Here is a 111,069-nt window from a genome sequence, read left to right as displayed (position 1 = left end):
GCCGCGGCCCGCGGCCGGTCCATCGAAGAGGACGCCACGGCCTACGACGGGTTCGCGGCGGGCCGCCGCAACCACGGCCTGCCCCGGGCCGGGTCAGCCACTCCCGACCTCGCCCCTTCCTACGACCCCTTCTCCTACGAACGCCGTAGTTCGGAGGTGATGGAAATCATGGGCCACGAGCTGGGCGGGGATCGGGAGATCCGCGTTTTCACCTCGCAGGAAAAGTGGAACGCCGTCGCCCACAAGATCGAGAAGATGGGCGACTTCAAGCCGGAGATCGTGCTGGAGAAGTCCGGCGTGGTCGCCGTGGACCCACGCGACGAGGCGGCCATCCACGACATCAACACCGCCGCGGAATCGAAGCTGGTCACGGTGGCCGACGGGCTCGACCTCGAACCCATCCACGCCTTCCGCATGCTCGCCTTCCGGCTGGATGCGCGGCACCCGATCCTGCTCAAGGACACGCTGAAGCCCGCCGCGGAGAGCGCCGACTTCGTCGAAACCCTGCTGGTCGCCGCGCGCCACCTCGGCTCGTTGATCTGCGATGGCATCGGCGACGCGGTGCTGATCCAGGGCGAACCCGCGCCGGGCCAGTCACTACGTCTCTCGTACAACATCCTCCAGGCCTCCGGGGCCCGCATTTTCAAGACCGACTACGTGGCCTGCCCGAGCTGCGGCCGGACGCTCTTCAACCTCCAGACGACGACCCAGAAGATCCGCGCGGCCACCGGCCACCTCAAGGGCGTGCGCATCGCGGTGATGGGCTGCATCGTCAACGGTCCCGGCGAGATGGCCGATGCCGACTTCGGCTACGTCGGCGGCGCGCCGGGGAAGATCAACCTCTACGTCGGCAAGCAGGCGGTGAAGTTCAACATTCCCGAAGACGAGGCGGTCGAGCGACTGATCGACCTGATCCGCGAGCACGGAAAATGGATCGACGCCCCGGCGGGCGAACCGGTGGAAGTCTGACGATGGCGGCAACCGAGACAGTGACGAAGCCGGAGGTGTCGCTCGACCTTCCGTGGAACGTGGTGGTGCACGACGATCCGGTGAACCTGATGGACTACGTGACCTGGGTGTTCATGAAGGTGTTTTCCTACCCGAAGGCCCGCGCGGAAATCCTGATGTTGGAGGTCCACCAAAGCGGTCGCTCGATCGTGTGGACCGGCCAACGCGAGCGGGCGGAGCTGTACACCCACCAGCTTCAGGGCTTCCAGCTCAGGACCACCATGGAAAAGGCGGCGGAATGAAGGCCGCACCGACCCTTGATGGCCGCTTGCGGATCGACGTCGAAAGCGAGGCGGACGCGCTGGTGCTGATGTCGGTGATCGCCGATGCCCGCCAGCAGCCCGAGGCGCTGGCCGAGGACGTGGGCGGGCTGATGCCGGAGGAAGCGCGCGAGGATTGGGACGAGTTCGTCCTTCCCGAGCTGCGCGATCGTTTCAGCGACCAACTTGACCGCGTCGCCAACGCCGTGAGGACGCTCGGCGAGGGCGACTCACTGTTCATCGCCGGAGACGAGGCGGAGGCATGGTTCGGTGCCCTCAACCAGGCGCGGCTCGCCTTGGAGGCCCGCTATCATTTCACCCGGGACCAAGACGCCGATGCGGGCGCCGAAGTCCGGAGCGCCCGCATCCGCTCGCATTTCTACCAGGTCGTCCAGGGCCTGATCCTCGACTGCCTCATGCTGAAATGAGACCCCGCAGCGCCTCGACCACGCGATCGACCTGCAGGTCGTTCTGGCAGCGGAGGTCCATCGGGCACTTGGCGGCGAAGCAGGGCGAGCATTCCGCCTTGCGGCGGATCACGAGGTGCTGCTGTCCGAGCGGGCGGTGGAGCACCGGCTCACCCGGCCCGTAGAGGACCGCGCAGGTCGCGCCGAAGGCCGCCGCCACATGGGGCCAGGGCGAGTCCGCCGCCACCATCACATGGCACCCGGCCAGGGTCGCCGGGATCTGCTCCTCCGGAACCACGGGGAGGCCCTGCGTTTCCGCCCACGCGGACACCCGGCTGTCGGGGGCGAGAATCTGGAACCATGGCTTCAGGTCGGCCAGCTCCGCGACCAGCTCCGACCAGCGCTCGAGCGGCCATTCGAAGTGCGATCCGAACGGGCTGGCGGGCGACAGGACGACCGTTTCCAACTCCCCCTCCGGGCGCGGGATGGGCTCGAAAAACCGCCGGTCCAGCGGGTCGGCCCCGAGTTCCGCGGCAATGCGGAGGTAGCGTCGCACGGCGTGCTCCATCGGCCCGGGCTTCGGGGCCTGCGGAATCGGGTGCGTGAGGTGCTTGGCCAGCTCGGGCGAAGCGGGACCGATGGTCTTGGTGATGCCGGCCTTCAGGGTGGCGTCGGCCAGCAGGCCGGCCTCCCACAGGAGAATCTCGGACGCGCCGGTGAGGGCGGCCATGGCGGCCTTCTTGTCGGCCTTGCGACCGATGGGACGGACCTCGCCGAGGTCGGCCGCGCGCCAGAAGTAGGCCTGCGTTTCATGGCAAACCAAGGTGACCATGCGCTTGTCGGCGATGGCCCGGACGGCGGGCAGGGAAAAACAGGCCTCCCTGACGCAGAGCGGTGCGGCGATCCACAGCGGGTGATCGTAGGGTTGGCTCAGCATGGTTTCGAGGCATCGACATCAATCCACGCCGGCAGCGGGAAACGGCCGGGCTGATGGAAATCCGGCTCGCCGCCGCCCAGATCCGCCACCGTCAGGTAGCGATGGCGCGGCGGATCGAGCACGAAGGTGAGGTTCATGGGGCTGGTGGCTCCGAAAGACAGCGTTTCCCGCAGGAAATCCAAGGGAAGCCGGATGGCAGCCAGCCACGACGATTCATCGGGCCGGGCGGCGAAAGCCTCCACGCCGGCGCCGGCCGGCCACGACTCGGCGGCGCGCACGCGGGGAGCGTCGAAGAGGCAGCCCCACCAGGCCCCCTGGGGCGCAAGGTTGATTTCCAGGTAGCGCGACCGGTCCGGGCTGGCGACAAACAGCTCGGCCGCCTCATGCTCCCAAAGCCCCTCATGGTAAGCGAGCGGCGCGGCTTCCGGGTGCCCCACGCCGGCGGCATGACGGGTGGCGATCATCCACAGACTCGCCGGGTCCACGACGACACACCATCCGGCGGCGGGCTCCACCGCCCTGCCATGCCAATCGCGGTCGATCCCGAACACGGGCACGTCCAGTTCGCCCCAGCGGAGGCTTTGTCGGGTCTCGAGGATCTGCACGGGCCCAGCGTCCATCAGTGGCGGGCGGCTGTCCAGAACCGGGGGGCGGCCCGCAAAAGTTCAAAATTTTTTGTTAGGAACGATTCCATCATTGAATTTCAGGGCTCCTCGGGCTACTCCGCGGTTGAAACCAATGGCTCGCCGCAAGTCCGCCTATCTGGGGACGATCGAATACATCGGTCCCCGCCCGAAGAAAGCCCCGAAACGGCCGAATTTCCTGGTCGGCTGGGTGATTCTTCTCATCGCGGCGAGCGGCATCTACTTCATCGGCAAACCGCTGATGCTTCCGATCGTCAAGGCGCAGGAAACGGTGGCTTCCACGGAAAACACCTCGCTGGCCATCGCCGAGCTGGAATCCGCCGGCGACTTCGGCTCCCGGCTCGGAGCCGCCGCCTTGGCGCGGACCCAGGAAAGCGTCCAATACGAGGATGGCTACTTTCAGATTTCCTATCCGAATGGCGACATCCCGCCGGACAAGGGCAAGGCGGAGGACGTGATCGTCCGCTCCTACCGCGCCCTCGGAATCGACCTCCAGCAGCTCGTCCACGAGGACATGGAGGACCATTTCTCCGACTACCCGCAGATTTTCGGCCGCCGCTCGGCGGACACGAACATCGACCACCGCATGACGGCCAACCTGCAGCGGTTCTTCCGCCGCGCCGACGCCGAACGGACGGTCATGAACCCCCTGGGTGAGCCGGTTCCCAGCCACAACTCCGCCGACTATCAGCCGGGCGACATCGTGGCCTGGCGCCTGGCGGGGGGCGACAGCCATATCGGCATCGTGGTCCCCGGGCCCGGAGCCGCGAATGGAGAGCGGTGGGTGGTCCACAACATGGGTCAGGGTCCCCAATGGGAGAACTGCCTGTTCAACTTCAAGGTGACGGGCCACTACCGTTTCCAGCCCGACAAGACCGAGGTCCGCTAAATCCGGACCCGTCCGAAGCCCGGGCCTGGTCCGCACGGATCGGCCTTTCGATGGATGACCCTCGCGTCATTGCCCGATGCACCCTATCTCGGGGCATGTTAGCAGGGGTATTTTGCACCTGATCTTGTCGGGCCTAGGATCATATCAGGTTCGCTTTCAGTCGTTCATCAAGAAAAGCAAACCATTTGAAAGTTGAGCTCCGAACTCGCGATTGGAGAACCACCCATCCTTTCTGCTCATGATCAGCGGCCGCTACATCCCCGACTACTATCATCTGCGGGCCTTCCTGGCCCTGATGAGCGAGCGGAGGATGGGGCTTGCCGCCAACCGGTTGAAAACCAGCCAGGCCAATCTCCGCCGGATGATCGGGCATCTCGAAAGCTGGTCGGGCGCTCCGCTCTGCCGGACCAATGAGGCCGGTGAGTTCGTGGCCACCGCCATTGGGGAAGTGGTGGTGACCGGATGCGGCCCTCTATTGGAGGCCTGCCGCGCTTTCCACCAGAAGCTCGACCGGATTCATCGGCGCGGCCGGCTGCTGCGCGTGGGGGTGGAGGAAAGCCTGTTCCGCAGCCGGCTTTTTGCCCGGATCCTGGTTCAGCTGCGGTCCGATGACCGCTTCCGGCCGGCACCCGTGAGCCTTCCCGCCCATGTCGGGGCCAGCGCGCTGGAGAGTGGAGCGGCGGACCTGTTCATCGCCACCTCCCAGGGCAAGGGGCGCCGCATCATCACCCGCACGGTCCGGAAATGCCCGCTGGTCGTGCTATCGGCGGAAAAGCGGGTCTCCGATCCGGGGTGGGCGGAGCTGAGCAGCTCGGGCTGGAAGATTTCCCCGGCCATTTCCTCCTCCACGGAAAGCAAGCTGACCGCCGCCTGCCGCGCCGCCGGTGGCAGCGGAGGCGGACGGCTCAATCCCGCGGCCTTCGCCGCATGGCGCACGCGCGGGGAGGCGACCGGTTATTGCATCATGGCCGATGACGAGGCCGACTGCTCGGAATTCAAAGGCTCCATCCACCCATGCCCCGAGTCGCTGGCCTCGGAAGTCACGGTCACGCACCTCGTCAATCATCCCTATCCCTTTCTCGAGGAAGTGACCGGGAAACTGGTTTCAACCCTCGGCAAACTCCCCCAGCCCATCCCTCATGGACCTTGAAGGTCTCTCCACTTTCGTCCTCCTCGCAGAACACGGATCCGGTGCCCAGGTCGCGAAGCTCCAAGGCCTGAGCCAGGCCGCCGTGTCGCAGCGCATCGCGCGGGTCGAAGCCGCCTACGGAGTGCGCCTTTTCATCCGCTGTGGGGATGGGATGACCCTTACCGACGAGGCGCAGCACCTCCTGCCGGACGCCCGCGCGATCCTCCAGCAGGTCGTGGAGCTGGGCATCTCGGTCACCCGCGAACTCCGCAACGACCGCGGTTTCACCAGGATCCTGATCGACCGCTCGATGCGTGGCGACCGGATGGCGCGGCGCCTTGCCGGCATCCCGAACTTCGAGGTGGCGCGGGTGGAGCCTCATACCCAGTGGGAAAATTCGCTGGCGGCCGGAGAGGTCGATCTGGCCCTCCACGCCACCTGCACTGAGAAGACCTCCCTGCCGGGTCTGTGCCGGTTCGAGCTCAGGACGGAGGCGGGTGTGACCTTCGCGTGGAATCCGGAATGCGAGTGGATCGATCCCAAGGCGGGAATCGCCGAAATCTTCAAGGAAACGCTGGTCATCCCGTCCGAGCGGCTCGTCCCGGGCTTCCGGCGCCTCATGAACCTCATCTGCGACCGCTCACCCAGCAGTGAAAACCTCGTGACCGTCGAAGTGGAATCGGAAATCGATGCCCGCGAGGCCTGCATCAACGGCGTCGGCGTCCTGTTTTTCCCCGGCAATGCGATCCAGCGACTGCGCCTCGACCTCGAGTCCGTGGTCACCCGGATGGCGATGGAGTTCGTCCTGCCCCGCGCCTACGCCTTGAACCTCTATGTCCGGGAAAGCGAGGACCGCCCCCAGATCCTCAAGGTGGTGGGCGAGTTCGTGAACCGGGGAAAAGACAAGCCTTCCCAAGGAGGGGACACTCCGCCAGTTGGTTAAGCTCCCATAAACAATCGGACTACTTAACGTCTGTTCGGGAAGCCGGTCCTTCGACAGGATGGCGCCGCCATGGAACAGCCCGACTGCGTACTCGTTCCGGATCATGTCAGCACTTCTCGCGACCGCGGGAGGATGACCCGGAAGCCGAGGCGAGGCAGCGAAGTGTGAATTGGTTTTTATTGTGTGTGGACTTCCCCACCAACGGGGAGGGGGGCGGATCCCGGGACGGATCCGCCCCTACCATGTACGGGCCGGAGGTCCCCGGGCTTTACTCCGGGCGGTGATTTTCCCATCGTCCCGCCCCTTTCGCCGCCAACGACTTCCCGCGCCCATGACCGCCGCCGAGATCCGCCAGTCCTTCCTCGATTTCTTCCGTGAAAAACAGCACACCATCGTGCCCTCCGCCTCGCTGCTTCCGCAGTCGCCCGGCCTGCTTTTCACCAACGCGGGGATGAACCAGTTCGTGCCCTATTTCCTCGGCACCGACAAGGCACCCTACTCGCCGCCGCGTGCGGCCGACACGCAGAAGTGCATCCGGGCGGGCGGAAAGCACAACGACCTCGAGGATGTCGGCTACGACACCTACCACCACACGATGTTCGAGATGCTGGGGAACTGGTCGTTCGGCGACTACTTCAAGAAAGAGGCGATCAAGTGGGCCTGGGAACTGGTCGTCGAGCGCTGGGGCGTGCCCGCCAACCGCCTCTACGCGACCGTTTACGCACCGGACAAGGCGAAGGGCGATCCCGGTGAATTCGACCAGGAAGCCTGGGACCTGTGGGCCGCCTTGTTCCGCGGCAAGGGCCTCGACCCGCGCGTCCACATCGTCGATGGCAACGTGAAGGACAACTTCTGGATGATGGGCGAGACCGGCCCGTGCGGTCCGTGCTCCGAACTCCACGTCGATCTCACGCCGGAGGGCGACACCCACGGCGAGCTGGTCAACGGCGACTCCGACCTCTGCATCGAGATCTGGAACCTCGTCTTCATCCAGTACAACGCCGAGGCCGACGGCTCGTTCCGCGACCTGCCCGCCAAGCACATCGACACCGGCATGGGCTTCGAGCGCGCCTGCTCGCTGATCCAGAACACCAAGGGCTTCACCGACTTTTCCAACAAGCCGAGCAACTACGCGACCGACGTCTTCACGCCGATCTTCCGCAAGCTCGAGGAGCTGAGCGGCTGCAAGTATGTCGATATCTATCCCTCGCCCGGCGCCGACCGCTCCGCGTTTTCCGAGGAAATGAAGACGGCGATCGCCTTCCGCGTGATCGCCGACCACCTGCGGACGCTGTCGTTTTCCATCGCCGATGGCATCCTGCCGGGAAACAACGGCCGCAACTACGTCCTGCGCCGTATTTTGCGCCGCGCGGTCCGCTACGGCCGCCAGCTCGGGTTCTCCGGAGAAAAGCCGTTCTTCGCCGAGCTGGTGCCGGCGCTCGTCGGGCAGATGGGCGGCGTGTTCCCCGAGTTGAAGGAGCGGGAGGCCGCCGTACGGGTGACGCTCGAACGCGAGGAAGCGAGCTTCAACGAGACGCTCGACCGCGGGCTGAAGCGCTTCGAGGACGCGCTGCCCGAAGTGAAGGACCACACGCTTTCCGGCGAGGTCTCCTTCGAACTTTACGACACCTTCGGCTTCCCGATCGACCTCACCGAGCTGCTCTGCGCCGACCGCGGCATCAAGGTGAACATGCAGCGCTTCGAGGAGCTGATGGAGCAGCAGCGCGAGCGCGCCCGTGCCGCGCAGAAGAGCTCGGTGGTCCGCGCGCTCGATATCTCGACGGAGGCCGTCACCGAGTTCGTCGGTTTCGAGTCAGATAGCTGCGAGGCCACTGTGCTCGAAGTCCACGAACAAGATGACTCTTGGCTCGTGATCACCGACACGACCCCTTTCTACGCCGAGATGGGTGGACAGGTGGGAGATTCAGGTTGGATGAAATTCTACGGCGAGAGTCCTCCCACCCAAGGGATCGTTAATGTTGGCAGGGCGCGAGGCTTCTTGTTGATGAAGGACAATTACACCTTCATGGAGGAGGGTGACGAGTTCCCTAAAGGCATGCACAGCCTTGTTGGACTTAAGGTTGGGCTAGAGGTCGATTCTTCTCGCCGGCGTCAAATCGAGGCCCACCACACCGCCACGCACCTGCTTCACTGGGCGCTGCACGAGGTCGTCTCGGCCGAGGCGCAGCAGCAGGGATCGTCGGTCGATGAATCTCGCCTGCGCTTCGACTTCAACAGCGCCCCGGTCACGCCCGGGCAGATCGAGGCGATGGAGGAAAAGGTCAACGCCTGCATTGCCGCCGACGAGTCCGTTTCCTGGAGCGAGGTCCCACACGCCGAGGTGAAGGAGCGCAAGGACGTGATGCAGTTCTTCGGCGACAAGTACGGAGATACGGTGCGCGTCGTACAAATCGGCGGCAGCCCGCAGGGGCTCGACGGCTACTCGATGGAACTCTGCGGCGGCACCCACGTCCGCAGGACCGGCGAGATCGGCCTTTTCAAGATCAAGAGCGAGGGCGCGATCGCTTCGGGCGTGCGCCGGATCGAGGCGGTCTGCGGCGAGAGCGCGTGGGAACACCTGCGCGAGACCGTCCGGCAGCTCGACGAGGAGTCGGACGCGCTGCACGCCAAGCTCGCCGCCGCCAATGCCCGGCTGTCCGAGCTGGGCGAGGAACCGATCGGCGCCGGCGACCCGCCGCGCATCATGCTGGCGATGCTCACGGAGAAGGGCGACGTCACCCAGATCAACCACACGCTCAACATGGTCCGCGGCAAGCTCGACGAACTGCGCGAGGCCGGGATCGAGGCCGAGAAAAAGGTCAAGAAGCTGCAAGCTTCCGCTGCGGCGAAACAGGCCGATGCCGCGCTGGCGCTGCTGATCGAAAAAGGTGGCCCGATCGTGACCTCGATCGAGTCCGACGCCTCGCTGCTTCAGGAGCTGCTCAACGGGCTGAAGAAAAAGCAGTTCGCCGAGGCCGCGTTCCTCATCGTCGACGATGGCGACAAGCTCCACCTCGGCAGCTACTGCGGGGATTCGGCGCTCGGCCGCGGCCTCAAGGCCGGCGACCTGCTGCGCGAGCTGGCGGCGCTGGCCGGCGGCAAGGGCGGCGGCAAGCCGGACATGGCGCGCGGTGCCGCCCCGGAGCGCGGCAAGCTCACCGAGCTGGAGGAAGCCGCGAAAGCCCGGCTCGGCTGAGCCCATCGATCATTCCACCGACGCGCCGTCCGGCGAGAGGACGGCGCGGAGCTCGGCTTCCCATTCGCGCACCTTGCTGTGGGTCACGTTTTCCTCGAGGTGCTCGACGAGCGCCACGACCGCCTTCTTTTGGTCGCCGGCGGTGAAGAGATCCATCTCCTTCCTCCACTCGAGGTCGGGCTTCGTCTCGCGCAGGAACTCCGAGCGCTGGGGCAGGTTGCCCTTTTCCGCCATCTCCTCGAGGTGCTTGTCGTGCCCCTGGTCATCGCCGGTCCAGAAGCCCGCGATGACCTCCTCGAAATGGATCCGCCGGTCCCACGCCTGGCGCAGGCCGGCGTAGTCCTTCGCGGCACGGTAGTAGGGGAAAATCGCTTCCTCGAAGGTCTCGGCGATCTTGATCTCGCGGTCGTCCTTCGTAATCGGTGAGGCGGGCCAGTCCTTCAGGCGGTCGCCTTGGATGCCATACGCCTTGGCGAACACCGTGTCGTGCATCGGCGTGGCCAGGAAGCTGGTGAAGCGCGCCAGCTTTTCCGGCTCGCGGAAGATGCCTTCCAGACACTCGAGCGCCTCCGGAGCCAGTTTTCGAGCCTGGGCCGGCTGGGAGGAGGCTTTCAGACAAAGCATGAGCCAGCGAACCTGATGACGGGCCGCGGTGCCGAACTCGTCCGCGTCGACCCACTGCTTGTTGCCCCGCCGCCAGTCGCGGAAGTCGTTCGAGCTGCGCTTGAGGTCCAGGAAATCGACCTGCTCCTTGCACTTGAGGAAAAGCTCGGCCGCCGCCTTGTCGCTGCCCATGGCTTTCTTCAAGGCCCCGGCCGCATCGCCGAGGCGGGTGCTCGCTTTCTTGCCGGCGTCCTCCTTGAAACTGTCCAGCCGCTCCAGCACCTGCTGCCGGTCGGCCTCGGTCAGGGGCTCGGCACGGAGAAGGGGCGAGGTGAGGACGGCGAGGACGAGGAGCTGGGTTTTCACGGGCATCTGCATGGCACATCTACGCCCCGGTGCAACCGCGCTTTCAGGGCGTATCAGGCGGAAACCCCCGCCGGCTGGAAAAGTCCCGTCGCGATGACCCGGCGCGTCGCGGTGGCGATCGCCTCCGCTTCGCCGGCGTCGTGGACCCAGCACGACTCCAGCCCGGCAAATCTCGCGGCTTCATGCAAAACCCGCCCGCTAGGGTCCGACGGATCGCTCCACACCACCAGCCCGCCCGCCGCGCGGCCCAGCGAGACCGCGCGCTTCTCGCGCTCGACCAGCGCCGGATCGCGGGTGTCCAGCACGACCGTCGAGCTGTCCGGATGCCTCCGTTTCACCGCCGCGGCCACGGTTTTCAAGCGCTCCGAACCGAGGTGCGACTGGCAGACGATGCCGAAGCGCGGGGAAAACGGCAGCCGCATCGCCTCGTCCACGTCCGCGATGATCGTCAGGCCTTCCCCGGCCAGTGCCCGGCATTCCGCATCGTCGCCATGGCCCACCAGAATCACCCGCCGGTGCTCCAGCAGCATCAGCCGGATCATCGCCCGCGTGCGTCGGATCGCCGGCAGCGTCAGGTCGAGGAGCTCGTGCCCGGTGGCGATGAGGTCGCGCCTCCGGCTCTCGGCGATGCCGGTCAGGGGAACGGCCACCTCACGCGTGGGCACCACACCCTCCGCGACCTCGAGCGCCCCGTGGCGGCGGGCCCGGTCCACGAGCGTGCGGTCGGGTGCCGGATCGCCCGCAAGCGTCACCGGCCCCCGCTCGAGACGCGCGAGCAGCCGCCCGATCGCATCCCGCACCTCCTGGCTCATCCCGGACACCGCCGCCGTATCCCCATGCAATGGCAACCCAACCGACAAATCTCCTGACTTTGCTCCACAAAGTTTCATGGCAAAAAACAACCGGAATCGTTCCGGAGTGAGGGAGCTTTGCAAAACAAAGTTAGATCTGGCAAGCGGATTGTTTCCGACTTCAGGATCGCGGCACGGAGAGGCGTGCGAGGACGGCCCGGTGGTCGGAGCTGCGCCCTTCGCTGCGGCATTCCACCGCGGGCATCCGCCGGTCCGACCAGATCTGGTCCAGAGTCAGCAGCGGGATCATCCATGGCCAGCTTTCGCGGAAACCGGCATGGGCGCCGGTGTTGGCGCACTGGAAGCGGTCCCCCGTGGCCCGCCCGAGCAGGCGGCTTTCGATCGGCGTGTTGAAGTCGCCCATGACGAGCGTGGGCCGGTCGCGCGCCGCCTCGTGGAAAATGCCATCGAGCGAAGGTTTTCTCGAAAGCCAGGGCTGGGAGTGGATATCGACGGCGATGACGTCCAGCTCCGCCCCGCTGCGGAGCCTCACGGGCACGCGGCTGCACCGGAATCGGTCGTGGACTCCGAAGTTTTTCGTTTCACCCAGGCGGCCGCGGACGCCCAGCAGGATGCCGGTATCGAGCCGCCGCCAGGTGAGGCCGGGCGTGGCTTGGCGGAAGAGGTTCCAGACGGCCGACAAGTCGCCGGCCTCGGTGATGACGACCACGTCGGCCGGGAATTTCCACCACTCCGGATGGCCGGCGAGCTGCCGCCCGGCGTTCCAGGTCATGGCTTGGAAAACCGGGCGTCCGGGATCAACCGGAGTGCCGGCGAAATTGAAGGACTGGGTGCAGCCCCACAGCCCGAAGCCCAGCGCCGGCAGGGCTCCCAGCCGCCACCTTCCCTTCAGCACGGGCAGCAAGCTTCCTCCCACCAACCCGAGCACCAGCCACGGCAGGGCGTAGGAAACGATGGCCGTGGGCAGGGTGAGATCCCCCACGAGGTGGCAGGCCAGCGCCACCCAGCTGCCCGCCGCGGCGAGGCGGGCGAGGGCTTGCCAGCGGAGCTTCATTTCCCGAGGTCGAGGATTTGCTCGAGCACCGCGAGGTAGTCCTCGAAGGCCGTGCGGCCGGGCCGGGTCAGCGAGTAAAGCGTCTGCGGACGGCCGTCGCCGGTGAGCTTTTCCGAGTCGACAAAGCCCGCCGCGGCCAGCGTGCGCAGGTGCGTGATCAGGTTACCGTCGCTCATTTCCAGCTCGGTCTTCAACTCCTGGAACGACCACGGCCCGGAGCGCGAGGCGAGCAGCGTCATGATCGACAGCCGCCCCTTCTCGTGGATCGTTTTGTCGAGCTTGGAAAAGTCGATCATTCGGCGGCCGGTTCGCGTCGGGACGTTGTGACGATGGCTGCCCCGTAGGCCAGATGGAAGCCTCCGAAGGTGGCCGCCATCAAGCCGGAGGGGCCGAGCTTTGCCAACAGCGGCGTCCCGGCCTGGAAGAAGGTCATCGAAGCAAAGGCGGCGATGCCGGTGACCACGAAGGCGATCCCCAGCCAGGCCATCGACTTCGGCGCGAACTCGCGGATCGCCAGCAGGGCCAGGCCGTAGTGCAGGATCCACAGCGAGCCGGCCAGGAACTCGGCATCCTTGAGCCCGTATTTCAGGAACAGCAGCCCGAGAAAGCCCCCGGCGATCAGCGACGGCAAGGCGCCGCGCAGCGCCACCTTGAGGCCGTGGTTCCACATGGTGCGCTTGGCCGTGCGGGCGGTGCGGAAAAACTGCCAGGTTCCGAAGGCCAGCACCACCACCAGCCCGATCAGCCACACCGAGCCCCACTGCCAGCGGTGTTTCCCATCCGAAAGCCAGCCGGCGGCCAACGAAGCCGCCCCACCCATCAGCGCCGCCTCGCCGGACAGGGCGCGGAAAATCGTCGCCCTTTCCATCATCGTGCGGATCGCCCGCAATTGCTCGGCCGCTTCCTCGTGGGTGGTCATGGCGGTGACTTTGTTTAGCAAAGTAGCGACTAGCAAGGAGCAAGTCACGAGGGCAGGGCAGGCCGCGGCCCGCCGCACGCGCCGCCCTCAGACCAGCCCGTCCTTGCGGGCCTGCTTCCAGTAGGCGTATTCCGAGCGGTTGAAATCGATGTACTCGGGCGAGAAGTCGCTACTGTACATATCGTACTCGGCGCTGCCCTGATTGAGGTGGACCTCGATCTCGAATTCCGGCTTGGCGGCGATGTCGCGCAGCCGGTCCATCGGCGTTTCCGCCTGCAGGCCGCCGGCGCAGGCGGGCACGCCATCGTAGAGGATGTCGATCAGCTCCTCGCGGATCGCGGCGCGGGAGTAGCCCACCGCGTGCAGCACGCGCCCCCAGTTCGGATCGCCGCCATTCCACGAGGCCTTGACCAGGGCGGACTTGCAGACGGCCTCGGCGACTTTTTTGGCATCGAGGTAGGTGCGCGCCCCGCGGACCTTGACGTGGACGAACTTGGTCACCCGCTCGCCGTCGCGGACCACTGCCTTGGCCAGCTCGAGCATCAGCCATTTCAGGGCCTTGCGAAACTGCCGGCAGCGCGGTCCGTTTCGCCGCAGGCGGCGGATCCCGGAGGCCCCGTTCGCCAGCACCAGCACGGTGTCGTTGGTGCTGGTGTCGCCGTCGATGGTGATGCGGTTGAAGCTTTCCTCGACCGCCTCGAGCACCGCGCGGTTGAGGTCATCCTTGGAAAGGGCGACGTCGGTGGTGATGAAGCACAGCATGGTGGCCATGCTCGGGCAGATCATGCCGGCCCCCTTCACGCAGCCGCCGAGACGCACGCGGGTGTCCCCGAGGTCGAAGGAAATCGCCAGCTCCTTGGGCCGCGTGTCGCTGGTCATGATGGCGCGTGCCACCTCGCCACCTCTGCCCCGGCCCAGGCCGTCCACCAGCTCGCCGAACTTCGGGTCGATGCGCATCATCGGCATCGGCAGGCCGATCACGCCGGTCGAGCACACCCCCACCTCGGTGCGCTTGAGCCCGAGCGGCCTGGCCACGCCATCGGCCATCGCGCGGGCGTCGGTGATGCCCTGGATGCCGGTGCAGGCGTTGGCGTTGCCGGAGTTCGCCACGATCGCCTGCAGGTTGCCGCGGCGGACGTGGGCCTGCGTCATTTTCACCGGCGCGGCCTTCACCCGGTTGGTGGTGAAGGTTCCGGCGGAGACGCAGGGATGCTCGGAACGGATCAGCGCCAGATCTAGCCGCTCCACCGCCGGATTCTTGATGCCACAAGCGATCGCCGAAGTGGTGAAGCCTTTCGCCGCGCCGACGCCGCCTTTGATCCGGGTGATGGGAAAGTCCATGGGTGAAGGCGTCCACACTGAGCAGAATCTCAAACGGATTGCAACCCGGCGGTGGGGTCGAGGCCCGCCATCAGGTTGAACGACTGGATCGCCTGGCCCCCCGCCCCTTTGCCAAGGTTGTCCTCGGCGCTCATCAGGATCACCCGGCCGGTCCGCGGGTCGTGGGTCCAGCCGATGTCGATGAAGTTGGTGCCGCTCACGCGCTTGGTGTCGGCTGGCCTGCCCTTGCCCAGCAGCCGCACGAAGAACTCGCCCGCGTACGCCCTTTCCAAGGCCGCCCCGATCGCCTCCGGATCCACCCCGTCCGCCAAAGTGGCCGTGGTGGTGGTGACGATGCCCGCATTGACCGGGATCAGGTGCGGGATGAAGGAAATGACCACCTTTTCCCCAGCGGCGATCGTCAGCTCCTGCTCGATCTCCGAGAGGTGGCGGTGCTTCGGCACGCCGTAGGCTCGGGCGCTCTCGTTGCACTCGCAGAAAAGCAGGGAAAGGTCCGCCTTGCGGCCCGCGCCGCTGACGCCGCTCATCGAGTTGGCGACGATCGTCGCGGGGACGATCAGTTTTTCCCGCAACAGAGGCAATAGGGGCAGCAAGATGCTCGTCGGGTAGCATCCCGGCGAGGCGATCAGGCGGGCGGCCTTGATGTCGTCGGCCCGCACTTCGGGCAGCCCGTAGACGGCTTCCGCCAGCAGGTCCGGAGCCGGATGGGCGTGATCGTAAAACTCCTCGTAGACCCCGGCATCGTGGATCCGGAAATCCGCGCTCAGGTCGATGACCCGCAGTCCGAGATCGAGCAGCGCCCGCCCGATTTCCGCCGCCACGCCGTGGGGCAGCGCGAGGAAAGCGAAGGTGGCGCCGGTGGCGGCGATGGCCTGAGGATCCGGCTGGATGAAGGCCAGCTCGGCGCCGGGAATGCCGGCGAAGCGCGGATACACCTCGGCCAGCGTGCGGCCCTCCTCCTGCCGCGAGGTGGCGGCGGTGAGCTCCACATGGGGGTGGAGCAACAGGCGGCGGACGAGTTCCTGTCCGGTGTAGCCGCTGGCTCCGACGATCGCTGCCTTCACGCGTTCCATGGGCCCCGGCATCGCAGGATTTTCAGGGCTTGCCAAGGGGGATGTGCCCTGATTGATTGCCCGCCCGTTCGCGGAAAGTGACGGGCTGTGGCGCAGTCTGGTAGCGCACCTGCATGGGGTGCAGGGGGTCGTGGGTTCGAATCCCGCCAGCCCGACCATCCGTTCCTTCGGGTGAATCTTTTTGGTCCGGGGCAGAACATCTGTGAAATCCCGATCAAGCCCGAAGGAGGCCGAAAAAGCCCGAAAACGGGGGCTTTGAGGAGGGGTGGGGGCTGCTTGGACGGGGAACCGGCATCTGTGAAGAAACCTCTTCCGGACCGGCCTGTTGGCAGAGAAATGTGAAATTTGAGGGGGCCTTGGAGAGGCTGTGCAGGTGGCCTGCACGGATCGTTCCGGGATGCTGCAGGGCGGTCATCGTGCTTCCGAGTGGGCCTTGGCGCGTTTCTTCGCTGTCCAGAGCAGACGAAGGAGTGCAGGACGTGGCAGGGTCCGCCAATCGGATGAGCCGAAGGCGTCGGTGGCGATCTCGTTGAGGTAGGTGTCGGGCAGTCCCAGCTCGTCGATGCGGAAGATGATGCGGCGGCGAGAGACGGCGTCCTCATCCTCGATCTTGCCCGGGCCGAGGATCAGAACGGCGGCCTTACGGTGCTCACCCAGGACCTTTGTAAATTGGCGGTCGGTGAGGTCTTTGCTCGATACCTTCCCCTCCGGCTTGCCCATCACGGTGCGGAGAATCGCCAGGCGCTCCTCCTCGATCTCCTCGGTGGAGAATCCCCCTAGCTCACGGTAGGCCTTGGCGACGGGAGCCCAGGAGGCGCGGTAGCGTTTGATCTGTTCGAAGGAGAGGGCCATGGCGATCGGTGGGGTTGATGGTGGGGGGAGGCTGGAGTAGAGACGGAAATGCAGCTGCCCGATGAACTCAGTCCGGTGAAAGTGGGTGTGACGTGGCTGGTGAAGGCTACGGTCGATGGGCTGCCGGATTGGGTGAGCTTGGAGTGGAACGGTGAGGTGGTTGAGCTGTCCGTGCCGGTTGAGCTTTACCCAGGGGAAAATCCCGGAGTGCCGGTTCACCGTGTGCGGCTGACGCAGGAAGAGGTCGATTCGCTGCTCTTCGTGGCAGAACGAGATCGGCCGTATTTGGTCCTTCCGAAAGGACGTTTCGTGCGGCGGGAGGATCGGAACCTTGACCGAGCGTGAATCATGAAAGGAGCGGTTTGTCGGTGCCCCGGAGGGCGTTGTGGATGCTGGTTTTGCGGCCAGCGCGGTAGCCTTCCCGGGTGGCGGCTTCGGAGAGCTTTCGCGGGGTCTTGCGACCGATCTCTTTCAGCGACCCGCCTTTGCCGACGATGACGTCGACGATGTAGGCGTCATGCGAGATGGTTAGACCGGGCTGGTGGAAAACGGGCGGCATGGCGCGGTCGATGGCGGTGGCGAATCCGTGCAGGAATGATTCGCGATCACGGAGCCGGCGGTTGGTCCGGTGGCGCCAGGCGGCGCGCATGGTGCGGACCAGGAAGACGTAGCAGTAAACGGCGAGCTGGCACTGAGACTCGACGCCGACGAAGTGGATGACGGGCTTCGGGCCGCCTTTTTCGAAGACAGTGGAGACGCCGAAATGGCGCTTCACGAGGCGGGAGGCAAGGCGGTGCGGGAGGCCGGCCTGGCTGGGCTCAGTGACGTGGGTCACCCCGCCCCGCTCGGGGTCATCGGTGGGGAGCTGCGAGAGATCGATGCCGTGCTCGGCGGCAAGCTTGAGGGCTTTGGCGAGCGCGTTGGCGGCCTCTGCCGGCGTGGCTGCGTGGCAGCGGCCGAGGCGGAGGAGCTTTTTGATTCGATCAATGATCGGTGAGGACATGAATCAAAGCAGTTTGGGAGTTTCTGTGCCAGTGCGGTCGGCTCCGTGGGTGCGGTTGTGGGACTCGCTGAATGGTCGACCGCAGTGCGGGCAGGACTGTCGCGGAGCCACGTAGGAACGCTCGCAAATGCAAAGGATGGATCCACGCTTGGGGGCAGGAAGCTTCTCCGCTTTGGCGGGCTTCTCGGGCTTGGGCTCGTGCCAGCGCTGGTTGGTTTCGAGGGTGATCTCGTTGTCCCGTTCGTGAGCATCCTCTATCGGGCGATAGTGGGACTTCCCCTCTGGCTCATGCTGCCACTCGCAGGGCTTGAGCTTCGCCAGGAGGGCGATCGCCTGGGTGGCGGCGCTGATCGAGTCAACGGCATAGTAGCGGTAGCCGAACTTGATAATGTGCTTGGTGCTTTTGGGCATGTCAGTGCGGGTCGGGGGTGAAGAAGATGCCTTGGCAACCGCGGGTGGGGATCGGCATCGAGAGAGCGATGGTGCCTGAGAGAAACCAGCCGAAGCGGCCGGGCGTGAAGTCGCCGAAAAGGTCGGGCGTGAGGCGGCCGGTCGGAATGCTCGCCTCGACCAGGGTAGTGGCGACCAGGGAGCCAAAAGGCAGGCGGTCGTCCCAGGCGCTTTGAGGAATGCCCAGGGCCTCTTCGGCCGCAGTGATTTCGTGCTGAGGAAGGGCGCTGATTCCTCGCCTGGTTTTGGCAGCGTGAATGCCGATCCGGCAACCGAGGATCGTCAAGGGGGCGGGCTTGCCTCGTGTTTCGATCGTCTTCGCTCCGCAGGCGACGAGCGATGCCCAGGGCTGCCAGAGGGAAATGCAGCGGATCGAGCCTGGAGGAAGAGTTGCCATGGGGGAATTGAGAGGAGGAAAAGCCGGCGGGCGGTGAAGGCTGGTCCCGGCTTGTCCGCACTCGCGGATAGTCAGGCCGCCCGCCGGCAGATGGGTCAGACGGAGGAGGTGATCGAGGAATCCGCGCCCGTCTTGGGCTTCAGCCAGAACGATTCGGACGGACGGCGGCGGCGGCCGACCTTGGCGAGTTCCTCGTCGGTGAGTTTTTCAAGCGCTTCCTTATCGAGGCGATGGACCGTGACAACGCAGGCGTCGAAGCCGTGCTCCAGGCAGGCCTCGATCGAGGCTTGCTCGTCCCAATCGGATGAAAGGGCCACGATCGCGCTGGAACTCCGCAGCCCGTATTCGGCGAGCTGGGTTTCAGCGCTTTTTCTTCCCTTCGGAATCAAGCGATCCTTGAACTTCCGTAGGTAGCTGGAGGCACCTTTGGTGGCGGCTTTGATCGAGGTCTTCAGCTCGTCGATCCGTTCGCGACGCTTGTCGCGGAGGCGGATGATGTCGCGCTTCTCGGCGGCTTCCAGAACTTCGAGGGCTTTGGAGTCCCGGGCGAGTTGGTCAACGATGTCGGCAAAGCCGGAGTCGGTTTTCGGTGCTTTCATGATGGATTCGTGGGCTGCAGAGTTGGTCAGAGGGCGGCTGCGCCGGGGCCGGCGAGGGTGCGGAGGAAGAAGGCGCGGAGCTGGGTGGTGTGATCGATGTCCTGGAGAACCCGGTCGCCCAGCGGCGAGCATTCGCTGCCGGTGCTGGCGAGCTGCGCGTAGTCGCTGCGCCAGTGCTCCTCCATCTCGCTGAGGAAGCTGATCGCGATGTGCAGACGCTCGGATCCGGGCTGGTCGTGGTTGTCTTTGAGGATGTCGTCGGCGCGCTCGATCAGCTCCGCGACTTCGAGTTCAGGGATGAGTTCTTGGGGCATTTTCGCTTTGGGTTGGGGTGGAAGGATTGAGAGGAAGTGGAGGGCCAGGAGGGTCATGGCGGGGGGAAGGTCGGGAGTAGGTGATGGAGCAATTACTGTGGGGGCAGTAGAAGTAGTCGCGGCCACCTTCATGGGTGGAGAAGCGGAAAGGCTCGCCGTGGAGGGGGCAGTTCATTCCCAGTCGTCCTCGGGGAGTTGGGCGTTGCGCTCGATGATGAGGTGAGCGTGGACGAAGTGCTTGAGGGACAGACGCTCCTTGGCGTTCACGGCGAGGCGCTTGGCGTAGCGGATCCGCTCGGTGATAGACTTGAGGCCCTCGTCCTTGGCGAGGGCACGGAGGATCTCGTAGGGCTGGTCCTTGACGCCACCGATGTCGATCGACTGCTTGCGCGCGGGCCACTTGAGAGCGTGGTGATCGAAGATGGCGCGGAGGTCGGCGACGCGGACGATGTTGCCAAGCTGCACGCGGTGGACGCCGCGTTTGAAGATCTGTTCGAGGTGCGCCTTTTTCGCGCCCTCCATTTCCCGGCGGAAGACGTTGGTGACGACGAGGACGAGACCGCAGCCGGAGTGATCATAGATGTCCCTGACGACCTCCAGGCAGGCGAAGAAGGACTCCCGACGGTAGGTGTAGATCAGCTCGTGGACCTCATCGAGAATGAGGACTTGGTTGGGCGAGAGGGAGTTCTTGATGCGGTCAATCTTCTCCTTCGTATTCCCTTTCTGGCTGACGCCGACGCGCAGCGCGATCGCATCGACCATGCCGCCGAGGCCGGAGGCCGCGGGGATGCGGACGTAGGGCGAGCGACCGTGGTTGTTTTCCACGGAGTAGTGGTTGAGTCCCCAGGTCTTGCCGACATGCGAGGCACCGTAGAGAAAAACGGGGGTGTGGGATTCCCGGGCAAGATCGCAGGCTTGCCAGATGCGCTTAACGGTGGGCGTGACGACGAAGTCAGCGTCGGCCTGCAAGTGGCGTAGTTTCTCTTCCCGCCGGAAGCCGAGGCAGGCTTGGTAGAGCTTGTCGGTGATATCGTAGCGTTGGCCGGACTTGGGATCGACGTGTCGCCCGGTGAAGATCTTGTAGAGGGTGTTCGGTGCGTAGTCGACGCGGGTGGCGAACTCGGGGAAGTAGATCCCCCGGTCGAGGCACCATTGGAAGCACCACAGGAGAACCTCCTTCCGCTCGGGAGTGCAGTGGCGGAGTCCTTGTTGGACGTGATCGGCCGAGAAGTTCCAGGAAGCGCGGGCATTAGCACCCTGGATTTCGAGGGCGCGATCGACGTCGTCGCGTCCGGCTTCGGTGCCGCCGGGCTGGCTGAGGTTGCCGGCGTCGAGTTCGTCGCGGTTTTCATCTTCGGGCGGGGTGTTGTCGTTGGCGATGGTCATGGGCGTGAGGAAAATCAGAGATCGGGATTGAGGAGCTGGGAGGGATCGAAGGGGCTGCTTGAAGCGGGCGTGCAGTGGTCCTGCAGGTCGTTTGCATCGTCGTTTCCGGAGACCAGCAGGGCCGAGGGGTCGAGGCCGTCGAGGGAGGCAGCGGCGGCGTTGACCTTGCGGGTGCGGGCGGCCTGCTTGGCGGACTCGCTGCGGTTCTCGGCTTCGGTGCGGCCGGTCTGGATCACGGAATCATTGTGACGGCGCATCGCCTGACGTTCCTCGACGATGGTCGCGGAGCGGTGGCGGAATTCGGCATCGGCATCGGCCTTGGCGACGGAGCGCATTTCGAGGCCGGCGACGGCGCTCTCGACATCCATGGGAATCCCCGGCGCGGGGCGATGAAGGGTGCCGAGAAAGGCCCCGTCCTCGGTGCAGACGTAGAGTCGATCGATGTCGAAGGGGTTGAGGTAGCAAAGGACCTTCTTGCCCTCCGGGATGCGTTCGACGTTGCCGGCGCGGTTGGTGAACCAGGCGGGAAATTGAAGCGGTCGATCCGAGGATCCATGAAGGGGATCGGCGATCTTGAGCGTGCGGCTCTCGACCGGGCGGAGCTGTGCCCATTCGCGTGGGATAAGGAGGGGAACGGCGCTCTCGGGCAGGCGGCGGATGGCGGGGTCCTGCTGGTAGGCACGGGCGGCTTGCTCCGGTGAGAGTAGTACTTCGCGGATGCAGCGGGGATCGGAGTCCATGACGGCCAGAGCGTGCTGCTGGACAGGCGCGGGTAGCTGGTCGAGATCGGCGCGGTTGAACCACTGCTCGGAGGACGGATCCCAGCGCCAGATCAGGCGGGTGTGGCCGCAGGCTTTCCAACCTTCCAAGGCATGCTGAGTGCGGGCGTTGATGGCGCGATAGAGGGCGCGGTAAAGCCCGGCGCTCTCACTGAAGGAGAGCATGGCGTGGCGGAGCTGGTTGGCGTGAAAGGGATCGAGCTTAGCAGCCGCGGTGAGGAGCTGTTCTTCATACTTCTCGATGCCGTGGAGTTCTTCCGGTGCCTCCGAGTAGTTCCGGCCGACCTGGCCGATAAGGCGTTGATCATAGGTGCGGACGAGGTGGAAGAGGCTTTCCAACGGGGCCTTGGCCCGGAAGTTACCACTCGACTGGGGCTTGAAGAGCATGCCGGAAATGCTGGCCTCGTTGAAGCGCCCGGACCGGGCGACGATCACCTTGCCACCGGTCAAGGCGGCGATGGCCTCGGCGTAGGAGTGGTGGCCGCTGAAGGTGGTCAGTTCCTGATTGCTCCAGGCGTTCGCGGTCTTGTGCTCGAAGACCTGCGTGGTGCCCACGTCGTCGGTGCGGTAGCCGGCCTCCATGAGCTGGCGGATCGCGAACCAGGTGAACTCACGAGAGGTGAGGGTCTTTTTCCGTCCCTCCTCGTCGTCGGTGAAGAGCAGGCGGAGATGGTAATCGAGAAACGCACCGGTGAGGTAGTCGAGGCAGTTGAAGCCGACAGGCCGGGCGGACTTGCTGAGGCCGGCGGCCCAGACTTTGCGGTCGTAGTCCTGGTCATCGAAAAAGACGACCTGAAGGAACTTGCAGCCGACGCGGGTGGACTGGACGGAGGGTAGAAGCGAAGAGGCGTGCTTCTGGCCGCGCTTGCCGAGGGCCTTGCCGAGGGAGTCGGCGGCGTGGCGGCGGAGGTTATCGGGTGACCAGCCGTAGGGATAGCCGGTGGCGGGATCAGCGGGCGGCGGGCAATCGTAGCCAGGGATCTGGTACTGGGGATCGCCCGTGGTGCGCCAGAGGTTCCAGCGGTCGACGAAGAAGCGGTGGATCTCCGTGCCTGCGTCCTTGGAGCGCTGGTGACGGATGGACTCGGTGGCGATGGCCTCGCGGAAGCGCCTGGGCAGGCCGCGGCCGGTGAGGCCGGCGGCACGGGTATCGAGGAGACCCTTCCAGCCTTTGCTACGGAAGGCGGCGTAGTAGCGATTCACGGAGCCCGGGTTGACGCCGAGGGCGTGGGCAGCAGACTTGACGATGTGGGCTTTGGTGCCGTGGCCGGCCTTCATGAGTCGCTCGATCCATGGCAGCTTGCGGAGGATATCGGCCTGGGCGGTCTCCGGGATCGCGGCGAAGGCTTCGAAGTCGTCGATGAGACGGAGGGTGCCGAGGGATGAGTCTGCGAGGTGCATGAGAGTGCCGAGTGAGCAGCGATCAGTGATCAGTGGGAATGGAGAGGCCGAGGGCGCGGCCTTTGTCGGTGAGCTGGAGGCGGGCGTCGGCGGGATCGCCGGATTCGGCGGGGAGGATGTCGATGAGTCCCTCGGCGGCGAGGTGGTGGATGGCGTCGGCGATGGACTCAGGGGGCTCCCGCGGGGGCGCGGGGGCGCGGAGGGGTTCGCCCATTTCGTAAACGGGGATGCTGGGGACGTGGCGGGTGTTCCAGGCGGCGATGGCTTCGGCGCGGGTATCGCCGTAGGCAATGGCGGTGGATGGGCAGAGACCTCCCGGGCAGGAGATGATGACGTGAGCAGGCCCGCATTCGTCCTCGTCGAACTCTTCGACTTCAGGATCTTGGCCGCAGAATGGGCATGGGAGGAGTGAGGTGGAGTTCATGGCTGGTTTCAATTGGCGATGGGCATGGGGACGAGGCCGGTGATGGGGTCGCCGTTCTCGGCGCGGGCGCGGAGCCGGAGGTAGAGGGCGCGGTCTTCGGGATTCGCGGCGATGCGTCTGCTGACGGCGCGACAGGCGTGCATCACCGTCCCGTGATCCCGACCCCCGAAGTGGTGGCCGATGGCGGAATACGGGAGATGTAGTAGTTCCCGGCAAAGCTGCATCGCAATCTGCCGGTGCCATGCGAGCGGCTGAGGACGCTGGGGGCCGATGAACTGCTGAACCGTGTGGCCGGTGGCGACGGCGACGCTGGTAAGGATGGCTTGCGCCGAAAGATCGGTCTGCGGCGTGAACAGGTGGGAGATGTTCTTCATGGCTTGCGATGGGTTGGCGTTCTGGGGGGCGGGAGTTACGGGGTGGATCGTAGGACGCGGGGTGTCGCGGGCTGCCGGGGTTCACAGGCGAGACGCCTGTGCTCCTTTAGGCCTCAATGGCGGGTTGGAGCTTCTTGGCCTTGGCAGAGCGAACGTCCTCCAGCGCGTCCTCCAGCTCCCGTTCGAGGGTGGTGAGGCTCAACTCATCCTCGGTGGAAGAAATGGGCGGGAGGGTATGCAGCAGCGCCTGATAGTCCCGGTTGACGTGGCGCTGGCTGAGTGCCTGGTGCCATTGATCGAAAAAGATGAAGGCCAGTTGGCCGGCTTTCTCGTCTTCGGTGGTCTCCTTCTTCTTCTCGACTTTCCCGCCCTTGGTGGGGACGTGGACTTTGACGAGCCGAAGCTCTTCGAGGAGGGCCTTTTGGGTGTCGCCATCGGCAGCGGTGGCGATGGCCTTCTCGACGGCTTTGCGGTCCTTCGTCGAGAGAGTTTCCGGGGGCTTGCAGAGGGTCTGCAAGAGAGATGGGAGATCGTGGATCGTAGATGGTAGATCCGAAGACTCGGCGTTGTCGGAGGCGACCTGGACGCCGTGGAGGAGCTTCTTGCTGAGCTTGGCCTGGAAGCCTTCGTAAACGCGGATGAAGCGGTCGGCGGTCTCGCGAGAAACGTCGAGTTCGGAGGCGACCCACTCGGGCCACGATTTAAAGTGGTCACCGTGACCACTTTCCGGCCGGCGACCGGATCCGGTGAAGCCAAGCTTCTGCTTGATGTCGGAAAGCTCCCAGCCGAGGCAGATTTGGGCGGCAAGAAATCGGCGGCCGGTTTCGCGGACCGCGGTGAGGTAAAGGCGAGCGGAGTCCCAGCTTATGGTCGATTGGAGATTGGCGGATGCCGATTGGTTGGCAGTGCCTTTGCAACGGTGGGCTTTGAGGCCGCGGGCGGTGAAGTTCGAGGTGCCGCAGCCGGAGCAGGTGAGAAGGGTTTCAGACATAGGACGAATGGGACGTATTAGTGGAAGTCGCCGAAGAAGGGGTTGGGGGCGGCGTGTTCGAGTTCGCGGGCGACGGGTTCTTGATGCTTGGTCGGGCCGAAGCGCGATTGAAGGTCGCGGCGGAGGCCCTCGGGCATGGGCGGGCAATCCGGGTCTGACGGAAGTTTGAGAGCCCGGGCGATGGCTTCGTGCTCTTCGATGGAGCGACGGCGGCCCTCAAGGATGCCGCGGCGAAATGCCGAGCGGCAGCGGGCGGAGAGACAGGCGGCACATCCAAGGCCGAAGCCGACGGCGGTGCCGATGAGCGGGATGAGGAGGTCGAGGTTCATAACGAGAAGAGGGGGCGAGTTTTCAGTGTTCAGTTTTCAGGGCAGTAGGTCTGGAGGCCGGCGCTCCAGTTTCAGCGAGACATGCGGAGGCCGAGTTTGGAGGCCTTGCGGTTGAGGCGACGGCGTGCGGCGGCGTAGCGCTGCTGTTGGAGGGCATCGGCGAGGAGGTCGGCTGCGGTGTTCCAAGCGAGTTCGGCCCCGAGGTTGTCGGAGCGGTTGCCGGCGCGGAGGCGGAACTCGTGGATGAGTTCGGCGACGGGATCGGTTTGCTTGGACATGGTTCAGAGGGGGCGGGTGGAGAGGTGGAACTGGCCGCCGATCTGGTATTCACCTGGCTCAAGGCGGCGGAGGGCAGAGATGCCGAACAGGCGGAAGCGGCGCTCGGTGCGGAGGATGGTCGCGGCTTCCTGGCGGGTAATGGCGGTGCGGAAGCCGAAGAGGCGACCGAAGGCAGGGCTGGTTTTCATGGGTCCAGTGGGAGGCGGCGGATGGTTTTGGGGTCGATGCCAAGGGCTCCGGCACTGCGCTTGGCCGCGGTGATGGCGTGGCGCTGGCGGGTGAGGATGGCGGCCTCCGAGCAGCCACAGAGATCGGCCAAGTCGGCCAGGCTCCATCCCCCGGGCGGGGTGAGTTTGGCGGCACTGAGAGTGGCCAGGGTGGCGTCGATGCGGAGCGTGGCCGGCATATCAGCGAGCGGGTGGTCGGACGGCTTGGGCATGATCGGAGTGCCAAGTGAGCAGTGATCGGTGATCAGCGGTTGAAGTCGCCCCGGTCCTGGGCCTCGGCGTGGCGGCGGAGATAGGCCGGGAGAGCCGGGCTTTCGGTGTTTCGGTGGTCGGTGTTTCGGCGGAGGCGGCGGAAGAGGCGGAGGAGGAGATTGGAGAGGATCATGGTCATGGTGGTGAGATGTGCCCCGCGTCGGAGGTGGGGGGAGCTGCCGACGCGGGGCGGTCCGGGGGAGAGCTGTTCAGGCGGGCGAAGGGTTCTCGGGGAGCTTGCGGATGAGGCCGATAAGACGGCGGGACTGGCGGTGGCCGTTGAGGACGAGAGAAAGGTGAGCGCGCGTCACACCGAAGCGGGTGGCCGCCGCCGACTGGGTCCACCCGGTGCGCCGCATGTGGAGACGCGCCTCACGTATTTCAGGAGGTAGCTTTTTGGTGGTGGGGCTCATTTGTTTCAGGTAACAGGGGGTTGCGCGTTACAACGCGAGAAATACAACCACGCGAATACTCTGCAAGCAGAAAATACAACCGCCGCGATATTTTCGCAGCAATTGCGGGCGCTAATGCTCTCGAGGAATATTACCCAAGTCGAGATTGCGAGAGGCGCTGGGGTGACTCAAGCTGCCGTCTCGAAGTGGCTAAAAGGGACCGTGCCAAAGGGAGATCAGCTCTGGGCCTTATCAAAGTCGCTCTCTCTTCCGATGGAGGCACTCTTTTCTGGCGCTGAACTCCCCGCGCAGGCTGAAGCAACATCAGTCCCTTCGGAATATAACCCCGGAAAACATTCAAGGCAGATTCCCGTGATCGGTTGGGCGCATGCGGGCGAAGCGGTAGCTTATGAAGAACTACCCGGGGACTGGCAGAATCGGATCCCCACGGAGTGCCGAGATCCGAAGGCGTTTGCGGTTTCACTGGAAGGCGACTCGATGGCCCCTGAATTTCGCGATGGCCAGCTGCTCGTCTTGATGCCTTCCGAGGAGGCCTACTCCGGCTGCTTCGTCGTTTGCCGCTTCAAGGATGACGGAGTGCTATTCCGCCGGATCGAATTCGCCGGGGAGGAAATCGTCCTCCATCCTCTCAACCCCCGCTACGACTCGCGGAGCTACCCGCGTGAAGCCTTTGCCTGGATCTACCCGGTGTGGGGATCCTGGGCACAACTCTGGAAGCGATGAGTATGGAAGAACCTAGAGGCAGGGCTACCTATTTGAGAGGTGACCATGTCTACGAAGTAGCTCGCCGTTTTTGGTTGGGCCGCTCCAGTAAGGAGGAACAGCAATTTGCCTCCGTCCTTTTGTCTACGATGGCGGTAGAGTCCTTCGTGAACGATTTGGTCATGTCACTTTGGCACGCTGCCGATGGGACACATGACCGCCAATTGCTGAGCCGATTTGAAATCTTAAGCGAACTAGATTCACGGCATTTGAGTTTGCTGGCCAGAATCAAGGTGATTCACCTCCTTTTCGGTCAGAGCTACGATGAGGAGTGCGATGACCACGTTCGCCTGAAGCTCCTCTTTGATATCCGAAATCAACTCGCCCATTTACGCCCTCATTCTATCGAAAGCGGTGGCGAGAAGCCGAGAATTCTCACGAAAACTAAGGGGCTTCTGACAGATTTAAAAAGGGAAGGGCTAGTTGAAAAAGATCTAATGCAAGACCCAATCCTTGACTGGTACGATGTGATTCAGAAGGAGAGGTGCGCGAGGTGGGCTTTCTTGGTAGCAACGACCGCCATTCGTTCGATGTGCAATGTGCTTCCCGATGGGGCTTTAGCAACGTACTTCAAGGAGACCTACCTTCTACGTGCGGTGCCGCCGGGAATCGATCTCTTCGAAGGACTGGAAAACGAATGAAAGTTCCTCATCAGATCGTCGCGCTCATCCCTCTCGTAACCTTTTCGGCTGCAATCGGGGCGGAGCACCCGGAGCGTTGGTACCAGGAGAAGGCTGCGGAGAAGCTCGGCGGCAAAATGGAGGTGCGGGTTCCCGACGGGCGGGTGGACATCGTGACCGACGAGTATGCGATCGAGGTGGAGTTCGCTTCGAAATGGAAGAACGCGATCGGCCAGGCGCTTTGGTACGCGATGCAGACGAACAAGAAGGCCGGGATCGTGGTGATCATCAAGAACGCCAAGGACGCCGGCGACGCGATCCGGTTGGAGAGCGTCATTGAACACAACCGGCTGCCGATCCGGGTTTGGCGGTGGGGGGAGGACATTTGATTGCGAGCCAATGTGCGCACCGAAAATCCAAAAAACCCGTTTTCATGGCCGAATAGAAAAGGCATTTTCTGGAAGCGGGTTCGAAGCCTACCAAGGAAACAGTGCTGTCTATCTCAAGCGTGGCCCCGGTGAGATCAGGAGATGGCGCCTAAGATTGGCACCTTCTGGAGTTTATCGTTTGGAAATCATTGGAAGCTGCGCTCTCAACAGGGTTGTAACGCGCCTCGTGAAGGCATGGAGTCTAGATCCTCGGCTGATGCCTCAGAGCTGCCACGATCAGCTCGAACTTCATTTCGTTGCTGAAGAATGCGACGAGGTCATCAAGGGGGTGGTGAGGCTTGAAGCCGAGTTTACCTCGACCCGGCGATGGTCGATCAGGCACTTCGATTTGAGAATTCTGCCGGTGGGTGAAAATTGTTGGTACACTCACAAGGCTTTGGCGGCCGTGGGGAACTCGGTATTGAATGAAGCAGATTAGGCCGCGGTTTGGGCTGGACCGCTGAGCCGGAAATCGATTCTGATAGACCAACCCAAAGCCAGCCATGAAAATCCGATACAGCCAATGGACGCGTGACAGGCAAATCGCGGTCAACAGCCTCCGCTTTGATCCGCAAAATCCACGCCTCGAGGGCGTTGGAAAGGGCGAGAAGTCGGTGATCCAAGCGCTGGCGGAACTTGAGGACATTTCGGATCTGCTCAAGCGGATCACCAAGTATGGGCTCGCCCCGATTGAGCGCTTGGTGGTCATCTACGAGGAGGAAAAGCCTATTGTTATCGAAGGAAACCGGCGGCTCGCGGTTTACAAGATGTTGCTCGATCCGGAGAAAGCACCAAGATCACTGGCGTCCGCAGTGAAGAAGGCCCGCAACGAACTGGGACCGTCAGAGATCCCGCGCAAAGTCGGCTGCGACATCCCCCAGGATGTTGCGGAGGCGAAGGTGTACGCCTACATGAAGCACGCCGACGATAAACACTTCAGACCTTGGGCGAAGATCCAACAGGCAGTGGTGGATTGCGGCATCGCTGATGAAATGGAGCGGGGCGAACCAGTGGCGGTTCCCCTCACTGACGCGACAATCCGTGACGCCAGGGCGATGGTGGAGTTTTTCAGGTTGGCTGGGATTCTTTCCCGTGATGGGAAGAGCGGGATCAAGGCGAAGACGTTGCGGAACTTTCCTTATGACGCAGTGAAGCGTACCTTCCTTGCGAAAGACATCGGTCCGCTAATCGGGTTGAAGGCGACAAAGTCGGGACTAGAGGTCAAAGGCGACGCGTCTGAATTCACGGAGTTTTTCCGCGTGACTCTTTCCAAAATGGCGGAGGGCCGGGCCACGCGGGTGTTCAACACCACCGAGCAGGCTGCGGAGTGGGTGGCCGAGACCGGTTACAAGCCGAAGGGCAAGAAGACCGAGTCGCTTGCCAAACATATCGAGTCCCTGGACGCCCACGAGGACGAGGAAGACGATAGCTCAACGAAAGGACGACTCGGAAGGAAGAAGACGACCAAGGTGGCGCGGCGATTGGCCAAGGTGTTCCGCATCCAGTTGAAGCCCGAGTATCAGGCTCCGAAGCTGGAGGACCTCTTGGGTGAAGTGGAGAAGCTTAACGTGGAGAGGCAGCAGAATTTGTCCGCCGTAGGGCTGCGTTGTGTCCTTGAGCTTGCGGTGGATGGTGCCTTGGAGGAACGAGGCTTGATGACGGTCTACACCGCTTCACTCAAAGGCGGCAGGGACTTGCTCAGCACGAGAATCCAGTGGTTGCGGGACAAGAGCGGAATCACCTTCGACAGGGATTGCAGCCGGGCGCTCAACGCTCTGATGGACTCGAATATGAAAGTGGCTGCATTGGATTCACTCAATGCCTGGGTCCATAGCAAGTGGGCTCCGGCGACCGGGGGGGACGTCCAAAGGAGGGCGATGGAACTCACTCCTTTGCTGCAACTGCTCCTGAGCAAAGGCTGAGCCCTCCTGCTAAACTGACGGCATGACTACATTGAGCCCACTCCGATATCCGGGAGGAAAAGCATCGTTCACCGATTTTTTCGGGCGGTTGCTGGAAGTGAACGGGTTGGAAGGCGGGCTCTATGCCGAGCCGTTCGCCGGAGGTGCCGGGGCTGCTGCAGGGCTGCTGGTGGCCGGGTATGTCGACCGGATCGCAATCAATGATGCGGACCGCCGGGTCTACGCCTTCTGGAAGTCCGCCTTGCGGAACACCACCCGATTCATTCGCCGAGTTGAGGCAACTCCTCTGACGATCGAGGAATGGGAGCGGCAGCGGGCGATCTACCTTCGGCCCGAAGGAAAATCCGATCTGGCGGTCGGGTTCGCCTCCTTCTTTTTGAATCGGGCCAACCGGTCCGGCATCATGGTCAACGGGGGGCCGATCGGAGGCAAAGCCCAGACCGGAAAGTGGAAGTTGGACGCGCGTTTCAACAAGCTTGATCTGATCGCAAGAATTGAACGACTGGCGGACTACGGAGACCGGATTCTCCTTTCGTGCGAAGACGCCGCCGATTTTCTGCAAAGGATTCCCGCCATGGCCGGGACGGATCCGGCCTTGGTTTATCTCGATCCCCCGTACTTTGAAAAAGGAGGACGTCTCTACATGAACGCATTCACCCCTGGGGACCACGAGCGGCTCGGGGCCTTGATGGAGAATGTAGATTTGCATTGGGTGATGACCTATGACGATTGCCCGGAGATCCGGAGAATATACCAGTGGGCGAACTGTCGGTCCTTCAGTCTGAAATACAGTGCTTATAAAGTCAGGTCCGGCGGCGAGGTTCTAATCTGGCCGGATTCGATCCGAATCCCCAAGCTTGGGGGATCGGCGAAAATCCGGCGCTGAGTCCCCGTGCTATGCTGCGTTCGTGAGCGCGCACTGGCAGCCGATGTTGTTCGAGGCGGAGGTCGTAAAGGCCGGGCCGGGGGAGGCCGTGGTGCGGGCCGGGAGGCCGCTGCTGGAGGGTGACGTGGATCGTGTGCGGGTGATCCTCGGCGGAAAGGATGTGATCAGCCGGTCGATGGTGCACCGGCTTCGGCGTGAGGGAAAGATCCGGGGGTGGCAACCGCGCGGCGGGGGTAAGCGTCGCGATGGGCGGGCGAGCAATGCGAAGTGGATTTTCGATCTCGGCACGGTTTACGCGCACCGGGAGAAGAGAAGAGCTGAAGGGGAGCGATAACTTCAGGACAGAAAGGTCTTCCACCCCAGCCAGCAGACGCCACTGAAGAGGGCGGCGATAGGAACACAGCAGCCGAGAGAGCTTCGTCTTTTCGTGGCCGGCAATCCGAATGCCTTCCTCACCTCCCGTTTGAGCTTCTGCTTCCGACCCGACCTTGTCAGCGGGACGCCAATCTGGCGCGAGATTTTGCTTTTGGCTGATGAGATTCCAAGGACCCGGTTCAACGAGGGTTTCCGTCTTCTGCCCATGATCCGGGAGACTGCTTGCTTCCGAAGGCGGAGGCAAGCTCCCTGCATTTCATCCGCGAAATCATTTCGACCGATGGTTCCCAGGTCGCCAACTCGGCGGATTGAGGGATGGCCGCCAGCGTTCCAGCGTCGAGCTGGTCGAAGACTTCTCCGAGAAGCTCAAGACCGAGAGGCGCAAGGTCGCGGCGCCACAGGGTGGCGGCGTCATCGTCGGGGCGGATGAACACGTGACGTTGGGCGGCGATGGGGCCGCCGTCGGCGACGTCGTCCATCCAGTATACCGTACCACCCGTCACGCGTTCGCGCATGCGGATGGCCCATTCGATGGCGCTGCGGCCGCGGTGGAGGGGGAGAAGGCTGGGGTGGTAACCGAGGGCGCCGAGGCGGGCTGTCGATCGTAGACGCTCGCCAATGAAGTCGTGGCAATGGGCGCAGACGATGAGGTCGAGATCAGGGGCGACCGCGCGGGCGGCGGCCGCGGTGAAGGAGCCGGAGGGGATGACCGGGATGCCACGGTTCTGGGCGAACTCAGCGAGGCGGTCCGGGCGGTCCCCACCGACCGGACAGGAGACACCGACGATTTGCCAACCGGGACGGCGGGCGATCATTTCGGCGACTTCGTGGGCGAAGTGCTTCTGGCCGGCGACGATGACGTTCATAGTGCTTCGGTGCCGATGTATTTGAAGCCGTGGACTGCGCGGAGGTGGCCGCCGAAGCCGGATTGGATCGCGGATCCGCTCTTGGCCATCGAAGCGTAGGACTTGGACTTGTCGTCACCGAACAGGCCGGCAGAGATGTGGAGCCAAGCGGGGCGCTTTCGCAGGGCGGCGACGAGGCCTGGGTGACTGGTGTGGAAGTTGGTGAAGCACGGGCGGCCCCACTTGTTCTTCCCATGGAGCATGGCGCGGCAGCATTCCTCCAGGAAGGCGAGGCCGACGCCGGCCCCCTGCCACTCCGGCATGACGACGAGGCGGCAGGCGCGGATGAAGGGACCGAGATTGAACTGCGGAGAGAACGCGAGATGCGCGACAGGTTCCTGCCCGACAAAGCCGGCGTAGTGTTGAGCCGCGACCATGTTCGGAAGCTTCAGGTAGTGATGCGGCTCAAAATGCCGCCATAGGGCTCCTGGCACACGGCGGATTTCGAGATCGATCGAGGGACGGCGGGAGCGTCGCCGAAGACAGTCCCCGCTGAATTGCCCTGTCGCGGTGTCCAGGATCCAGTCGGGGCATAGCCACTCGGCAACGTCGTAGTGGCAGGTGAGGAGGACCACGCGGCGACCAGTGCGACGCCATGCCTTGGCGAATGCGGCCGCTCCGATGCGGGCAATCTGACGATCGACCACCGAGGTGAACTCATCGATCACGACGGGCTCGTCATGGTCCGGCGGATCGGCGACCAGGCGGGCGAGGTTGGCGCGGAACTGTTCACCGTTCGAGAGGACGCGGTAGGGCCGGAGCCAGGTGGGAACAGACCCGAGGCCGACGGCTGTCAGGGCTGCGGTGACCTGGTCGAAATCCGCACCGGGTGCGATCGTATCGATCAACGGCGCATCGTGGGGCCAATCGGGCGTAAAGAGTTCGCCGAGGTGGCGGCCGAGGGAGGACTTGCCGGAGCCGGAGGGTCCGACGACGAGGCCGATGGACCAATCGCTGCCGTCGATGGGTAGCTCGAAGTTGGCGGTGAAGCGGTGGCCGTCCTCGCAGTTGAAGAGGCTTTTCACACGTTGTGCACGGTAGCTGCAGAAGTCCCGTGAGGAGTGGTTGAGGGTGACCTTCATCAGGAAACGACGACTCGGATGTTGCGCTTGGGGTGCTGTTTGGTGAGGCGCTTGAAGAGACGTTCCTGGTCGGGCTCGTCGTCGCAGAGGATTGTCAGGGCAAACTGCTTCTTGTATCTGAAGCGGGAAGCCCGCGATCGCTGGCGGTTGCGGTCCTCCTCGGTGAGAGGATTTGGTTTGGAAGGGTGAGACATGCGCCCGTGGTAGGCTGGAGCGGGATCGCCAGCCAGCAGGACGGGGCGAAAGGTGCGGCAGATGCGGCAGGTGTGATCAAGCTACTAGGGATCCCGTGGCAAGGTGTGGACCTCAGCGCGAGATGCGCCATCCGACGACACCGACACTGCCATGAAATCCTTCCTCCAATCCCAGTTCCGCCACGTGCTGACGTTTGTGCCTGGCCTCACAGGTTTCCTCGTCGCCCTGCCCTTCATGAAGCCGGAAGACGGCGCTGAGGTGAATGGCCTCCTCATGAAGATCTTCGCGGCGCTGATCGGGCTCTTGGTGCTCATGATCACCCGGGCGGTGATGTGGTCCGTCGAGAAGTGGGCCCCGGGACTCGCGCCCTTGCTGAAGGGTAATCTTTCCCAAGAGGAGAAACAGGACGGCGCGAATGCCGGCAGTTCCGGGGGGAATCTGTCGGTGCTGTTCCTGGCGGCGGCGGCAGGGCTTTCCATGGCTGGTTTGACCCTGCTGCCGTCGTGCTCCGTCGCGGCCTCGGCTCTCACCGGTGCTCCGATCCCCGCGGAGTCGGTGCAACGGGCCGGCGATCCGGATGCGCATCCGATCCTGATCGTGGCGGATGACCTGGCGCGGGCGGAACGGGAAGCGGAGCAAGCGACGGAGAACGATGAGCCCGCACCAGTGAACGGCCTCTACGACGCCGGGAGGGCCGCGGCGATGGCGCGCGAGGTTTTTACCGACTCTGGCAAGTAGCCCTGCGGGAAACTCTGAAACGCTGAAAAGCTGAAAAGCTGAAAGGCTGAAATTTTAGGAGGGAGACGAGGCACGTGGAAGACCGCGATACGGACCCAATCCGGCTGCCCTGACTCTCCTTCCTTCACCCGTACTCCATACCGCGAAACCGGGGCCTCGGCGCTGCTCCGGGACGACAGAGACGCGATCCCCGCTGAGCCGAGCAGCGGGCCGCGACCACCCAAAGAGCCAGGCGCTCATTGCACCTCCAAGCCCCGGTCAGGATCTCCGCCTGGCTGCCTGACCGGGCACCACTCTCCAAAAGCTGAAAGGCTGAAATCTGAAACGCTGAAATGAAGAAGCCGCTTATCTGTCTCGATCCAGGGCACGGGGGAAAAGATCCCGGTGCTGTCGGCCCAACGGGCCTGCGCGAAAAGGACGTGGTCCTATCGGTGGCGCTGCTCACCCAGGCGGCGCTTATCACGGGCGGTGGCGTCGACGTGATGCTGACGCGGAAGGACGATGTCTTCATCGAACTCAGCGAACGCGCGGCGATCGCGAACCGTGCCGAGGCGACGCTGTTCCTGTCCATCCACTGCAACTCCGCTGAAAAGCCGGCGATGGGGATTGAAACGTGGATCGCCAAACGGACCGCGGTTTCCTTCCCCTTGGCTGAGGAGCTGCAGGAGGCGACGACGGCGGAGTTTCCGTCGCACACGGACCGGGGAATCAAGCGAGCCAACTTCGCGGTCCTCAGGCTAACCGAGATGGCGGCCGCCCTCGTGGAGCTGGAGTTCATTCACGTCATTTGCGGTGAGGACCATCTCCGCGACCCGAAGGTGCAGGCCCGCTGCGCCGCTGCCCTGGCTGCCGGCATCCGTGACTTCCTCGGCATGCCGGCTTCGATCGAGCGCCCGGGCAAGGAAGCCGATCCGGAGGAGCCTCAATCATGCCCCGCCCTGGTGATGGCCGACCGCATCCGTGGCGTGGCCGATCAGCTTCTGCAAATCGCCCACCTGGCCGACGCATGAGAGAGAGCCCGGAAATCGATTCTAAGAGGGGGGCGGCTGTGAGCCCCAACGTTGGGCGTGGCGTTCCGGGTGGGCGTTGCATGACCCGTTGCATGCGTTGCATGGCCCCATTTCGGATCGTCACCACCAACCGGGAGGGACACCCGGCATGAAGGGCGGCCAAGCGATCTTCTCCGAGGTGTGCTGTGCGGCCAATCCGGCCGCGGCGGTCGCCGAGCTGAGCGACGCGGAATTGGAACAACTCGACGGTGCGCTGACAAGTCTGCCGGACACGGGTGTGCCGGGCGTGATCAAGGCCCAAGTGACCGCCGACCAGGCGCGGCGCTGGCGGGTGGACCGCCAGGCGGAACTCGAACGGGGAGGTGGGGAGTGATCTGGCTGTGGATGTACGCCCCGGTGATGGCGCAGGTGGAGGGAGCCTCCCACTATACTTCCGAGGAACTCGGCAAGTGGGTGCTGATCGCGATCGCGGTTCTGGGCGGTCTCAAGATGCTCAAGGACATGGCGGTGAAGAAGCCGCCGGTGAAGCTCGACGATCCGGTGCTGGTGCAGTTGCAGGAGGAGTTTGCGCGGCGCTCCGAGCTGGAGCGACTCGACGGCGACCTCCGGCACCTGCGGTCGGAGCTGAAGGGCGACTTCAAGGAGATCAAGGAGATGATCCGCGGCGCGGTCGACAAGGTCGATGAGTACGCCGAGCGGTCCTACCGGGCGCGGAAGGAGATCCATCGGGAGGTCAACGGACAAGGCCAGCGGCTGAGCAGCGCCGAGCGCGGGCTGGCCGAGCAGAAGGAACGGATCAACGGCATCAGCGACCTGGTGCGCGAGAACGCGGCGCGGTGTGTCGCGGCGAAAGAGTCATGAGTGGAGAACCGACCATTTCAGAAGCGAAGGGAAAGCGTCTGGTGCGCGAGGTCATCGCCCTGGCGCGCGGGTATGGCATTTCCGAGAAGGCGATCACCGACAAGGTCAACGAGTTGGCGCGGCCGGACCGGGCGAAGATCGCGACGGTGCGCGAGTGGATCGAATGGAACCAGCACCGCGGGTTCATCACCTACCGCTACAACGAGGACCTCGAGGAGGACCTGTGGTTCCTGACCGAGCGGGGCCAGGCGAAGCGAAACGAGACGCTGAAGTGAATGGCCGGGAAGTCCAGAATCGACGCGAAGCTCAAGCGCGCCCCACGGGACCAACAGCTGGAGCTGTGGCGTCTGCGCAATCCGCTGGATCCGGAGACGAAGCCGCTGTCGCTCGAGGAGCTGCAGTTGGAGGTCCCGCGCATCTGCGGCTTCACCGCCTCGGTCAATACGCTGTGGCGCTGGGAGCAGTGGTTTGCCTTGGAGCTGGAATGGGAGGAAGCGATCGAGGAGGCGGATCAGCTGGTGGAACGGTTGATCAAGGACCCGGCCGTGGATCCGGCCAAGGCGAAGCGGGCCGCCCAGCTCCTCTTCACTCACCGGGCGATGAAGCAGGACGATGGAGACCTGTTCGTGAAGCTCTCGACCCTGGACTTGAAACGCGAGGCCCAGGAGACGGCGCAGGGCCGGTTGGATCTGGACCGCGAGCGCTTCGAGGAGATGAAGCGCGAGGTGGAGAAGAAGGAGGCCGCGAAGAAATCGCTGGAAGAGCGGAAGGCCGCGGGCGGCCTGAGCGACGAGGCGCTGGAACTCATCGAACGAACCCTGGGAATGCTCTGATGGCGAAGCGGCGTCCAGACCATGCGAAGCACTTCCGGGGCAAGGCCCGGAACATCCCGGAGCGGGAGACGTTCATGCTGCCCTATCAGGCGCGCTGGATCGAGGACCGGAGCTTGATGAAGCTGATGGAGAAGAGCCGCCGGGTCGGCATCTCCTACGGCACCGCCTATGACCTGGTGCGCCAACACAGCCGGGCAGCGAACCGCAACGACTCGTGGGTGAGCAGCCGTGACGATGCGTCCGCGAAGCTGTTCCTGATGGACTGCAAGACCTTTGCAAAGTCCCTGAAGATCGCGGCGGCCGACTTGGGAGAACGGGTGCTGGATGACGCCGGGAACTCGGCCTACGTGCTGCGCTTCGCCAACACGACGGACATCAACTCGGTGTCGAGCAACCCGGATGCTTTCGCCGGCAAGGGCGGCAACGTGACCCTCGACGAGTTCGCCCTGCGGAATGATCCGCGAATGGTCTATTCGATCAGCTCGCCCTCGATCGACTGGGGCGGCCGACTGGCGATTATCTCCACCCATCGCGGGAGCGGCAATTTCTTCAACATCCTCATCCGCGAAATCCACGAGAAGGGAAACCCAAAGGGCTTCTCGCTCCACCGGGTCACGCTGCAGGACGCGCTCGACCAGTTCTTCCTCTGGAAACTCCAGACGAAGTTGCCGGAAGGCGACCCACGCCTTGAGATGGATGAGGCCGAGTATTTCGACTACCAGCGGAGCCGCGCGGCTACCGAGGAGATCTTCGCCCAGGAGTACATGTGTGTGCCGGCCGACGATGCCTCAGCGTTCATCGAGTTCGCGTTGATCGACGCCTGCAAGTATCCGGCCGGCGAGCGTTGGGAGTTTTCCCTGGAGGACATGACCGCGGGCACGAACCCGCTGTATGCCGGGGTGGACGTGGGGCGGAAGCGGGACCTCACTTCCATGACCGTGATCGAGAAGATCGCGGGGCAGTATTTCACGCGGAAGCGGATCGACCTGCAGAAGCTCCCCTTTAGCGAACAGGAGGCGATCCTGTGGCCGTGGTTCGAGCGCTGCACCCGGGTGTGCATCGACAATACCGGGTTGGGCATGCAGTTCGCGGAGCGCAGCCAGGAGCGGTTCGGCGACTACAAGATCGAGCCGGTGACCTTCAGCGGCCCGGTGAAGGAGGCCCTCGCCTATCCGCTGCGTAGCGCGTTCGAGGACCGGGCGATCCGGATCCCGTTCGGGGATGATTTGTTGGAGGCCGACCTGCGCAAGGTGCGGAAGGAAACGACCGCGGCCGGGAACATCCGTTTCGTGGCGGACGGCGACGAGGATGGCCACGCCGACCGCTTCTGGGCGGTGGCCTTGGCGATTCATGCGGCGAAAGGTCCGGACGGCCCGTTTGCCTATCAGCCGGTCGAATCCATGCGGCCGCAATTCCGACGGATGGGAGGTGGGCTGTGATGACGACGATCAAGAGCCCGGGGATTCTCGGCCCGGATGGCCGGCCGGTTTCGAGCGAGCGAGTGAAGCTGGAAAAGCAGACGCGCTTTAACCCGCTCGTCAATTGGCAGCCGGATGTACTCACGCGGCAGCTGGCGGCGTTCGCGCGCGGCGAGATCAAGGACCTCGCCTGGGTAATGCAGTGGCTCGAAGACCACGACGACATCATCTCGACGGTCGCGCCCAAGGCGAAGGCGGCAGTGTCCCGTGAGGGCTTCGACGTGGTGATCCGGCCGGAAATCGATCCGGAGGCCAAGCAGCAGGCAGAAGACCAGCGTGGAGTCCTTCAGGCGTTCTACGATTCAATCGAGGTCGGCCACGCGGTGGACGGCGACATGCAGGGCGGATTCCGCCTGCTGGCCAACCAGGTCATGGATGGCTACGGCAAAGGCTGGAGCACCCACCACGCGGTGTGGCGGCCGACCCCGGCAGGCCTCCGTGCGGAGCTGCAGTTCGTCCCGCTATGGTTCTGGGAAGCGACCGAAGGACGGCTGCGCTTCCTGCCTCATCACTCGGCGCTGCGTGGCATTGATCGCAACGACTTGGGCGGACCTACGGCGTGGCTCGTAAGTCGCGGACGCGGCGTGATGCTGGCGTGCGCGATCGCCTCGATGTTTAAAAGGATCCCGCTGCAGGACTGGCTGACCTACTGTGATCGCCACGGGATGCCGGCGTTCCTTGGGAAGACGACGGCCGCACGGGGAACCCAGCCTTGGAACGATCTTTTCACGGCGGTGACGAGCATCGGCAGCGAGTTCGGCGCGGTGGTCAATCAAGGCGATGCGATTGAGGTGCTGGACCTCACCACGAAGGGAGACCTCCCCTACGAGAAGCTCATCGACCGGATGGATCGGGCCTGTGTGATGCTTTGGCGCGGCGGCGACCTCTCGACCATTTCCCGCAGAGACGGTGTCGGTGCGAATCCGCAACAGGAAGAGACTGACGACCTGGACGCGGACAATGCGTCGTGGGTGGCGGAGACGATCGACCGGCAACTGAGCCGGACGGTGCTCGACTGGCACTTCGGCCCGGAGGCGCCGCAACTGGCCGAACTGCGGCTGCGGACTAAGACGCGAGACAACGTCGAACAAGACCTCAAGGTCCTGGAAGCTTTCCAGCGGATTGGCGTGCGTATCTCGAAGAGCTGGGCTCTCGGGAAGTTCGGCCTCCAGGAGGCGGATGAGGATGAGGAAGAGCTGGGGAGTGCGGAACGCGGAACGCGGAATGCGGACCCGAAGAAGGCCGGGCCGACGGACGAAGAGCCGGACGATCAGGAGGAAGAGGCAACCGCGAACAACGAGCGGATGCAGGCAGTGCTGGGCGAGGTGCTCGGTGTGCCAGGCGAGATGCTGGAACCGATCAGCGATGCGATCGCGCGACTGGAAGCCGACGACGAACGGACGGATGCCGACTGGCTGGCGTTTCTCGAAGAGGCGGTCGAGGAGATGCCGGAGTTTTTCGCGGACGTGGACGCCAGTGCGCTGGCGACGGCCTTCGAGCGAGGGATGGCGGTGGAGGTGGTGAAGGGAGTGAGGGCGGCCGTGGGAAAAGCTGAAACTGGGAAAGCTGAAAGCTGAAATGAAGACGAAGAGAACAACTTTTGCAGGGGCGCTGCTGACGGTGTGCAACACGGTGGCAGGCGCGTATGTCGACGGGCTGAATATCGCTGCGGGGGCCTTCGCTGAGCTGACGCTCAAGGAAGGCGAACAAGAGTGGCGGGGCGAGTTCATGCGCTATGGCGAGTATCCCGCCACGATCATCGAGAACGGCCGGCCGAAGCGCATCGTCCAAGTGGTTGACCGCGAGGCTGCGAATGAGATGGCGACGAACTTTGCGGGCCTGCGCACCCAGGTGGCCACCTTCTTCAAGGGCATCGGCGTCTTTGAAGGACACGCGGACGATCCGGCGTGGCGGGCAGTCAATCCGGGATACAAGCCGGCGGCCGTCGGCAGGATCAAGGAAGTGATCGCGGGAACGGCAGGCATCGAGACCCGCACGGTCTTTAATTCGAAGGGAGCCGCCATGCTGTCGGGCGAAGCTCCCGAATACAGCGGCCACTCGCCGCGGTGGCGGATGCGACCCATTCCCGGTCGCCCGAATCACTACCGCCCCTTCCTGCTGCTCTCCGACGCGCTGACCAACGACCCGAACATCCCGGGCGCGGCGATCGCGCTGAATGAATCTCCGGCCAATGGCCACGAGGGAACCAACGAAACCAACGAACCAACGATGAACGAAGAACTGTTGAAGCGCCTCGGGCTCAAGCCGGGTGCCACTCAAGCCGAGATCGATGCCAAGGTGGCGACCGCTCTGAACGAGCGCGACACCGCCCGCAACGAACTCACCACCTCCGCCTCCAATCTGACGGCCGCCAATGAGCGGATCCAGAAGCTGGAAACCAAGGCGGCAGAGGATCTTAACGACCGCGTGGTGACCGCCCTGAACGACGCGGTGACCAACAAGCGGATCACCGAGGCGGAGAAGCCGACCTGGGAGAAGATTCTCAAGGCTGACTTCGATGCCGGCAAGAGTGCGCTCGATGCCAAGACGGCGACGGCGCTGAACACCACGAACCACGTGGCGGACCTTGGCAGACGGCAGGGCGAGGGAGCACCCGCCGCCCCCGGCATCGAAGCGATGCAGGCCGCCGCTCGCGATTACGCCGGGCGCAATCACATCGACATCAACAACGAGGCCGGCTGGTCGCGCGCGTGGGAAGGAGCGAAGGCCGAGAAGCCTGAACTCTTCGGCGTGAAGAAGTCCTGATCCCACCTCGCCACCACCACACATCTCCAACCGAGAACCTAACATGAAATTCGAACTCGTTCTGGGCGTCCTCGCCCTCCTGTCGTTCCTGCCGATCCTGATCGGTCTGGTTCATTCGCTGCGCACGATCGGCCGTCCTGGCTTCGACGTGTGCAACATCGGCGGCTCCTACGAAGGAGGCTACACCCGGTCCGCGGAGGCGGCCGTTCCGACGCCTCACCTGCTCGCTACCCAAGGCACCGCCGCCAACGAGGCTGACATCTGCGGCGTGGCGGATTTCCCGATCGGGAAGTTCGCCGACGCGGCCGAGATCGACACCATGGTCGGAATTATCCCGCTGACGCTGGGCAAGCCGACCGAGATGATCGCCAGCGAGGCGATCGCCGTGGACACCGAGGTGTATGCCGCGGCGAACGGGAAGGTCTCCGACCTGCCCGCGGATGCAGGCGACTATTGGAAAGTCGGGCGGGCGATCAATGAGGCCGCTGCCGATGGCGACGAGCTGATCGTGACGCCGATCTATCCGGTCAAGGTGACCGTGGAAGCGTAACGGAGCGGCGAAAATCCGAGCGAATCTCAAGAACACGAACGCAACGACATCATGAAGAACGCATCTCTCTACTTCGCGCTGACCGGCGCGACCTCAATGGCCAAGACGCCCAGCTTGGGCGATATCATCGTCAGCAACGACCAACAGAACTTCGCCGCCAGCTTGGCGACGGAGGTGGTCGGCTATCTCGCAGGACTTCCCTCGCCCGACGAGGAGGAGTCGCTGAACCTACTCGCCCCTTTGCTGATGACCGGCGACTTCTTCAACTTCCCGAAGGCGGCTGACGAGGCTTTCCTCACCGAGATCGACGGCTCGGACATCCGCGCGATCGGCGGATCCTTCAAGCGGATCGAGCACCGTGGCACCAAGGTCACGCTGGGCACCGATCAAAAGGGGCTGACCGAACGCGTCGACCACCGGACCATTCCGGTGGTGAACGGACAACGCGTCGCCGGCTGGGAGAATCGAACGGCACGCGGTCTCATGAACCGGCTGACCCGTGCGGACAAGTACCGCGCCCTGGGCGTGATCGACGGAGCGGCGAACAACAATAACGTCGTCTGGGACGCGGCCGGGAATCCGGATGCGGACATCCGGGCGATGGTGCAACGCACCCGGACCAAGACAGGCCGGCTTCCGACGCACCTGGTGGTGGGATCTGCGGCGCAGATGCTCCGGCAAGACAGCTACGAAGATGCGGCCCGCGCGAACCACGCGATGGCCCGCCACTCGGAGTGGACCATGGAGCAGCTCGCTGCCTATGCCAGTGCGGGGCGTGGCTACGTTGAAACCGGGCTGATCCAGACGAAGAAGGGTGCCGCCAAGATCGATCAACTCGGCCTCGCCGTTTATAGCTACTCCGCACTTGCCGAGCCGTCGATCAACGACCCCTCGAACATCAAACGAACTTGGTCCCCGACTCTGAGCGGCGGCCGTTGGGCAGTGTTCATCCAGGAGGGAGCGGCGTGGACCGACATCACGGTCTTCCATCAAACGAAGATCTTCGCTCCGCAGACGGCCGGCATCGAGAAGCTGACCCCGGCGGCGGCCTGATGATCTAGCTCCGGATCGGTTTCGATCCCGTGCGGCGGGAGGGATTCCGGGTTTTTCCCGCCCGCCGCATCGATCGGAAGCGAACCGCTGAAACGCTCAAATCTGAACCGCTGAAAGAAGATGGCTGACCCTTGGGTGACGGTAACGGCGAACGACGTGCTTGGCGCGATGACGAAGCGCGAGCGTGAGGATTTCGCCACGGTCTCGACGGACGTGGAGGTGCCGGACCGGGTGACGCCGATCCTGGCGGACCTGGTCGCGGAGATCCGTGGCTACATCACCACATGGAGCCAGAACACGGTCAGCGCTGACTCGACGAAGATCCCGCAGAGCTTCCGGGCGCGGGCGCTGGATCTGGCGCGGGCTCGGGTGCTGGCGACCATCCCCGGCTACGACCAGGGCGAAGATCGGCGGAAGGCGACCGAGGCGGCGGAGTCGTTCTTCAAACGCGTCGCTGACGGGAAGATCCGGCCGGAGCCGGCGGAGGACGCACGGGCGAACACGACGCCGAATGAGGTGCCGGCGGGGGTGGAGTGGAGCGCGCCCGGCAGTCGGACGGGCCGCAACCGAATGAATGGGCTCTAGCTTCAGGAAACTTCCGAGGGAGACAGATTTTTCAAAAAGCGGCGCCGGGATTTTTACAATAAGTTAGGTGATTGAAGAACTGACATGCTGGATCGACTTGCCGGGGGACCGGCGGGTGCGGGTGCGCGTGTCGGTGAACACGGGACCGGCGATTCCTGCCCCGCTGGAGCGGGACGAGGTGCGGCCACCCTTCTTTCATGAAATGCCGGAGATCCTCGATCGTCTGAGCATGGGCGACTTTCAGAAGCTCGAGACGGGGAGGTTGAGCCGATGAAGCCGCACGAATTCCGCAGGGCGGCCGCAAGGTGCCTGCAACGGAAGGGAGGTGCGGCGTGATCGATCTGACGACGGACAGCCCGCTGCAAGCGGCGGTGGAGGCGATGGACCGGCGGACGCCGGTGGGATCGACGATGACCTCCCGCGAGTGGGAGGCGGCTCCTGCCGAGATCCGAGATCGTTCGTTTTGGATCTCGACCGTCGAATGCGAACGGATCCTGGCAGAAGCGCAGCGTCGGCTTAAGCAGGTGATTTCCCAACAACGTGACGCTGCCGAAGAAGGCGGAAGGGTGATGAATCGCACCCGCTTCATCGCCGAGATGCAGGACGTGCTGAAGGAGCTGGGCTACCAGCCTGATCCGAATAAACGGGGCACCCTGCAAGACGTCTCCAGCGCGCGGAGGCTGGGGCTCATCTGGGACATGAATCTCAAGATGGCTGCGGGCTACGCCAAATGGAAAGCCGAGCAGGATGAGGATCTCCTGGACGAGTTTCCCGCATGGGAGCTGACGCGGGAACTCGGCCGTGTGGAGGTGCGGGACTGGCCCGCGATCTGGGCGGCCGCCGGCGGCGAGTTCTTCGGCGAACCTGGACCCGACTATCCGAGTGCGCCGGGGCGCATGATGGCGATGAAGACGGACCCGATCTGGGCGGCGATCAGCCAGTTCGGCACGCCCTGGCCGCCGTTTCGATGGGGAAGCGGCATGGGCCTGACGGACATCGACCGTGATGAGGCGGAGGAGCTGGGTGTGGTGCTGGAAGACACGGTTCAGGGGCCACTGGCCACGCCCTTCAACTCCGGCTTTTCCCAAAGCATCAAGGGGCTGCCCGAGCCATCCCGCGAGCGCCTGCGCAGCGAGTTCGGCGATACCTGCCGGATTGACGGCGACCGAATCTTCCACCAACGTGACACGACCGAGGCCAATGAGCACCGAGCAAAAACCATCCGCGAAGAACTCAGGGCGCGTGCTCGATCCGCAGTCGAGCGAGGCGAAGCAGCTCTTGAGAGGCTTCGACGAGAAGACGATGCAGCCGAGGCGCTTTACGGCAGTGAAGAAGCGGATGGAGTCCGCCGCACCTACCTCGCGCAACTCGCGGCGGTAGAGAACGGCCGCAAGGGCCTCTTCCACGAGCAAATCACCGAAGAGGCGGCATGGCCGCTGATCGAGGCCGCCCGTGAGGCGATGCCCTCCGCCAGGGTGGAGTGGAAAGACGGTCACCTGCTGGCGTGGCGTCCGGATTTGGACCGCCTGTCTCTGGAAGAACTTGCGGAACTGTCCGGCGAGAACCCGGTGGCCCGCAATGGCATGCTGCTCGGGTATGGCATGGAGAGCCCGGCAGCACTTGGTGAAGAGCACGTCCTGGTGCTCCTGGTCGATGGTGAGGGCAACACGGTCTCCGGCTTTCACGCGCCGCTGCGGGCAGCTCGCATCTACGCGGAAGCACGCCTCCGGGATCTGACCGATGGCCTCGGGCCTGGCTACGATTATCGGATCATCGAAAGGAAGGGAGGCGGGGCATGATTCGGGTGAAGGCTTCCATCGACGATGCGGGTGGCCGCGCGTTCCTGGTAGATTTGGGTGAAGACCTGGTGAACCGGCACGCGCTGAACAAGGTGCTGGCCCAACAGCTCGCCAACGAACTCAAGAAGCACTGGAAGGCGAAGAACGCGACGCCCAACAAGCTCGGTGGGAAGCGCACGAACTTCTGGGCGACGGCGGCCGGGAACACCACGATTGACGAAGTCACCGATGAAGGGGCGACCGTAAAAGTCGGCGGAGACTCCGGGCAGAACATCCGCATTCACCTATTCGGTGGTACGATCAAACCGAAGGTCGCAAAGTTTCTCACGATTCCGCTGGTGGCCGAGGCTCACGGTCTGGCGGCACGGAGTTATGAGAGGGAAACCGGTCGAAAACTCTTCGCGGTGGTGCGGGAGAGCGGAGGCTTCCTCTTCGAGCGCAATGCGAAAGGCGCGGACCGTTCCACGCTCGGCGATCGTGAGGCACGGGTGAAAGGCCGGAAGAACGCCATCGCGCTGAAGGAGCGCACGCCGCTCCGGCCGGTCTATCTCCTGCGCAAGAGAGCGACGATTGACAAGGACTTGGACGCGATCCCGAAAGAAGCCGACCTCGCCGCCGCGCTGGAGAAGCGGGCGAACGCGTGGTTCTCGCGGCAGCAACGGCGGAAAGGGGGCTTGGCATGAGCAAGCTGCTGGACCTGCGGAAGGCGATCAGGACGGTGCTGACGACGGGCGCGAATCCTTTGTGGGAAGAGGCGGCGGTGATCATACGCCGCCGGACGAAGATCTGGAATGATGTGGCGATCGCGGTGGAGAACTCCCGCCACCGGTCCTGCCTGGTGGTCGGGGTGGCAAAGGGCGATCCCGACCGCAGCCGGAAGCCGAAGAGCCGGCTGACCATTATGGATGTGACGGTGCCGGTCACCCTGATCGAGCTGCCCCAGGTGGACCCGGAGGGCGAGGAGGAAGACGAACTGTGGGAAGCAACGGTGATGGCGCTCCAGGGCAACGACCTCGGGCGCGTGGGGACAGGCTGCCAGCACGACTTCGCCTTCGACGGCTTCGATGAGGTGCCGGACGACAAGTATGTGATCCGCCAAACCCTGTTCCGGACGCGAGTGATTCTGAACCCGGATAGCCCTTGATTCACAGGCGAGACGCCTGTGCTCCCATTTTTCAACCCCGACCAACCATGAACGACGACAAACCGAAATCCGCACCGGCCGTGAAAGCGCCGGCATCCCCGCCACCCTCCGATCCGGAGGTTGCCTGCACCGTGCTGATCGCCAAGACGCGCATCCGCGAAGTCCTCAAAGCGCGGGACGCGAAGATCCGCCTGCCGCTGAGCCAGGCGAATGCCCTCGCCAGCCTCAACCCGCCGCGTGTCCGCATCGACGGCGTGTGATCCATGCTCACACCTCCTGAACCTGAACCGACTCATTCCATGATCACGATGTCTCGCGAGCACCTCCTCAACGCGGAGGTCTATTTCGTCCCCGATGGGGAAATCGCCGGCGGCACGAAAGCCAGCGGCACCCTCACTCTCACCGAAAACGTCACCGCCGATGATACGGTGACCATCGGAGCCAAGACCTACACCTTCAAGGCGGCGGTCGGAGCGACGGCCGACGAGGTGACGATCGGCGCCGACGCTGCGGCGACGCTCGACAACCTCATTGCCGCCATCAATGGCACCGCGGGCGCTGGCGGCACCTACGGAGCGAACACGGTCCCCCACACCCAGGTGACGGCCGCGGCCGGTGCGGGCGACACAATGACGGTGACGGCCACCACCGCCGGCACCGCCGGCAATGCGATCGCCACCACGGAGACCTTCACTGGCGCGGGCAACGTGTTCGGCGCGGCGACACTCGCCGGCGGCGTCTCTGGCGACACGATCGGCCTCGACACCAAGCCGGTGGATTTCACCGGCTGGAAATTTGGCTGCCTTAATCAGGTCGAACCCCAGACGGAAACGAAGTCGGAGGATCGCGAATGCTCAAAGGGTCTTCAGGGCGGATTCCGGGTCAAGAAGCGCCAGTGGGTGACCCGCGACATGGCTCAGGTGACGACGCTGGAATTCAATCAACTCCACCACCGGCTGGCCTACGGCCTCTCAGAAGATCCCACGCCGGGCACCGAGCAAACTCCATTCGAGGAGACCTTCCGCGAGATCACCGGGTGGATGCGCACCGAGCAAAACAAGGAAGAAGGCGGTCCGTTCCTGGACATGGAGATCCGGGCGACGCTCCGTCTGCCCTCGACCCCGGCGATCAAGAACGAAACGGCCTCTCCCGTGTGGGAGTTCGAGTATGTCGGCGACGATGGCGGCGGACTCGAAACCATTCTCTTCTATCCGCCCGGCGCGAGCGCCCGCGCCTGAACCACGGGAGGCATCGTAGATGCGTGAGAGCGACTGGCGGGTGACCTGGGATCACGGCGGGGAGTCTCCCGTCGTGATGCTGGATCTTGGCGACCTGATGCCCGACGAGATCGGGCGTCAGGGCAGCCAGGCGACCGCGCTCATTCGCCCGGATGGGGCGCTCTCGGGCATTGCAGCCGGGCGCGGTAATGCCCAGCGCAGCTTGGAGTTCACGCGGCTGGACGAGCATGACACGGCGGCCGATGCCAGCGACGCTTGCGACGCCGAGCTGCTGGCGGCTCCGTGGGGCGCGAAGCAGCTGCTTTCCGTGCGGCCGCGGGACGGGGTGGCGCGGTTCTACCGTGCGGCGCTCTCCGGCAGTTCGCATGCTCCGGTGCCAGGCTCGCCGGTTCCGCGAAGTTCGCATGCCTTCCAGTTCCGCGTCTCGCCGGTGACGGCGGTGGTGCTCCCCGGTGGCCTGGTAGTCACGGGCGGCTACTACAACGATCCGGAGACCTACGTTTTCCCCGAGCTGCCGGACGGCGTGAGCCTGCCGCCGGGATCCACGGTGGAGATCAGCGGCCCGGGGGGTGACGAGGGATGGTATTCCACCGGGGGCACCGGGCTCCCGGCCGGGGGCAGCGGCGGGGTGCCGGTGACTGCGACCGATGCGCCCGGTCCTCCGACCGCGCCGGTGCTGGTCTCTGCCCCGACGATTTCAGGAGACCCCTACCCAGGGGAAATCCTTTTGAGGGTGGCCGGCACGTGGACCGGAGCCTCCAGCATCGCCGGGGTGTGGCTGCGCAATGGTGCGCCGGATGGGTACGGGGCGACGTATTTCATCCCAGAACCCGCGGAGATCGGAGAGGTGATCGTCTTCCGCGAGGCGGCGACCAACGAGGTGGGCACCACGCTCGCCAATTCGAATACGATCACCGTCGAAGAGCCCCCGTTTGAGAACCTCACGCCGCCTTCGATCAGCGGCACGCCGCAAGTCGGGGAGACGCTCACCCGCACGGCCGGCACTTGGCAGAGCGAGGACAGCGTGACCGGCGAGTGGTATCTCGATGGCGCGGCCACCGGCGAAACGGGCGCGACCTACACGATTCCCGAGACCGCGGAGATCGGAGATGAAATCCTTTACCGTGAGACCGCCATGAAGAGCGGCAGTCCGGATCTCACCGCAGACAGCAATGTGCTGACGGTGGCGGGCGGATCGAACCTGGTCACGGCACCGTCGATCGAACGGGTGGATGACGCCTACAACTTCGCCTCGCGCATCGCCGGAACCTGGTCGGGCTCGCCCTTGTTCGTTTCCGGCGAGTGGTATCGCAACGGGGCGGCGACCGGCTCCACCAGTGCCACGGTGAATATGGCCGGGCCCTCGGGGGCGGGGCCGGGCGATGTGTGGATCTATCGGGAGACCGCCTATTTCCCGGGAGGGGCAACGGAGACAGCCGACAGCAACTCGATCACCATTGGGGCGTTTGGGGTAGTTCGAGTCCCGGTGATTGCCGTCCGCACCGCGCCTTCCCAGCTCGAGGTGACTGTGGTGGCACAGATCGATGGTTTGCCCGACTCAGTGACGAACTACTGGATCACCGACCGGGGCTATTCGGGATCGGGTGCCGGGTATCACGTCGGCGATACCTATCAGAAGCGCGGCAACGTTATCCACCGTACGGTGGCGACACGCGGCGGTGCCACCGTCACGACCGACTCCAACTCCATCGAGATTCCGGACCCATGATTTCCGCATCTCCTTCCCGCATCGTCTTCACGCCGACAGGCGGCTCTGCGATCGATCTGGTGGCGGTGGGGGATGATCTCTATCAGCCGATCCGTCGGGACGCTGACCAGGCGATGTATCTCCGCGACGGGGTGCTCGAGGGCGAGGCCTATTTTCGCCCCCTCGGTGGAGTGAGCGTCCGCCTCGGATGGTCGGCGGCGGGAGCAGCGATGCCCCACGGTGAGGCGCAGGCAGCGTGGCTGAACGCCGAGCGCACGGCCGCTGCAGAGCTGCTGCATGTGACCGGGGCGCTCCGGATCGAGACGGCGGGCCAGACTGCACTCTACGACCCGGCCGTGATCGTGACCTGCCGGCCTGCGCTGCCGCTCGGCGGGGACAGCCGGGTGCAAATCCAGTGGGAGGTGCTCGCCGGTCTCCCGGAAATCTCGAACCCAGACTGATATGGCGGACAAGGACTTCAAAATCGGGATCAGCACCAAGGCGGATACGTCGGGGGCGAAGGAGGCGGAGGCCGCGCTCGCTGCCACAGCGGCAGCCGCGGAGGAAATCGACGATGCCTTGAGTACGTCCGGAGCGTCACCCTTGGACGAGGTCGCCGTCGATGCTCGCCAGGCCGAGGAGGCAGTCGAGGAACTGGCCCGTGCCGCCGACGACGCGGAAGACTCTCTGGAGCAAATGGCGGTCGGCGGCTTTGACCAGGTCTCCAGCCAATCCGACGAAGCGAGCGCGGCGGTGAAGCGGCTCAACGAGTCCCTGGGCATCGTCGAGAAGACCGAGGCCGAGCGGGCGGCGCATCGAGCGCAGTTCCTGACCGCGGCAGAGCGCGAGGTGGCCGAGGTGGAACGCCTCGCGAATGCGCACCGGAAGGAGGCGCAAGCGATCCGGGACATTCCCGACGCGACGCCACAAGCGATCCGCTCGCTCGATGCGCTGGAGGAGGAGGTGCGGCAGCTCATGCGCGAGCTGCGCACGCTGCCTGTCGGCTCCGCGGAGTTCACGGCTCTGGCGGGCAGGGTGAAGGTGGCGCAGACCGCTCTCGACGATGCGGAGCGATCGGCCCGGAAGCTGGGTGCTACGACGAGGCGCGGGGGAAACGCGGGCATGGCTCTCCTCGAGTTCCAGCGAGCATTTGAAGACTTCACCTATGCCGGGCTTCGAGGAGCCTCCAACAACCTGCCGGGACTGATCGCAATGCTAGGAGGCGGGCCAGGTCTGGCGGGTGTGCTCGGTCTGGGTGCAGTGGCGGCTACGATCTTCGCGCCAAAGCTGGGGATGATCGGCCAAAATGCGAAGGATGCGCAGAAGGATGTGGATGGATTGCGGGATTCGCTTGGCGAGATGGAGAAGGCGATCTCCGCAGATAACACCGAGGCGATCGAAAAGTCTGCATTGAGCCGTGCGGAGGGCTTGGAGGCGACGCTGAAGGCGATCGTGGAAGGCTCGAAAGGTGCAGACAGTAAGGACGAACTGGAAGCTCTTCGACTGCGATCTGAGGCAGAGGTTTCCACGGCAAAGGCGCGGCTGGAGGTTGCCAAGCTGGAAGCGCAGATTGCGAAGGCAAGCGCAGAGGAGCGACTTCGACTAGAAGAGAAGCGGGAAGAGCGGCTCCGGCAGATTCTGGAGATTGAGCGCAACACCACGGAGGAACTTCGGAAGCAGGCTCTGGAGGCGGCCAATCGAAAAGCGGTCGAGGCCAAGGAAAAGCTGACGGCGGTGGATGGAGCAACGCAGAAGGCGGAGCTGGAGGTGACGGCGGTTCGGAGCCGGCTTCAGGAGGCAGATGAGGAAGTGGCGCGCCTCCAACAGGAGCGGATCAAGAGACTTCAGTCCCTCGGCGAGCATGAAAACCGACTTGTGGCAAAACTGGCGGAGCTGGAGAAACGGGCGATCCTGACGGGTGGGGCGTCTGCCGTCGGTGATTACGAGGAATACCTGGGTCTGAGGGGCGAGCTGTCCAGTGTGCGGAAGCAGTCGGAGATTGCCCAACGTCCGTCGGAGCGGGAGATCATCGCAGGAGAGAAGTCGAAGGCGATCAGCGAAGGAGAGCTGGCGAAGGCGGAAGAGATCTTCGCAGGACTGGCAGAGGACCAGCGGGCGGCGGCAGAAGAGCTAAAACGAGCGCTCGCGTCGTCGAATCAGCTGAAAGCGACCCAGCAGATCGAGCGATCCCGCGACGAACAAATCGCAGCGGTGAACGAGGATGGGCGAGTTCAGCAGAAGGACCGAGCTGATCAGGAGCGGAGAATTCAGGAGACGCTTGGCGATCTTGGTGCGCTGGCAGACGAACTGGCGAAGAACGACGCAACGGCACCGCTGGCGGAATCGATCCGGGCGGCGCTTTCGGATAAGAAGCTGACGGTTGAGGAACTCGACAAACTAGGTGGCGAGTTTCGCACCTACGACCGTCAAATCGGCAGCCTCGGCGCGACGATGCTGGAGCACGCGCGGGGCCTGACCGAGCGCTTGGGCACGCTGGAAACGGAGTTTCGCAAGCTCCAGAGCCAACAAGGGAACAAGAATTACTAAGCCGTGGCAGTGACGTGGTCCATCGTGGGAGAGGCCGGGAAGACGGTCGATGACAGCGGGCACAGCCTCGCGGAGCTTGGCGCGTCCGGAGCAGTGGTGGATTTCCGCAGCCTCGCGGCGGACACGATGAGCTGGCAGGTGCCATTCGTGGACGCGACGGGTGCCACCGCCCTTCTCCCGGACCTGGGCCAGAAGCTCACGCTGAACCGCGACGGCGAACGCTATTTCGAGGGGCGGGTGACGGGGCGGCGGATCATCGGGGATGCACGTTCGCCGCGGGCACAGATCACGGTTTCCGGCCCTTGGTGGTGGATGAGCCAGGTGCCGCTCTCCAGCGACACGGCGGACCAGGCGGGCGATGCGTCGGAGCGGCCGCAGTTCGTCTTCGCGACGGGTAGCCCGCGGACGCACCTGATGGCGCTGGCAGCGCGATCGACGGCGCTGGGAGTACCGGTCTCGACGGGCTCGATCGCGTCGGTCTTTCCGGTGCCGAGGCTGACGCTTCGGGATATGCCGCTCTCCGAGTCGGCGGCCGAAATCATGCGCTGGGTGGCCGACGGCGTGGCCTACATCGACTACACGGTCGAGGGCGCTCCGGCCATTTCCATGCAGCGGCGGCCAGCGGCGGCGACGGTGACGATCACTCCGGGCCAAGAAACGTGGCCAATCATCGACGTGGCACCGCGGATCGACCTGGAGGTTCAGGAGGTGGTGGTTCAGTCAGCCACTCGCGAGACGGTCGCGAACAAGCGAGTCACGGTGTGGGCCTCGGAGACGGCCGGCGACGCCTCGGCCGCGGCAGTGCCGTCGCGCCAGATCGCCCTGGTGACCGGTCCGGAAATCGACACCTATCTTCCACAGGATTTCACCGACTCGGTGGTGGTGAAGTCGCTGCCTTTCGCCGGCAACGGTGGGGTGCTGCTCAAGCTGATCGAGCCGATTTTCGATGCGACGGGGGCCGGGACCCCATCGATCGGGCAGTTCTACGAGCAGTTGGGAGCGATCCATGTCAACATTCCGGGCATCGGCTACGTCGGGCAGGCCCCGGGCAATCCGAACCAGAACCAGTATGCGCACTCGGTGCGGGTGGTGGACACGGACGGGAATGCGTTGCCGGCGGGCTACACTCATTTCCTCACGCTGGGGGAACCTCGCGATTGGTGGGCTCAAGCGGGGATCGAATACAAGGAGGTTGTCGTTTCGGCAGTCGCCTTCCAGCGGACGATCAATCCCGACGATCCCCCCAGCCAGCCTGAGTGGGCGGAGCTGCTCGGCGCTGACTCGTATGCCACGCCCTACGGGGGCGACTACTACCGCTACGACTGGAAGCTGGTGTCCGGCCGTGCTGTGGCGGTGAAGACCTCGTGGGCCGCGGAGACGACGCTCGTGAGGCCGGAGGACTACGCCTTTGTCCACCCGCCGGCGGGGCTGGCGGCGAACCTGCTGGCGACCCAGAACTGGCTGCCCTACGAGGGGAGCATCTCCTTCGTGCAAGAGGAGATTCCCGCCGGTCACTACCTCGGCAGCGCGCTCAATATCGCGGGCTGGCGGCCGGAGACGGCGAACATGCGGGCGATGATCACCGGCCACTCGGTGGCTTTGGCAACCGGCGAGGTGACCCTGACGATTGGCGCGCCCGACCGCCTGGCCTACCGCGACCTGGTCAATCGGTTCAGGGCGAGCGGTGCGGACAACCTGGTGTGGCTGGTGGAGAGCGTGAGCGGCGACCCAGGCGAGAACCCGCCGCCGGATCCGGAACTCGAAATTCCCGTGGCCGGAGAGTTCGAGCTGACCTTCGACGGCACCGGGATCGTCTTCAGCGGTGAGCCCATCGCCTACACTCCACTTCCAGCGGGGGTCATTGGATTCAATGGCAGCCCGATCACCTACGATGCTGAAATCCTGACCTACAACTGACCATGGCGATCGAAATCAATGGCGCGGACGAAACAACCGTGGGGCCGCTCCGCGAGGCTCTGAAGGCAGCCGAGAAGGCTCGGGCCCTGCGTTTTCGCAGCGCGGACGATGCTCCCGCTTCCCCGGAGCTGCCGACGCTGGCAGGCGCTGGCGGGAAGCTGCTCGCGGTTACCGAGGAGGAAGACGGAGTCGAGTTCGTCGATCCGGCAGTATCGGGGGCTTCGGCATTTACCGAGCTTTCCGACGCGCCGTCGGACTACACTGGCCAGTCCGGTAAAATCCCGGCGGTGAACGAGGCCGAGGACGGACTGGAATTCATTGATCCGCCGATAGGGGGTGGCGGGGGCGCCGAGGACTTCACGGCCTTGGGCGACGCGCCTTCCAGCTACTCCGGGCATGGGGGCAAGTTTGTGGCGGTGAACGCCGCCGAAGATGGGCTAGAATTCGTGGACGAGCCGTCCGGAGGCGGTGGAGGGCTCACCTACTGGACCGAGAGTTCCTCGACCAGCAGCCCAAACAACACCATCCACGTCGCCCAACTGACGCCGTCCGATGCCAGCAGCAATGTTGACCTCGCGATCACGCCGAAAGGCACTGGGTCGCTGCTGGCACAGGTCCCCGACAACACGACGACCGGCGGAAGCAAGCGAGGTTTGAATGCCACCGATTGGCAGCGAGAACGTAACAACGCCACCCAAGTCGCAAGTGGTAGCAATTCCGCCATCGGAGGCGGTATCAGGAACAAAGCATCGGGAACCAGCTCGACCGTTGCCGGTGGGAACACCAACACCGCCTCTGGCGACTATTCGGCAGTAGGAGGTGGCGAATCAAACACGGCAGCCGCGACCGACTCCTTTGTAGGAGGCGGGAAGCAGAATACCACCAACGGCACCTACTCCACTGTCTCCGGGGGCTATAGCAATACCGCCAGCGGGACCGGAGCGACGATCGCCGGAGGGAGCCTCTGCACCGCTTCAGGGAACTACAGTTACGCCACTGGGTCGGGCTGCACGGCGTCGGTGGATTACGCGTTCGTCAGCGGGGGAAACGCGCAGGCTGCCGTCCAGGGCAAACGGGCCCACGCGGCCGGGTCCTTCAGCACGGCAGGCGACGCCCAGATTGCGGAGTACGTCATGCGGCGGATCACGACCGACGGATCACCGGGCACCCTCACTGCCAATGCATCGTCAGTTGGCGGCACGACCAATCAGGTGGTGCTGACCAACAACAGCGCGGTGCGGATGAAGGGAGAGGTGATCGCGCGCAACGGATCCACGGGAGACGTCAAGGTCTGGGAGATCGCGGCTACGGCCAAGCGAGGAGCGAACGCCGCCGCGACCTCGCTGGTCGGGATGCCGGTCGTGACGGCCGGGGATGCCGACGCGTCAGCGAGCGCTTGGGATGTTGCCATCACGGCCGACACGACGAACGGCGCCTTGGCGATCACCGTCACCGGGGAGGCAGCGACGAATATACGGTGGGTCGCGAGGTTGGAGACCGTTGAGGTGGGGTGAGCAACGGTGTTGCCGGGCCGCTGCATGATGGATGCAGCGCTGCCGCCTGGACCGGCCCGACGGTCAAATTTCACATTTCTCTGCTCAAATTTCACAGATGCGTTGCGGCGATTCATTTTCGATGGCTCTGATGGGCCATTGCAGCCTTTGTCGTCATCGGCAACGTAGACACCCACGGCGGGACGGATGGCTTAGGGATGGAGCGCTTCGGAGGGGATGGGGAGGTTTTTTCCTCGGGATTCCCGAATCCGTACTCGTTGCCGGCCAAGCGGTGGCGATAGCCTTGCCGGGTGGATTTATCGAGCAGGAAGGCCCGCTTCTCCGCTGCTCTCGGCCGCCATCCGTTTGCCTTGGCGGTGTTCACGTCGGTGTCCGCGTTTTCGGCGTATTTCTGCATGTATGCGTTCCGCAAACCTTTTTCCGCGGCAGGTTATGGGGAACATCAATTGGTCATCGAGATCGCGGGACGGCCTCTGGAAGCGAAGACGGTCTTCGTGATTTCCCAGATACTGGGTTATTGCACGTCGAAGTATCTCGGGGCGAAACTTTGCTCGGAGGTGCGGCGGGAGCACCTCGGCCCGGCGCTGCTTGTGGCCATTGGCTGCGCACTGGCTGCGCTGTTGGCGTTCGCGGTGGTGCCGCCTGGGCTGAAGGTCGTCGCGATTTTCCTCAACGGGCTTCCCCTCGGTTTCGTCTGGGGATTGATGGTGCGTTATCTCGAGGGGCGGAGGATTTCCGAGTTGCTGCTCGCGGCGGTGTCCTGCTCCTTCATTCTGGCGAGTGGTGAGGTGAAGCGGTTCGGGCTGTCACTGATGGAGCGGGGGGTGCCGGAGTACTGGATGCCCTTCGTGACCGGGGCGGTGTATCTGGCGCCGTTCGTGGTTTCGGTGGGGTTGCTGTCGCTCATCCCGAAGCCCGATGCCGCGGACGAAGCGCTGCGCTCGAAGCGGTCGACCATGGGACGCGAGGACCGTCGGGCGTTTCTCAGGCGCTTTTTTCCGGGCTTGTTGCCTCTGTTCATCGCCTATTTCTTCCTCACGGCATTCCGGGATTTCCGGGACAACTATCAGTCGGATTTGTTCCATGAAATGGGGATCGCCGATCCCGCGGCATTTTCACGGACGGAGCGGCCGATCGCCTTGTCGGTGATGGTGGTGCTGGCCTTGATTTTCCTGATCCGGAACAACCGTGCCGGACTGATGGCCACCTATGGCATCGTGCTCGGGGGCCTCGCGCTGATGGGTGGGGCCACCTGGGCGTGGGACCACGGGATGATCGATGGCGAGATGTGGATGATCGGGAACGGCCTGGGGGCTTATCTGGCGTATGTGCCGTTTGGCACGGTGATGTTCGACCGCATGATCGCCCTCACGCGGTTCGGCGGGACGGCGGTGTTTGCCATTTATGTCGCCGATTCGCTCGGTTACACGGGCTCGGTCGGCGTCCAGCTCTACAAGGACTTGTTCGCGGAGAATACCGAGCGGCTCGAGTATTTCCGCTGCCTGACTTACGGGATGTCGCTGGGGGGCTTGCCGTTGATGGCCCTGGCGATGATCTATTTCCTGCGGCAGGGTCCGGCGTCGGAGCGGAGCGCCGGGAAAGACTAGGTGGAGGCGCGGCCGATGGCGGGATCCTGGGGGCCGATTTCACCCGTCTCGATGCGGCCGGCAAAGCGGCGAAGGAAGACCTCGTTTCCCTCGAGGGTGACGGCGAAGTCATACCACCGGTGGCTGGCGTGGAGGAGGAGGGGGAGGCGGAGCGTGGCTCCCGGGGCGAGGGTCCGGCGGATGGCGGGGGCGCCGTAGGAGCGATCCTCGATGATGAGCCGGGCGGCTGCCGGGCCGGTGTTGACGGCTTCAAGCAGGGCGTTCCCATCCGGCTGCGGATCGGCTTGGGCGAGGAGGCGGACGACGATGGATGGATCGCCCGCGGTGCCACGACATTCGCGGTGGAAGCCATTCGGACCGTAGAGCTGGAGGTGATAGTGGTGGCGGTCGAAGGACGACAGCGGCCACGTGTATTTCAAACGGTCTCCCGCTTTGACGGCGAAGGACCAGCGCCGCATCTGCTCGTAGGGCAGCGGGCCGGCGGCATCGACTTCGGATGTCCGGTAGTAGCCGGGGGCGTAGACGTGGAAGGGGGCGCCGGCGGCCTGCGTGCCGTAGAGGCGATTCCCCACCGTGAGGGTGAGGTCGAGGGTTCCTCCGGCGGCATCGTGCTGGAACCCGGCCTCCAGTTCATAGGGTAGCGCGCAGGAAAGCCGGCTGCCATTTTCCTGGCGGGCCAGCAGGGGTGAGGTGGTGGGATGCTTCAGCACCTCGGCAAGCTGCTGGTCCGTGAAGGTGCGGAAGTTCCCGGGCAGGTCCATGAAGCGGGCGCGGTGGATGCTTTCCACGACGGCATCCCGCTGCAAGGGCTGCGGCGGGTCGAGGGGGGAGGATGGCCCGGAGGCGAAGGCGGAGGTCAGGTCACCACAGATCGTCCGCCGCCAGTCGCTGATGTGCTCTTCGCGGACCGGAGCACCGGTTTTGTGGGAAAGAAACACCTCGAGGAAACGGAGGACGGAGGTGTGGTCGAAGACCTGGGAGCAGACTTTCCCGCCGCGGGTCCAAGGCGAGGCGATGACCATGGGGACGCGGTAGCCGAGGCCGATGGGATGGCCGTGCTCATCGAACTCGGCGGTGGTGTCCAGGCCGGCGGACGCCGCACCGGTGCCGGGCTGCCCGGTATGCGGCGGCACGAAGGGGGGCATGTGATCGAAGTAGCCGTCGTTCTCATCGTAGTTGAGGATGAGGATGGTTTTTTTCCATAGCTCCGGATCCTGGGTGAGGATATCGAGAACCTCGGAGACATACCATGATCCGTACCAGGGCGCGGAAGGGTGGTCGGAGAAGTTCTCCGGCGCGGCGAGCCACGAGACGGTGGGCAGTTGCCCGTTCCGTGCGTCCTGGCGAAACTGGTGAAGCACGTCTCCGGCTGGAACCTTGACCTGCCTTTCGGCGCTGCCGTCGTGGTAGCGGAGGGTCACGGTTTCGCGATGGTGGGGATCGCCGGTGTTGCGGGTGAAGGCCTTCTCAAAGAGAGCCCGTTGGCGGTCGGGAAGGGCCGCGAACGCCTCGGGCGTGAACCGCTCGCGCTCGGCGATGAGATCGGCAAGCTCCTGGGCGAGCCCGGCGGAGAAGCCGTCGCCAGCGGACGCGGCGTCATCCGCGGCGAGCTTTTCCAGCGCGACGATGCGCTCGCGCACCCACTGCATGCGCCGTGGGTGGAAGCGGAGCTGGTATTGGGAAAAGTATTCCAGCGGGTTGTCGCCGAAGTTGCCGAGCCAGGCGAGGTCATCGCCATCGAGGCCGGTTTCGATCCACACCTCGTTCTGATAGACGCGCCAGGAAACGCCGAGGTCCTCGAGACGCTCGGGAAAGGTCGGCCAGTCGAGGGGGGAATCATAGTCGATCTGGCTGTTGTCGAGGCGCGGAGGGGAGGCGGGGTCACGCGGGTCACGGGCGGTGCCGGTCCAGTGGTAGAGCCGGTTGGGGGAGGTGCAGGTGCTGGCGGAGCAGAAGTAGTGGTCGCAGACGGTGAAGGCGTCGGCGAACTGATAGTAGAAGGAGAGGTCCTCGCGCTGGTAATAGCCGAGGGTGAGGGGCAGGGCGGCGAGTTCCCTGTGGCCGGATTGCTTGACGCGCAGCCACTGGTCATGCCGGCCGTCGTTGGATGCGGCCACCTGCGAATGGCGGTCGTGGGGCAGGCAGCTCAGCCAGGTGCTGTTGGTGTCCCGGATGTTGAGCCGCGAGGGGGCGTGGGGGCGGCCCTCGGCATCGCTCTGCAGCCACACCGGGTGGCCGCCGGGAAGGGAGATGATTCGCGGGTCATCGAATCCCCGCACTCCGCGCAGGGTGCCGAAGGTATGGTCGAAGGACCGGTTTTCCTGCATCAGGATCACGACATGCTCGGCATCGAGGAAGGTGGAGCCTCCGGTCGGCTCGATGTTCATCGCGCGGAGGAGCGATGGGGGGAGCAGCCCGAGCCCTCCGGACAGGAGGCTGGCTTGCTTGAGGAAGCTGCGGCGGGTGGACATGAAAACAGGAGAGCAGGGAGAAAAACGGGGCCGGGAATACCCGGTCCTCACCGCGGACGGACGAACTAGCGGGTCTTGATCCGGAAAAAACGCTGTCGCGGCTCGGTGGAGCCGGCGTCCACGGTCTCCTCGATGCGGCCGCCCGTGCCCCGAACGGAGCGGACCGTTTCCCATGTCTCCAGGTCATCACTGCCCTCGATGTCATAGTCCGTGCCCACGCGGCTTGGCCATGCCAGGATGATGGATGATCCATCGAGCGCGGATTCCTCGATCTTCAGTTCCTCATTTCCGGGCACGCTGAATTCAAAACGGTTGGAGACTTCGGTGTAGGAATCATTGATGAACAAGGCCACCCAGTAATCGCCCGGCGGCAGATCGGGGAGCTGGAAGGTGACGCTGCCGGTGGTGTTCCCATCGACATAGAGATAGGCGGTGAGGGGATCGGGGCCTGGCGTATCGCCCTTGCGGAAGATGCCCATCCAGTCCTTCGGGGTGCCGGGACCGCCGGAAAAACGGACCGTGAAGCCATCGCCGGGATTCACCACGGGCGAGTCGATGAGCACCACGGAGATCTCGGTGCCGACCGAAAAGTGAATCGGTTCGGCGATGCCGAAATAGCCGTCGTTCACGAAATAGTCGGCGTAGTAGTAGCCCTTGGGCAGGCCGTCGAAGGCGAGCGAGCCGGACGCCACACCGCTGGCCGGCGGGGTGCGCGTGCCATTGAGGTAGTCCCAGTCCTGCGCGGGATTGGCTTCACCGGCGGCCTCACCGATGCGGTAGATCCCGATCCAATCCGTCACGCCGGCGGGGCCGCCGGTGAAATCGATGGCGACCGCCTCGCCTTCGTCATAGCCGGACTTGCCCGTGGCCAGCGTCGGCGGATGCCCGACGTAGAAGGGCACCCGCGGAGCGATTTCCGTGTAGCCGTCGTTGGTGAAAAAGGCGGCGAACCATTCGCCCTCGGTCAGCTTGGCATCGAATTCCCGGAATCCGCTGCTGCCCGTGACATAGCTCCAGAGCGTCGAGGCGACCGGGCCGGGAGTATCTCCCTTGCGATAAATGCCGATCCAGTCGGTGGCGATCCCAGGGCCGCCATCGTAATCAATGCGGATTCGTTCATCCAAAGCGTAGACATGCTTTTGCAGCGTGATCGCCGGGTCATCGGCCGCGCTGCTGCCCGTGACTTCGAATGCGACGGCAGCGGACCAAGGTGACCACCGCGCGTTGGTGTCGCGGTGGCGCACGCGGGCGTGGTAGCTGCCATTGGCGAGGGCGTTGGCCGGGAGGAGATACTGGATGATGTCGAGGTCCGCATGGATATCGACCGGCTCGAAGTCGGGCGCTCCGGTATCTCCGAAGATGTTTTCGACGTCCCGGATGCGATCGACCTTGAGATCCTTGAAATCCGTGTCGGTCGCGATCTGAAACCAAGTGCTGTTCAGGTTCTCACCGGTGGCCGAGACGTAGGCCGAGCTTTCCAGGGTGAGGGGCAGCTCCAGCGGCTCCGCCGGCGGCGCGGCAAGAGTGGGGGCGTCCGGTGCCGGGAGGTCGAGCTTGCGCTGGAAGTGATCGATCAGCCTGCTGTGGTACGACCAGCGGTTCGCTTCGGGGAAACGCACGTTGGCTTCGGCGAAGCAGCGGACGTCCATCGTGCGGGCATCGAGATCGAACTCGATCAGTTGCCACGCCCAGTTGGCGATGGTTTTCTGAACGTCATCGTAGTCCGCCTCATTCGACTGCCCCCAGTACTGGTCCCACGCGCTGCCACCGGAAATGATATGATAAACCGGCCACTCCCGTGTCTGTCCGCGGGCGTAGAGATGGTGGTGTGCGCCGATGTTGAGGACATGCTTTTCCGTCCGGGCAAAGATGGGCATGGCGGTGTTCCGCATCCAGTTGGAGATATCCCCGATGTACTGTTCCGCGTTGTACGGGCGGTGGCAGAGGCTGATCATCCACTCGACCTGCGGGTTCGTTTCGGCGGCGCTGACCAGGTCCTGCACCCAGCCGGTCTGGGCTGCGCCGGTATGTTCGCTGGAGGTGTGGACGAAGGCGATGTTGGCGAGCTGATAGGCGTAATAGACCTCGGGATCGGGGCTGCTGACGCCGAGGCAGTCGAGGTCATCGTAGTGGAAGACCGCCTTGTAATTCGCCAATCCCGGATCGCTGTAGGTCTCGTGGTTGCCGATCGTCGTCATGATCGGCAGGTAGGGGGAAATCCAGCCATTGAACTCGAAGTGCAGGTGGCGGTAGTGCTGCAGTGTGCCGACATCGACCTGGTCGCCGGGCATCAGGACAAAATCGATGCTTTCCTCGATCGGCACCCCGTAGAGGTCCTCCACCTTTTTCTTGGCGCGCTCCACGAGGCGTTCGAAACGTCGCTGGGCGGGATCGATGATCTGGTTGTCACCAAGCACCAGGACGCGGAACTTCCCTGTGGCAGTCCCGAGCGGCTTCGGGGTGCGGAAACGGAACATCGCCGAGGTGAGGTTTTCCGTGCGAACCCGGTAGTGATAGTAGGTGTCCGGCTGCAGCCCGGTGAGCTGGACGGTGTGATAGTGGTAGTTGCTTCCCAGCACGTTCCGGGTCCCCGAAACGGTGTGCTCAAGAGCCGCCATGTCGGTTCCATAATCGATGAAGGTCTGGCTGTCGGCATCGGTCCACCAAGACACCCGCATCGAGTCGGGACGCGGGGCATGGAGGTAGGGGCGGAGGCCGGCCGGAGTGCCGGAGAAGTCATAGTCGATCGCCCCCAGGGCCCGGAAGGGCCGGAATGCGAAGGCGCTGGCGCCGGAGGCGGTGAGAAGACGAAGGAATCGGGAACGGTTCATGAAGGCTCGCTTCGGTCAGAAGGATGGGAATTCGTAAACCCGGTAGAAGCGCCGGGCGGGTGGGCTGGAGCCGAGGTGCTCGGTGTAGCTGGTGGTGGCGCCAGCGGAAGGCCAGGCGAACTCAAGGCGCTGCCAGGACGGATCGACCTGCGGATCTCCCTCCAGACCCGCGGAGGCATAGATGTCATAGTCGAATCCCTCCTTTGATTCCCAGGTGAGGGTGAAGTCGCTTCCGGTCATGCTCGTCGAAACGACGCGGATAGCCGGATCCTGCGGCTCGGTCACGGTGAAGAGAATCGGCCCTTGGGCGATTTCGTATCCATCATCGACCAGCAGCGCCGCGTAGTAATCTCCGGCGGGAAGGCCGCTGAAGGTCAGGCTGCCGTCCGCCGCGGCCGCGCCGGCGGTCTGCGTGCCGTTCAGATAGTTCCATTGGGCCGAGGGCACGAGGCCGGGAAGGTCGGTCCGGCGATAGATCCCGACCCAGTCGGTCGGGCCGGCCGCGGCGCCCGTCCAGGATACGGTTAGGGTTTCCTCGGTGGTGATGCTGGAGCTGCTGATCGAGAAGGCACCGGAGTTCGCCTGTTCACGCAGCACCTGGACCTGCGCGGTGTGGCCGCTCTCATTCGCGTCGAGGGTGAAGGTGGTGGCTGGCCCGGGCACGGAGAACAGCCGCGAGCCCAGCCCGGTGAGGGGGTCGGTGTCGGCGGTGACGTCGATGAGCTGGGACCCGTCGGAGATGGTGACGAGCCCTGCATCCACCGGCCGAACCTCCCAGCTGAGGAGGGTTTGGTAGTCCGGGGCGGTGGCGAGCTGGGTGGAGGAGGTGAGGCCGAGGGCTTCCCCGATGAGCACCGTCAACTGCATGCTGTTGGCACCGTCGAGCGACAAAGTGTAGGTCGTGCTTTCCAGCGGGCTGACCTGAAGGGAGCCGTCTCCCGTGGTGAGGTTGGTGTTGGCGGTGACATCGGTGACGGAAACACCATCGCTCAAGGTCACCTTCACGGCGGGATTCGGGTTGGCGATGGTCCAGGACAGGGTCAACGGCCGGCCGGCATAAGCACTGTCGCTGGCGAAGTGCGTGAGGCCGGGCTCGGTATCGGCCACCTGGTCGAAGGCGAGGTTGTCGATCGCGAGGTAGGAATTGGTCCCGGAGCCGGAGCCGATTTTCAGCACCAGCGTCAGCTCTTCGGCTACCGATCCGGTGAGGTTGCCGAAGGAAAGCGTGGAGGCACCGTCGGTCGGGGCGTCATGAACGCCGCTTGCCAACGCGCCGCTCGATGAGCCGGTGACGGTCCAGTCGATGTGGAAATCCCCGCCGCCGGTGTAAACGTTGAAATCGACCGATGACAGCAGGACGTTGAAGCCCTCGTCGGGGGAAAAGACGATCTGATAGGCTTTTCCTGGGTCCGCCTCGTCCATCTGATAGACGCCGGTGCCGGTCTCGTTGAGCGCGCTGGGATGGGTCCAGCCAGCCTCGGAGTAGGTCTGCCATCCGCCATTGCCCACCGGGCTCCAGTCGATTCCGATGTTCGGGGTTCCGGTGAGATAGGAACCGTAGGTGGCCGGCACGTCCTGGTTGTTTGCCAGGCCGGTGCCGGTGAGGAGCGAGGCCGCATGCAGCGCGTTGGCAAGGGCGCAACCGGCGGCACCGATGGCAGCCAGGCGGTGGTGTCGAAATGAGCGGGGTTTCATGGCGGGAGTGGGTTTTGCGGGCACTGCCGGCAGGCGGGGCCGCCTGTGGGGCCGCCGGGGAAGTTAGCGTCCGGACCCGCCGGCGGACGACGGGCAAAAGAGGCGTCCGGGAGGGCAAAAACGCCGGCCCTGCGCCACATCCGGCATCACCGGTATCCGAAGGCATCGAGATATGGCTCCAGCAGGTCGAGGTGGGGCTCCAGCCAGCGACGGTAGTTTTCCCACCGCCCCCGGGCGCGGGTGTAGAGAGGGCGGGAAACATCATCATAGGTCGGCGTGCCGATATCCTTGCCCGGGGCGGCGCGGTGGTGGGCGAGCATGCCGGGGGACCATTCGAGACCGAGAAACGAACACAGCCGGCGGGTCTGCACGCCGGGCCGGGAAAGCAGGTCCTCGTAGCGGGATTCCATCCAGCGTTGCGGATCGATCCTGTCCCGCAGCCACAGCCAATGGCGCAGCACCTCCGCGTAGTAGCGGCAGGTCTCGGGCAAACCGGCCGCCGCCACGCTGTGCGGGGCGAGGGGCACGATGGTGAAGAAGAAGCTGACGACGACGTCCCGCGGATCGCGCAGCGGCATCAGGATCTTTGCTTCAGGAAACAACCGCAGCGGAACGGCCAGGTCACCGGTGAGCAGCGGCTCTTTTTCGATCAGCAGCCGATCGTCCAGGGCTTCGCCCACGCGGTCCTCGGTGGCGCGCAGGTATTCGGCCCGCCCGGCAGCGAGCTGCTCCGCATCCAGGGCATCAAGCCCGTCCATCGCTGCTGCGGCCGATGCCGGGGCCAGCGCCAGGGGGTTCCGGAACTGGGTGGCCAGGATCCCCGTTTCATCCGTGCCGAGGCAGCCGGGGTGGGCGCACAGAATCTGCTCGAGAAGGGTGGTGCCGGAGCGTGGAAAGCCGGCCAGGAGGCAGATTCGGGGCATCGGCGGCCGGCCGCCGGTCGTGACGCTCCAGCGCTGCAGCCGGTCGGCATCCAGCGCCCGGGTGAGTTCCCACTGGCGGGTGGCGAGGGCGCGCCAGGCATCGTGGTGGGCCTGGCTTCCGCTGCGGATCTGGTGCTTGGCCAGAGCCAGCTGGCGCATGGCGGCCTCATAGTCGCCAAGTCGATCGAGAACGGCGGCCAGCTCGTAGCGGAGGCGCCAGTCCTCCACCGAGGGATGTCGGGAAAGATGTGCCTCCAGCCGCTGGCGGGCCGCGTCGAAGGCGCCATCGAGGCGTTCGATGTGGGCGAGCAGGCGCACGGCGCGGAGGTGCGTCGGCTGCCCGCGCAGCAGTTCGAGCAACAACTCCCTGGCGGCCTCCCGCCTGCCGGAGCGCTCGAGGGCGGCGGCGTGCATGGCCGCGGTGTCCGGATTGGCGGGATCGAGTTCGAGCGCGCGCGCGGTGAAGCAAGCGGCGTCGCGGATCCGGCCGTATTGAAACAGGATCCTGGCCGCAGATAGCAGCGGCGCCGGCGTGGTGTCGGGATGGGTGAGCAGCTTTTCGCGCAGCGCCCCGCTTTCGCCATAGCGATGAAGGGAGATGAGCACTCCCAGATGCTCGAGCAGGAGCTGCGCGCCCTCCGCCGCCGAGGAAACCTGCTCCCAGAGCGCAAGCGCGCGCTGGATCTGCCCGGCCCGGATGGCCTGTCGTGCCTGTTCCAGCATGCCCGGGACGATGGGATTTCGGCGCTCCGCCGCGGCCGGGCCTAGCGGCGGCGGCGCATCGCCAGCGCGCCGAGGCCGAGCGCCCCGAGCACGATGCCGCCCGGCTCGGGCACGGCCACCTGATCGAAGGCAAGATTGTCCGCAGCCAGATAGGAACCGGTGCCGGAGCCCGCTCCGATGACCAGATCGAGCGAGACGGACTCGCCACCGGTGCCGCTGAGCGCGCCGAAGGACAGGGTGGAGTTCTGGTCGGTCACGGCCAGGAAACTGCCGCTGCCGAGCGTGCCACTGGTGCTGCCGGTGACGGTCCAGCCGATGTTGAAATCGCCGCCGCCGTTGTAGACGTTGAAGTCGATCGAGGTGAGCACGACATCATAGCCGCTGCCGGGGCTCAGCTGGATGGTGTAGGTGGCGCCGGTGATAGCAGCGTCCATCTGGTAGACCCCGCTGCCGGTATCGGCCGCAGCGCTGGGATGGGTCCACTCGTCATCGGTGTAGGTTTCCCAGCCGCCTGCTCCGGCCGGGCTCCAGAGAACGGCGATGTCGGGCGTGCCGGCGAGGTTCGAGCCGTGGTCGCTGGGGACGGGCAGGTTTTTCTCCAGGCCGGTTCCCGAAAGAATCGTGGCGGCGTGGAGGGTGGGGGCGAGGGCCAGCGTGGCGCCGCCCATGGCGGTGAGCTTGAGGGATGGGAGTTTCATACGGAGAAGTTCTGGTGGTGGCTTGCCGGCTGGAGATGGGGGCCTCGCCGACCATGACGAGCGTGCTGGCTCCACGCCGCAGTCGTCGATGGGCGAAAGCGACGGATGACCCGGCATTTTCGACGGACTGGAGAATTGAATGTGATTCTCCCGGCGGCTCGGTTCCCTTTTGCTCGTTCCCCGCCCGCCATGTCCGCATTCCAGCGAAGAGTCGTCGGCATCCGGTATCCCCAGTGGTCCTCTTTTGGCCCGGGGACGCTGGGTGGGGTGGTCGATTTCATGCGCGATCACCACCAGATGTGGCGGCTGGTGACGGAAAACGACTCTTACGGGGAAATGGAGGCGATCCGCATCACCGGCGATTGGCGGGGCAGCGGGCTGATTCTTTTTCGTTCCACGGAAGCGGAACTGGCCACCTTCCGGAAACGTGGGATTCCGGTGGTTCTGACCAGCACGGAGGGTCCGGATCTGGGCTTTCCGCGGGTGGTGCCGGACAACCCGGCCATCGGCCGTGAGGCGGCCCGCCACCTGCTCGGCTGCGGGCTTGATTCCTACGCCTTCCTCGCCCGAGGCGAGACTTTCTACCGCGAGGCCCACTTCGCTCCCGGCTTCCGGGTTTATGCCCGCGAACGGCTGCGCGGGTTCCGGGCGGAGCTGGCGGAGCGCAGCATCGAGCCGACGATCCACTACCTCCGCGGCAGGCCATTGTGGGAGGCCCGCACCTGGCGCGAAGTCCAAACCGAGGTGTGTGCCTTCCTTGCCACCCTGCCCAAGCCGTGCGGGCTGTTCGTGGTCGATGACTCGCTGGCGGCCGTGGCCTTGTGCGCCGCGGATACGCTCGGCCGGCGCGTGCCCGATGAGCTGGCGGTGATCGGTTACGGGGACGATCAGGTTTATTGCTACGCGAGCATGCCCGCGCTGAGCAGCATGGTGCACCCGGCGCGGGAGGTGGGGCGGCTGGCGGCGGAACTGCTGTGGCGGCAAATGGAGGGCGAGCAGGTCAGCGGCACGCAAACGGTCCCGCCGGGGGAGACGGTGGAGCGGGAGTCGAGCCGGGTGCTGGCGATCGATGACCGGATCGTCAGCGATCTGGTCGCATGGATCCGCTTGAAGGCCGTGCATGATCCGATCCGGGTGTCCGAACTCTGCGAGCGGGCGGGCCTTTCCTCCACCACGCTCAAGGAGCGCTTCGCCCGCTCGATCGGCCATCCGCCGAAGCAGGAAATCCAGCAGGTGCGGCTGAAGCACCTGGAGCGGCTGCTTTCCCGCCCGGGCTCCACGCTGGCCGGCATCGCCACCCAAATGGGATTCGCCTCCGCCCACGAATTGAGCCGTTTTTTCAAATCCGCGACCGGGCTGAGGCCGTCCGAATTCCGCCAGGCGCGGGGCAACCGCCGCACGGGTCCGAAGGGATTCGCGGTGGTGTTCGACATGGATGGCACCTTGTTCGACAGCGAGTCGTTCTTCTTCCGGGCCTTCGCGCACGCCTACCGGGAGCAGGGGGAAAGCCTGAGCCGCGAGGATTACTTCCGCCGCTTCGCGGGAACCACCAATGCCCACATCGAGCGGGAACTCGAACGGGGTGCCGGCCGGGATTTCAACCGCACCCACTTCTCGCGCGCGTGGCGGGACGAGTTCAACCGCCTGATCGAGGAGGAGGGCTTGCAACCCTTCGCCGATGTGCTGCGCGCCCTCGACGAGCTGGCCGCGCTCGGAGTGCCGCTGGCGCTGGCCAGCTCCAGCGACCTCGCGGACATCGGCCACCTGCTGCGCAGCGCCGGATTGGCCGCGCGCTTCGAATCCATCACCGGCGGCGATGAGGTCCCGCGCAGCAAGCCGGATCCCGCCATCTTCAAGCTCGCGGCACGCCGCCTCGGCTACCCGCCCGAGCATTGCGTGGCGGTGGAAGACTCGGCCGCGGGCGTGAAGGCCGCCCGGGCCGCCGGGATGAGGGTAATCCATGTGGCGAGGGAACCCCGGGGCGGGATTGCCGTCGCCGACCCGTCAACCCGAAGCGTGGCTAGCCTCGACGCGATCGACTGGCGGACGATGGCCGAAAGCATCCTGGTGCCCTCCGACGACGATGCCGCCGGCTGAATCGATGTCCCCGGCCCTCCGGCGCAAATCCCGGGATCACTCCGAGGTCGGCGAGCTGAGCGGGATGCTGAGGACCGGATCCTGGTTTCCACCGGCCACGCGCGAGCCTTCACCCGAGGCGATGGTGCGGGCGGCATCCTGGAAAATCACCTTCACGGTCGATTCGAGAAGCCCCAGCGGCCGCTTCGGCACCCACACGATGTCGCCCGGCTGGAGTAGCACGTTGGTTTCCTTGCCGGTCAGGATGCCGTCGAGGTTCACCACCGCGGCCTGCGGCTTGTCGAGGCTGCCGCGAACCACCACCACCTGCTTGGTGTAGGCTCCGGGCGCGGGGCCGTGGGCCTGGGCGATGCAGTCGACCAGCGTCAGCGAATCCTTGTAGCCGATCGCCTGCGGCGCGGCCACCGCGCCGAGCAGCAGCACGGTGGAACTCGTGGCGGAGGGAAGATAAATGTAGTCATTGTGCCGCAGATAAATGTTCTGCGAGGCGTCGCCGCCGCGGATGAGCTTCTCGAAGTTGACCGGCAGGATCTCGCCATCGCGGATGACGACGGAGTTCGACAGGTCCGCCAGCTCCTCGGTCACCCCGGAGAAGGCGGAGGTGAAAAGACCACCCGCCTGCGAGACGGCCTCGAGCAGGGTGGTCGGCTGGCGCAGCGGATAGATGCCGGGTTTGAACACCCGGCCGAGAATCCAGTAACGCCGCGAGCGGACCTCGACCAGCGACACGTTGACCAGCGGCTTGGTGTAGTCGCGCTTGAGCGCCTCGGTCAGCCGCGAGGCGAATTCCTTCTGCGTGAGGCCCTCGGCACGGACCCCGCCGGCGAGGTTGTAGTAGACCATGCCATCGGGCATGACGAAGGTCCGGGCGAGGGTGCCGGAGACCTCGGCGATCTCGATTTCCACCACATCGCCGGGCCCCAGGATGTAGGGATCCTTGGGCGGTTGCAGGAGCTTCGCCGACGGCTTGCGGTCGATCTTCACATTGGTGAAGTTGAGGTTTTTCACCGTCTGGTCGGCCGTCCGCGCGTCGAAGTCCGGACGCGGGATGATCTGGCTGCAGGAAACCGCCAGCAGGCAGACGGTGAGCGCCGCGAGGAGGTTGGACAGCCGGCGCATCAGGGGTTGGTGAGGATCGGGTCGACGTTGACGTTGACCCAGGTGGAGGTCGCGCTGGTGGCGAAGGCGGCGAGCGCCAGCTTGAGAATATCCTCGGCCTGCGCCCACGGCCGGTCGGCGATGTAGACGATGTCCTTCGGCTGCAGTTTGAAGTCGCTCTCCTTCGCCGCCAGGATGTCGCGCAGGGAAACGACGTGCGTTTCCGGCTCCGAGAAACTGCCGCGGACGACCAGCACCCGGTCGGTCCACGCGCGGTCGGTGAAGCCGCCGCGGCGGGTGATGGCGGACACCACCGAGGCATCCGGCGTCATGCCCTGCACGCCCGGCGTCGTCACGGCACCGAGGACGTAGTAATCGTTCGAAATCGTGGAGGCGATGTAGATGAAGTCGTTCGGCTCGATCTCGAGGTTCTGCGACATGTCGCCGTCCTGGAAGAGCTTGCGGAAGTTGATCGGCAGCTGCTCGCCGCGGCGCGAAAGGAAGGACCGGTCGTAATCGGCCAGCTCGACCGTCCGGCGCTCGAACAGGCCCGTTTCGATGCCTCCGGCGTTGGCGATCGCCTCGACCAGCGTGATCGGCCGCTCGAGCGTGACCACTCCCTTGCGGACGACTTTTCCCAGGATGGTGAACCGCTTCGAGCCGATCTCCTCGGGCGTGATGATCACCCGCGGCGCCTTGAAGTGCCCCTGCAGCGCCTTTTCGATCTCGATGCGGGCTTCGTCGAGCGTGAGGCCGGCGACGTTCACGTTCTGCGCCTGCAGGTAGCTGATGGTGCCATCGGGCGCGATGCGGAAGCCGGGCCGGTCGAGCTCCGGGCGGCCGAAAAGCGAGAAGTTGATCACGTCGCCGGGTCCGAGCTCGTAGCGGTCGCGCCACGACAGCGCGGACGACTCGGCGCGGTTGCCGGGCACCGGCTTCGACTCCTGTGCGGCGAGCGGCAGGAGGAAAAACAGCGCGGCGATGGCGAAGGCGCGGAGCATCAGGAAAAGCGTTGCGTGAGGAAGAGCGAAAGTTCGTCGGCCGCCCGGCGGATCAGCCCGGCCGGAGCCTCGATGAGGGCGATGGTGCCGGCGCAGGGCCCGAGGTAGACCTCGGTGAGGTGGCGTGCCTCGGCGTAGGCGGACAGCGATTCCTTTTCGCCCTCGATCACCGCGAACCAGCTTCCCGCCTCGGCCAGGCTCGGGCGCCGGTCCTGCCTGGGCAGTCCGGCGGCGCGAAGGAAATGGTGGGATGACGGGGCGCCTTGGTCGGTCCACGCCAGCTCGGGCCCGGCCGGCGTTTCCCACAAGTCATCCGGCGTGAGATCGAGCACATCCAGCGGCTTGCCGGCATCGGCCGAGACCGCCACGGCGACCGATCGCCAGAACTCGCGCTCCGTCGCGGCATCGAGCGCGGAAGTCCAGAACAGGACCGGTCCGCGCTCCGCCAGCTCGGGGGAAAGGATGGAGATCCACAAGTCGCGGAACTCTTCCGGGCCGGCGGTTTCCGGCAGCCGGGCGACCAAGGGAGCCCGCGTCGTCGCGCAGCATTCGAGCACCGAGCGGCGGGTGCTGCGCTGGGTCAGCAGCAGGGTGAAAATCATGGCGATGCCCGCGCCGGCCAGCGATCCCGCCCCGCCGAGCAGGAGCGGCTTTTTCAACATCGAGGACGGCACCACGGCGCGCGGGTCCGGCGGCTGGAAGATCTGCCAATAGCCCGGCGATCCGGTGGCGAAGATCTGCGCCTCCTTGAGGCGGTTGCTCATCAGCGTCAGGCCCTCGATGAACGAGTCGCGCTTCTTACGGAGGGCATCGTACTTACTGATGATCTCCGGAAACTCGGCCAAGCGGGCGGAGGTGGATTTCTGCAGCGCCTCCAGCGACACGATGCGGCTGGTCGCCTCGCTGAGACGGTTCTCGACGTCGACGATGTCGAGGTAGAGCTGGTTGCCGAGCGGCGTGCCGGTGTAGGCGTCGAGCCCGACGTCCTGGCCATCGCCGAGGGCGTCGATCTGCCGCTGGAGGTACTCGATGTTCTCCAGCTTCGCCTGCACCAGCGGGTTCTCGTCGGTATAGGTCGAGCGGAGGCTGGCCAGCTCGTCCTTGGCGGTGCGGATGCTCAGCTCCAGCGGGCTCTGGTGGCGGATCTGCTCGTCGAGGGTCGAGAGCTGTTGCCGGAGCGACACCTTGTTGGTCCGCGCCTCTTCCAGCTGCAGCTCGATCTGCGACAGCTTCGACAGCACCGCGGCCACCTGCGAGTCGCCGCCGATGAAGTCCTTTTCCTTCGAGAATTCGAGAATCTGGCGGTTGGTGTCCTCGATCTGCTGCTCCAGCTCGGCCACCTCCTTGGCCAGCAGCTCGAGCACCCCGCGGGCCTCGGCCTGCTGCAGGCGCTTGGTGTATTCGCGGATCTGCTCGGCCCAGATGCCGGTGAAACGGACGGCATCCTCGGCGCTGACGGGCGAGTGGTAGGTGATATAGAAGATGTCCGTGTTTTCCTGCTGACTGGCCTCCACGAAGGTCGACACGTGGCCGGAGCTGATGCCGTTGTTGGCCTCCTTCAGCGCGAGGTCGAGCGGCTCGCTGGCCAGGAGCGTGGCGAGCAGGGTGGCGTCGTTGAGGTCGGCCGGGCGGAAGGACTGCCCGATCTCCGAGGTCTGCACCGTCTGCGGCACGCGGCGTTTGATCAGGGCCACGGAAAGCGAGAAGGTCTGGTGAGTGATCAGCTTGCCGGCGATGAAGCCGAGCCCGCCGAAAACCAGCACGCCAACGAGGATCCACGGCCAGCGCGCGAGGATGCCGGCGAGCAGCCGGACGGGATCGATGGCCACGGGATAGCCGAATCGTTTCCCTCCCGACACGGCGGTCGGATCGGGCTCGGTGGCTGGTGTGGTGGAACTCCCCGGTGACGACATGATCAGCTTTCCGCGGAAGTTATTACGGAAAAATTAACATTGGAAGTGTCGCTTTTGCCCGACTTTCGCGCCTTCCCGGCAAGGTCGAGGAGAGTGGAGGAAAAGGCGGCCGCGAAGGAGGGCAGCGACATCTCGTGGCGGACGCGGTCGGTCAGCCCTTGCCCGGGCCCGGGCTTTCCCTCGCGCAGCCAGTCGGCGAGGACCTTGGCCAGCGCGGTCGGCGAGGCGGGATCGAAGCGGCGGGCGGCGGGGAGGAGGTCCTTCATGCCGTCGCGGTCGCTGCCGAAGACCGAGGTGCCGGTGGCCAGGGCCTCGAGCATGACCAGCGGCAGGCCCTCGTAGCGCGAGGGAATGACGAGGGCGTCGAGCGCGCGGTAGAGCGGGGCGGGATCGCACCAAGGAAGGACGGTGCCGGCGACGGCGCGGCTTTTCAGCAGCTCGCGCAGGGCGGGTGTGTCGGGGCCTTCACCGGCGAAGACGAGGTGGCAGCTTTGCTTGAGAGCAGGCTCGGCGGCGACGGCCTCGACGAGCAGGTGCTGCTGCTTTTGCATGAACTCGGTGCGGCCGACGACGCCGAGCAGGGTTTTGTCGGCGGGCAGGTCGAGCTCGCGGCGGGCGGCTTGCGGGTCGCCGGCCTGGAAGCGGGCGGTGTCGATGCCGTTGTAAACGATGTGGACCGGGGCGGTGGCGCCGCGGCGTTCGAGCATGCGGGCCATCTCGTCGGTGATGGTCACGAAGCTGTCGGGGAGCTGGAAAAGAGGGCCGCAGAAGAGGTCGCGGAGCCGGCCGAGCTTGGCGCCCATCTGGTGGTTCGAGTGCGGCACCGGGATGTAGCTGGTGCTCGGGATGCCGGCCTTGCGGGCGGCGTGGAGGGCGAGCGAGGAGTGCTCGATGTTTCCCTGAATGGCGATGACCAGATCCGGCGCGATGTCGCGGAAACGGGCGGCGAGGTCGTCGATGCGCGAGGGCTTGAGGCGGTTGCGCAAGGCTTCGAGCTTGGACGACTGCCAGGGCAGGGTCTCGACGTGAAGGTGGGGGTGCGTTTCCGCGAGGGCGGCGAGCTTTTCGCGCAGCTTGGCATTGGCCTCGGAGGCGAGGAAAATTACGGGATCCGCCGTAGCACGGAGGACCGCCTCGAGGCCGGCGAGGGCCATGACTTCGTGGCCGCCGAAGACCGGGCTGTCGTCGTAGAAGAGGAGGCTCATGCGGTGGCGGCTTGGAGAAGTTGCTGCACGTCAGCGTCGGAGATCGGCGAGGTGAGAACGCGCCCGGCGAGGTCGATCTGCGGCTGGACGTGGCGGGCGTGCATCGGCTCGACGTGCTCGGCGCACTGGCGGCGGACGGAGGCCTCGGTGCGGCCGCGCTCGGTGGTGTCGCGGGCGATGCGACGGCTGAGGCGGAGCCCGGCGGGGCAGTCGACAAAGATTGTCAGCGCCGCCATATCCCGGATGGCGGGGCGGGTCAGCGGCCACAGGCCTTCGAGGATGAGGAAGTCGGTGGGCTGGAGGGTTTCGGTCGCGGCGGCGCGGGTGTGGGTGTGGAAATCATATCGCGGGATTTCCGCGGGGTGGCCGGAGGACAGCTTGAAGAGCGCGGTCTCGACCGAAGCCCAGTCGATGGTGGCGGGGTCGTCGAAGTTCACCCGCTCGCGTTGCCCGGGGGTGAGGTGGGAGAGGTCGCGGTAAAAGTGGTCGAGCGTGAGGACCGCCGATGCGGGAAGGGCCTCGTGGAGGAGTCGGGCGAGGCGGGATTTTCCCGATCCGCTGCCGCCGGCGATGACGATGAGGGAAACCGTAGATGAACGCGGATGGACGCAGATGCTTGAGTTCTGATCTGCGTTCATCGGCGTTGATCGGCGGTTGAAGCTTCGAGGTAGTCCTCGATCTTGGTGGTGATGACTTCGATGTCGAAATGGCGGCGGGCTTCCTCGAGGGCGGTGTTGGCGATGGAGGCGCGAAGTTCCGGCGAGGCGGCCATTTCCGCGATGCGGGTGGCGTAGAGGGCCGGGTTGGCGGCTTCGGCGACGAGGCAGTTCTCGCCGTGGCGGGCGAGTTCGGCCTGGCCGCCATCGAGAGAGGTGATGACGGGGAGGCCGGAGGCCATGGCCTCGAGCGGGGTCAGGGCGAAGGGCTCGCCCCAGTTCGAGGTGAAGAGCAGGGCGTCGTGCTGCGAGTAGAGTTGTTTCATCTCGGCGGCGGGCGCGGACTTGCGGGTGACGCGTCCGACAAGGCCGAGTCGGGCGATTTCCGCGTCGAGCGCGGCGACGTAGCCGGCATCGCCGTGGCCGTAGAGGTCGAGGGTGAGGTCGGGGTTTTCGCAGGCGGCGAGGGCGCGGACGGCGGTGAGCGGGTCCTTGTCTTCGGCGAGACGGCCGACCCAGAGGAGCCTCGAAAAATCTGCGTGCTCGGTTTTTACGGCGAATGCCGTCGTTTCGATCCCGCAGTGGATGACCTGCGCGTGCGCGACCGGCCAGCCGCGGGAAACGGTGTGGTCGCGCATGAAGGCGCTGCAGAAATAGATGCGCGGGAAACGGAGGAAGTCCCAGGAGCCGGTCGGGGTTTCGTCGGTGATGTTTTTTCGGTAACCGATGGCGGTGAGGACCTGGCGGAGGAAGGTGACGGGGGCGGACTTCGGTTCGTTCCACCACGAGAGCCAGACGTCGGCGCGGAGGCTGCGGGCGATCCAGTGGTCGGAGACGTCGTAAACCAGCGGGATGCCGGAGGCTTCGAGGCGGAGCAGCAGCGACTTCGAGATGCCGCCCATGTTCCAGACGTGGATCAGCTCGGGCTTGAACGAGTCGATCTCGTCGAGCAGCGCGCGGTGGTTGTGCTGCTCGAGCGCGCGGAGTTTCCAGATCGAGAGCCAAGGGTGGCCGTACATGCCGTGGACGCGCAGGCGGCGGGAAACGTGCGGCGGGTTTTCCTCGGCGCGGCCGTCGACGTGGTGGTCGGAGGTAAGCACGCGGATCTCGTGGCCGCGGGCGCGGAGGCGCTCGACGACGTCGCGGCAGCGGATCTCGTAGCCGCCGATTTCGTGAGGAGGATAGAGGTTGGAGATGACGAGGATCCTCATCCTTCGCGCTGATAGTGTTTCCAACCGGCGTGGTAGCCATCGCGACGACCGAGGCGCATGGCGAAGCGGACGGCGGCGGCGTGCGGGACGCCGAAAAGCTGGCCGTTTCTCAGGCACCACTTCGCGTCGCGCAGCGTGTCCCTCAGCCAACCCAGGCAGACGTAGTGGTGGAGGTTCATGTTCCGCGGGTGCGTCGTGCCGGTGGCGGCACCGGCCTTGGCATCGCCGAACGAGCGCTTGTAGCTCTGCTTGAGCGTGTAGTTGTGCGAATGCATGGCGACCGAATCGATCGCGTAGAGCACGTGGTAGCCGTTCTCGATGAGGCGGCGCGTCCATTCGTCGTCCTCGGCATATTGCAGGTCCTCGCGGATCGGGACCTCGGCGAGCACCGACTTGTGGGTGACGCAGCTGACCATGCTGAAGAAGTGCTCCCAGTTCACCGACTCGCGCTCGGGACCGAAGCAGCGGTCGTAGTCGTGCGCGAAGACCGCCTGGCAGTCGGGTCGCGGAACCTGGCGGGAAAAGGCGGCGCCGAACTTGGGGTCGGCGACGCAGGGCTTGAGCAGGTTGACGAGCCAGTCGCGGCCGACCGGCTTGGCGTCGGCATTGAGGTAAACGACCCAGTCGTGGCTGGCCTCGCGGGCGCCCAGATTGAGCACCGGGCCGGGGACGTAGGTGCCGGGCGGGATCTCGATGATGCGGGCGCGGCCGTCCTTTTTCGCAATGGCCACGGAGTCGTCGGTCGAGCCGGAGTCGATGAGGATCAGCTCGATCCCGCCATCGAAGTCCTGGGCGAAGAGCTCGCGGATGGTTTCTCCGATGGCCCATCCTTCGTTGTAGCACCGCATCACGACGGTGACGGCATCAGGCAAGCGATCCATGGGCGACGGCTGAGGTGGTGGGTTCGGCGGAAAGCAGCGACTCGTAGCGCCGCGCGAGGCGGGTGCCGATGGCCGGCCAGCCGAAGCGCTGGTTGGCGGTGGCGATGCCGTTTTCCTCGAGCGAAGTACGAAGGTCACCGTCGGTGAGCGCGCGGGCGATCCCGCTGGCGAAGGCCTCCTCGGTGTCGGCGAGCAGGACGTCGTGACCGTGCTGAAGCTCCAGGCCCTGGGCACCGATGGAGGTGGAAACGACGGGCGTGCCGATGGCGAGCGACTCGACGATCTTCAGCCGCGTGCCGCCGCCGATGCGCAGCGGGACCATCTGGATCCACGAGCGACGGTAGTAGGGGCGGACGTCGGGCACGCCTCCGGTGACGATGACGCCGGGGCGCGAGCCGTAGGCCTTCACTTCATCGATGGGGTTCTTGCCGACGATGAGCGTCTTCACGCCGGGCAGTTTTTTCAGCAGGCGATCGTGGATGCCGCCGCCGAAGAACCAGCGCAGGGCATCGACATTCGGGCTGTAATCCATGGCGCCGCAGAAGATGACAGTCGGCTCGGCATCGCGTGGATCGGGCGCGGCGGCGGGCTGGAAGTAGTCGAGATCGACGCCGTTGGCGACGACCATGACCGGTGCCTTCTTGCTGACGCGGGCGTGCAGGAAGGTCTCATCGTCCGGGCCGCAGACAACCTCAAGCTTCGCCTCGCGGGCGAGCTTCCTTTCGTAAAACCACAGCTTCGCGAGGGCCTCCCAGCGGAGGAGTTTTTCGCGGGGCGGCAGGTTCAGCGTGCCCTGCTCCATGAGCTGGAACTGGAGGTCGACGCGCGAGCGATCGACGACGAAGGGCGTGTGGTGCCGGTGCGGCAGGACGTAGGGCATCATCACCAGGTCGCAGATGTGGACCAGGTCGTAGCGGCCGGGCTGGAGGTGGCGGTCGACGGCTTCCTTGATCTCCGGCTGCTGCCAGTGCTGGACGTTGGCGGGGAGCGGATTGAGGAGGCGGGTCGGGATGAGCTTCTGCCATGTGGGGTGCTCGAAAGGCACGAACTCGACACTGCGGCAGAACCCGGAAAAGATGGCGTGTTTCTCCGTGGTGTCCTCGTCCTTTTCGACCAGCGCGATGAGATCGACCTCGTGATGAGCGGCGAGGCTTTTCAGCAAATGGAAGGTGCGCTGGTAGGTGCCGCGGTCGAGTGGCCACGGGGCGTAGGGATAGATGACGAGCAGCTTCATGGCGGGTCAGTTGTAGCGTTCCCAGAGGCGTTGGTAGGCGGGGATGGCGTCGGCGGGGGTGGCGACGGACGCGACGAGCTGGCGGGAAAGCCAGCGCGGGTCCGCGTCGGCGCTGTCCCAGAGCAGGACGGGCAGTGAGTTGAGCAGCGCCTCGCGCGGGTAGCGGAACGGGCGGGCGAGCAGGCCTTTCGGGCCGAAGGTGCGGAGGCGGATGAGCGCGTTCTTGAGCGCGTTCGTCTCGGGGCACTTGTTGCCGTCGTGCGCGTAGTCGGCGGGCGTGCGGAAAGGTTTCGCGAGCCGCTTTTCCTCGACCTGGCGCCAGACCGACCAGGCGGCGGCGGTGACCTTGGCGTGCAGCGCGGCGAGCTCGTCGCGGGCGGCGGTGGTGGAAACGGGGTGGAGCTTGAACTCGACGCCATCGCGGTGAAAGGCGAGCAGCTCGGGAGTGGCGTCGGTCCGTTGGAGACGCTGGTGGCGTTCGAGACAGGACCAGTGATAGCGGCCGTGGGCGGCGAGCAGGGCGTCGCCCATGGCGAGCTGGGCCTTGGCGATGTTGCGGGCGACGAAGTCGGCGTCCTCGCGGGTGAAGTCCTTTTTCGCGAGCCGCTGCTTGGCGTAGAGGAGGCCGCTGCAGCGGTTCATCAACAGCCGGGTGGCCTCGTGCGGCGGGATGCGCGAGGCATCGGCGTGATGGCGGCAGCTCGCGAGCGCGTCATCGGGCCCGGCGAAGATGCGGTGACCCTCGACGAGGTCGTAGTAGAACATCGAGGTCGGGCCGTTCGCGATCGCGTCGAGCGAGGTGATCTTGATTTCCACCTCGATGCCGAGCTGCTCCGTCATGCGGTGGCAGTAGTCGTGGATGGCGTGGCCGAAACGTTGCTCATTGAGGCGCGGCGGGCCGTCGATGAGGAGGAAGAACTCGAGGTCGTTGTAGGGCGCGTCGCCGCTGGCGGTCTTGAGCACGCCGCCTTCGCCACGACCGTATCCGCCGCCGAGGGCGAGCGCCTGGAGCTTGTCGGCGGGGACGATTTTCGCGACCTCCGCGCCGATCTCGCGGCAGGTGGTTTCAAGCAGGGCTTCGAGGGCGTCGTCGCCATCGCGAGTGAAGCGGAAGGTGCTCATGAGGCCTCCTTTCGGTGGCCGGCGGCGTGGCTTTCGGCCTGCCGGTAGATGCCTTCGAGGCGGTCGGAAATACGGGACCAGTCGTAGTTCGCGAGGGCCTCGGCTTTTCCCGCGGCACCGAGGCGCTGGCGCAGCGCGGGGTCGGCATGGAGGCGGACGAGTCGGTCGGTGAGTTGCTCGGGCGACTCGGGGTCGAAGAAGAGGCCGGTTTCGTCATCGCGGACCAGCGCCTGCAGGCCGCCGACGCGCGAGGCAATGACGGGGCGGGCGGCGCACCAGGCTTCGAGGACGACGATGCCGAAGGGCTCGTGGCGCGAGGCGAGCACGAAGGTGTCGGCGGCATGGTAGGCATCGACCAGCGAGCCGGAGTCATTGCCGAGGCCGGGGATGATCTGGACCGCATCGCCGAGCGACTCGGCGGCGATGAAGGCGTGGAGTTTTTCCGCGTAGGCGGGCTGGGTGACGGGGCCGATCAGCACCAGCCGGGCCTCCGGCGCGGTGGCGCGGAAGCGGGCGAAGGCTTGCAGCAGGCAGAGGTGGTTTTTCTGCGAGTCGATGCGGCCGACGTTGACGATAAGGAACGCGCTGTCCGGGATGCCGAAGCGCTGACGGAAGGCGGCGCCATCGCCGGTGGCGAAACGCTGTGAGTCGACGCCATTCGGCAGGTAGCTGACGCGGTCGTGGGAGAGTTCGGCGCGGGCCTTCTCCGCCTCGCTCTGGCCGACGCAGATGACATGGTCGGCGTCTTCGAGCACGCGGCGGGCGCCGAGCAGGGCGCCGAAGGGCTTGCCCCACTCGAACTTGCCCTGGATCGGCTTGGTGAGGTCGTCGAGCTCGGCGGCGGGGACGTCGAAGATGCCGCCGTGGAGCGAGACGACGTACGGCTTGCGCCGTAGTTTGGCCACGGTGCGGACGGTGCCGCCGAGGCGCTTGAGGGCGTGGGCGTGGAAGATGCGGACGTCCGGCTCGCGCATCAGCGCGCCGAAGAGCGGCAGCGAGAGCAGGTTGCCGCCCTTCTTGTCCATGGCGGCGCGCTCGGTTTCGCTGAGGCCGAGGAAAGGATAGAGGTGCGCGTGGCGCTCGACCGGGATGCCGGCGATGTCCTCGCGGCGGGAATCGGCGAGGGCCATCGAGGTGACGATCTTCGGGTGAAATCCGGCGGCCTTCTGGGCCTTGGAGGTTTCGAGGATGACGGTCTCCGTGCCACCCCATTCATGGGCGACGAAGCGGCGCGGGATGTGGATGATGGCACTCATGGTGTTCGCGCCGGCTGAAGCCAGCGCTCCGAGGTTTCAGGCGACGTTTTTCTTCGGCGCGCGGGCGGCGGCGTGGTGTTCAACGGCCTGCTCCATGAGGCTGTGGATGTGCGGGATGTGGGTGAGGTCGGCGGGGACGTCGGCGGTGTTGCTGAAGAGGGTGGCGTAGCTCTGGGGATCGGTCGGGTGGTAGCCGTGCATGGCACGGATCGGCCGTTCGCCCATGTGGCTGGGAACGATGAGGACGCCTTCTTTCGCCAGCCAGACGAGCTCGCCGAAGGCGTGGTCGTCGAAGTGGGTGCGGTAGTGCTTCAGCTCGTCGTCGGGCATCACGCGACCCTCGGGGACGGTGGCGAGGAGGGCCTCGATTTTTTCCCGGGCACCGGGCTTGAGGAACCAGAAGCGGGCCATGGTCGAGTCGTAGGCCACGGCGTAGTCTTCGCCGAACTTGAGGCCGAGGGTGTCGATCTTCGAGCGCAGGTCGAGGTGCTCATCGCAGTTGGCCATGCCGTGGTCGCTGAAGACATGGAGGTCGACGTGGCGGTAGTGCTTTTTCGCGACCTCCATGACCTGCGTGATCCAGCGCTCGTAGTGGTCGAGCTTCTTCGGGATCTCGGGCGAGTTGTTGCCGACCATGTGGAGGAGTCCGTCGAGGCCGGCCCAGTACTGGAAGGCGAAGTCGATGCGCTGGCTTTCGATGTCGGCGAGCAGGAGTTCGAGGTGCTTTTCCTCCGGCAGCGACGGGTCGGTGACGTAGTACGGCACTTGCCGTTGTTCGAGCAGGTCGAAGATGTTCGGGCCGACGTTCATGCCGCCGGGCTTCAGCGGGCTTTTCTTTTCGGTGAAATCGAAGAGGTGGATGAACTGGAAGGGGATGTTGTAGAGGTCGAAGTAGCCGCGGAAGCCGAGGCTCTTCTTCACGAACTTGGTGAGGTAGCGGCGGACGATGCGGCGGCCGGTGAGGGCGGTGGGCAGAAAGCGCAGCCAGCCAAGCGGGCGGAAGGGCGAGTGCTCGGGATCGTGGACGAAGTAGCACCAGTTGCGGTGTTCGTCGGGCCAGCGACCGGAGAGGATCGAGGGAACGCAGGCGCAGCTGTAGCCGAAGACGCTCTCGAGCTTGCGGCGGTGCGGGGCGACCTTTTCGAGGAAGGGCAGGTCTTTCACGATCTCCCACCCGCAGGCGTCGATCATGATGAAAAGGGAAAGGCGGTCTTTCATGGCTGGGCGGCGGTGGTGTGGCGGTCGACGACGGCCAGCAGTTCGGTCGGGCTGAAGGGCTTGGTGAGGAAGGCGGCGGCGCCGGATTGCTCGGCCTGCTCGCGGGTGAAGGTATGGCCGCGGGCGGTGAGGATGATGACGGGAATCTCCGCGGTTTCGGGGTCGGCCTTGAGCGCCTGGAGGACTTCGAGTCCGTCCATGCCGGGCATGATGACATCGAGGATGGCGGCATCCGGCTTGCGGGCGCGGATTTCCGAAAGGGCGGCATCGCCGGTGCCGACGGCGGTCCACTGGTGGCCCTTTTTCCGCAGGGTCATTTCGAGGAGCCGCAGCATGTGCGGGGCGTCTTCGGCAAGAACGAGGGTGGCCATGATTTCAGAAAGTCAGGATGAGGAAGGTCTGGTCGTCGGCGAGCGACTCGGCGGACCCGGTCTGGCCGAGCCGCTGGAGCAGTTGTTGCTTTAGGATAACGGGATCCACGGTGCCCGCGCTCTGGTGGAACCAGGCGGCGACTTCGTCCTGCGTTTCGAAAACCGGCCGCTCGTTGCGCGGGTCGATGAACCCATCGGTGTAAGCGAGGATACGGGTTCCGGGGTGGAGCGGAATTACGTCTTCTTGGAAGCTGGGCGAGCGCTCGATCCCGATCGGCGGCGCCTCGGGCATGGCCTCGGCGAGTTCGTTTCCGGAGATGACGACCGGGCAGTGGCCGGCGTTGGCGACGCGGATCAGGCCGGCAGGCACATCGACCACGCCGACGGCCAGCGTGACGAACATCTCCAGCCGGTCGAGATCCTCGAACATCTGGCTGCCGACCTTTTCCAGCACGGTCGCGGGGTGGTCGAAATCCTCACCGAGCGAGCGGATGATCGAGCGGGTGACGGCAGCCATCATGCTGGCGGCCACGCCTTTTCCCATGACATCGGCGATGACGAAAAAGTAGCCGGTGCCTTCCATCGGGATCAGGTCGTAGAAGTCCCCGCCGATCGAGAGCGCGCTCTCGCAGTGGCCGATGGCGTGGATGCCCTCGACCGGGTCCTGCACCGGCGGCAGCAGCGATTGCTGGATGGCGGCGGCCAGGTCGAACTCGTGCCGCGCGAGCCGCGAGCGAATGGCCTCCTCCTCATGGCGCAGGCTGAGGAAATGCTGGCTCAGGAACTCGGCGAAGGTGTGGACGAGGTTCAGCTCGCCGGCATTGAAGGGCTCGTCCGACGAGGTGCGGGCCAGCGTCAGCACGCCGAGCGGTTCGTCGTCGTGGAAAAACGGATGCACCAGGCCGGTGCGGACGGTATCCGGCAACGACGCGGATTCCGGGCCCTCGAACCACTGGTCCCTGCGCGACTCGAGAGCCCGGGTTTCCATCGGCAGCGGATCGCCCTCCTCCACACCGTGAAGAGCGAGACAGACCAGCCGACCGTGGTCGGCCACCCGCAGGATCCCGATTTCCGCGGAAGTGAGCGTGATGAGGTGCTCGAGGACATGCCCGGCGAAGTCGCGCGGCGAGTCGGCATCGCGCGCCTCGGCGGTGAAACGGAAGATGGCCGAAAGGCTCTCGTAGCAGGTCGAAAGCTCTTCGGTCATCGCCTCCAGCGTGGCCTCCAGATCCTCGGGCGGGCCGGGATCGGGAAACGACCGCCGCAGCTCCAGAAAGTTGCCGTGTTTTCCGCGCGCGTAGATGCGGGAATCGGTGAGCGCCTCGATCAGGAACAGCCCGCGGCCGGACTCGGAGTCGTCATCGGGCAGGCCCGGATCGTCGGGCCAGTCGAAGCCCGGCGTGCGATCGAGCAGCCGCGCGGTGACCTGCCCGGCGGCGACGAGCAGGGAAATCTCGAGCAGGCCGGGTGGCGGCCGATCGCCGGGATGAAGGACGCAGTTGTTCCCCGCCTCGGCGAGGACCAGCTCCCAGCCGGACAAGTGATCCTCCGGCAGGCCGCAGGATTGAAGAAACGCGCGGGCACCGATCGATGCCTCGCGGACCGCTTCGAGCGTGTAGGGTCCAGCCCACTGCCAAGAACGGCCGGTGGCGGTGCCGGATGAGTCGTGCGTGCTCAAGCGTCCCCCCTCAGGAAACGATTTCAAACACGCGGTGGAGCCGCGTGAGTTCCAGCACCTGGGTCGCCGGAGGGGTCGGCGAAAGAAGGCGCAACTTGCCGCCGCGTTCCTGGGCGAGCTTTTGCATCGAGATCAGCGCACCGAGGCCGCTGGAATCGAGGAACTCGAGCACGGAGGCGTCGAAGTCGATGTTGTCGAGACCATCGGTCAGGCGGAGCCGGACCTGGTCCTTGACCTCCCGGGCGGAGCCGGCGGTCAGTTCGGTGACGCCGGTCACGTGGAGCGTGTCGGCGCGGGATTCGGTGTGCATGTCGTGTGTGGGCTGTGGATGAGAAAAAGCGATGTCAACCCGTGGCGGAGGATGCGCCAACGCCAGGCGAAGGTCGGCCGGCTGGCGAAAAGGGCGGCGTGGGCGCGGGCTTCATCGTCCCACGGCTCGGCGCAGCCCTCGGCCTCCGGGGCGGTGAAAACGGCCGGCGGCACCTGCAGCCACAGGCGCTCGAACTCGGTCACGAGCTGCGCCGCCTGGATCGCCTCGATGGGGGGATTCCCGGTCCAGCTGAAGTGTCCGGTGACCACCCGGCACAGGCGGGGCCATCGTTTCCACCCGCCGGGCAGGGCGGGAAACTCGGCATACCACAGCGGGCGCAGCGGCTCGCCGGGTCCGGCCTTCAGCGTGGCTTGTCGAAACTCCCGCCACGGCCGGCGGCGGATCGGTGCCAGCAGCAGCGCCAGCAGCGGCACCCAGAAGGTGAGCAGCATCGCGCCCAATGCCAGCAGCCGCCCGAACGGCGACGCGGCCGCCTCCCGCACCGGATCCAGGCGGGAAAGCAGGAACGCATCGGTCAGCCGGGTCACCGAGCCATTGCTCCAATTGGCCAGCACCGGCCCGGCGGCGATCGAGCGCGCCAGATGAGTCATGCTGCCGAGATAAGTGCGCGCCCCGACGGTCGAATCGCCGATCTCCGCCCGCACCTCGACCAGCGAGTCGTTTTCCACATACGAGCGCGGTCCGATGTGCGCTCCCGCGGAAATGGTGGCCTGGTGGCCGATCCAGCACGGCGCCTCCAGCACCGCATCGCCCGCGATGCGTGTCTTCATGCCCACCCACACGCCGGGCGCTCGCTCGCGCACGCCGACCTGGCCGGGGGCGAGGAGATGAAGCAGTTGCGCGCGGGATTCATGCCAGGCAGCCGGCCCGTCGAGGATCGCCACATGCGGTGCCTGGGGCAGCCGGTCGAGCACCATCAGCTGGTCGCCGGGCAGCACTTCCGCACGCGCGGCACCTTCCTCCGGCGTCAGTTCGCGCGGGGTGGCGATGACTTCCACCTGCATGCCCCAAGTCGAGCCGGTTCCCACGTACTCCCGCAGCTCGGCGGGCCGATCGCTGGCGAAAAGGATGACTTCCGTGAAACCCTCGACCGCCAGGCCGTGAAGCGCATGGTCGACGAAGGGCTTGCCGAGATAGACTGCCAGCACCAACGGCACGTCGCCGGCGAGGTCATCGAGGATCGCCCGCTTGTCCGGGCAGATGACGATCGCGCGCTTCATGCGGCTCCTTTCCCCAGCAGCACGGCCGGCACGGTTTTGATCAGGATCAGCACGTCTTTCAGCACCGACTGGCTCTCGATGTAGCGGACGTCCAGGTCCACCTGTTCGGGAAATTCGATCGCGTTGCGGTCGCCGACCTCGAGCAGGCGGCCTTCGCGCTCGCCGATCTGCCACAGGCAGGTGATCCCCGGCACGGTGAGCAGCCGGCGGCGGTCGTCCGGCGAGTAGAGCGCCACCTCGCGCGGCAGCGGCGGGCGCGGACCCACCAGCGACATCTCGCCGCGCAGCACGTTGATCATCTGCGGCAGCTCGTCGATCGACATCTTGCGGATGAAGCGGCCCACCGGCGTGATCCGCGGATCGTCCTTCATCTTGAAGGTGATGCCATCCGCCTTCTCGTTGTGCTTCAGCAGCTCGGCCAGCTTGGCCTCGGCATCGACGCACATGCTGCGGAACTTCAGCATCCCGAACTCCCCGCCGCGGTAGCCCACGCGCTTCTGCTTGAAAAAAACCGGCCCGCCATCGCGGCGGACGAGGTGGGCCACCACCAGCATCAGCGGCGAGAGCACCAGCAGCAGGATCGAGGCGGCGAGCACGTCGATGGCGCGCTTGAGGAAACGGGTGCACCCGACGGTAAAGCGCCAGGCCGCGCGTTTCCATGCCATGTAGCAGCGCGCCCGCAGGCGGCCGAACGGGCCCGCGCTGGCCAGCAGGCGGCGGGCGGAAAGCTCGGCGATGGGATCGTGGACGATCATGTTTCGAGATATGGGAAAAGCAGCGGAATCATGATAGTGAACCAAATTCGCTATCTCATGACATGGGAGAAATAACGGTATTGACACCCAGCGCATGCAGCGCGTCGTGCAGGTCCTCGGTCGCCGTACGGGCGGCCTGCTCGAGGGTCTCCAGCCGCCGCCCGGCCTCCTCCAGCCGGCGCGCGGCGCAGGACTCCTCGACCGCCGCCGCGGCGTGCCGCAGGACCTCGAGCGAGAAGATCGAGGCCGAGCCCTTCAACGAATGGGCGTGGCGGCGCGCGTCGGCGTCGTTGTTGAGGCGGACCGCCTCGCGGACTTCATCGAGCTGCCCGGGAAGGTCGTCGATGAACTCGGTCGCCAGCGACACCGCGTCGGCGGCCGTCAGCTCGACCGCCAACTGGCGCAGCGCGCGGGTGGCGGGCGCCTCCGGGCGCTCGATGGGGGCCGGTTCGTCGGCGGTCGCGGCCGGCCTCAGCATTTCCCTCAGCGAGTGGAGGCGGATCGGCTTCGGCAGGTAGTCATCCATGCCCGCCTTCAGGCACAGGTCGCGGTCCCCGGACAGCGCGTTGGCGGTCAGGGCGATGATCCGCGTGGCCGGGAGCGCGTGCTCGCTTTCCCAAGCGCGGATGTGGCGGGTGGCCTCCAGGCCGTCCATGCCGGGCATCTGCACGTCCATCAGGATCACATCGTAGCGCCGGGTGGTGGCCGCGGCGATGGCCTCGCCGCCATCCACGGCGATGTCCGGGGTGCAGCCGAGCTGCGCCAGCGCGGCCAGGGCGAGCTTGCGGTTGATGGCGTTGTCCTCGGCCAGGAGCAGCCGTAGCGAGCACTGCTCCGCGGCCGGCTCGGGAGCCTGGGCGGGCCGGGCGACCGCCGGATCGCGGAAGCGGGCGGCTTGCTTCAGCAGCATGTTGAAAAGCGGGGAGACCTTCAGCGGCTTCGAGAGGGTGCCGCCGATCGCATCGCGGAAATGGTCGCGCGGGGTGAGCAGGTCGCCGGGGCCGCAGAGCAGCAGCGGGGCCGCACCCGCGGCGGCCAGGTCGTGCACGAACTGCTCACCCGCCGGCGTGGTGGCCTCGGCCTGGTCGATCAGCGCCGTCTGTGGCACCCAGCCATCGAGCTCGGCCCGCGCCTCTTCGGTGGAGGCCGCAGGGCGGACGTCCATGCCCCAGCGCTCGAGCAGCTCGGTGATGACGCGCAGCGACCAGCGGTGGCCATCCACCACCAGCACCCGGCGGCCGTCGAAGTCCGGGTACGGCATCGGCCGTACCAGCGGCGGCGGGTTTTCGGAAACGGTGACCGGGAGGGTGAAGGTGAAGGTCGATCCGCTGCCATGCCGGCTTTCCACCGAAATCCCGCCGCCCATCAGCTCGACCAGCCGCCGGCAGATCGCGAGCCCGAGCCCCGTGCCGCCGAAGCGCCGCGAGGTGGAGCTGTCCTGCTGGTGGAAAGGATGGAACAGGCGCTCGATTTGGCCGGGATCGATGCCCACGCCGGTGTCGGACACCCGGAAGCGCAGCTCGACCCGGCCGGCGTCGTCGGTCGGCCCGGCCTCGACCTCGAGGCGGACCTCTCCTTCCGGGGTGAACTTGACGGCGTTGCCCAGCAGGTTCACCAGCACCTGCCGCAGTCGGTGGGAGTCGCCGGAAATGGACGGCGGCACGCCCGCATCGAGCCGCGCGGCGAGGTCGATCCCCTTTTCCGCGGCGGCGGTGGAAACGGTGCCCAGCGCCTCGTCCACGCAGGTCTGCAGGCTGAAGGGATGCTCCTCGATCTCCATGTGGCCGGACTCGATCTTGGAAAAGTCGAGCACGTCGTTGATGACCCGCAGCAAGGCCTCGGCGCTGGTGCGAATGGCGGTCACGAAGTCCTCCTGCTGCTCGGACAAGGGCGTCTGCTGGAGCAGCTGGGCGAAGCCAAGTACGCCGTTCATCGGAGTTCGGATCTCGTGGCTCATGGTCGCCAGGAAGTCGCTCTTCGCCCGGTTGGCGCTGGCGGCCTCCTCGGCCAGCGCGTTGGCGCGGTCGCGCTCGCGGCTGATCTTGTGGTGCGACTGGTCGAGGTCCTCGATCATGCTCAGCATCACGCGGCGGTTGCTTTCCAGCTCCGCCGCGCGGCGGGCGGTGTCCTCGGTGGCATGGCGCAGGCGGTCCTCGGCGGCCTTCTGGCGGCTGATGTCGGTCACGATGCCGACGATCTCGGTGACCTCGCCGTTTTCCCAAATCGGATGCAGCAGGACTTCGCAGACGATGCCCACGTGCCAGAAATCGACCTCGAAGTTCTGTTCCTCTCCGCCCCAGGCTTGGTGGAAGTGCACGGCGTGCCGGGGGTCGTCGATCAGCAGGCCGATGGTGTCCTTTTCCAGCGCGCTGTGGTCCCAGCCGAGGCGGGCGAGCAGGCGCCCGCGGGCCAGACTGACCACGAAGCGCCCCTCTTCCTTGCGGGTGCGGAAAATGATGTTCGGCTGCTGGTTCAGCGTTTCCTCGAACAGCCGGGAGATGCTGCGCAGGCGGGACTCGGATTCGTGGCGCAGCCGCTCGTTGGCCTCGGTGAGCTCCTCGGAGGTGATCTCCAGCGTGTGCGAGAGCAGCCGCTGGTGCGCATCGAACTCATCGTAGGTCTCGCCGACGAGGTCGAGAAATTCCCGCAGGGCGGGGTCCTCGGCGGCGGCCGTGCCATCGATCTTCCGGAGCTGGCGGTGGAGCAGGGGATTCATGTCAGGCGGTCTCTCCGAGGAGGGTCACGGTCATGGTTTGGTTGTGCAGCTCGCTGGAGCCGGAGCGGTCGCAGGGACAGGCTTCGCCATACGAGTAAAAGCCGATCGCCGGGCAGCCCTCGGGCAAATGGTCGGTCACCGCCTCCAGCTCTTCATCGGTCCGCTGGCCGAGCACCAGGCGGCGGCCCACGCAGCTGACCAGCACGGCCAACGAGCAGGAGGAACGATCCGGCGGCAAGGCCAGCGCGGCCGCCGACGAGGCTCCCTCGACCAGCTGCACGGAGGTCGCCTTCATCAGCCGGACGTCGGCGCCCTCCGGCATGTCGCCGGCGAAGGTGAGCGATTGGTTTTCCTCGTCGATCGCCAGGATCGTGCGGACCAGCAGGTGGTCGGGATCCGCCGGCCGGCTGAGGCCGAGCGGAAAGAGCAGCCCGGTGGCCGGCAGGCCCTCGGCGCGCTCGCCGAGGTAGCGCTTGTAGAGCTGGAGCGCGGGCTGGCCATCGAGTTCAAAGAGCGTGTTGCCCTGCGCCCGGGTGATCCGGCGCTTCGGCCCGAAGGCTTCCCAACCCCCGCGCGAGGCGTAGCCGACGCTGATCTTTTCACCATAGAAACCGATCGCCACGAGCTGGTCCGGGCGGATGTCCGCGCCGAGGCCGACCAGGGTTTTCCCAAAACGGTCCCCATCGCCGGCCAAGCCTCCGGTGACCGCCACCCCCGCCGGGAGAACCGCGCGGAAGCCCTCGACCAGGGCGGTGCCGTTCACGGCCAGGCCGCCGGACAGGATCATCACGTGCCGCAGGCCCGGCGAGGCCAGGCGGGCGCCGGCCCGGCGGCCCGCCTGGTGGCTGTCGCCCGCATCGTGGAGCGCCTCCGCCACCGCCCGGGCGGTGGACGAGGAAAAGTTGACCAGCGCCGCGACCACCGACCGGTCGTTCACGCGGCTGCCCGAGATTTCACCCGCCGTGCTGCAGCCGCAGACCGGAACGTCGGGGAAGCGGCGCACCAGATCGAGCACCGGCGAGTCCTCACCGGTCATCGTTTCCGGACAGGAAAAATACAGGACCAGGTCCGGCCGGTCCGCGGCCTGGGACGGCAGGTCCCAGCCGGATTCCGGGGTCCAGTGGCAGGTGAGGGTCTCCATGGCGAATTCGGGGAAAAAAGCGGGTGGCGGCGTCAGTCGACCGCCGATGGGTAGCGGGGATCGACGCCGGAAGCCTGGCAGATCGAGTTGATCTCGCGCTTGAGTTCGAGCACGCGCTCCTCGCGGTTCATCATCACGCGGTTCATGCGCTCCAGCTCGGACAGCGCCGAGCACAGCTTTTCCTCGTAGGACTTCTGCTCGGAGAGGTCGCTGGCCATGCCGAGGTAGCCGAGGATGCGCTCCCCATCCGTCAGCGCGGAAACCGAGAGCAGCACCGGCAGGCGCTTGCCGTCCTTGCGGATGTACGTCCACTCGCGCTGGTCGGGGCGGCCGAGGCGGGCCTTGGCGATGAAGGTCTGGAAGCCGGGCTCGACCTTTTGGCCGAGTTCGATGGTCAGCTCCCGCGCGCGGGCCGAGACTTCCACCGGATCGTGAAAAACCCCGGGCGTGGATTTTCCGACCAGCTCCGAGGCGGCGTAGCCCAGCATGCGCTCGGCGGCCGGGTTGAAGAGCTCGATGGTGCCCTCCGTGTCGGCGGCGATGATGGCATAGCCCGCGGCGTGGATCATCGCGTGCTGCAGCGCGGCCGTCTCGCGAAGCTGACGGTCGGCCTCGCGACGGGCGGTGATATCGCTCTGGATCGCCATGAAGTTGACCAGCCTGCCGTCCTCGTCGTGGACCGGCTGGATCTCCATGCCCACCCAGTATTTCTGGCCGCTTTTGGTGTAGTTGAGGATCTCGACGGTCATCGGCTCGCTGTTGGCGAGCTTCCGGCGGATGAATTCGGTCGTCGCGCGATCCGTTTCCGGGCCTTGGAGAAACGAGCCCGGCCGCTTGCCGACGACCTCCTCCAGCGTCCAGCCGTTCATGCGGGTGAAGCCTTCGTTGACCCACTCGACGCAGCCCGAGGTGTCCGTGATGACCACCGAGTTGTGTGTCCGCGCGGCGACCAGCGCCAGCTTCCGCGCCTCCGCCCGTTGCTCACGCAGCTTCGCCCGCTGCTCGGTCAGGGTGTGGGTCAGCTTTTTCAGGTCATCAATCGACAGCCGGTAGGACATCACCACCTGCAGCAGGTCCATCGTCTGGTCGTGCGGCGGGAAGTCGGACATCGACAGGCCGAGCTGCTGGACCTCCTCCGGCTCGGAGATCCACGGCGTGGCGAGCATCAGGAAATGACCGCCCTCCACGCGCGCGACCTGGCCGCGGACCTTCAGGCCCGTGTCGATGGATTCCAGCAGGTGCAGCGTGGCGGTGCCATCGCTGAAGTGCCCGGCGGTCCACTCGCCGGCGGGGCGCAGGATGCGGAAGACCTCGGCCATGCGGACCCCGCGCCGGGCGCCGGCGCAGGCTTTGATGATGCTGGGACCGGCGGACACGAGCTTCATTTCCCCATCCCACTGCAGGAAAAACGGAAACACCTCCGGCAACAGCTCGGCCGGAAGCGCAGGTGGCGGCGGCGTGGCGGTGGCGGTCATCACGCGCTCGGGGCCCAGGAAACTTCGAACACATCATGGTCGGCGCCCGCGTCCTTGCGCTCCACCACCGTGACCTCGCAGGCCGTCTGGAAATACTTCGCCATGCCGTGGACCAAGCCGATGATGAAGTGGGTGAGCCCGGTGCGCGGCGTGTGGTAGTGCAGCCGCGCGCTGCCCTCGGCCAGCACATCGCACTCGAAGCGCGGCGGATCGAGGTCCGGGAAAATCATCGCCGTGCGCGTGTGCATCGCCGGCAGGTGGCGCAGGAAATCGCCGAGCGTGCTGCCGCAGGCCGTGACCAGCGCGCCGAACGGCCCGTGGGCGATGTCGAGCGCCCAGAACTCACCGAAATCGCGCAGCACCTCGTCGGCCGGCAGGTCGAGCTCGGCCGAGGTGGCGGCGACCAGGGCGTAGGTGATTTCATCCGGGTAGCCTTCATTGAAAAGGAACACGTCCTGTTCGATGCCGGCGCGGTCCCGGATGCGGTACCAGGCTTCTTCTCCGTGCCGCTCGATGAGGCGGTCGCGGATCGCTTTGTTCACGAGTCCGTACATGGCTGATGGGTGGGGGTGAAGTTCACGAGGTCGCTTCGAGGAAACGCAGCACGGCTTCGGTGCGGCTGCGGACGTGGAGTTTCTGGTAAATGTGCTTCAGGTAGTCGCGCACCGTCTCGTAGCTGATGCCGAGGTCGGCCGCGGCCTCCTTGGGCGCCATGCCGGTGGCCAGCAGCTCCAGCACCTCGCGCTCGCGCGGCGCCAGCGAGGGCAGCGGCATCGACGGTTTCGGCGGGTCGGTCTTTTGAAACGCGCGGATCACCAGGCCGGCAATCTCCGGGCTCAAGGGCGAGCCGCCGAGGTGCGCCGTCACGATGCTGTCGGCCAGCGAGGCGAGCGCCGATTCCTTGAGCAGGTAGCCGTTGGCTCCCGCACGGATCGCCTCGAACACCCGCTCCGGATCGTCGTGCACCGTGAGCACGAGAAAGGCCGTGCACGGCAGCGCCTCGGAAAGGGTGCGGATCAGTTCGGCCCCGGACATGCCCGGCAGCTCCAGATCCACCACGATCACATCCGGCCGCAGGTCCCTCGCCTCGGCCAGCGCGCCTTCGGCATCGGTCCAGGCGGCCGCCAGCTCCATGTCCCCGCGGACGCCGATGCGCTTGCTGATCAACGAGCGGATCACCTTGTCATCCTCGATCACCGCCACGTGAAGACGTGGCTTGTCGGGCGGGTCTTGGATATGCTTTTCAGGATCCATGTTTTTCAAGGCAAGCTAGAGCTTGGAACTTGCGGATCATTTATAAAAACAAACCACCCCTGTCGAATGTCCGTTACAACATTTCACGTAATGTCGCCGCCGGCCCCCCCCGAGGTAGGCGCGCGGCCGTGGTCCCACCGCTTGCCGCCGCCGATCGTGATGATGGGCGTGCCCTTCGACCAGCTGACCACGCCCCAGGCATTGGAGATTGCGGAGGAAATGATCGCCAGCGGCCGGCCGCACCTGCTCGCCACGGCCAACGTCGACTTCCTCGCCCAAGTCCAGGAAGATGAGGCATTGCAGCAGATCCTCGTCGATGCGGATCTTATCTTCTGCGATGGGACTCCCCTGGTGTGGATGTCCAAGCTCTTGGGAGATCCTTTGCCTGAACGACTTGCGGGTAGTGATATGGTTCCGCTGCTGCTCGATCTGGCCCAAGACAAGGGTTTCCGCGTTTTTTTCCTGGGCGGCCGCGATGAGGTCGTGGCGGTGGCCGGGGAAAAGATCCTCGAGCGCTGGCCGAAGCTGAAGATCGCCGGCATGTACTCGCCGCCCTTCGCGCCGCTCGACCGGATGGACCACGAGGACATCTGCCGCCGGGTCCGCGAGTCGGGGGCCGACATGCTGTTCGTTTCCTTCGGCTGCCCGAAGCAGGAAAAGTGGCTGGCCCTGAACTACCGCCGCGCCGGCGTGCCGCTGGCCATCGGGGTCGGCGCGACCATCGATTTCCTCGCTGGCACCGTGAAGCGCGCGCCGGTGTGGATGCGGAAATGCGGGCTCGAGTGGCTTTTCCGCGTGCTGCAGGAGCCCAAACGTCTCGCCGGCCGCTACTGGACGGACATCCGCGTGGTGCTCCCCGGGCTTTTGAAACAATGGCTGCGCATGCGGTCCGATGCCGACGCCCACGAGGCCGTGCTGGCCGCCCCGGCGATCCGCGACATGGAGGCCGACGCTCCCAAGGTGGTGGTGCTGCCCGAGCGGCTCGACGTGATCGCCGCCCGCGATGCCTCGCTGTGGCCGGAGGGCGAGCATCCGACGCTGGTGCTCGACGCCACGCGCACGAACTTCCTCGACAGCACCGGCACCGGCAAGCTGGTCCGCTTTGCCCGCACGGCCCGCGAACGCGGCGGGCGCTGCATCCTGGCCGGCGCCAGCGAAACGATGCTCGGCACGCTTCAAATGATGCGCCTGCGCACGATGTTCACCGAGGTCGCCACCCTCGAGGAAGCCTTCGCCCTGGCGAAGTCCGCATGAAGGCCGGCCTGACCGCGACGATGATCCAGGGCGGCCGCTCCGGCGTCGCCCAGTATGTCTTTTCCCTGGTCCGCGAGCTGATCCAGCGGCGCGATCTGGAGCTGAAGCTGTTCGCGCTGGAGGACGAGCTGCCTCTGTTCGACTTCGCGAAGGACGCATGTGAAATCGTGCCGGTGCCGCGAGCTGCCGCACCTCCGGTGAAGAACATCCTGTGGCACCAGCTCGAGCTGCCGAAGCTCGCGCGGCGCATGAAGCTCGATGTCCTCCACGTGCCGAGCTACCGCCGGCTGGTCCACCACGCGCCGTGCCCGACGGTCGGCACGATCCACGACCTCGCGCCCTTCCACGTGCGCGGGAAGTACGACGTGGCCCGTATGTTCTACGGCCGGGTGGTGGTGAAACAACTCGCCCGCCGGCAAAAGGAGCTGATCGCCGTGAGCCACTGCACCGCCCGCGACATCGAACGCTTCTTCGGCATCCCGCAGGCGGAGATCGAGGTCGTGCACAATGGCATCGATCACGACCGCTTCCAGCCCGGCGACGCCGATGCCGATCGCGCCTGGATAGCGGAAAAGCACGGCATCGAGGCTCCGTTTTTCCTCTACATCTCCCGTCTCGAGCACCCGGCGAAGAACCACGTGCGGCTGATCGAGGCCTTCAACCAGTTCAAGCAGCAGACCGGCTCCGACTGGCAGCTGGCGCTCGGCGGCGGCGATTGGCATGGCGCCGAGTTCATTCACGCGGCCGCGAAAGCCTCGCCCTTTTCGGGAGACATCCGCTTCCTCGGCTTCGTGCCGGATGCCGACCTGCCGGCGATCTACCGCGCCGCGCGCGGGATGGTGTATCCGAGCCTGTTCGAGGGCTTCGGGCTGCCGCCGGTCGAGGCCATGGCCTGCGGTACGCCGGTCATCAGCAGCAGCCGCGGCGCGCTGGAGGAGGTGGTGGCCGATGCCGCCCTGTGCATCGATCCCGAAGACGTCGCCGACATGGCGCAGGCGTTGACCGATCTTGTCACGACTCCGGAAATGGCGGCATCGCTGCGCGAGCGGGGCCTGGCCAATGCGAAGCGTTTCGACTGGGCGATCGCCGCGGAAAAGGTGGCGGCGACCTACGCGCGGGCCATCTGACCGATCACGCCGCGGCCGAGGAGAAGCAGCGGCGAAAGGCAGAGCACGCCGCGCCAGCCGAGGTCGAACAGGCCGCTCTCGCTCGGCGCGGGGATCCAGCCGATCACCGCCGCGAGCACCACGGCGAAGGCCCCGAGCGGCACCAGCGTGCCCTGGAGGTGGTGGGAGAGATACGTTTTCCAATCGATCTCCAGCTGGCGGACGGTCAGCGGCACGATCCAGCACCAGCCGATGATCGTGGTCGGGATCATGGTCCCGAGGGCGACGCCGAGCACGCCCAGCTTGAAGGCGAGGACGATGCTGAGCCCGAGGTTGGCGCCGGCATCGACCAGCGAGATGGCGAGCAGCTTGCGCTCGAGGCCGCACATCATCAGGACGCGCTTCGAGGAGCCGCTGGTGAGCTGCGAGCTGTAGGTGGCGAAAAGGAGGGCCTGGCCGACGAGCCAGGTTTCCCGCGGGACGTCCTCCAGCCCGGTGAGCAGGCGGATCAGCGGCTCCAAGTACGCCGCGGCCAGGAGATAGCAGGGGGTGACGAGCAGGAAGACCAGCCGCGAGCTGGAGAGCAGCAGGCGGCGCAGGCCGGCCTTGTCGCCCAGCGCGTGCAGCGAGGCCGCGGCGGGCGAAAGCACCTGCTGGAGCTGGGAGCTGAACAGGCCGAGCATTTCGCTCATCTTGAAGCCGGCCTGATAGACGGCGACATAGGTCACGCCGATGGTCAGCGAGAGCACGAGCTGGTCGCTCTTGCCCATCAGCATGTTGGAAAAGGTGATCAGGTAGGCGGCCACCGAAAAGCCCATCTGCGCGCGCACCGAGCGCCACTCGAAGCCGCGCGGCGAGAACGAGACCTTCGGCAGCTTGCGCAGCGCGAAGATGGCGGCGATCAAGTTCGGCAGCGCGCTGCTGGCGACGCTGACGCCCATCAGCACCGGCAGCGACCAGTGGGCGGTGAGGCCCCACCAGAGGAAGCCGAAGTTGAGCAGCGTGGACAGCGTGCCCATCCAGTTGGCGATGTCGATCCGCTGCAGGCCGCGCAGGATTTCCGGAAAAAGACCGAGCGGAAACATGAAGGCGAGGCCGACGAAGAACACGGTGTAGGCCCGCGCGAACTCCGGATGGTGGGCGGCATCGACGCCCATTCGCGCGAGGAAGGGGCCGCGGATGGTGAGGAACACGACGAGCAGCAGCGTGGCCATGCCGACGAAGGTCCAGAAAATGGTCGAGAGCAGCCGGCTGAGTCCCGCGTGGTCGCCGGTGGCCGTCTTTTCCGCCACCGCCTTCTGCGCGGTGAAGCCGAAGCCGAAGTCGAGCAGGATGCCGTAGCCGAACAGCGACCAGAGCAGCGCCCAGAAGCCGAACTGCGCCTCGCTGAAGTTCTGGAACATCAGCCGGAACATCACCAGCCCGGTCAGCATGCGTGTCGCCAGCGCGATGTAGCCGCTGGCGGTCGTGCTCCAGAATCGTTTCTGCCACTCGGCCATAAGTTTCGGGAAAGGTGAGGGAAAGCTGGAGGAGTTATGCCTTTCCGCGGCGCGGATGCCTATGCAGTGATCGCGTAACGCGCGGCTTGCCGGGCGGACGGGGCTCTCCTAAGCAGTGGTCATGAGATTCGGGAAAATCGCGGCCCTGCTGGTGGCGCTGGCGGTCGCCGCGGAAGGCGCGGGCGAGGACTGGATGAGCCGGCTCGACGGCGGGCGCTCGCTGGCGACGCTGACCCTGCCCGGCACGCACGATGCCGGCGCCCGCTTCGAACCCCTGCCGGGCACGATCCAATGCCAGACGCTGACCCTCGGCGAGCAGCTCGCGGCGGGCGTGCGTTTCCTGGATATCCGCTGCCGACATATGCGGGACGGCTTCCGGATCTATCATGGCTCGGTCGACCAGAAGCTGACCTTCGAGGAGGTGCTGGCCACCACGCTTGGCTTCCTCGACGGGCATCCGGGCGAAACGGTCGTCATGAGCATCAAGCCCGAGCACAAGCCGGCGAAGAACACACGCGGCTTCGAGGAGACCTTCGAGGCTTATGTGGGACAGCACCCCGACCGTTGGTGGCTGGCTCCACGGGTCCCGAAGCTGCGGGAAGCCCGCGGAAAAATCGTCCTGTTCCGGCGATTCCGGGCGGAGCGGACGCCGAAGGGCATCGACGCCTCCGTGTGGCCGGACAACGCGGTTTTCCAGAGCGGAAACCTCCGCGTGCAGGACGTCTACCAAGTCGGCAAGGCCGCGGAAAAGGGCAGGCAGGTCGTTTCCCTGCTCGACGAGGCGCGGAAAGGACCGCCCGCCACCTGGTTCGTGAATTTCACCAGCGGCTACCGCACCCGCGCCTTCGGACTGCATGACATCCCCGCGGTCTCCAAGCCGGTGCACCGGGCGCTGCGCGAGTATCTGGGTGAACATCCGAAGGGCCGCTACGGCGTGGTGCTGCTGGACTTGGCGACGCCCGACCTGGTGCGCGCGCTTTACGAGACGAACTGAGGCCGGCTGCTCAGAAGATCCCGAAGAACCACTTCCGGCGCGGGGTGCGCTTGTATTTCCCGTCGCCGACGGACAGCACCTCGACCTGCACGGTGGCGAGGCCCTGGTCGCGGAAGCCGATCTTTTTCGCGGCGCGCGGGGAGAGGTCGATGATGCGGTCGCCGATGAAGGGGCCGCGGTCGTTGACGCGGCATTTCACCGACTTGCCGTTCTCCATGTTGGTCACCTTCACCACGCACGGCAGCGGCAGGGTCTTGTGAGCGGCGATGTTATGCCAGGGCATGACTTTTTCACCGAGCGAGGTGGTGCCGCGCTTCAGACCGAAGAAGGACGACTCGTCATACCACGAGGCGGTGCCGACCTCGCCGTAGCCGAGCGCTTGGTCGACACCCATCGGGTGATAGGTCCGGCCCCGGACCGTGTACGAGCGGGTCATGTAGCCATGGTAGTTCCCGTGAGGCTGCGCGCAGGAGGCGAGGAGCGCTCCGATCAGGATGAGGACGAGCCAGCGCATGGGCGGGAAACTAGTTAAGAAACCCGAAAAAGCCGATTTCATAATCCTCCATGCACGAAAAAACCCGGAGCCTCTCGGCGCCGGGTCGTGGAAATCCGGATCTGGCAGGGGGCTCAGCCGCCCTCGCGCTCGCGGATCATCGGGAGGGTCGCGGCGACCTGCTCCTTCATCTCCTTGCCGGGCTTGAACTTGACGATGGCGCGGGCCGGGATCGGCACGTCCTTGGTGGGATCCTTCGGATTGCGGCCGATCTTGGCCTTGGTCTCCTTGACCTGAAAGGCACCGAAGTTCCGCATCACGACCGAGTCTCCGTGCGCGAGGGCATCGGTGATCGAGTCGAGGGTCTTCTGAATGACATCGAAAACCTGCTGCTGGGTGAGGCCGGTTTCGTTGCTGATCTTGATTACGAGCTCGCGCTTGGTGACGGTGGCCATGGATCCTTTTGAGATGTAACGGGTTGCGGTGCGCCGTGATGGACATCACAGGTTCATTGGTTTGTCCCGCGAAAAAACCGCGATTTTCATGCGGATTCCGTGCCAGAATCGCCATTTCTTCCCATCACGGCCCCTGTGGTGCGAAAATGTAACTTGGCCACCCGCCCCAGAGCCGCAGCTCCATGACGCTCAACGAGCTGCTTTCCGGCATCGATGACGGCCGAAGATGCACCAAGAGGTAGGGGAATTCCCCCGGCCTCCGAGGTTTTACTTATCCAGTCGATGAAACGTTCCCTGGCCAGGATGGACGCGGCGGCCACGGCGGGGTCGGACTCCGCCTTGGTCCGCTGATCGAGGGAAATGGCGATCTTCTGCCCCTTGAGCGCCCGCTGGAGGACCTCCGGGCGGGCGAACTGGTCGGACAGCGCCCGCGGGCAGTCCGGCCGCTTCTCGTGGAGCAGGGAAATGGTCCGCGCGTGGCCCCAGGCAAGCAGGCGGTTGATGCTGCCGAACTTGGTGTGGAGCTCGTTGTATTTCTCGGGGCCGATCGAGACGATCGCGCTCTCGATGCCCGGGATTTCCCGGATCAAGGCCGCCAACTGGCGGATGCGGGCGGCGCTGGTGATGCGCTTGGAGTCCATGATGCCGGCCGCGGCCAGCTCGCGGGCGATGGCGGCATCGGTGTAGACGCCGGCGATGACCAAGGGACCGAAATAGTCGCCCTTGCCGCTCTCATCGATGCCGAAATGCGGCTCGAAGCGGTCGGGATGGAGGACTTCATCGTAGCCGAGCCGGGCCTCGCCGAGGATCTCCGGCTCCAGCAGGAAACGGACGAAGTCCTCGGTCTCCTTGCCCTGGACGAGGATCTTCGGGCCCTTCTCATAGACCGCGACGTTCAGCTTGCCCTTCTTCGCCGCGTAGAGGGTGTAGGGTTTTTCCACGAACTCGAAGCCGCGGTCGGCGAGCAGCGGACGGAGCTTCTCGGCCTGCTCAACGGTCAGCGGCGCGGTGTGGGAGGTGACGGGCACGGGGGAAGATTCAAGTTTTCAGTTTCAAGTTTCAAGGCACGGTGGCCGGGTGCTGAAGCCGCGGTGCGAAATGGGGGTGCTGGAAGATCCGGTCGGGTTCCGGCAGGCGCTGGTGGCGTGGTTTCAAAAGAATGGCCGCGACTACCCGTGGCGGCGGACGCGCGACCCCTACGCGGTGCTGGTGAGCGAGGTGATGCTGCAGCAGACGCAGATCGCCACCGTGCTCGGGCGGGGCTTCTACGCGCGTTTCATGGAGCGGTTTCCCGACGTGGAAACGCTGGCCGCGGCGGGCGATGACGAGCTGCTCAAGGCGTGGGAGGGCCTGGGATACTACCGCCGGGCGCGCTTCCTGCGTGAGGCGGCGCGGGCGGTCGTCGGGCGCCACGGCGGCCGTTTTCCCGAGGATCCGGAGGAAATCCGGGCCCTGCCGGGAGTCGGGCGCTACACGGCGGGGGCGGTGCTTTCCTTCGCCTTCGACCAGCCGGCGGCGATCGTCGATGGCAACGTGGCCCGCGTGCTCTCGCGCCTGATGGATTTCCACGAGCCGATCGATGGCCCCGGGCTCAAGTCCGTGTGGGCATGGGCCGGGGAGCTGGTCGATCCCCGGCACCCGCGGCTTTTCAACTCCGGCCTGATGGAGCTGGGCCAGACCTGCTGCCGGCCCGGCGTGCCCGATTGCCTCGCCTGCCCGGTGGGGAAATGGTGCGCCACCCGCGAGCCCGAGCGGCTGCCGGTGAAGGCGAAGAAGGTCGCCATGACCGAGGTGACCGAGCACCTCGTCTTCGCCCGCCGAGGTGGCCGGGTGCTGCTGCGGAAGATCGACGAAGGCCGCCGCGCCGGCATGTGGCGGCTGCCGGAAAGGGAGGCCGCCGCGGACTGGCCGGAGCTCGGCCGGTGGAAATACGGCATCACCCGCTACCGCGTGACCATGGTGGTGCACGACCCGCCGGCGCCGATGCGGGCTGCGGCGGGCGAGGCGTGGAAGCGGCTGGACGAGATCGACGGGCTGGTGCTGCCGCCTACGGATCGCAAGGCGCTCGGCCAGCTGTTGGAATGCGGGTGAAACCGCCTTCCAGCGGGTGAACTGCGATTCGCGGAAAATTCTAGTGAGCGAGGATGCCCGCTCTGAGTATGTTCCAGCCCGATGAGCTTGAGGAAGGGATGGATCGCGGCCGCAATCGTCGGAGCCTGCGTGGCGTCGTGCTCGCCACCGCCGCCCCCTCCGGTTTCCGGCCCCCCGCCGGGACGCGAGGTCTATGCCAAGGCCGCCAAGTGTTTCGCCGCCGTGGTCGTTTCCGGCCGTCAGGACATCAACCCCTGGCTCGGCAACAAGATCGACCGCGGCAACAGCCCCGCCGACGCCGATGGCGGCTCGGCCGCCCCGATCGCCCCGGACGGCTATTTCCTCACCGCCGACCACGTGCTGGCCCACGCCGACGGGCGCCACATCTTCATCGTGCTGCGGCGGTCCGGCCGGCTTCAGGGGCATCTGGCCCGCGTGGTCTGGCGCTCGCCCGATGGCGATGTGGCCCTGCTCCATGCCGACGTCGAAACGCCCCACTACTACGAGTGGACGCGGCCCGACGCCTGGCTGCCACGCGGCACGCCGGTGATGCATGCCGGCGTGGCGACCGGATTTTCCGGCGGCAGCGGCAAGCTCATCTCCGCCATCCCGCCGGACAACACGGTGGGCGGCAACCGCGCCTTCAAGCACGACATCCCGCTGCAGCCGGGCGACAGCGGCGGCCCGGTGGTCGATTCCGACGGACGGCTCGTCGGCATCAACTCCGCGGTCGAGTTCCTGATCCCGCTGGAAACCGCATTCTTCATTGAATCGGAGGCCAACCGGCCGAATGTGCAGCGGGTGATGGCGCGCGTTCGCAGCGACCGTCGTGCCCGTGGAAAAACCGCCCATCCATGATCCGTCCGCTCCTCCCCCTGCTGCTTTCCGCCACCCTGCTGGCGGCCTGTGCCCCGAACATGAACCGTTCGGAGCGCCGCGCGCAGGACCGCATCATGCTGGTCCGCGGAAAACCCGAAACCCTCGGTGCCCGCCGGCTCCATGAGCAGGCTTCGACCCATCGCGACCTCGCCGTTTTCATCGGAAAACGCGGCGATCCCGACTTCATCGCGGAAACTTCCAGCGATGACCGCCAGTACTTGATTCTCTACTACCTCAAGGACAGCCAGGCCTGGGCCTGCCGCAGCTGGCGCGGGCAGGACGATACCATCGAGTTCGCCGGGCCCTACAGCATCACCACCAAGGAGGCGGAGATTCTCGCCGCGTTGAAGCGCAACTCGGTCCAGTCGACCCGCTCCGGGATCGCCTCCGGCGAGGTGCTCACGCCGCCATGACACAAATCGTTCTAAGATGCGCAGGCGGCCCGCGTTTGGGTCGCGAATGTCTCCACGTCTCGCCCTCCTGACCCTCGCCGCCGTCCTGCCGCTCCACGGCCAGGACATGCTGGATCCGCTCATCCTGACCGCCACGCGGTCGGAAAATCCGGAAACCGACCTCGCCTACACGGTCCGCACGCTGGATGCGGAGGACCTGAGGGACGACACCCGCCGCACGCTGCCGGACGCACTGCAGTACACGCCCGGCGTGCTGGTCCAGAAAACGGCCTACGGCCATGGCTCGCCCTTCATCCGCGGCTTCACCGGCCGCCAGAACCTGCTGCTGGTCGATGGCGTGCGGATCAACAACTCCACCTGGCGCGGCGGCCCGGTGCAGTACTGGAACACCGTCGATGCCTACGCCATCGACCACCTCGAGCTGGTCCTCAGCCAGGGCTCCGTGCTCTACGGCTCGGACGCCATCGGCGGCACGCTCAACGCCTTCTCCAAGTCCTCCGGGTTCCGCGACCAGCCCGAGGGCCGGGCTTTCACCCACGGCATGGGCTACTACGAGTATCGTAGCAATGGCGAGGGCTCGCAGGTCGGGCGGTTGGAGAGTTCCTTCGGCGTGGGCGGCAAGTTCGGCGTGTTCCTCGGCCTGACCGGCAAGGAGTTCGGCGACATCGAGGACGACGCCGTGGGCCGCATGAAAAACACCGGCTACCCCGAGCAGGACCTCGATTTCCGCTTCGATCTCGCCCTCTCGCCCTCCACCACGCTGACCCTGGCGCACCAGTACGTGAACCAGGACGACGTCTGGCGCTGGCACCGCACCGTCTACAATCCCGGCTGGGTCCACGGCAGCCACGTCGCCGCGCCGGGGTTCTTCCTTTCCAACATCTACGACCAGGAGCGCTCGCTGACCTACCTCAAGGTCGAGGGCACCAACGACGACGAAAGCGCCTTCCTGCAGCGCTGGTCCGCCACCCTGAGCTGGCAGAAAACGCAGGACTCCGAGGTCCAGCAACGCACGCTGACCGACCAGCGCTCGGCCGGCATCGACCTGAATACCTACGGCCTCGACGTTTCCTTCGAGTCCCACCTCGGGCCCGGCTCGCTGGTGTATGGCTTCGACTACTACATGGACGAGGCCGACTCCTACGCCTACCGCAACGGCGTTTTCCGACCGACCGACCGGCCGGTGGCGGACGACGCCAGTTATCATCTGTTCGGCGCCTTCTCGCAGTATGCGTGGACGCCCGTCGAGCCGCTCACCATCACCGGCGGCCTGCGTTACACCTACGCCGAGGCCGAGTGGGATGCCTACCGCGCCGCCGGCTCCGCCGTCGATCAGGGCGGCCGGGGGGACTGGGATGACCTGTCCGCCAGCCTGCGCGCGATCTACCGCGCCACCGATTGCTGGTCGGTCTACGGCGGCCTGTCGCAGGCCTTCCGCGCGCCGAACCTCAACGACCTCACCGGCACCACGCTCGCGCTGGCCGGCCTGACCTCCTACGGCTCGCCGAATCTCGATCCGGAGAAATACCTCACCGCCGAGCTCGGCACGCGTTACACGAACGACTGCTTCAGCGCCTCGCTGGCCGGCTTTTACACCTGGACCCGCGATGCCATCACCGGCGTGATCGTCGGGGGAAATAGCATCGCGACCAATGGCGAGGACGGCTACATCTACGGCTTCGAGGCCGAGAGCCTGTGGCGCCTCGACGACCAGTGGACGCTCGGTGCCGCGGCCTCGTGGAACGAGGGCAAGACCGACACCCTGGCCAACGGCGAGCGCTGGATCACCCGCCTGCTGCCCTTCACCGGCTCCGTCCACCTGCGCTGGACCTGCCCCGAGGACCGCTTCTGGATCGAGGGACGCCTGCTCGGCGCCGTCGGCGAGGACCGCATCCACCCCGCCAACCAGGCCTCCGACAACCAGCGCATCCCCACCGGCGGCACCCCCGGCTACCTGGTCGCGATGCTCCACGCGGGCTACCGTTTCACCGACAACTTCGAACTGACCTGCGGGGTCGAGAACATCTTCGACGAAGACTACCGCAACCACGGCTCCGGCCAGAACGAACCCGGCCTCAACGGCATCCTCGGCGCCCGGGTCAGCTGGTAGTTTCCGATTCTCATTGCTGCTGGGAATACCACCAGGCACCGCCGGGAAACCGGCGGTGCTTTTTTTGGGGTAGGGCTGGCCGCCCCCGATCAACCGCGTCCCGGGAAATGCGCAGCCTGGGGGATGCCTCCGGCCGGCCGAGGGCGTTCCACCCGACCCTTTTCGGACCTCGCGAAATGGATGCTCCCGCATCTTCCCGCTGTTCCGCTGGATGACCGGCGCGGGCTGGTCCACAGTCCGGGAGCATCTTGGCCCGACCACTCCACAACTCCCTTTCGCCGCCGGCGCTGCGCAGCGTGCTCTACTGGTTCTACCGGTCGGGCAACCTGATGAACTTCTTCCTCCGCCGGCGCATCCGCCGCGCCGGCATCGCCCTGCTGGTCATGGGCATCCTGCTCAGCTTCCTGGCCGGCGGGCGCGATCCCCGGCGGGCCGATGCCCCCGGCCAGCTGCTCGGTTTCGGCTTCGCCCTCGGCGTCATGGCCCTGCTTTCGCTCCCCCTGCGGCGCGCCCGGGTCCGCATCACCCGCCAGCTGCCCGAGCACGCCACCGCCGGCGAACCGGTCCGCCTGACCTATCACCTGACCAACCTCTCCCGCTTCACCCTCCACCACGCCGCGCTGGTCGAAACCCCGCCCGACCCCCGGCCCTCGCGCGCCCAGTTCGCCATCGCCCGCGAACCGGGCGGCGAGAAGCGCAACGCCTTCGACCGCGTGTTCGCCTACCACTGCTGGATGTGGCTGTGTGAAATCCGCATCCTCTTCGATGCCGACGAGTCCACCCGCCCGCTGCTGCTGCGCCGTGGCGCCTCGACCACCGTCACGGCCACCATCGTTCCCCGCCGCCGCGGGCTGATCGTGCTCGATGACCTCCGCCTGCTGCTGCCCGATCCCCTCGGTTTCTACCAACGCTGCCTGCGCACCGCCACGCCGGCTTCCACCCTGGCCGTCCTGCCCGCCCGCTACCCGCTGCCGCCCTTCGAGCTGCCCGGCTCCGCGCGCTTTCAGGCCGGGGGCGATGCCGCCTCGCGCCAGACCGGGCCGTCCGGCGAATTCGTCGCCCTGCGCGATTACCAGCCCGGCGATCCGATGCGCCTGATCCACTGGAAAAGCTGGGCCCGCACCGGAAAGCCCGTCGTCATGGAGCTGGAAGACACCTTCTATCCGCGCCACGGGCTGATCCTCGATACCTTTCCCGAAGCCGGCGATGAAGCCCTCTTCGAGGCCGCCGTCTCGGTCGCCGCGTCCTTCGTTTCCGCGATCGATACCCACGAGTCGCTCATCGACCTGATGTTCATCTCCGGCCGCGAGCAGGTCGTCACCGCCGGCCGCGGCACCGGCCGCGCCGAGACCCTGCTCGAGGTGCTCGCCGGCGTGGAATCGTCGCCGCACCCGCAGTTCGACTCGCTGCGCAAGCTCGTCCTCCGCCACGCCGAGGACCTCGCCGGCTGCCTCGCTGTCTTTGCCGGCTGGTCGCCGAAACGCGCCGAGCTGCTCGCCCGCATCCACGCCGCCGGCATTTCCATCGCCGCCATCGTCGTCTGCGAGGAGGAAATCCCCGCTTCAGTCCCCGGCGTGCGCTTCGTCCGTCGCACCCAGCTCGGGCCGGATCTCATGAAACTCCCGCCCCGCTTCTGATGGCCCCCTCCACCCCGCCGCCACGCCTGCTGATCGGTGCCGCCCTGCTCCTGTGGGGCGCCATGGGCGGCCATCCCGTCATCGGGCTCGTCCTCGCCCTCGTCGTGGAGGCCTCGCACTGGACCGCCGTCCGCTGGAAGTTCGGCCACCTCGCCCTCCAGCGCGCCTGGCAGCTCAGCGTGCTGCTGCTGCTGCTCACCGCCCTGCTCATCTGGATCAGCGGCGAGCGCTACGATGCCCTGCCGCGCGCCTTCCGCTGGCTGCCCGTGGTCCTGCTGCCGCTCCAGTTCGTGCAGAACTACGGCATGCACCGTACCATTTCCCTCACCGCCTTCTCCCATTTCCTGCGGAAAAAGCGCGAGCACGCACGCCGCTACGGGCTGCCCTTCCGGGAAATCCGCTTCTCCTTCGGAAACACCTACTTCCTCGCCGTCCTCATCGCCGCCTCGCTCGGTGAAAATGCCGACAGCGCGGTTTTTTACCCCGCCGCCGTCCTGCTGCTGCTGGGGTTGCTGCTCGCACCCCTCCTGAAGCGACCGCGACGCGACCTCATCGGCCCGCTCCTCGTCCTGCCCGTCGCCATCTTCGCCGGCCTCAAGAGCGAATCGATCATCAACGACCTGATCGTCCGCTATGCCAATTCCCGCACCCGCTCCATCGGCGGCTTTTCCCAGGAAAACCAGACCCGCATCGGTGGCCTCGAGGGTGTCAAGATGTCGCCCGCCATCCGCTGGCGGCTCATCCCCCGGCACGGGCCGCTGCCGCGCCTCCTCCGCGTCGCCTCCTACAACTACTACGTCAACACCCGCTGGAGCGCCATCCAGCCGCCCGACGCCACCGGCGATGCCGGCTTCAATGAACTCGGTGCCTACGCCGCCGACCCCAACGTCCTGCTCGAGGACTCCTACCGGATCACCGGCCGCACCGGCGACGAGGGCTACCTCGACGGCCCGGCCGCCAGCGAATCGACCCTGCCCCGCTGCATCCTCCGCGGCGAGCTCGAGAGCGGCCCCACCCTGCTGCCGCTGCCCGGCGATGCCGCCAGCATCATCCAAGCCGCACAGAACCTCGAAATCAACGACCTCGGCACCCTCCGCATCGAGCCCCGCCACCCCGTCGCCGATGCCCTCATCCTCACCCGCCGCGGCACCACCACCGCCCGCGGCCCGTGGGAATTGCCCGAGTCCGACCTCACCCTCGCTCCCTCCCTCGAAGTCCCCCGGCCCGAGCAACCCGCCCTCCGCGCCGTCGTCCGCAAGCTCGGCCTTGATGACCTCCCCTTGCAGGAAAAAATCGACCGCCTCCGCGCCTGGTTCCTCGAGGACTTCACCTACGCCCGCTACGGCAGCATTCCCCTTCCGCCGCTGGCCGAGGGCCGCTCGAAGTTCATCACCGACTTCCTTTTCAAGCTCCAGAGCGGCCACTGCGAATACTTCGCCACCGCCACCGCCCTGATCCTGCGCGAGGCCGGTGTGCCCACCCGCTACGCCAGCGGCTTCGCCGTCATCGAGCGCGATGCCAAGGGCGTCGCCCTCCTCCGCGGCATCCATGCCCACGCCTGGGCCCTCGCCTGGGACGCCGAACGCCAGGTCTGGGTCGATGTCGACCTCACCCCGCCCGACTGGACCGGCCTCGAAACCCCGCGCGTCCCCGCCTGGCAGCCGTGGCTCGATCGCCTCCAGATCCTGCGCGACAACTTCCTCGTCTGGCGCACCAAGCCCGGCCACCTCGCCCTCGTCATCGGCCTCATCGCCGTCCCCCTCCTCGGCGGCGGCTGGTTCATCGCGCGCCGGCTGTGGATTTCCCGTCAAAATGTCGGCCGCCATCGTGACGGCCACCTCCGTTTCACCCGCACCGCCTCGCCCTTGGAGCGCCTGGAAAAAGCCGCCGCCAAGCACCTCGGCCAGCGACCCGACTCCGTCCCGCTCGCCTACTGGCTCGCCGCCCTGCGCGCTTCCCTCAGCGAGCCCGCCGACCTCGACCGCGCCCTCGTCCTCCACCGCCAACTCCGTTTCGACCCCCACTCGGATCCCGCCCCCCTCCAAGCCGAACTCGACCAGCTCGCCCACCGCCTCCGCCCGCAGATCCGGGCCATCGGAGAAAAGCCGGGTGTCAGGGTGTAGGCAGCCGTTCCCTGCTCGCCCCATAGGCGAGCGATCGGGTTTCGAGGCCTCACCGCTTCATGGCCTCGGATTCCTTCAAAATCGCAGCCATGCAGAATGTCCTGAATGGACGGGATTGAGCTCCGATGAGGCTTCTTCCGTCCCGGAGGGATGTGGGAAATGAGCCGGTGGTGACAACCACCGGACCCCGATGCCCCACGGAATCCAGCCCCGGCAGGAGCATCGGAAAGGGGTGGATCATCAACCTCATCACAACGCTGCGCATCAAATCAGGATGGCATAGGTCACGGCCTTTCTGAGGCACGGAACTCCCCGATCCCGGTATCGTTCTCCATGTCCTGAATGGCACGGGATTGAGCTCCGATGAGGCTTCTTCCATCCCGGAGGGATTTCGGAACTTAGCCGGTGGTGACAACCACCGGACCCCGATGCCCCAAAGTAATTCGGCCCCGGCAGGGGCCTCGGAAAGGGGTGGACCATCAACCTCATCACAACGCTGCGCATCAAATCAGGATGCAGCGTAGGTCACGGCCTTTCTGAGGCACGGAACTCCTCGATCCCGGTATCGTTCTTCATGTCCTGAATGGCACGGGATTAAGCTCCGATGAGGCTTCTTCCATCCCGGAGGGATGTGGGAACTTAGCCGGTGGTGACAACCACCGGACCCCGATGCCCCAAAGTAATTCGGCCCCGGCAGGGGCCTCGGAAAGGGGTGGACCATCAACCTCATCACAACGCTGCGCATCAAATCAGGATGGCGTAGGTCACGGCCTTTCTGAGGCACGGAACTCCTCGATCCCGGTATCGTTCTCCATGTCCTGAATGGCATGGGATTGAGCTCCGATGAGGCTTCTTCCATCCCGGAGGGATGTGGGAACTTAGCCGGTGGTGACAACCACCGGACCCCGATGCCCCAGAGAATCCAGCCCCGGCAGGGGCGCCGCCACCCCAAGAAGAGGTCGACGAGGAGCACCCCGGGCAAACACGACGCGATGGCGCCTCCCGCCGCGCCGAGCAAAACGATCAGGAACTCCGTCCCCGAATCACTACGAAGTTCGTAGTATCATGACGATACCGGAGCGACACCCGCGTGATAGGCGGCGAAGCTGGCTCCGGGAATTGTCGCCGGAACCGTCAACACGGCAACGATGACCCTGACCTTCATGCGGCCAGCCGGGAGGGCTCGCTGAACGAAGTAAAACGGGCAAAGGCGAGGGCCGCAGCGGCGATACCGGGCCGGTTGGGAGTCATTCTTTTCGAGATCATCGTCGCCGGAGTGCCCCCCAGAACTCGCGTTCTTTGGCCATCCCAATCGCGCGATTCTACTTCTGGCTTTTTCGAGGAAGAAGATCGGCCCATCGCTCGATATCATCCGGCGTGCACTTGTGGTAGTCCTCCCGATAAAAGCTACCGTCCTCGTCGAAGCTCCGTTCCGACACATCGAGGCGGCCCGTTTCGGACTCGATGAAGCGGATCTCCCGGCGAAACAGGCCACTTTCAAGCAGTCCCGCCCTCGCGATGAGCGCCCGCGCCAGAAGCGGCGACCGCTCGTCATCGACCACCATGCGTACCCGCTCTTCCACGGACTCGATCCAGTTCCGACGATCTTGGGGAAATGCCCGGATCATCACGACCGGACCATCGGGCCCCGATCCCGGAGCCGCATGCCTCCGTTCGATCGCATGAAGCTTCTCCTCAAGCCCATGCGCCGGGTTCCCTGCTTCAAGATCCCGGATCTGAGCCTCCGAGAGACCCATTTCCCTGAAGAGGATCACAGGATCCGACATGCCCATGGTCAGCACCGCCTCGAGCTGCCGGCCCGATAGAGAATATCGCGGGCTGGATCTCCGTTCTCTCACCCATGGACCGCCCGCTCCCCTTGGAGCCGTTTCAACCGCTTCGTTGACCGGGGCCTCCGCCGACGTCCTCTTTCCAAGCTCACGAGCCGGAAGATCCCTGGAATCCATCGCACCTCGCAAAACATAGCCCAAGAAGAAGACGGCAACGAAGGCACTGAGGGAACGAATCTTCATGGTCGGCCGCATCAATCTCGTTTCTCTCACCCTGGCTGCAAGCTCGATTCCGACCTGCAACTTCCCGAAGAACTGCCCGCCCGAGCTCGAATTCAAGAAGGACATTGTCGCCGGTTGCATCCCACGACTTCGACCGTTTTGGGGTTTAGACCTCAGACGGCGAGAAACACTCCGATCGCCGTGACGGCTCCACTCACCAAGAATATTACGGTCAGGATGAAAGCCGACGAACTCCGGTCACGAAATCCGTCAGAAAGGCCGCGCGCCAAACCTAGAACGAACGAGATCGCTCCTCCTAGAAGAAATATGTCGCCCCACTGCCAGCCAGACACTTCAGGGCGGTCGTGCTTGGCTAATGCGAGCGCCACTGCAGAAGCGATAGCAAAGACACCGCCGAATGCCGCAAGGATGGTCCCCAGAGTATCCACTTTCAGTCGATTGAGATAGCGACGCCGGTCATCCTGCGCCCCCCTCGCAGATCCCGGCGTGCGGAATGACCGCACCGGGCTCCTCGGATGGACGCGCTTCGATTCCGCGACGCCGTTGGTTTCTGTTTCTGACTTCATCGTTTACTCATGCTCTCCCGGCTTGTCGAGCCTCCCGCCAGCTCCAGGGTAACGGGGTTTCCACAATCCTCGGCCGCGGCATCTTCCACCGCTCCCATGCCTCGGCAAACTCCGCCCAGGTGAAGCTGCGCCGCTGGCTGCGGCGGTTCCACCATTTGAAGCCAAGTGCCGGACGTGGTGCAGCAGTTGCCACAGACGCACCGAGTTCCCGATCACTCCGAAGTAGTTCCAGTGCCCTTGCAGCTTGCGGGACAGCGTGACGACCTGGTCGCGCAGCGGCACGCTGCGCGAGGCCTTCAGCCAGTCCTTCAGCCCTCGCAGGGTCGCGCGGAACTTCTTCTTGCTGGTCGTCCGTCTCACGCGGACGTGCCGACGGTGGCGCCGGCTCCGTTTCCAGTGGAAATCGAAGCCGAGAAACGTGAATTTCCCGCTCCGGCCGTCCGCGAGCCGCGGGCGCAAGCGTGGAAGGCGCGGAGAGATCCGACAAGCCGCATGAAGCCGCAAGGCCTCCGATTGAGTGAATGATCCCCGCGCCACGCGTTACACCATCTCTTGGGATCCTCCACGATGACTCTGAACGACACAAGCGACAAGGCGGCCGGCCACCTGCTCCCCGTTCCGACAGGTCGAGCCGCCGGCCCGCCTCCGGACGCCCTCTGCAAACAACCCACCCCCTGTTTCCTGATAGGGGGGCTGCGTGGTTTGCTGCCGGGGCGTGCGCGTCCTCCGGCTTCACGCGCCAGTTCCAGGAACCTGCTTGGGAGTGAGAGACGACCCGGCCGCCAACTTCGCCCCACCCGGCCGAGGTCGTAAAACAACACCCGACGGAAAAGTCATCCGCCGCCCGCCGACCCGCCGCGACGACGCAGCCGGAAGGGAGAACTACGGCACCTTCCGTAGCGGACCGGCCCCAGCGCTGCCGCAGCCGACCCACACCCCAGGCCCCTCGAAAGCCAACCCCGACGGGAAAAACCAAGCAATCCGTCGGGCCGGAGGACCTACGCGCTTTTCCCTTGATTAAGAACCTGCGCCGACTTGTTCTGCTTTCAGTTCTCGGATGGTCAGACTGCCGACTTTGAGCTTAGCCTGAATCAAAGGCAGACCCGCTTTTGTTGGGATTGTCGCTCCGGCATGGACCGCAATCGTCCCATCTCCCATTCCCGCATCGAAATCATAGAATCTTCCCGTCAGGATGATCGAAAACATTCCGTCATCGCTGGTGAATACAGCATCAAAGACCTTCGAAGTCGGATTGCCCTGCAATTCTGGGGTGTCCCTTAAAATCAGCGGTGCCGTCCACTTCCTGCCATCAAGATAGAGATCGATCGTGTCCTCCCCCCCATGATCAAAGATCGAAAAGGTCACGGGGAACACCTCACCTTCAGCTATGGAAACTGCAGCCACAAAATCTTTGCGCTCTGAAGCTTCAAGCGTGAACGAAGCAATTCCAGCGAGGGTACCAATGGCGAATACGAGTATCTTTTTCATCGGTCTTTCGACTGCTACTGCGCGAAGGTAATTCAAGAATTCTCTCTTTTTTGGCAGATTGAGGTAGGGACGCCGGTCATCCGGCGCCCCCCTCGCAGATCCCGGCGTGCGGAATTGCCGCACCTGGCTCCTCGGATGGACGCGCTTCGATTCCGCGACGCCGTTGGCTTCTGTTTCTGA

The 111,069-nt window shown here is 65.4% G+C and carries 113 protein-coding genes, 1 tRNA gene and 1 pseudogene (1 of these 115 only partly in view); 51 read left to right on the top strand and 64 right to left on the bottom strand.

All coding sequences use genetic code 11. The annotated features are described in order from the left end of the window. The 3 genes in view from ispG to ABXH26_RS06625 are tightly spaced (at most 2 nt apart) and all read left to right on the top strand, a layout consistent with a single transcriptional unit that may run on beyond the window. A protein-coding gene (ispG, locus tag ABXH26_RS06635; RefSeq protein WP_353566259.1) for a (E)-4-hydroxy-3-methylbut-2-enyl-diphosphate synthase crosses the window boundary here: on the top strand, window positions 1-969 show its 3' portion. 936 nt of this gene lie to the left of the window's left edge; the window shows 969 of its 1,905 coding nt (coding positions 937-1,905); its start codon lies beyond the left edge, outside the window; it ends in the stop codon at window positions 967-969. 2 nt (window positions 970-971) lie between these two features. Continuing rightward, window positions 972-1,250, top strand: a complete 279-nt coding sequence (gene clpS / locus ABXH26_RS06630; protein WP_353566258.1) for an ATP-dependent Clp protease adapter ClpS — start codon at window positions 972-974, stop codon at window positions 1,248-1,250. Further along, window positions 1,247-1,696, top strand: a complete 450-nt coding sequence (locus tag ABXH26_RS06625) for a DUF2017 family protein (RefSeq protein WP_353566257.1) — start codon at window positions 1,247-1,249, stop codon at window positions 1,694-1,696. The genes clpS and ABXH26_RS06625 overlap by 4 nt, the downstream gene beginning before the upstream one ends. Here the strand turns inward: ABXH26_RS06625 and ABXH26_RS06620 are convergent. Both ABXH26_RS06620 and ABXH26_RS06615 read right to left on the bottom strand, forming a co-directional pair. After that, entirely contained in the window at window positions 1,683-2,612 is a 930-nt protein-coding gene (locus tag ABXH26_RS06620) for a glycosyltransferase family 9 protein (RefSeq protein ID WP_353566256.1), read from the bottom strand. The genes ABXH26_RS06625 and ABXH26_RS06620 overlap by 14 nt on opposite strands. Continuing rightward, a complete protein-coding gene (locus tag ABXH26_RS06615; protein WP_353566255.1) occupies window positions 2,606-3,217 on the bottom strand; it encodes a DOMON domain-containing protein in 612 nt (203 codons plus the stop codon). Before ABXH26_RS06615 ends, ABXH26_RS06620 begins: the two co-directional genes overlap by 7 nt. Before the next feature lie 133 nt (window positions 3,218-3,350). Here ABXH26_RS06615 and ABXH26_RS06610 point away from each other — a divergent pair, with 133 nt between their 5' ends. From ABXH26_RS06610 to alaS, 4 genes are all read left to right on the top strand, one after another. Beyond that, complete coding sequence (locus ABXH26_RS06610) at window positions 3,351-4,145, top strand: DUF1287 domain-containing protein (RefSeq protein ID WP_353566254.1); 795 nt, start codon at window positions 3,351-3,353, stop codon at window positions 4,143-4,145. Window positions 4,146-4,383: 238 nt separating this feature from the next. Beyond that, window positions 4,384-5,295 carry a LysR family transcriptional regulator gene (locus tag ABXH26_RS06605; RefSeq protein ID WP_353566253.1) on the top strand — a complete coding sequence of 304 codons (912 nt, stop codon included), beginning with the start codon at window positions 4,384-4,386 and terminating at the stop codon, window positions 5,293-5,295. Further along, on the top strand, window positions 5,285-6,217 hold the full coding sequence (locus ABXH26_RS06600) for a LysR family transcriptional regulator (RefSeq protein ID WP_353566252.1): 933 nt from the start codon (window positions 5,285-5,287) through the stop codon (window positions 6,215-6,217). Before ABXH26_RS06605 ends, ABXH26_RS06600 begins: the two co-directional genes overlap by 11 nt. 331 nt (window positions 6,218-6,548) lie before the next feature. Beyond that, window positions 6,549-9,413, top strand: coding sequence for an alanine--tRNA ligase (gene alaS, locus ABXH26_RS06595; protein WP_353566251.1), 2,865 nt, complete (start codon window positions 6,549-6,551; stop codon window positions 9,411-9,413). A 9-nt stretch (window positions 9,414-9,422) separates the two neighbouring features. Here the strand turns inward: alaS and ABXH26_RS06590 are convergent, their stop codons facing one another. The 7 genes from ABXH26_RS06590 to argC form a co-directional block, all read right to left on the bottom strand. Beyond that, entirely contained in the window at window positions 9,423-10,382 is a 960-nt protein-coding gene (locus ABXH26_RS06590; RefSeq protein WP_353566250.1) for a hypothetical protein, read from the bottom strand. A 53-nt stretch (window positions 10,383-10,435) separates the two neighbouring features. Then, a complete protein-coding gene (locus tag ABXH26_RS06585) occupies window positions 10,436-11,194 on the bottom strand; it encodes a hypothetical protein (protein WP_353566344.1) in 759 nt (252 codons plus the stop codon). Window positions 11,195-11,354: 160 nt separating this feature from the next. Further along, complete coding sequence (locus ABXH26_RS06580; protein ID WP_353566249.1) at window positions 11,355-12,248, bottom strand: endonuclease/exonuclease/phosphatase family protein; 894 nt, start codon at window positions 12,246-12,248, stop codon at window positions 11,355-11,357. Next, entirely contained in the window at window positions 12,245-12,544 is a 300-nt protein-coding gene (locus tag ABXH26_RS06575; RefSeq protein WP_353566248.1) for a transcriptional regulator, read from the bottom strand. Before ABXH26_RS06575 ends, ABXH26_RS06580 begins: the two co-directional genes overlap by 4 nt. Further along, a complete protein-coding gene (locus ABXH26_RS06570) occupies window positions 12,541-13,167 on the bottom strand; it encodes a hypothetical protein (RefSeq protein WP_353566247.1) in 627 nt (208 codons plus the stop codon). The genes ABXH26_RS06575 and ABXH26_RS06570 overlap by 4 nt, the downstream gene beginning before the upstream one ends. Before the next feature lie 87 nt (window positions 13,168-13,254). Beyond that, on the bottom strand, window positions 13,255-14,508 hold the full coding sequence (argJ, locus tag ABXH26_RS06565; protein WP_353566246.1) for a bifunctional glutamate N-acetyltransferase/amino-acid acetyltransferase ArgJ: 1,254 nt from the start codon (window positions 14,506-14,508) through the stop codon (window positions 13,255-13,257). A gap of 29 nt (window positions 14,509-14,537) precedes the next feature. Further along, a complete protein-coding gene (argC, locus tag ABXH26_RS06560) occupies window positions 14,538-15,581 on the bottom strand; it encodes an N-acetyl-gamma-glutamyl-phosphate reductase (protein WP_353566245.1) in 1,044 nt (347 codons plus the stop codon). 81 nt (window positions 15,582-15,662) lie between these two features. On the opposite strand from argC, the gene ABXH26_RS06555 reads away from it, so the two are divergent. Then, window positions 15,663-15,739 (top strand) — tRNA-Pro (locus tag ABXH26_RS06555). Window positions 15,740-15,992: 253 nt separating this feature from the next. Here the strand turns inward: ABXH26_RS06555 and ABXH26_RS06550 are convergent. Continuing rightward, window positions 15,993-16,433, bottom strand: coding sequence for a hypothetical protein (locus tag ABXH26_RS06550; protein ID WP_353566244.1), 441 nt, complete (start codon window positions 16,431-16,433; stop codon window positions 15,993-15,995). A gap of 48 nt (window positions 16,434-16,481) precedes the next feature. Here ABXH26_RS06550 and ABXH26_RS06545 point away from each other — a divergent pair, with 48 nt between their 5' ends. Beyond that, complete coding sequence (locus tag ABXH26_RS06545; protein WP_353566243.1) at window positions 16,482-16,778, top strand: hypothetical protein; 297 nt, start codon at window positions 16,482-16,484, stop codon at window positions 16,776-16,778. 1 nt (window position 16,779) lies between these two features. Here the strand turns inward: ABXH26_RS06545 and ABXH26_RS06540 are convergent, their stop codons facing one another. The 16 genes from ABXH26_RS06540 to ABXH26_RS06465 form a co-directional block, all read right to left on the bottom strand. Then, entirely contained in the window at window positions 16,780-17,436 is a 657-nt protein-coding gene (locus ABXH26_RS06540; protein ID WP_353566242.1) for a DUF7168 domain-containing protein, read from the bottom strand. Window positions 17,437-17,439: 3 nt separating this feature from the next. Further along, window positions 17,440-17,847 carry a hypothetical protein gene (locus ABXH26_RS06535; protein WP_353566241.1) on the bottom strand — a complete coding sequence of 136 codons (408 nt, stop codon included), beginning with the start codon at window positions 17,845-17,847 and terminating at the stop codon, window positions 17,440-17,442. A 1-nt stretch (window position 17,848) separates the two neighbouring features. Then, window positions 17,849-18,172, bottom strand: a complete 324-nt coding sequence (locus ABXH26_RS06530) for a hypothetical protein (protein WP_353566240.1) — start codon at window positions 18,170-18,172, stop codon at window positions 17,849-17,851. Window positions 18,173-18,378: 206 nt separating this feature from the next. Next, window positions 18,379-18,882, bottom strand: coding sequence for a host-nuclease inhibitor Gam family protein (locus tag ABXH26_RS06525; RefSeq protein WP_353566239.1), 504 nt, complete (start codon window positions 18,880-18,882; stop codon window positions 18,379-18,381). A 26-nt stretch (window positions 18,883-18,908) separates the two neighbouring features. Beyond that, a complete protein-coding gene (locus ABXH26_RS06520) occupies window positions 18,909-19,196 on the bottom strand; it encodes a hypothetical protein (RefSeq protein WP_353566238.1) in 288 nt (95 codons plus the stop codon). Between the two features lie 171 nt (window positions 19,197-19,367). Next, window positions 19,368-20,582: an AAA family ATPase gene (locus tag ABXH26_RS06515; protein WP_353566237.1), complete on the bottom strand. Its 1,215-nt coding sequence runs from the start codon at window positions 20,580-20,582 to the stop codon at window positions 19,368-19,370. Window positions 20,583-20,596: 14 nt separating this feature from the next. Beyond that, window positions 20,597-22,762, bottom strand: coding sequence for a helix-turn-helix domain-containing protein (locus ABXH26_RS06510; protein WP_353566236.1), 2,166 nt, complete (start codon window positions 22,760-22,762; stop codon window positions 20,597-20,599). A 22-nt stretch (window positions 22,763-22,784) separates the two neighbouring features. Next, complete coding sequence (locus tag ABXH26_RS06505) at window positions 22,785-23,186, bottom strand: Lar family restriction alleviation protein (protein ID WP_353566235.1); 402 nt, start codon at window positions 23,184-23,186, stop codon at window positions 22,785-22,787. A gap of 8 nt (window positions 23,187-23,194) precedes the next feature. Continuing rightward, window positions 23,195-23,560, bottom strand: coding sequence for a helix-turn-helix domain-containing protein (locus ABXH26_RS06500; RefSeq protein WP_353566234.1), 366 nt, complete (start codon window positions 23,558-23,560; stop codon window positions 23,195-23,197). 106 nt (window positions 23,561-23,666) lie between these two features. Next, the gene (locus tag ABXH26_RS06495) at window positions 23,667-24,551 is read right to left on the bottom strand and encodes a hypothetical protein (protein WP_353566233.1); all 885 of its coding nucleotides are present in this window, start codon (window positions 24,549-24,551) and stop codon (window positions 23,667-23,669) included. 17 nt (window positions 24,552-24,568) lie between these two features. Beyond that, on the bottom strand, window positions 24,569-24,880 hold the full coding sequence (locus ABXH26_RS06490; protein ID WP_353566232.1) for a hypothetical protein: 312 nt from the start codon (window positions 24,878-24,880) through the stop codon (window positions 24,569-24,571). Window positions 24,881-24,951: 71 nt separating this feature from the next. Next, entirely contained in the window at window positions 24,952-25,158 is a 207-nt protein-coding gene (locus ABXH26_RS06485; RefSeq protein WP_353566231.1) for a hypothetical protein, read from the bottom strand. A gap of 3 nt (window positions 25,159-25,161) precedes the next feature. Then, window positions 25,162-25,347: a hypothetical protein gene (locus ABXH26_RS06480; RefSeq protein WP_353566230.1), complete on the bottom strand. Its 186-nt coding sequence runs from the start codon at window positions 25,345-25,347 to the stop codon at window positions 25,162-25,164. Further along, window positions 25,344-25,598: a hypothetical protein gene (locus ABXH26_RS06475; RefSeq protein WP_353566229.1), complete on the bottom strand. Its 255-nt coding sequence runs from the start codon at window positions 25,596-25,598 to the stop codon at window positions 25,344-25,346. The genes ABXH26_RS06480 and ABXH26_RS06475 overlap by 4 nt, the downstream gene beginning before the upstream one ends. A gap of 32 nt (window positions 25,599-25,630) precedes the next feature. Further along, complete coding sequence (locus ABXH26_RS06470) at window positions 25,631-25,777, bottom strand: hypothetical protein (RefSeq protein WP_353566228.1); 147 nt, start codon at window positions 25,775-25,777, stop codon at window positions 25,631-25,633. 70 nt (window positions 25,778-25,847) lie between these two features. After that, complete coding sequence (locus tag ABXH26_RS06465; protein WP_353566227.1) at window positions 25,848-26,051, bottom strand: transcriptional regulator; 204 nt, start codon at window positions 26,049-26,051, stop codon at window positions 25,848-25,850. A gap of 114 nt (window positions 26,052-26,165) precedes the next feature. Between ABXH26_RS06465 and ABXH26_RS06460 the strand changes: the two are divergent. The 8 genes and pseudogenes from ABXH26_RS06460 to ABXH26_RS06425 all read left to right on the top strand — a co-directional run. Beyond that, window positions 26,166-26,297: pseudogene (locus ABXH26_RS06460) on the top strand (helix-turn-helix domain-containing protein); the annotation flags it as partial. A 6-nt stretch (window positions 26,298-26,303) separates the two neighbouring features. After that, on the top strand, window positions 26,304-26,774 hold the full coding sequence (locus tag ABXH26_RS06455; protein WP_353566343.1) for a S24 family peptidase: 471 nt from the start codon (window positions 26,304-26,306) through the stop codon (window positions 26,772-26,774). Window positions 26,775-26,920: 146 nt separating this feature from the next. Beyond that, the gene (locus ABXH26_RS06450; protein ID WP_353566226.1) at window positions 26,921-27,454 is read left to right on the top strand and encodes a hypothetical protein; all 534 of its coding nucleotides are present in this window, start codon (window positions 26,921-26,923) and stop codon (window positions 27,452-27,454) included. Continuing rightward, a complete protein-coding gene (locus ABXH26_RS06445) occupies window positions 27,451-27,822 on the top strand; it encodes a hypothetical protein (RefSeq protein ID WP_353566225.1) in 372 nt (123 codons plus the stop codon). The genes ABXH26_RS06450 and ABXH26_RS06445 overlap by 4 nt, the downstream gene beginning before the upstream one ends. Before the next feature lie 10 nt (window positions 27,823-27,832). Continuing rightward, window positions 27,833-28,300: a hypothetical protein gene (locus tag ABXH26_RS06440; RefSeq protein ID WP_353566224.1), complete on the top strand. Its 468-nt coding sequence runs from the start codon at window positions 27,833-27,835 to the stop codon at window positions 28,298-28,300. A gap of 64 nt (window positions 28,301-28,364) precedes the next feature. Further along, complete coding sequence (locus ABXH26_RS06435; RefSeq protein ID WP_353566223.1) at window positions 28,365-29,783, top strand: hypothetical protein; 1,419 nt, start codon at window positions 28,365-28,367, stop codon at window positions 29,781-29,783. A gap of 22 nt (window positions 29,784-29,805) precedes the next feature. After that, window positions 29,806-30,669, top strand: a complete 864-nt coding sequence (locus ABXH26_RS06430) for a DNA adenine methylase (RefSeq protein ID WP_353566222.1) — start codon at window positions 29,806-29,808, stop codon at window positions 30,667-30,669. A gap of 22 nt (window positions 30,670-30,691) precedes the next feature. Then, window positions 30,692-31,003 (top strand): hypothetical protein, encoded by a 312-nt coding sequence (locus tag ABXH26_RS06425; protein ID WP_353566221.1) that lies wholly within the window; start codon window positions 30,692-30,694, stop codon window positions 31,001-31,003. A 220-nt stretch (window positions 31,004-31,223) separates the two neighbouring features. Here ABXH26_RS06425 and ABXH26_RS06420 read toward each other — a convergent pair whose 3' ends face one another. The 3 genes from ABXH26_RS06420 to ABXH26_RS06410 are packed head-to-tail and all read right to left on the bottom strand — an operon-like array spanning window position 31,224 to window position 33,225. Then, window positions 31,224-31,910: a formyltransferase family protein gene (locus ABXH26_RS06420; RefSeq protein ID WP_353566220.1), complete on the bottom strand. Its 687-nt coding sequence runs from the start codon at window positions 31,908-31,910 to the stop codon at window positions 31,224-31,226. Then, the gene (locus ABXH26_RS06415) at window positions 31,907-33,031 is read right to left on the bottom strand and encodes an ABC transporter ATP-binding protein (protein WP_353566219.1); all 1,125 of its coding nucleotides are present in this window, start codon (window positions 33,029-33,031) and stop codon (window positions 31,907-31,909) included. Before ABXH26_RS06415 ends, ABXH26_RS06420 begins: the two co-directional genes overlap by 4 nt. Further along, window positions 33,031-33,225 (bottom strand): hypothetical protein, encoded by a 195-nt coding sequence (locus ABXH26_RS06410; protein WP_353566218.1) that lies wholly within the window; start codon window positions 33,223-33,225, stop codon window positions 33,031-33,033. Before ABXH26_RS06410 ends, ABXH26_RS06415 begins: the two co-directional genes overlap by 1 nt. Before the next feature lie 151 nt (window positions 33,226-33,376). On the opposite strand from ABXH26_RS06410, the gene ABXH26_RS06405 reads away from it, so the two are divergent. From ABXH26_RS06405 to ABXH26_RS06295, 23 genes are all read left to right on the top strand, one after another. Further along, a complete protein-coding gene (locus tag ABXH26_RS06405; protein ID WP_353566217.1) occupies window positions 33,377-33,964 on the top strand; it encodes a hypothetical protein in 588 nt (195 codons plus the stop codon). A gap of 332 nt (window positions 33,965-34,296) precedes the next feature. Further along, a complete protein-coding gene (locus ABXH26_RS06400) occupies window positions 34,297-34,974 on the top strand; it encodes an N-acetylmuramoyl-L-alanine amidase family protein (protein ID WP_353566216.1) in 678 nt (225 codons plus the stop codon). Between the two features lie 148 nt (window positions 34,975-35,122). Next, window positions 35,123-35,347 (top strand): hypothetical protein, encoded by a 225-nt coding sequence (locus ABXH26_RS06395; RefSeq protein ID WP_353566215.1) that lies wholly within the window; start codon window positions 35,123-35,125, stop codon window positions 35,345-35,347. 11 nt (window positions 35,348-35,358) lie between these two features. Beyond that, on the top strand, window positions 35,359-35,835 hold the full coding sequence (locus ABXH26_RS06390; protein ID WP_353566214.1) for a hypothetical protein: 477 nt from the start codon (window positions 35,359-35,361) through the stop codon (window positions 35,833-35,835). Next, window positions 35,832-36,110: a hypothetical protein gene (locus ABXH26_RS06385; RefSeq protein WP_353566213.1), complete on the top strand. Its 279-nt coding sequence runs from the start codon at window positions 35,832-35,834 to the stop codon at window positions 36,108-36,110. The genes ABXH26_RS06390 and ABXH26_RS06385 overlap by 4 nt, the downstream gene beginning before the upstream one ends. Continuing rightward, window positions 36,111-36,668 (top strand): hypothetical protein, encoded by a 558-nt coding sequence (locus ABXH26_RS06380; RefSeq protein WP_353566212.1) that lies wholly within the window; start codon window positions 36,111-36,113, stop codon window positions 36,666-36,668. It abuts the gene before it with no gap. 74 nt (window positions 36,669-36,742) lie between these two features. Beyond that, entirely contained in the window at window positions 36,743-38,107 is a 1,365-nt protein-coding gene (locus ABXH26_RS06375) for a phage terminase large subunit family protein (RefSeq protein WP_353566211.1), read from the top strand. After that, window positions 38,107-39,723: a phage portal protein family protein gene (locus tag ABXH26_RS06370; RefSeq protein WP_353566210.1), complete on the top strand. Its 1,617-nt coding sequence runs from the start codon at window positions 38,107-38,109 to the stop codon at window positions 39,721-39,723. The genes ABXH26_RS06375 and ABXH26_RS06370 overlap by 1 nt, the downstream gene beginning before the upstream one ends. A gap of 1 nt (window position 39,724) precedes the next feature. After that, window positions 39,725-40,912: a phage protease gene (locus tag ABXH26_RS06365; protein WP_353566209.1), complete on the top strand. Its 1,188-nt coding sequence runs from the start codon at window positions 39,725-39,727 to the stop codon at window positions 40,910-40,912. Between the two features lie 43 nt (window positions 40,913-40,955). Then, window positions 40,956-41,462, top strand: coding sequence for a capsid cement protein (locus tag ABXH26_RS06360; RefSeq protein ID WP_353566208.1), 507 nt, complete (start codon window positions 40,956-40,958; stop codon window positions 41,460-41,462). Window positions 41,463-41,513: 51 nt separating this feature from the next. Next, window positions 41,514-42,515 carry a hypothetical protein gene (locus tag ABXH26_RS06355; protein WP_353566207.1) on the top strand — a complete coding sequence of 334 codons (1,002 nt, stop codon included), beginning with the start codon at window positions 41,514-41,516 and terminating at the stop codon, window positions 42,513-42,515. 120 nt (window positions 42,516-42,635) lie between these two features. Further along, the gene (locus ABXH26_RS06350; protein ID WP_353566206.1) at window positions 42,636-43,100 is read left to right on the top strand and encodes a hypothetical protein; all 465 of its coding nucleotides are present in this window, start codon (window positions 42,636-42,638) and stop codon (window positions 43,098-43,100) included. Between the two features lie 67 nt (window positions 43,101-43,167). Next, a complete protein-coding gene (locus ABXH26_RS06345; protein WP_353566205.1) occupies window positions 43,168-43,374 on the top strand; it encodes a hypothetical protein in 207 nt (68 codons plus the stop codon). A 58-nt stretch (window positions 43,375-43,432) separates the two neighbouring features. Beyond that, a complete protein-coding gene (locus ABXH26_RS06340; protein ID WP_353566204.1) occupies window positions 43,433-44,899 on the top strand; it encodes a putative phage head morphogenesis protein in 1,467 nt (488 codons plus the stop codon). A gap of 5 nt (window positions 44,900-44,904) precedes the next feature. Next, window positions 44,905-45,582 carry a hypothetical protein gene (locus ABXH26_RS06335; protein WP_353566203.1) on the top strand — a complete coding sequence of 226 codons (678 nt, stop codon included), beginning with the start codon at window positions 44,905-44,907 and terminating at the stop codon, window positions 45,580-45,582. Further along, window positions 45,579-46,043: a hypothetical protein gene (locus ABXH26_RS06330; protein ID WP_353566202.1), complete on the top strand. Its 465-nt coding sequence runs from the start codon at window positions 45,579-45,581 to the stop codon at window positions 46,041-46,043. Before ABXH26_RS06335 ends, ABXH26_RS06330 begins: the two co-directional genes overlap by 4 nt. Before the next feature lie 47 nt (window positions 46,044-46,090). Then, complete coding sequence (locus tag ABXH26_RS06325) at window positions 46,091-46,303, top strand: hypothetical protein (RefSeq protein ID WP_353566201.1); 213 nt, start codon at window positions 46,091-46,093, stop codon at window positions 46,301-46,303. Between the two features lie 39 nt (window positions 46,304-46,342). Continuing rightward, window positions 46,343-47,281 (top strand): hypothetical protein, encoded by a 939-nt coding sequence (locus tag ABXH26_RS06320; RefSeq protein ID WP_353566200.1) that lies wholly within the window; start codon window positions 46,343-46,345, stop codon window positions 47,279-47,281. 19 nt (window positions 47,282-47,300) lie between these two features. Next, window positions 47,301-49,010, top strand: coding sequence for a hypothetical protein (locus ABXH26_RS06315; protein ID WP_353566199.1), 1,710 nt, complete (start codon window positions 47,301-47,303; stop codon window positions 49,008-49,010). Further along, on the top strand, window positions 49,007-49,450 hold the full coding sequence (locus ABXH26_RS06310; protein ID WP_353566198.1) for a hypothetical protein: 444 nt from the start codon (window positions 49,007-49,009) through the stop codon (window positions 49,448-49,450). The genes ABXH26_RS06315 and ABXH26_RS06310 overlap by 4 nt, the downstream gene beginning before the upstream one ends. A gap of 1 nt (window position 49,451) precedes the next feature. Continuing rightward, window positions 49,452-51,536, top strand: coding sequence for a coiled-coil domain-containing protein (locus ABXH26_RS06305; RefSeq protein WP_353566197.1), 2,085 nt, complete (start codon window positions 49,452-49,454; stop codon window positions 51,534-51,536). Window positions 51,537-51,539: 3 nt separating this feature from the next. Then, a complete protein-coding gene (locus ABXH26_RS06300) occupies window positions 51,540-53,453 on the top strand; it encodes a hypothetical protein (RefSeq protein WP_353566196.1) in 1,914 nt (637 codons plus the stop codon). Between the two features lie 2 nt (window positions 53,454-53,455). Then, a complete protein-coding gene (locus ABXH26_RS06295; RefSeq protein ID WP_353566195.1) occupies window positions 53,456-54,967 on the top strand; it encodes a hypothetical protein in 1,512 nt (503 codons plus the stop codon). 112 nt (window positions 54,968-55,079) lie between these two features. Here the strand turns inward: ABXH26_RS06295 and ABXH26_RS06290 are convergent, their stop codons facing one another. Continuing rightward, window positions 55,080-55,364, bottom strand: coding sequence for a hypothetical protein (locus ABXH26_RS06290; protein ID WP_353566347.1), 285 nt, complete (start codon window positions 55,362-55,364; stop codon window positions 55,080-55,082). Between ABXH26_RS06290 and ABXH26_RS06285 the strand changes: the two genes are divergently transcribed. Beyond that, window positions 55,258-56,574 carry a DUF5690 family protein gene (locus ABXH26_RS06285; protein ID WP_434783420.1) on the top strand — a complete coding sequence of 439 codons (1,317 nt, stop codon included), beginning with the start codon at window positions 55,258-55,260 and terminating at the stop codon, window positions 56,572-56,574. The genes ABXH26_RS06290 and ABXH26_RS06285 overlap by 107 nt on opposite strands. On the opposite strand, the gene ABXH26_RS06280 is transcribed toward ABXH26_RS06285, so the two are convergent. From ABXH26_RS06280 to ABXH26_RS06260, 5 genes are all read right to left on the bottom strand, one after another. Then, the gene (locus ABXH26_RS06280; RefSeq protein WP_353566194.1) at window positions 56,571-59,045 is read right to left on the bottom strand and encodes a phosphocholine-specific phospholipase C; all 2,475 of its coding nucleotides are present in this window, start codon (window positions 59,043-59,045) and stop codon (window positions 56,571-56,573) included. The genes ABXH26_RS06285 and ABXH26_RS06280 overlap by 4 nt on opposite strands. A 65-nt stretch (window positions 59,046-59,110) precedes the next feature. Then, window positions 59,111-61,876, bottom strand: a complete 2,766-nt coding sequence (locus ABXH26_RS06275) for a purple acid phosphatase family protein (RefSeq protein WP_353566193.1) — start codon at window positions 61,874-61,876, stop codon at window positions 59,111-59,113. A 15-nt stretch (window positions 61,877-61,891) separates the two neighbouring features. Beyond that, window positions 61,892-63,571, bottom strand: coding sequence for a hypothetical protein (locus ABXH26_RS06270; protein ID WP_353566192.1), 1,680 nt, complete (start codon window positions 63,569-63,571; stop codon window positions 61,892-61,894). Window positions 63,572-63,717: 146 nt separating this feature from the next. Further along, window positions 63,718-65,217, bottom strand: coding sequence for a tetratricopeptide repeat-containing sulfotransferase family protein (locus ABXH26_RS06265; protein ID WP_353566191.1), 1,500 nt, complete (start codon window positions 65,215-65,217; stop codon window positions 63,718-63,720). Between the two features lie 41 nt (window positions 65,218-65,258). Beyond that, the gene (locus tag ABXH26_RS06260; RefSeq protein ID WP_353566190.1) at window positions 65,259-65,915 is read right to left on the bottom strand and encodes a hypothetical protein; all 657 of its coding nucleotides are present in this window, start codon (window positions 65,913-65,915) and stop codon (window positions 65,259-65,261) included. 189 nt (window positions 65,916-66,104) lie between these two features. Between ABXH26_RS06260 and ABXH26_RS06255 the strand changes: the two genes are divergently transcribed. Further along, window positions 66,105-68,012, top strand: a complete 1,908-nt coding sequence (locus tag ABXH26_RS06255) for an HAD-IA family hydrolase (RefSeq protein ID WP_353566189.1) — start codon at window positions 66,105-66,107, stop codon at window positions 68,010-68,012. A gap of 36 nt (window positions 68,013-68,048) precedes the next feature. Here ABXH26_RS06255 and ABXH26_RS06250 read toward each other — a convergent pair whose 3' ends face one another. From ABXH26_RS06250 to ABXH26_RS06150, 21 genes are read right to left on the bottom strand one after another with little or no spacing between them, the layout of a single operon-like run. Beyond that, complete coding sequence (locus ABXH26_RS06250; protein ID WP_353566188.1) at window positions 68,049-69,131, bottom strand: polysaccharide biosynthesis/export family protein; 1,083 nt, start codon at window positions 69,129-69,131, stop codon at window positions 68,049-68,051. Further along, complete coding sequence (locus tag ABXH26_RS06245; protein ID WP_353566187.1) at window positions 69,131-70,111, bottom strand: polysaccharide biosynthesis/export family protein; 981 nt, start codon at window positions 70,109-70,111, stop codon at window positions 69,131-69,133. Before ABXH26_RS06245 ends, ABXH26_RS06250 begins: the two co-directional genes overlap by 1 nt. After that, window positions 70,111-72,024, bottom strand: coding sequence for a GumC family protein (locus ABXH26_RS06240; protein WP_353566186.1), 1,914 nt, complete (start codon window positions 72,022-72,024; stop codon window positions 70,111-70,113). Before ABXH26_RS06240 ends, ABXH26_RS06245 begins: the two co-directional genes overlap by 1 nt. Window positions 72,025-72,026: 2 nt before the next feature. After that, window positions 72,027-73,229 carry a glycosyltransferase family 4 protein gene (locus tag ABXH26_RS06235; RefSeq protein WP_353566185.1) on the bottom strand — a complete coding sequence of 401 codons (1,203 nt, stop codon included), beginning with the start codon at window positions 73,227-73,229 and terminating at the stop codon, window positions 72,027-72,029. After that, complete coding sequence (locus ABXH26_RS06230) at window positions 73,226-73,867, bottom strand: uridine kinase family protein (RefSeq protein WP_353566184.1); 642 nt, start codon at window positions 73,865-73,867, stop codon at window positions 73,226-73,228. The genes ABXH26_RS06235 and ABXH26_RS06230 overlap by 4 nt, the downstream gene beginning before the upstream one ends. Beyond that, window positions 73,864-75,096: a glycosyltransferase family 4 protein gene (locus ABXH26_RS06225; protein ID WP_353566183.1), complete on the bottom strand. Its 1,233-nt coding sequence runs from the start codon at window positions 75,094-75,096 to the stop codon at window positions 73,864-73,866. The genes ABXH26_RS06230 and ABXH26_RS06225 overlap by 4 nt, the downstream gene beginning before the upstream one ends. Further along, entirely contained in the window at window positions 75,093-75,977 is an 885-nt protein-coding gene (locus ABXH26_RS06220; protein WP_353566182.1) for a glycosyltransferase family 2 protein, read from the bottom strand. The genes ABXH26_RS06225 and ABXH26_RS06220 overlap by 4 nt, the downstream gene beginning before the upstream one ends. Next, window positions 75,961-77,211, bottom strand: coding sequence for a glycosyltransferase family 4 protein (locus ABXH26_RS06215; RefSeq protein ID WP_353566181.1), 1,251 nt, complete (start codon window positions 77,209-77,211; stop codon window positions 75,961-75,963). Before ABXH26_RS06215 ends, ABXH26_RS06220 begins: the two co-directional genes overlap by 17 nt. A gap of 6 nt (window positions 77,212-77,217) precedes the next feature. After that, complete coding sequence (locus ABXH26_RS06210; RefSeq protein WP_353566180.1) at window positions 77,218-78,333, bottom strand: hypothetical protein; 1,116 nt, start codon at window positions 78,331-78,333, stop codon at window positions 77,218-77,220. Then, window positions 78,330-79,589, bottom strand: a complete 1,260-nt coding sequence (locus ABXH26_RS06205) for a glycosyltransferase family 4 protein (protein ID WP_353566179.1) — start codon at window positions 79,587-79,589, stop codon at window positions 78,330-78,332. The genes ABXH26_RS06210 and ABXH26_RS06205 overlap by 4 nt, the downstream gene beginning before the upstream one ends. Window positions 79,590-79,625: 36 nt before the next feature. Then, window positions 79,626-80,807, bottom strand: coding sequence for an alkaline phosphatase family protein (locus ABXH26_RS06200; protein WP_353566178.1), 1,182 nt, complete (start codon window positions 80,805-80,807; stop codon window positions 79,626-79,628). Further along, window positions 80,804-81,178 carry a response regulator transcription factor gene (locus tag ABXH26_RS06195; RefSeq protein WP_353566177.1) on the bottom strand — a complete coding sequence of 125 codons (375 nt, stop codon included), beginning with the start codon at window positions 81,176-81,178 and terminating at the stop codon, window positions 80,804-80,806. The genes ABXH26_RS06200 and ABXH26_RS06195 overlap by 4 nt, the downstream gene beginning before the upstream one ends. Window positions 81,179-81,182: 4 nt before the next feature. Then, window positions 81,183-82,856, bottom strand: coding sequence for a SpoIIE family protein phosphatase (locus ABXH26_RS06190; RefSeq protein ID WP_353566176.1), 1,674 nt, complete (start codon window positions 82,854-82,856; stop codon window positions 81,183-81,185). 10 nt (window positions 82,857-82,866) lie between these two features. Next, window positions 82,867-83,166, bottom strand: a complete 300-nt coding sequence (locus ABXH26_RS06185; protein WP_353566175.1) for an STAS domain-containing protein — start codon at window positions 83,164-83,166, stop codon at window positions 82,867-82,869. Continuing rightward, a complete protein-coding gene (locus ABXH26_RS06180) occupies window positions 83,130-84,407 on the bottom strand; it encodes a glycosyltransferase (RefSeq protein WP_353566174.1) in 1,278 nt (425 codons plus the stop codon). The genes ABXH26_RS06185 and ABXH26_RS06180 overlap by 37 nt, the downstream gene beginning before the upstream one ends. After that, window positions 84,404-85,162 (bottom strand): sugar transferase, encoded by a 759-nt coding sequence (locus ABXH26_RS06175; RefSeq protein ID WP_353566173.1) that lies wholly within the window; start codon window positions 85,160-85,162, stop codon window positions 84,404-84,406. Before ABXH26_RS06175 ends, ABXH26_RS06180 begins: the two co-directional genes overlap by 4 nt. A 55-nt stretch (window positions 85,163-85,217) precedes the next feature. After that, complete coding sequence (locus ABXH26_RS06170) at window positions 85,218-87,878, bottom strand: ATP-binding protein (RefSeq protein WP_353566172.1); 2,661 nt, start codon at window positions 87,876-87,878, stop codon at window positions 85,218-85,220. Between the two features lies 1 nt (window position 87,879). After that, window positions 87,880-89,019 (bottom strand): FIST signal transduction protein, encoded by a 1,140-nt coding sequence (locus ABXH26_RS06165; RefSeq protein ID WP_353566171.1) that lies wholly within the window; start codon window positions 89,017-89,019, stop codon window positions 87,880-87,882. Window positions 89,020-89,051: 32 nt separating this feature from the next. Next, complete coding sequence (locus ABXH26_RS06160; RefSeq protein WP_353566341.1) at window positions 89,052-90,494, bottom strand: PAS domain S-box protein; 1,443 nt, start codon at window positions 90,492-90,494, stop codon at window positions 89,052-89,054. Further along, complete coding sequence (locus tag ABXH26_RS06155; protein ID WP_353566170.1) at window positions 90,494-91,036, bottom strand: heme NO-binding domain-containing protein; 543 nt, start codon at window positions 91,034-91,036, stop codon at window positions 90,494-90,496. The genes ABXH26_RS06160 and ABXH26_RS06155 overlap by 1 nt, the downstream gene beginning before the upstream one ends. A gap of 34 nt (window positions 91,037-91,070) precedes the next feature. Next, on the bottom strand, window positions 91,071-91,748 hold the full coding sequence (locus ABXH26_RS06150) for a response regulator (RefSeq protein ID WP_353566169.1): 678 nt from the start codon (window positions 91,746-91,748) through the stop codon (window positions 91,071-91,073). 141 nt (window positions 91,749-91,889) lie between these two features. On the opposite strand from ABXH26_RS06150, the gene ABXH26_RS06145 reads away from it, so the two are divergent. Continuing rightward, window positions 91,890-93,002 carry a WecB/TagA/CpsF family glycosyltransferase gene (locus tag ABXH26_RS06145; RefSeq protein ID WP_353566168.1) on the top strand — a complete coding sequence of 371 codons (1,113 nt, stop codon included), beginning with the start codon at window positions 91,890-91,892 and terminating at the stop codon, window positions 93,000-93,002. Further along, entirely contained in the window at window positions 92,999-94,129 is a 1,131-nt protein-coding gene (locus ABXH26_RS06140) for a glycosyltransferase family 4 protein (RefSeq protein ID WP_353566167.1), read from the top strand. Before ABXH26_RS06145 ends, ABXH26_RS06140 begins: the two co-directional genes overlap by 4 nt. On the opposite strand, the gene ABXH26_RS06135 is transcribed toward ABXH26_RS06140, so the two are convergent. Beyond that, window positions 94,111-95,607, bottom strand: a complete 1,497-nt coding sequence (locus tag ABXH26_RS06135) for a lipopolysaccharide biosynthesis protein (RefSeq protein ID WP_353566166.1) — start codon at window positions 95,605-95,607, stop codon at window positions 94,111-94,113. The genes ABXH26_RS06140 and ABXH26_RS06135 overlap by 19 nt on opposite strands. A 121-nt stretch (window positions 95,608-95,728) precedes the next feature. Here ABXH26_RS06135 and ABXH26_RS06130 point away from each other — a divergent pair, with 121 nt between their 5' ends. Continuing rightward, window positions 95,729-96,601 carry a phosphatidylinositol-specific phospholipase C gene (locus ABXH26_RS06130; protein WP_353566165.1) on the top strand — a complete coding sequence of 291 codons (873 nt, stop codon included), beginning with the start codon at window positions 95,729-95,731 and terminating at the stop codon, window positions 96,599-96,601. A 10-nt stretch (window positions 96,602-96,611) separates the two neighbouring features. On the opposite strand, the gene ABXH26_RS06125 is transcribed toward ABXH26_RS06130, so the two are convergent. The 3 genes from ABXH26_RS06125 to rnhC form a co-directional block, all read right to left on the bottom strand. Then, complete coding sequence (locus tag ABXH26_RS06125) at window positions 96,612-97,115, bottom strand: septal ring lytic transglycosylase RlpA family protein (RefSeq protein ID WP_353566164.1); 504 nt, start codon at window positions 97,113-97,115, stop codon at window positions 96,612-96,614. Window positions 97,116-97,228: 113 nt separating this feature from the next. Then, window positions 97,229-97,549 carry an HU family DNA-binding protein gene (locus ABXH26_RS06120; RefSeq protein WP_353566163.1) on the bottom strand — a complete coding sequence of 107 codons (321 nt, stop codon included), beginning with the start codon at window positions 97,547-97,549 and terminating at the stop codon, window positions 97,229-97,231. An 86-nt stretch (window positions 97,550-97,635) separates the two neighbouring features. Continuing rightward, window positions 97,636-98,577: a ribonuclease HIII gene (gene rnhC, locus ABXH26_RS06115; RefSeq protein ID WP_353566162.1), complete on the bottom strand. Its 942-nt coding sequence runs from the start codon at window positions 98,575-98,577 to the stop codon at window positions 97,636-97,638. 49 nt (window positions 98,578-98,626) lie between these two features. Between rnhC and ABXH26_RS06110 the strand changes: the two genes are divergently transcribed. The 6 genes from ABXH26_RS06110 to ABXH26_RS06085 all read left to right on the top strand — a co-directional run bounded on the left by ABXH26_RS06110 (window position 98,627) and on the right by ABXH26_RS06085 (window position 106,802). Then, window positions 98,627-99,640 (top strand): A/G-specific adenine glycosylase, encoded by a 1,014-nt coding sequence (locus tag ABXH26_RS06110; RefSeq protein WP_353566161.1) that lies wholly within the window; start codon window positions 98,627-98,629, stop codon window positions 99,638-99,640. 81 nt (window positions 99,641-99,721) lie between these two features. After that, the gene (locus ABXH26_RS06105) at window positions 99,722-100,498 is read left to right on the top strand and encodes a trypsin-like peptidase domain-containing protein (RefSeq protein ID WP_353566160.1); all 777 of its coding nucleotides are present in this window, start codon (window positions 99,722-99,724) and stop codon (window positions 100,496-100,498) included. Beyond that, the gene (locus ABXH26_RS06100; RefSeq protein WP_353566159.1) at window positions 100,495-100,932 is read left to right on the top strand and encodes a hypothetical protein; all 438 of its coding nucleotides are present in this window, start codon (window positions 100,495-100,497) and stop codon (window positions 100,930-100,932) included. Before ABXH26_RS06105 ends, ABXH26_RS06100 begins: the two co-directional genes overlap by 4 nt. 46 nt (window positions 100,933-100,978) lie before the next feature. Continuing rightward, on the top strand, window positions 100,979-103,042 hold the full coding sequence (locus ABXH26_RS06095) for a TonB-dependent receptor plug domain-containing protein (protein ID WP_353566158.1): 2,064 nt from the start codon (window positions 100,979-100,981) through the stop codon (window positions 103,040-103,042). A 248-nt stretch (window positions 103,043-103,290) separates the two neighbouring features. Further along, the gene (locus ABXH26_RS06090) at window positions 103,291-104,679 is read left to right on the top strand and encodes a DUF58 domain-containing protein (protein ID WP_353566157.1); all 1,389 of its coding nucleotides are present in this window, start codon (window positions 103,291-103,293) and stop codon (window positions 104,677-104,679) included. Further along, on the top strand, window positions 104,679-106,802 hold the full coding sequence (locus ABXH26_RS06085) for a transglutaminase-like domain-containing protein (protein WP_353566156.1): 2,124 nt from the start codon (window positions 104,679-104,681) through the stop codon (window positions 106,800-106,802). The genes ABXH26_RS06090 and ABXH26_RS06085 overlap by 1 nt, the downstream gene beginning before the upstream one ends. 1,322 nt (window positions 106,803-108,124) lie before the next feature. On the opposite strand, the gene ABXH26_RS06080 is transcribed toward ABXH26_RS06085, so the two are convergent. From ABXH26_RS06080 to ABXH26_RS06065, 4 genes are all read right to left on the bottom strand, one after another. Further along, window positions 108,125-108,931, bottom strand: coding sequence for a hypothetical protein (locus ABXH26_RS06080; RefSeq protein ID WP_353566155.1), 807 nt, complete (start codon window positions 108,929-108,931; stop codon window positions 108,125-108,127). A gap of 56 nt (window positions 108,932-108,987) precedes the next feature. Continuing rightward, window positions 108,988-109,401: a hypothetical protein gene (locus ABXH26_RS06075; RefSeq protein ID WP_353566154.1), complete on the bottom strand. Its 414-nt coding sequence runs from the start codon at window positions 109,399-109,401 to the stop codon at window positions 108,988-108,990. Between the two features lie 3 nt (window positions 109,402-109,404). Then, window positions 109,405-109,761, bottom strand: a complete 357-nt coding sequence (locus tag ABXH26_RS06070) for a hypothetical protein (RefSeq protein ID WP_353566153.1) — start codon at window positions 109,759-109,761, stop codon at window positions 109,405-109,407. A 657-nt stretch (window positions 109,762-110,418) separates the two neighbouring features. Next, on the bottom strand, window positions 110,419-111,069 hold a 651-nt coding region (locus ABXH26_RS06065; protein WP_353566152.1), incomplete at its 5' end, for a hypothetical protein.

Source organism: Haloferula sargassicola, from assembly GCF_040362925.1.
GTDB lineage: Bacteria > Verrucomicrobiota > Verrucomicrobiia > Verrucomicrobiales > Akkermansiaceae > Haloferula > Haloferula sargassicola.
Note: the sequence above shows the minus strand (reverse complement) of the source record. Positions and strands in the feature narration are given on the sequence as shown.

Excerpts from the sequence above, each read along its gene's own strand:
- clpS (WP_353566258.1), top strand. The coding sequence starts at position 972 with ATGGCGGCAACCGAGACAGTGACGAAGCCGGAGGTGTCGCTCGACCTT.
- ABXH26_RS06625 (WP_353566257.1), top strand. The coding sequence starts at position 1,247 with ATGAAGGCCGCACCGACCCTTGATGGCCGCTTGCGGATCGACGTCGAA.
- ABXH26_RS06620 (WP_353566256.1), bottom strand. The coding sequence starts at position 2,612 with ATGCTGAGCCAACCCTACGATCACCCGCTGTGGATCGCCGCACCGCTC.
- ABXH26_RS06610 (WP_353566254.1), top strand. The coding sequence starts at position 3,351 with ATGGCTCGCCGCAAGTCCGCCTATCTGGGGACGATCGAATACATCGGT.
- ABXH26_RS06605 (WP_353566253.1), top strand. The coding sequence starts at position 4,384 with ATGATCAGCGGCCGCTACATCCCCGACTACTATCATCTGCGGGCCTTC.
- ABXH26_RS06600 (WP_353566252.1), top strand. The coding sequence starts at position 5,285 with ATGGACCTTGAAGGTCTCTCCACTTTCGTCCTCCTCGCAGAACACGGA.
- alaS (WP_353566251.1), top strand. The coding sequence starts at position 6,549 with ATGACCGCCGCCGAGATCCGCCAGTCCTTCCTCGATTTCTTCCGTGAA.
- ABXH26_RS06585 (WP_353566344.1), bottom strand. The coding sequence starts at position 11,194 with ATGAGCCAGGAGGTGCGGGATGCGATCGGGCGGCTGCTCGCGCGTCTC.
- ABXH26_RS06580 (WP_353566249.1), bottom strand. The coding sequence starts at position 12,248 with ATGAAGCTCCGCTGGCAAGCCCTCGCCCGCCTCGCCGCGGCGGGCAGC.
- ABXH26_RS06575 (WP_353566248.1), bottom strand. The coding sequence starts at position 12,544 with ATGATCGACTTTTCCAAGCTCGACAAAACGATCCACGAGAAGGGGCGG.
- ABXH26_RS06570 (WP_353566247.1), bottom strand. The coding sequence starts at position 13,167 with ATGACCACCCACGAGGAAGCGGCCGAGCAATTGCGGGCGATCCGCACG.
- argJ (WP_353566246.1), bottom strand. The coding sequence starts at position 14,508 with ATGGACTTTCCCATCACCCGGATCAAAGGCGGCGTCGGCGCGGCGAAA.
- argC (WP_353566245.1), bottom strand. The coding sequence starts at position 15,581 with ATGGAACGCGTGAAGGCAGCGATCGTCGGAGCCAGCGGCTACACCGGA.
- ABXH26_RS06550 (WP_353566244.1), bottom strand. The coding sequence starts at position 16,433 with ATGGCCCTCTCCTTCGAACAGATCAAACGCTACCGCGCCTCCTGGGCT.
- ABXH26_RS06545 (WP_353566243.1), top strand. The coding sequence starts at position 16,482 with ATGCAGCTGCCCGATGAACTCAGTCCGGTGAAAGTGGGTGTGACGTGG.
- ABXH26_RS06540 (WP_353566242.1), bottom strand. The coding sequence starts at position 17,436 with ATGTCCTCACCGATCATTGATCGAATCAAAAAGCTCCTCCGCCTCGGC.
- ABXH26_RS06535 (WP_353566241.1), bottom strand. The coding sequence starts at position 17,847 with ATGCCCAAAAGCACCAAGCACATTATCAAGTTCGGCTACCGCTACTAT.
- ABXH26_RS06525 (WP_353566239.1), bottom strand. The coding sequence starts at position 18,882 with ATGAAAGCACCGAAAACCGACTCCGGCTTTGCCGACATCGTTGACCAA.
- ABXH26_RS06520 (WP_353566238.1), bottom strand. The coding sequence starts at position 19,196 with ATGCCCCAAGAACTCATCCCTGAACTCGAAGTCGCGGAGCTGATCGAG.
- ABXH26_RS06515 (WP_353566237.1), bottom strand. The coding sequence starts at position 20,582 with ATGACCATCGCCAACGACAACACCCCGCCCGAAGATGAAAACCGCGAC.
- ABXH26_RS06510 (WP_353566236.1), bottom strand. The coding sequence starts at position 22,762 with ATGCACCTCGCAGACTCATCCCTCGGCACCCTCCGTCTCATCGACGAC.
- ABXH26_RS06505 (WP_353566235.1), bottom strand. The coding sequence starts at position 23,186 with ATGAACTCCACCTCACTCCTCCCATGCCCATTCTGCGGCCAAGATCCT.
- ABXH26_RS06500 (WP_353566234.1), bottom strand. The coding sequence starts at position 23,560 with ATGAAGAACATCTCCCACCTGTTCACGCCGCAGACCGATCTTTCGGCG.
- ABXH26_RS06495 (WP_353566233.1), bottom strand. The coding sequence starts at position 24,551 with ATGTCTGAAACCCTTCTCACCTGCTCCGGCTGCGGCACCTCGAACTTC.
- ABXH26_RS06490 (WP_353566232.1), bottom strand. The coding sequence starts at position 24,880 with ATGAACCTCGACCTCCTCATCCCGCTCATCGGCACCGCCGTCGGCTTC.
- ABXH26_RS06485 (WP_353566231.1), bottom strand. The coding sequence starts at position 25,158 with ATGTCCAAGCAAACCGATCCCGTCGCCGAACTCATCCACGAGTTCCGC.
- ABXH26_RS06480 (WP_353566230.1), bottom strand. The coding sequence starts at position 25,347 with ATGAAAACCAGCCCTGCCTTCGGTCGCCTCTTCGGCTTCCGCACCGCC.
- ABXH26_RS06475 (WP_353566229.1), bottom strand. The coding sequence starts at position 25,598 with ATGCCCAAGCCGTCCGACCACCCGCTCGCTGATATGCCGGCCACGCTC.
- ABXH26_RS06470 (WP_353566228.1), bottom strand. The coding sequence starts at position 25,777 with ATGACCATGATCCTCTCCAATCTCCTCCTCCGCCTCTTCCGCCGCCTC.
- ABXH26_RS06465 (WP_353566227.1), bottom strand. The coding sequence starts at position 26,051 with ATGAGCCCCACCACCAAAAAGCTACCTCCTGAAATACGTGAGGCGCGT.
- ABXH26_RS06455 (WP_353566343.1), top strand. The coding sequence starts at position 26,304 with ATGGAGGCACTCTTTTCTGGCGCTGAACTCCCCGCGCAGGCTGAAGCA.
- ABXH26_RS06445 (WP_353566225.1), top strand. The coding sequence starts at position 27,451 with ATGAAAGTTCCTCATCAGATCGTCGCGCTCATCCCTCTCGTAACCTTT.
- ABXH26_RS06440 (WP_353566224.1), top strand. The coding sequence starts at position 27,833 with ATGTGCGCACCGAAAATCCAAAAAACCCGTTTTCATGGCCGAATAGAA.
- ABXH26_RS06435 (WP_353566223.1), top strand. The coding sequence starts at position 28,365 with ATGAAAATCCGATACAGCCAATGGACGCGTGACAGGCAAATCGCGGTC.
- ABXH26_RS06430 (WP_353566222.1), top strand. The coding sequence starts at position 29,806 with ATGACTACATTGAGCCCACTCCGATATCCGGGAGGAAAAGCATCGTTC.
- ABXH26_RS06420 (WP_353566220.1), bottom strand. The coding sequence starts at position 31,910 with ATGAACGTCATCGTCGCCGGCCAGAAGCACTTCGCCCACGAAGTCGCC.
- ABXH26_RS06415 (WP_353566219.1), bottom strand. The coding sequence starts at position 33,031 with ATGAAGGTCACCCTCAACCACTCCTCACGGGACTTCTGCAGCTACCGT.
- ABXH26_RS06410 (WP_353566218.1), bottom strand. The coding sequence starts at position 33,225 with ATGTCTCACCCTTCCAAACCAAATCCTCTCACCGAGGAGGACCGCAAC.
- ABXH26_RS06405 (WP_353566217.1), top strand. The coding sequence starts at position 33,377 with ATGAAATCCTTCCTCCAATCCCAGTTCCGCCACGTGCTGACGTTTGTG.
- ABXH26_RS06400 (WP_353566216.1), top strand. The coding sequence starts at position 34,297 with ATGAAGAAGCCGCTTATCTGTCTCGATCCAGGGCACGGGGGAAAAGAT.
- ABXH26_RS06395 (WP_353566215.1), top strand. The coding sequence starts at position 35,123 with ATGAAGGGCGGCCAAGCGATCTTCTCCGAGGTGTGCTGTGCGGCCAAT.
- ABXH26_RS06390 (WP_353566214.1), top strand. The coding sequence starts at position 35,359 with ATGTACGCCCCGGTGATGGCGCAGGTGGAGGGAGCCTCCCACTATACT.
- ABXH26_RS06385 (WP_353566213.1), top strand. The coding sequence starts at position 35,832 with ATGAGTGGAGAACCGACCATTTCAGAAGCGAAGGGAAAGCGTCTGGTG.
- ABXH26_RS06380 (WP_353566212.1), top strand. The coding sequence starts at position 36,111 with ATGGCCGGGAAGTCCAGAATCGACGCGAAGCTCAAGCGCGCCCCACGG.
- ABXH26_RS06375 (WP_353566211.1), top strand. The coding sequence starts at position 36,743 with ATGCTGCCCTATCAGGCGCGCTGGATCGAGGACCGGAGCTTGATGAAG.
- ABXH26_RS06370 (WP_353566210.1), top strand. The coding sequence starts at position 38,107 with ATGACGACGATCAAGAGCCCGGGGATTCTCGGCCCGGATGGCCGGCCG.
- ABXH26_RS06365 (WP_353566209.1), top strand. The coding sequence starts at position 39,725 with ATGAAGACGAAGAGAACAACTTTTGCAGGGGCGCTGCTGACGGTGTGC.
- ABXH26_RS06360 (WP_353566208.1), top strand. The coding sequence starts at position 40,956 with ATGAAATTCGAACTCGTTCTGGGCGTCCTCGCCCTCCTGTCGTTCCTG.
- ABXH26_RS06355 (WP_353566207.1), top strand. The coding sequence starts at position 41,514 with ATGAAGAACGCATCTCTCTACTTCGCGCTGACCGGCGCGACCTCAATG.
- ABXH26_RS06350 (WP_353566206.1), top strand. The coding sequence starts at position 42,636 with ATGGCTGACCCTTGGGTGACGGTAACGGCGAACGACGTGCTTGGCGCG.
- ABXH26_RS06330 (WP_353566202.1), top strand. The coding sequence starts at position 45,579 with ATGAGCAAGCTGCTGGACCTGCGGAAGGCGATCAGGACGGTGCTGACG.
- ABXH26_RS06325 (WP_353566201.1), top strand. The coding sequence starts at position 46,091 with ATGAACGACGACAAACCGAAATCCGCACCGGCCGTGAAAGCGCCGGCA.
- ABXH26_RS06320 (WP_353566200.1), top strand. The coding sequence starts at position 46,343 with ATGATCACGATGTCTCGCGAGCACCTCCTCAACGCGGAGGTCTATTTC.
- ABXH26_RS06315 (WP_353566199.1), top strand. The coding sequence starts at position 47,301 with ATGCGTGAGAGCGACTGGCGGGTGACCTGGGATCACGGCGGGGAGTCT.
- ABXH26_RS06310 (WP_353566198.1), top strand. The coding sequence starts at position 49,007 with ATGATTTCCGCATCTCCTTCCCGCATCGTCTTCACGCCGACAGGCGGC.
- ABXH26_RS06305 (WP_353566197.1), top strand. The coding sequence starts at position 49,452 with ATGGCGGACAAGGACTTCAAAATCGGGATCAGCACCAAGGCGGATACG.
- ABXH26_RS06295 (WP_353566195.1), top strand. The coding sequence starts at position 53,456 with ATGGCGATCGAAATCAATGGCGCGGACGAAACAACCGTGGGGCCGCTC.
- ABXH26_RS06290 (WP_353566347.1), bottom strand. The coding sequence starts at position 55,364 with ATGCAGAAATACGCCGAAAACGCGGACACCGACGTGAACACCGCCAAG.
- ABXH26_RS06280 (WP_353566194.1), bottom strand. The coding sequence starts at position 59,045 with ATGTCCACCCGCCGCAGCTTCCTCAAGCAAGCCAGCCTCCTGTCCGGA.
- ABXH26_RS06275 (WP_353566193.1), bottom strand. The coding sequence starts at position 61,876 with ATGAACCGTTCCCGATTCCTTCGTCTTCTCACCGCCTCCGGCGCCAGC.
- ABXH26_RS06270 (WP_353566192.1), bottom strand. The coding sequence starts at position 63,571 with ATGAAACCCCGCTCATTTCGACACCACCGCCTGGCTGCCATCGGTGCC.
- ABXH26_RS06265 (WP_353566191.1), bottom strand. The coding sequence starts at position 65,217 with ATGCTGGAACAGGCACGACAGGCCATCCGGGCCGGGCAGATCCAGCGC.
- ABXH26_RS06260 (WP_353566190.1), bottom strand. The coding sequence starts at position 65,915 with ATGAAACTCCCATCCCTCAAGCTCACCGCCATGGGCGGCGCCACGCTG.
- ABXH26_RS06255 (WP_353566189.1), top strand. The coding sequence starts at position 66,105 with ATGTCCGCATTCCAGCGAAGAGTCGTCGGCATCCGGTATCCCCAGTGG.
- ABXH26_RS06250 (WP_353566188.1), bottom strand. The coding sequence starts at position 69,131 with ATGCGCCGGCTGTCCAACCTCCTCGCGGCGCTCACCGTCTGCCTGCTG.
- ABXH26_RS06245 (WP_353566187.1), bottom strand. The coding sequence starts at position 70,111 with ATGCTCCGCGCCTTCGCCATCGCCGCGCTGTTTTTCCTCCTGCCGCTC.
- ABXH26_RS06240 (WP_353566186.1), bottom strand. The coding sequence starts at position 72,024 with ATGTCGTCACCGGGGAGTTCCACCACACCAGCCACCGAGCCCGATCCG.
- ABXH26_RS06235 (WP_353566185.1), bottom strand. The coding sequence starts at position 73,229 with ATGAGCCTCCTCTTCTACGACGACAGCCCGGTCTTCGGCGGCCACGAA.
- ABXH26_RS06230 (WP_353566184.1), bottom strand. The coding sequence starts at position 73,867 with ATGAACGCAGATCAGAACTCAAGCATCTGCGTCCATCCGCGTTCATCT.
- ABXH26_RS06225 (WP_353566183.1), bottom strand. The coding sequence starts at position 75,096 with ATGAGGATCCTCGTCATCTCCAACCTCTATCCTCCTCACGAAATCGGC.
- ABXH26_RS06220 (WP_353566182.1), bottom strand. The coding sequence starts at position 75,977 with ATGGATCGCTTGCCTGATGCCGTCACCGTCGTGATGCGGTGCTACAAC.
- ABXH26_RS06215 (WP_353566181.1), bottom strand. The coding sequence starts at position 77,211 with ATGAAGCTGCTCGTCATCTATCCCTACGCCCCGTGGCCACTCGACCGC.
- ABXH26_RS06210 (WP_353566180.1), bottom strand. The coding sequence starts at position 78,333 with ATGAGCACCTTCCGCTTCACTCGCGATGGCGACGACGCCCTCGAAGCC.
- ABXH26_RS06205 (WP_353566179.1), bottom strand. The coding sequence starts at position 79,589 with ATGAGTGCCATCATCCACATCCCGCGCCGCTTCGTCGCCCATGAATGG.
- ABXH26_RS06200 (WP_353566178.1), bottom strand. The coding sequence starts at position 80,807 with ATGAAAGACCGCCTTTCCCTTTTCATCATGATCGACGCCTGCGGGTGG.
- ABXH26_RS06195 (WP_353566177.1), bottom strand. The coding sequence starts at position 81,178 with ATGGCCACCCTCGTTCTTGCCGAAGACGCCCCGCACATGCTGCGGCTC.
- ABXH26_RS06185 (WP_353566175.1), bottom strand. The coding sequence starts at position 83,166 with ATGCACACCGAATCCCGCGCCGACACGCTCCACGTGACCGGCGTCACC.
- ABXH26_RS06180 (WP_353566174.1), bottom strand. The coding sequence starts at position 84,407 with ATGAAGCGCGCGATCGTCATCTGCCCGGACAAGCGGGCGATCCTCGAT.
- ABXH26_RS06175 (WP_353566173.1), bottom strand. The coding sequence starts at position 85,162 with ATGATCGTCCACGATCCCATCGCCGAGCTTTCCGCCCGCCGCCTGCTG.
- ABXH26_RS06170 (WP_353566172.1), bottom strand. The coding sequence starts at position 87,878 with ATGAATCCCCTGCTCCACCGCCAGCTCCGGAAGATCGATGGCACGGCC.
- ABXH26_RS06165 (WP_353566171.1), bottom strand. The coding sequence starts at position 89,019 with ATGGAGACCCTCACCTGCCACTGGACCCCGGAATCCGGCTGGGACCTG.
- ABXH26_RS06160 (WP_353566341.1), bottom strand. The coding sequence starts at position 90,494 with ATGACCGCCACCGCCACGCCGCCGCCACCTGCGCTTCCGGCCGAGCTG.
- ABXH26_RS06150 (WP_353566169.1), bottom strand. The coding sequence starts at position 91,748 with ATGGATCCTGAAAAGCATATCCAAGACCCGCCCGACAAGCCACGTCTT.
- ABXH26_RS06140 (WP_353566167.1), top strand. The coding sequence starts at position 92,999 with ATGAAGGCCGGCCTGACCGCGACGATGATCCAGGGCGGCCGCTCCGGC.
- ABXH26_RS06135 (WP_353566166.1), bottom strand. The coding sequence starts at position 95,607 with ATGGCCGAGTGGCAGAAACGATTCTGGAGCACGACCGCCAGCGGCTAC.
- ABXH26_RS06130 (WP_353566165.1), top strand. The coding sequence starts at position 95,729 with ATGAGATTCGGGAAAATCGCGGCCCTGCTGGTGGCGCTGGCGGTCGCC.
- ABXH26_RS06125 (WP_353566164.1), bottom strand. The coding sequence starts at position 97,115 with ATGCGCTGGCTCGTCCTCATCCTGATCGGAGCGCTCCTCGCCTCCTGC.
- ABXH26_RS06120 (WP_353566163.1), bottom strand. The coding sequence starts at position 97,549 with ATGGCCACCGTCACCAAGCGCGAGCTCGTAATCAAGATCAGCAACGAA.
- ABXH26_RS06105 (WP_353566160.1), top strand. The coding sequence starts at position 99,722 with ATGAGCTTGAGGAAGGGATGGATCGCGGCCGCAATCGTCGGAGCCTGC.
- ABXH26_RS06100 (WP_353566159.1), top strand. The coding sequence starts at position 100,495 with ATGATCCGTCCGCTCCTCCCCCTGCTGCTTTCCGCCACCCTGCTGGCG.
- ABXH26_RS06095 (WP_353566158.1), top strand. The coding sequence starts at position 100,979 with ATGTCTCCACGTCTCGCCCTCCTGACCCTCGCCGCCGTCCTGCCGCTC.
- ABXH26_RS06085 (WP_353566156.1), top strand. The coding sequence starts at position 104,679 with ATGGCCCCCTCCACCCCGCCGCCACGCCTGCTGATCGGTGCCGCCCTG.
- ABXH26_RS06075 (WP_353566154.1), bottom strand. The coding sequence starts at position 109,401 with ATGAAGTCAGAAACAGAAACCAACGGCGTCGCGGAATCGAAGCGCGTC.